The 113,742-nt window shown below is 65.4% G+C and carries 106 protein-coding genes, 1 tRNA gene and 3 pseudogenes (2 of these 110 running past the window's edge); 40 read left to right on the forward strand and 70 right to left on the reverse strand.

Going from position 1 to position 113,742, the window contains the following annotated elements:
- Positions 1-488, reverse strand: partial view of a GuaB3 family IMP dehydrogenase-related protein gene (locus tag KIH78_RS00905; RefSeq protein ID WP_219130848.1) — the 5' portion only. The gene continues 640 nt to the left of window position 1, outside the view; the window shows 488 of its 1,128 coding nt (coding positions 1-488); its start codon is at positions 486-488; the stop codon falls past the left edge of the window.
- Between the two features lie 139 nt (positions 489-627).
- Between KIH78_RS00905 and KIH78_RS00910 the strand changes: the two genes are divergently transcribed.
- Together KIH78_RS00910 and KIH78_RS00915 are read left to right on the forward strand one after the other, a co-directional pair.
- Positions 628-1,848, forward strand: coding sequence for an NADP-dependent isocitrate dehydrogenase (locus KIH78_RS00910; protein ID WP_219130849.1), 1,221 nt, complete (start codon positions 628-630; stop codon positions 1,846-1,848).
- Between the two features lie 172 nt (positions 1,849-2,020).
- Positions 2,021-3,550, forward strand: a complete 1,530-nt coding sequence (locus KIH78_RS00915; RefSeq protein WP_219130850.1) for a substrate-binding domain-containing protein — start codon at positions 2,021-2,023, stop codon at positions 3,548-3,550.
- 144 nt (positions 3,551-3,694) lie between these two features.
- Here the strand turns inward: KIH78_RS00915 and era are convergent, their stop codons facing one another.
- The 6 genes from era to KIH78_RS00945 form a co-directional block, all read right to left on the reverse strand.
- On the reverse strand, positions 3,695-4,690 hold the full coding sequence (era, locus tag KIH78_RS00920) for a GTPase Era (RefSeq protein WP_219130851.1): 996 nt from the start codon (positions 4,688-4,690) through the stop codon (positions 3,695-3,697).
- Position 4,691: 1 nt separating this feature from the next.
- Positions 4,692-6,128: a hemolysin family protein gene (locus KIH78_RS00925; protein ID WP_214313456.1), complete on the reverse strand. Its 1,437-nt coding sequence runs from the start codon at positions 6,126-6,128 to the stop codon at positions 4,692-4,694.
- Between the two features lie 66 nt (positions 6,129-6,194).
- A complete protein-coding gene (gene ybeY, locus KIH78_RS00930; protein WP_214313464.1) occupies positions 6,195-6,740 on the reverse strand; it encodes an rRNA maturation RNase YbeY in 546 nt (181 codons plus the stop codon).
- On the reverse strand, positions 6,730-7,941 hold the full coding sequence (locus KIH78_RS00935; RefSeq protein ID WP_219130852.1) for a PhoH family protein: 1,212 nt from the start codon (positions 7,939-7,941) through the stop codon (positions 6,730-6,732). The genes ybeY and KIH78_RS00935 overlap by 11 nt, the downstream gene beginning before the upstream one ends.
- 30 nt (positions 7,942-7,971) lie before the next feature.
- On the reverse strand, positions 7,972-8,310 hold the full coding sequence (locus tag KIH78_RS00940) for a histidine triad nucleotide-binding protein (protein WP_214313473.1): 339 nt from the start codon (positions 8,308-8,310) through the stop codon (positions 7,972-7,974).
- Between the two features lie 78 nt (positions 8,311-8,388).
- Positions 8,389-9,186: a 16S rRNA (uracil(1498)-N(3))-methyltransferase gene (locus KIH78_RS00945; RefSeq protein ID WP_219130853.1), complete on the reverse strand. Its 798-nt coding sequence runs from the start codon at positions 9,184-9,186 to the stop codon at positions 8,389-8,391.
- A 95-nt stretch (positions 9,187-9,281) separates the two neighbouring features.
- Here KIH78_RS00945 and KIH78_RS00950 point away from each other — a divergent pair.
- From KIH78_RS00950 to glgC, 3 genes are all read left to right on the forward strand, one after another.
- A tRNA-Leu gene (locus KIH78_RS00950) sits at positions 9,282-9,370 on the forward strand.
- A 76-nt stretch (positions 9,371-9,446) separates the two neighbouring features.
- A complete protein-coding gene (locus KIH78_RS00955; RefSeq protein WP_214313478.1) occupies positions 9,447-10,319 on the forward strand; it encodes a TrmH family RNA methyltransferase in 873 nt (290 codons plus the stop codon).
- A 273-nt stretch (positions 10,320-10,592) separates the two neighbouring features.
- Positions 10,593-11,840, forward strand: a complete 1,248-nt coding sequence (glgC, locus tag KIH78_RS00960; protein ID WP_219130854.1) for a glucose-1-phosphate adenylyltransferase — start codon at positions 10,593-10,595, stop codon at positions 11,838-11,840.
- Positions 11,841-11,940: 100 nt separating this feature from the next.
- On the opposite strand, the gene KIH78_RS00965 is transcribed toward glgC, so the two are convergent.
- From KIH78_RS00965 to aroC, 14 genes are all read right to left on the reverse strand, one after another.
- Positions 11,941-12,537 carry a metal-sulfur cluster assembly factor gene (locus KIH78_RS00965; protein WP_214313482.1) on the reverse strand — a complete coding sequence of 199 codons (597 nt, stop codon included), beginning with the start codon at positions 12,535-12,537 and terminating at the stop codon, positions 11,941-11,943.
- 71 nt (positions 12,538-12,608) lie between these two features.
- The gene (gene sufU, locus KIH78_RS00970; RefSeq protein WP_219130855.1) at positions 12,609-13,163 is read right to left on the reverse strand and encodes a Fe-S cluster assembly sulfur transfer protein SufU; all 555 of its coding nucleotides are present in this window, start codon (positions 13,161-13,163) and stop codon (positions 12,609-12,611) included.
- Between the two features lie 65 nt (positions 13,164-13,228).
- Positions 13,229-14,500 (reverse strand): cysteine desulfurase, encoded by a 1,272-nt coding sequence (locus KIH78_RS00975; protein ID WP_219130856.1) that lies wholly within the window; start codon positions 14,498-14,500, stop codon positions 13,229-13,231.
- 35 nt (positions 14,501-14,535) lie between these two features.
- Positions 14,536-15,315, reverse strand: coding sequence for a Fe-S cluster assembly ATPase SufC (gene sufC / locus KIH78_RS00980; RefSeq protein ID WP_214313487.1), 780 nt, complete (start codon positions 15,313-15,315; stop codon positions 14,536-14,538).
- A 48-nt stretch (positions 15,316-15,363) separates the two neighbouring features.
- Positions 15,364-16,593, reverse strand: a complete 1,230-nt coding sequence (sufD, locus tag KIH78_RS00985) for a Fe-S cluster assembly protein SufD (protein ID WP_214313489.1) — start codon at positions 16,591-16,593, stop codon at positions 15,364-15,366.
- 5 nt (positions 16,594-16,598) lie between these two features.
- The gene (gene sufB, locus KIH78_RS00990; protein ID WP_274608246.1) at positions 16,599-18,119 is read right to left on the reverse strand and encodes a Fe-S cluster assembly protein SufB; all 1,521 of its coding nucleotides are present in this window, start codon (positions 18,117-18,119) and stop codon (positions 16,599-16,601) included.
- 221 nt (positions 18,120-18,340) lie between these two features.
- Complete coding sequence (locus tag KIH78_RS00995; RefSeq protein ID WP_214313491.1) at positions 18,341-20,002, reverse strand: CTP synthase; 1,662 nt, start codon at positions 20,000-20,002, stop codon at positions 18,341-18,343.
- Between the two features lie 73 nt (positions 20,003-20,075).
- Positions 20,076-20,714 carry a zinc ribbon domain-containing protein gene (locus tag KIH78_RS01000; RefSeq protein WP_219130857.1) on the reverse strand — a complete coding sequence of 213 codons (639 nt, stop codon included), beginning with the start codon at positions 20,712-20,714 and terminating at the stop codon, positions 20,076-20,078.
- A 48-nt stretch (positions 20,715-20,762) separates the two neighbouring features.
- Positions 20,763-21,377 (reverse strand): double zinc ribbon domain-containing protein, encoded by a 615-nt coding sequence (locus KIH78_RS01005; protein ID WP_219130858.1) that lies wholly within the window; start codon positions 21,375-21,377, stop codon positions 20,763-20,765.
- Between the two features lie 45 nt (positions 21,378-21,422).
- Complete coding sequence (locus KIH78_RS01010; protein WP_420830088.1) at positions 21,423-22,652, reverse strand: zinc-ribbon domain-containing protein; 1,230 nt, start codon at positions 22,650-22,652, stop codon at positions 21,423-21,425.
- 12 nt (positions 22,653-22,664) lie between these two features.
- A complete protein-coding gene (locus tag KIH78_RS01015) occupies positions 22,665-23,558 on the reverse strand; it encodes a hypothetical protein (protein ID WP_219130860.1) in 894 nt (297 codons plus the stop codon).
- 260 nt (positions 23,559-23,818) lie between these two features.
- Positions 23,819-24,268 (reverse strand): type II 3-dehydroquinate dehydratase, encoded by a 450-nt coding sequence (locus KIH78_RS01020; RefSeq protein WP_219130861.1) that lies wholly within the window; start codon positions 24,266-24,268, stop codon positions 23,819-23,821.
- A gap of 48 nt (positions 24,269-24,316) precedes the next feature.
- Positions 24,317-25,942, reverse strand: a complete 1,626-nt coding sequence (locus KIH78_RS01025; RefSeq protein ID WP_219130862.1) for a bifunctional shikimate kinase/3-dehydroquinate synthase — start codon at positions 25,940-25,942, stop codon at positions 24,317-24,319.
- Positions 25,943-25,971: 29 nt separating this feature from the next.
- Entirely contained in the window at positions 25,972-27,165 is a 1,194-nt protein-coding gene (gene aroC, locus KIH78_RS01030; RefSeq protein ID WP_219130863.1) for a chorismate synthase, read from the reverse strand.
- An 87-nt stretch (positions 27,166-27,252) separates the two neighbouring features.
- Between aroC and KIH78_RS01035 the strand changes: the two genes are divergently transcribed.
- Entirely contained in the window at positions 27,253-27,711 is a 459-nt protein-coding gene (locus KIH78_RS01035; protein ID WP_219130864.1) for a prepilin peptidase, read from the forward strand.
- A 122-nt stretch (positions 27,712-27,833) separates the two neighbouring features.
- Here KIH78_RS01035 and mltG read toward each other — a convergent pair whose 3' ends face one another.
- The 11 genes from mltG to KIH78_RS01090 form a co-directional block, all read right to left on the reverse strand.
- Positions 27,834-29,015 carry an endolytic transglycosylase MltG gene (mltG, locus tag KIH78_RS01040; RefSeq protein WP_214313508.1) on the reverse strand — a complete coding sequence of 394 codons (1,182 nt, stop codon included), beginning with the start codon at positions 29,013-29,015 and terminating at the stop codon, positions 27,834-27,836.
- A gap of 13 nt (positions 29,016-29,028) precedes the next feature.
- On the reverse strand, positions 29,029-29,481 hold the full coding sequence (gene ruvX / locus KIH78_RS01045; RefSeq protein ID WP_214313510.1) for a Holliday junction resolvase RuvX: 453 nt from the start codon (positions 29,479-29,481) through the stop codon (positions 29,029-29,031).
- A 5-nt stretch (positions 29,482-29,486) separates the two neighbouring features.
- A complete protein-coding gene (alaS, locus tag KIH78_RS01050) occupies positions 29,487-32,177 on the reverse strand; it encodes an alanine--tRNA ligase (protein WP_219130865.1) in 2,691 nt (896 codons plus the stop codon).
- 122 nt (positions 32,178-32,299) lie between these two features.
- Entirely contained in the window at positions 32,300-32,536 is a 237-nt protein-coding gene (locus KIH78_RS01055) for a hypothetical protein (RefSeq protein ID WP_219130866.1), read from the reverse strand.
- Positions 32,536-32,925, reverse strand: coding sequence for a DUF948 domain-containing protein (locus KIH78_RS01060; RefSeq protein ID WP_219130867.1), 390 nt, complete (start codon positions 32,923-32,925; stop codon positions 32,536-32,538). Before KIH78_RS01060 ends, KIH78_RS01055 begins: the two co-directional genes overlap by 1 nt.
- 39 nt (positions 32,926-32,964) lie before the next feature.
- Positions 32,965-33,639, reverse strand: coding sequence for a histidine phosphatase family protein (locus tag KIH78_RS01065; protein ID WP_219130868.1), 675 nt, complete (start codon positions 33,637-33,639; stop codon positions 32,965-32,967).
- Between the two features lie 117 nt (positions 33,640-33,756).
- Positions 33,757-34,383: a 30S ribosomal protein S4 gene (gene rpsD / locus KIH78_RS01070; protein WP_034528049.1), complete on the reverse strand. Its 627-nt coding sequence runs from the start codon at positions 34,381-34,383 to the stop codon at positions 33,757-33,759.
- Between the two features lie 239 nt (positions 34,384-34,622).
- A complete protein-coding gene (locus tag KIH78_RS01075) occupies positions 34,623-35,348 on the reverse strand; it encodes an ABC transporter ATP-binding protein (RefSeq protein WP_219130869.1) in 726 nt (241 codons plus the stop codon).
- Position 35,349: 1 nt separating this feature from the next.
- On the reverse strand, positions 35,350-36,570 hold the full coding sequence (locus KIH78_RS01080; RefSeq protein WP_219130870.1) for an FtsX-like permease family protein: 1,221 nt from the start codon (positions 36,568-36,570) through the stop codon (positions 35,350-35,352).
- A gap of 20 nt (positions 36,571-36,590) precedes the next feature.
- On the reverse strand, positions 36,591-36,992 hold the full coding sequence (locus KIH78_RS01085; protein WP_219130871.1) for a DUF4418 family protein: 402 nt from the start codon (positions 36,990-36,992) through the stop codon (positions 36,591-36,593).
- 230 nt (positions 36,993-37,222) lie between these two features.
- On the reverse strand, positions 37,223-39,886 hold the full coding sequence (locus tag KIH78_RS01090; protein ID WP_214313531.1) for an ATP-dependent helicase: 2,664 nt from the start codon (positions 39,884-39,886) through the stop codon (positions 37,223-37,225).
- A 217-nt stretch (positions 39,887-40,103) separates the two neighbouring features.
- On the opposite strand from KIH78_RS01090, the gene KIH78_RS01095 reads away from it, so the two are divergent.
- The 3 genes from KIH78_RS01095 (at position 40,104) to KIH78_RS01105 (ending at position 42,813) form a co-directional block, all read left to right on the forward strand.
- Positions 40,104-40,685, forward strand: coding sequence for a xanthine phosphoribosyltransferase (locus KIH78_RS01095; protein ID WP_214313533.1), 582 nt, complete (start codon positions 40,104-40,106; stop codon positions 40,683-40,685).
- 92 nt (positions 40,686-40,777) lie between these two features.
- Complete coding sequence (locus tag KIH78_RS01100) at positions 40,778-42,136, forward strand: nucleobase:cation symporter-2 family protein (RefSeq protein WP_214313577.1); 1,359 nt, start codon at positions 40,778-40,780, stop codon at positions 42,134-42,136.
- A gap of 98 nt (positions 42,137-42,234) precedes the next feature.
- The gene (locus KIH78_RS01105) at positions 42,235-42,813 is read left to right on the forward strand and encodes an RNA 2'-phosphotransferase (RefSeq protein ID WP_219130872.1); all 579 of its coding nucleotides are present in this window, start codon (positions 42,235-42,237) and stop codon (positions 42,811-42,813) included.
- A gap of 225 nt (positions 42,814-43,038) precedes the next feature.
- Here the strand turns inward: KIH78_RS01105 and KIH78_RS01110 are convergent, their stop codons facing one another.
- Both KIH78_RS01110 and KIH78_RS01115 read right to left on the reverse strand, forming a co-directional pair.
- Positions 43,039-43,731, reverse strand: a complete 693-nt coding sequence (locus tag KIH78_RS01110; protein ID WP_219130873.1) for an Abi family protein — start codon at positions 43,729-43,731, stop codon at positions 43,039-43,041.
- A gap of 190 nt (positions 43,732-43,921) precedes the next feature.
- Positions 43,922-44,380 (reverse strand): ASCH domain-containing protein, encoded by a 459-nt coding sequence (locus KIH78_RS01115; RefSeq protein ID WP_236034319.1) that lies wholly within the window; start codon positions 44,378-44,380, stop codon positions 43,922-43,924.
- 199 nt (positions 44,381-44,579) lie between these two features.
- Here KIH78_RS01115 and KIH78_RS01120 point away from each other — a divergent pair, with 199 nt between their 5' ends.
- Genes KIH78_RS01120 through KIH78_RS01130 form a run of 3 tightly spaced genes read left to right on the forward strand, consistent with a single transcriptional unit; the run spans position 44,580 to position 45,385 of the window.
- Positions 44,580-44,885: a DUF7724 family protein gene (locus KIH78_RS01120; protein ID WP_219130875.1), complete on the forward strand. Its 306-nt coding sequence runs from the start codon at positions 44,580-44,582 to the stop codon at positions 44,883-44,885.
- Complete coding sequence (locus tag KIH78_RS01125) at positions 44,878-45,111, forward strand: DUF7723 family protein (RefSeq protein ID WP_219130876.1); 234 nt, start codon at positions 44,878-44,880, stop codon at positions 45,109-45,111. Before KIH78_RS01120 ends, KIH78_RS01125 begins: the two co-directional genes overlap by 8 nt.
- Positions 45,098-45,385: a DUF4160 domain-containing protein gene (locus tag KIH78_RS01130; protein WP_219130877.1), complete on the forward strand. Its 288-nt coding sequence runs from the start codon at positions 45,098-45,100 to the stop codon at positions 45,383-45,385. Before KIH78_RS01125 ends, KIH78_RS01130 begins: the two co-directional genes overlap by 14 nt.
- A 39-nt stretch (positions 45,386-45,424) precedes the next feature.
- Here the strand turns inward: KIH78_RS01130 and KIH78_RS01135 are convergent, their stop codons facing one another.
- Positions 45,425-45,913, reverse strand: coding sequence for a GNAT family N-acetyltransferase (locus tag KIH78_RS01135; RefSeq protein WP_236034320.1), 489 nt, complete (start codon positions 45,911-45,913; stop codon positions 45,425-45,427).
- On the reverse strand, positions 45,904-46,173 hold the full coding sequence (locus KIH78_RS01140; RefSeq protein WP_219130878.1) for a type II toxin-antitoxin system TacA family antitoxin: 270 nt from the start codon (positions 46,171-46,173) through the stop codon (positions 45,904-45,906). The genes KIH78_RS01135 and KIH78_RS01140 overlap by 10 nt, the downstream gene beginning before the upstream one ends.
- Positions 46,174-46,337: 164 nt before the next feature.
- On the opposite strand from KIH78_RS01140, the gene KIH78_RS01145 reads away from it, so the two are divergent.
- On the forward strand, positions 46,338-46,874 hold the full coding sequence (locus KIH78_RS01145; protein WP_219130879.1) for a hypothetical protein: 537 nt from the start codon (positions 46,338-46,340) through the stop codon (positions 46,872-46,874).
- A 357-nt stretch (positions 46,875-47,231) separates the two neighbouring features.
- Here the strand turns inward: KIH78_RS01145 and KIH78_RS01150 are convergent, their stop codons facing one another.
- The gene (locus tag KIH78_RS01150) at positions 47,232-48,503 is read right to left on the reverse strand and encodes an MFS transporter (protein ID WP_219130880.1); all 1,272 of its coding nucleotides are present in this window, start codon (positions 48,501-48,503) and stop codon (positions 47,232-47,234) included.
- 138 nt (positions 48,504-48,641) lie between these two features.
- Positions 48,642-49,187: a TetR/AcrR family transcriptional regulator gene (locus KIH78_RS01155; RefSeq protein WP_051922767.1), complete on the reverse strand. Its 546-nt coding sequence runs from the start codon at positions 49,185-49,187 to the stop codon at positions 48,642-48,644.
- Between the two features lie 185 nt (positions 49,188-49,372).
- Here KIH78_RS01155 and KIH78_RS01160 point away from each other — a divergent pair, with 185 nt between their 5' ends.
- Positions 49,373-50,785, forward strand: coding sequence for a DHA2 family efflux MFS transporter permease subunit (locus KIH78_RS01160; protein WP_219130881.1), 1,413 nt, complete (start codon positions 49,373-49,375; stop codon positions 50,783-50,785).
- 51 nt (positions 50,786-50,836) lie between these two features.
- Positions 50,837-51,856: a lipocalin family protein gene (locus KIH78_RS01165; RefSeq protein WP_100511154.1), complete on the forward strand. Its 1,020-nt coding sequence runs from the start codon at positions 50,837-50,839 to the stop codon at positions 51,854-51,856.
- Between the two features lie 184 nt (positions 51,857-52,040).
- Here the strand turns inward: KIH78_RS01165 and KIH78_RS01170 are convergent.
- Both KIH78_RS01170 and KIH78_RS10720 read right to left on the reverse strand, forming a co-directional pair.
- Positions 52,041-52,325: pseudogene (locus KIH78_RS01170) on the reverse strand (hypothetical protein).
- An 82-nt stretch (positions 52,326-52,407) separates the two neighbouring features.
- Entirely contained in the window at positions 52,408-52,647 is a 240-nt protein-coding gene (locus KIH78_RS10720; protein WP_338024090.1) for a LysM peptidoglycan-binding domain-containing protein, read from the reverse strand.
- Positions 52,648-52,737: 90 nt separating this feature from the next.
- On the opposite strand from KIH78_RS10720, the gene KIH78_RS01180 reads away from it, so the two are divergent.
- Both KIH78_RS01180 and KIH78_RS01185 read left to right on the forward strand, forming a co-directional pair.
- Positions 52,738-53,535 carry an AIM24 family protein gene (locus tag KIH78_RS01180; RefSeq protein WP_219130882.1) on the forward strand — a complete coding sequence of 266 codons (798 nt, stop codon included), beginning with the start codon at positions 52,738-52,740 and terminating at the stop codon, positions 53,533-53,535.
- 12 nt (positions 53,536-53,547) lie between these two features.
- Entirely contained in the window at positions 53,548-53,793 is a 246-nt protein-coding gene (locus KIH78_RS01185) for a helix-turn-helix transcriptional regulator (protein WP_219130883.1), read from the forward strand.
- 12 nt (positions 53,794-53,805) lie between these two features.
- On the opposite strand, the gene KIH78_RS01190 is transcribed toward KIH78_RS01185, so the two are convergent.
- Genes KIH78_RS01190 through KIH78_RS01205 form a run of 4 tightly spaced genes read right to left on the reverse strand, consistent with a single transcriptional unit; the run spans position 53,806 to position 60,537 of the window.
- A complete protein-coding gene (locus tag KIH78_RS01190) occupies positions 53,806-56,070 on the reverse strand; it encodes a hypothetical protein (RefSeq protein WP_219130884.1) in 2,265 nt (754 codons plus the stop codon).
- Positions 56,055-57,122, reverse strand: coding sequence for a glycosyltransferase family 2 protein (locus tag KIH78_RS01195; RefSeq protein ID WP_219130885.1), 1,068 nt, complete (start codon positions 57,120-57,122; stop codon positions 56,055-56,057). The genes KIH78_RS01190 and KIH78_RS01195 overlap by 16 nt, the downstream gene beginning before the upstream one ends.
- Complete coding sequence (locus tag KIH78_RS01200; protein WP_219130886.1) at positions 57,122-58,606, reverse strand: lipopolysaccharide biosynthesis protein; 1,485 nt, start codon at positions 58,604-58,606, stop codon at positions 57,122-57,124. Before KIH78_RS01200 ends, KIH78_RS01195 begins: the two co-directional genes overlap by 1 nt.
- Positions 58,603-60,537, reverse strand: coding sequence for a DUF6020 family protein (locus KIH78_RS01205; protein WP_219130887.1), 1,935 nt, complete (start codon positions 60,535-60,537; stop codon positions 58,603-58,605). Before KIH78_RS01205 ends, KIH78_RS01200 begins: the two co-directional genes overlap by 4 nt.
- A gap of 230 nt (positions 60,538-60,767) precedes the next feature.
- Here KIH78_RS01205 and KIH78_RS01210 point away from each other — a divergent pair, with 230 nt between their 5' ends.
- Complete coding sequence (locus KIH78_RS01210; protein ID WP_219130888.1) at positions 60,768-62,249, forward strand: ATP-binding protein; 1,482 nt, start codon at positions 60,768-60,770, stop codon at positions 62,247-62,249.
- 6 nt (positions 62,250-62,255) lie between these two features.
- On the opposite strand, the gene KIH78_RS01215 is transcribed toward KIH78_RS01210, so the two are convergent.
- From KIH78_RS01215 to KIH78_RS01230, 4 genes are all read right to left on the reverse strand, one after another.
- Positions 62,256-63,737, reverse strand: coding sequence for a DUF1846 domain-containing protein (locus KIH78_RS01215; RefSeq protein ID WP_219130889.1), 1,482 nt, complete (start codon positions 63,735-63,737; stop codon positions 62,256-62,258).
- 126 nt (positions 63,738-63,863) lie between these two features.
- Complete coding sequence (locus KIH78_RS01220; RefSeq protein ID WP_219130890.1) at positions 63,864-65,318, reverse strand: ABC transporter permease; 1,455 nt, start codon at positions 65,316-65,318, stop codon at positions 63,864-63,866.
- On the reverse strand, positions 65,305-66,558 hold the full coding sequence (locus KIH78_RS01225; protein WP_219130891.1) for an ABC transporter permease: 1,254 nt from the start codon (positions 66,556-66,558) through the stop codon (positions 65,305-65,307). The genes KIH78_RS01220 and KIH78_RS01225 overlap by 14 nt, the downstream gene beginning before the upstream one ends.
- Before the next feature lie 37 nt (positions 66,559-66,595).
- Positions 66,596-67,564, reverse strand: coding sequence for an ABC transporter ATP-binding protein (locus tag KIH78_RS01230; RefSeq protein ID WP_219130892.1), 969 nt, complete (start codon positions 67,562-67,564; stop codon positions 66,596-66,598).
- A 276-nt stretch (positions 67,565-67,840) separates the two neighbouring features.
- Between KIH78_RS01230 and KIH78_RS01235 the strand changes: the two genes are divergently transcribed.
- Positions 67,841-69,064 (forward strand): sensor histidine kinase, encoded by a 1,224-nt coding sequence (locus tag KIH78_RS01235; protein WP_219130994.1) that lies wholly within the window; start codon positions 67,841-67,843, stop codon positions 69,062-69,064.
- The gene (locus KIH78_RS01240) at positions 69,064-69,762 is read left to right on the forward strand and encodes a response regulator transcription factor (protein ID WP_219130995.1); all 699 of its coding nucleotides are present in this window, start codon (positions 69,064-69,066) and stop codon (positions 69,760-69,762) included. The genes KIH78_RS01235 and KIH78_RS01240 overlap by 1 nt, the downstream gene beginning before the upstream one ends.
- A gap of 22 nt (positions 69,763-69,784) precedes the next feature.
- On the opposite strand, the gene KIH78_RS01245 is transcribed toward KIH78_RS01240, so the two are convergent.
- Together KIH78_RS01245 and KIH78_RS01250 are read right to left on the reverse strand one after the other, a co-directional pair.
- Entirely contained in the window at positions 69,785-70,408 is a 624-nt protein-coding gene (locus KIH78_RS01245) for a DUF47 domain-containing protein (RefSeq protein WP_214315794.1), read from the reverse strand.
- A 52-nt stretch (positions 70,409-70,460) separates the two neighbouring features.
- The gene (locus KIH78_RS01250) at positions 70,461-71,513 is read right to left on the reverse strand and encodes an inorganic phosphate transporter (RefSeq protein ID WP_219130996.1); all 1,053 of its coding nucleotides are present in this window, start codon (positions 71,511-71,513) and stop codon (positions 70,461-70,463) included.
- Between the two features lie 240 nt (positions 71,514-71,753).
- Between KIH78_RS01250 and KIH78_RS01255 the strand changes: the two genes are divergently transcribed.
- Positions 71,754-73,019 (forward strand): alpha-amylase family protein, encoded by a 1,266-nt coding sequence (locus tag KIH78_RS01255; protein WP_219130893.1) that lies wholly within the window; start codon positions 71,754-71,756, stop codon positions 73,017-73,019.
- Between the two features lie 80 nt (positions 73,020-73,099).
- On the opposite strand, the gene KIH78_RS01260 is transcribed toward KIH78_RS01255, so the two are convergent.
- The 3 genes from KIH78_RS01260 to KIH78_RS01270 form a co-directional block, all read right to left on the reverse strand.
- Positions 73,100-74,890 carry a DEAD/DEAH box helicase gene (locus KIH78_RS01260; protein WP_219130894.1) on the reverse strand — a complete coding sequence of 597 codons (1,791 nt, stop codon included), beginning with the start codon at positions 74,888-74,890 and terminating at the stop codon, positions 73,100-73,102.
- A gap of 98 nt (positions 74,891-74,988) precedes the next feature.
- Positions 74,989-75,702 carry an SDR family NAD(P)-dependent oxidoreductase gene (locus tag KIH78_RS01265; RefSeq protein ID WP_219130895.1) on the reverse strand — a complete coding sequence of 238 codons (714 nt, stop codon included), beginning with the start codon at positions 75,700-75,702 and terminating at the stop codon, positions 74,989-74,991.
- Between the two features lie 118 nt (positions 75,703-75,820).
- Positions 75,821-76,006, reverse strand: a complete 186-nt coding sequence (locus KIH78_RS01270; protein ID WP_219130896.1) for a hypothetical protein — start codon at positions 76,004-76,006, stop codon at positions 75,821-75,823.
- A gap of 261 nt (positions 76,007-76,267) precedes the next feature.
- On the opposite strand from KIH78_RS01270, the gene KIH78_RS01275 reads away from it, so the two are divergent.
- The 3 genes from KIH78_RS01275 to KIH78_RS10790 all read left to right on the forward strand — a co-directional run bounded on the left by KIH78_RS01275 (position 76,268) and on the right by KIH78_RS10790 (position 82,617).
- The gene (locus KIH78_RS01275) at positions 76,268-77,275 is read left to right on the forward strand and encodes an AraC family transcriptional regulator (protein ID WP_219130897.1); all 1,008 of its coding nucleotides are present in this window, start codon (positions 76,268-76,270) and stop codon (positions 77,273-77,275) included.
- A 108-nt stretch (positions 77,276-77,383) separates the two neighbouring features.
- The gene (locus KIH78_RS01280; RefSeq protein WP_219130898.1) at positions 77,384-79,807 is read left to right on the forward strand and encodes a YobI family P-loop NTPase; all 2,424 of its coding nucleotides are present in this window, start codon (positions 77,384-77,386) and stop codon (positions 79,805-79,807) included.
- Between the two features lie 74 nt (positions 79,808-79,881).
- A complete protein-coding gene (locus KIH78_RS10790) occupies positions 79,882-82,617 on the forward strand; it encodes a tetratricopeptide repeat protein (protein ID WP_219130899.1) in 2,736 nt (911 codons plus the stop codon).
- An 80-nt stretch (positions 82,618-82,697) separates the two neighbouring features.
- On the opposite strand, the gene KIH78_RS01290 is transcribed toward KIH78_RS10790, so the two are convergent.
- The 6 genes from KIH78_RS01290 to KIH78_RS01315 form a co-directional block, all read right to left on the reverse strand.
- Positions 82,698-84,008 carry a uracil-xanthine permease family protein gene (locus KIH78_RS01290; protein ID WP_214314972.1) on the reverse strand — a complete coding sequence of 437 codons (1,311 nt, stop codon included), beginning with the start codon at positions 84,006-84,008 and terminating at the stop codon, positions 82,698-82,700.
- A gap of 107 nt (positions 84,009-84,115) precedes the next feature.
- On the reverse strand, positions 84,116-84,946 hold the full coding sequence (locus KIH78_RS01295; protein ID WP_219130900.1) for a histidine phosphatase family protein: 831 nt from the start codon (positions 84,944-84,946) through the stop codon (positions 84,116-84,118).
- A gap of 150 nt (positions 84,947-85,096) precedes the next feature.
- Positions 85,097-85,804: a L,D-transpeptidase gene (locus KIH78_RS01300; protein ID WP_219130901.1), complete on the reverse strand. Its 708-nt coding sequence runs from the start codon at positions 85,802-85,804 to the stop codon at positions 85,097-85,099.
- A gap of 125 nt (positions 85,805-85,929) precedes the next feature.
- The gene (locus KIH78_RS01305; RefSeq protein ID WP_219130902.1) at positions 85,930-86,907 is read right to left on the reverse strand and encodes an AEC family transporter; all 978 of its coding nucleotides are present in this window, start codon (positions 86,905-86,907) and stop codon (positions 85,930-85,932) included.
- A gap of 100 nt (positions 86,908-87,007) precedes the next feature.
- Positions 87,008-89,449, reverse strand: a complete 2,442-nt coding sequence (locus KIH78_RS01310; RefSeq protein ID WP_219130903.1) for an ABC transporter permease — start codon at positions 89,447-89,449, stop codon at positions 87,008-87,010.
- A 17-nt stretch (positions 89,450-89,466) separates the two neighbouring features.
- Positions 89,467-90,168, reverse strand: a complete 702-nt coding sequence (locus KIH78_RS01315) for an ABC transporter ATP-binding protein (protein WP_219130904.1) — start codon at positions 90,166-90,168, stop codon at positions 89,467-89,469.
- 222 nt (positions 90,169-90,390) lie between these two features.
- Between KIH78_RS01315 and KIH78_RS01320 the strand changes: the two genes are divergently transcribed.
- From KIH78_RS01320 to KIH78_RS01330, 3 genes are all read left to right on the forward strand, one after another.
- On the forward strand, positions 90,391-90,990 hold the full coding sequence (locus KIH78_RS01320; RefSeq protein ID WP_219130905.1) for a TetR/AcrR family transcriptional regulator: 600 nt from the start codon (positions 90,391-90,393) through the stop codon (positions 90,988-90,990).
- A 158-nt stretch (positions 90,991-91,148) separates the two neighbouring features.
- On the forward strand, positions 91,149-92,537 hold the full coding sequence (locus KIH78_RS01325; protein ID WP_219130906.1) for an MDR family MFS transporter: 1,389 nt from the start codon (positions 91,149-91,151) through the stop codon (positions 92,535-92,537).
- Positions 92,538-92,644: 107 nt separating this feature from the next.
- A complete protein-coding gene (locus tag KIH78_RS01330; RefSeq protein WP_219130907.1) occupies positions 92,645-93,505 on the forward strand; it encodes a LysR family transcriptional regulator in 861 nt (286 codons plus the stop codon).
- A gap of 47 nt (positions 93,506-93,552) precedes the next feature.
- Here the strand turns inward: KIH78_RS01330 and KIH78_RS01335 are convergent, their stop codons facing one another.
- Positions 93,553-93,951 (reverse strand): cupin domain-containing protein, encoded by a 399-nt coding sequence (locus tag KIH78_RS01335; RefSeq protein WP_219130908.1) that lies wholly within the window; start codon positions 93,949-93,951, stop codon positions 93,553-93,555.
- Positions 93,952-94,058: 107 nt separating this feature from the next.
- Here KIH78_RS01335 and KIH78_RS01340 point away from each other — a divergent pair, with 107 nt between their 5' ends.
- From KIH78_RS01340 to KIH78_RS01360, 5 genes are all read left to right on the forward strand, one after another.
- Entirely contained in the window at positions 94,059-94,967 is a 909-nt protein-coding gene (locus tag KIH78_RS01340) for a hypothetical protein (RefSeq protein ID WP_219131006.1), read from the forward strand.
- A gap of 108 nt (positions 94,968-95,075) precedes the next feature.
- Positions 95,076-95,660 (forward strand): sugar O-acetyltransferase, encoded by a 585-nt coding sequence (locus tag KIH78_RS01345; RefSeq protein WP_219130909.1) that lies wholly within the window; start codon positions 95,076-95,078, stop codon positions 95,658-95,660.
- Positions 95,657-95,881 carry a hypothetical protein gene (locus KIH78_RS01350; protein ID WP_219130910.1) on the forward strand — a complete coding sequence of 75 codons (225 nt, stop codon included), beginning with the start codon at positions 95,657-95,659 and terminating at the stop codon, positions 95,879-95,881. Before KIH78_RS01345 ends, KIH78_RS01350 begins: the two co-directional genes overlap by 4 nt.
- Before the next feature lie 105 nt (positions 95,882-95,986).
- Positions 95,987-96,292, forward strand: coding sequence for a helix-turn-helix domain-containing protein (locus KIH78_RS01355; protein WP_236034322.1), 306 nt, complete (start codon positions 95,987-95,989; stop codon positions 96,290-96,292).
- The gene (locus KIH78_RS01360; RefSeq protein ID WP_219130911.1) at positions 96,289-97,437 is read left to right on the forward strand and encodes a type II toxin-antitoxin system HipA family toxin; all 1,149 of its coding nucleotides are present in this window, start codon (positions 96,289-96,291) and stop codon (positions 97,435-97,437) included. Before KIH78_RS01355 ends, KIH78_RS01360 begins: the two co-directional genes overlap by 4 nt.
- A 5-nt stretch (positions 97,438-97,442) precedes the next feature.
- Here KIH78_RS01360 and KIH78_RS01365 read toward each other — a convergent pair whose 3' ends face one another.
- Positions 97,443-97,922 (reverse strand): flavodoxin, encoded by a 480-nt coding sequence (locus tag KIH78_RS01365; RefSeq protein WP_219130912.1) that lies wholly within the window; start codon positions 97,920-97,922, stop codon positions 97,443-97,445.
- Between the two features lie 182 nt (positions 97,923-98,104).
- Here KIH78_RS01365 and KIH78_RS01370 point away from each other — a divergent pair, with 182 nt between their 5' ends.
- On the forward strand, positions 98,105-98,542 hold the full coding sequence (locus tag KIH78_RS01370) for a GNAT family N-acetyltransferase (RefSeq protein ID WP_219130913.1): 438 nt from the start codon (positions 98,105-98,107) through the stop codon (positions 98,540-98,542).
- A 22-nt stretch (positions 98,543-98,564) separates the two neighbouring features.
- Here KIH78_RS01370 and KIH78_RS01375 read toward each other — a convergent pair whose 3' ends face one another.
- Entirely contained in the window at positions 98,565-98,924 is a 360-nt protein-coding gene (locus KIH78_RS01375; protein WP_219130914.1) for a cupin domain-containing protein, read from the reverse strand.
- Between the two features lie 11 nt (positions 98,925-98,935).
- Between KIH78_RS01375 and KIH78_RS10845 the strand changes: the two are divergent.
- The 4 genes and pseudogenes from KIH78_RS10845 to KIH78_RS01395 all read left to right on the forward strand — a co-directional run.
- A pseudogene (locus KIH78_RS10845) lies at positions 98,936-99,355 on the forward strand (SDR family NAD(P)-dependent oxidoreductase); the annotation flags it as partial.
- 61 nt (positions 99,356-99,416) lie between these two features.
- The gene (locus KIH78_RS10730; RefSeq protein ID WP_219130915.1) at positions 99,417-99,692 is read left to right on the forward strand and encodes an SDR family oxidoreductase; all 276 of its coding nucleotides are present in this window, start codon (positions 99,417-99,419) and stop codon (positions 99,690-99,692) included.
- Positions 99,693-99,848: 156 nt separating this feature from the next.
- Positions 99,849-101,228 (forward strand): ATP-binding protein, encoded by a 1,380-nt coding sequence (locus KIH78_RS01390; RefSeq protein WP_219130916.1) that lies wholly within the window; start codon positions 99,849-99,851, stop codon positions 101,226-101,228.
- Positions 101,229-101,299: 71 nt separating this feature from the next.
- Positions 101,300-101,824: an NAD(P)H-dependent oxidoreductase gene (locus KIH78_RS01395; RefSeq protein WP_219130917.1), complete on the forward strand. Its 525-nt coding sequence runs from the start codon at positions 101,300-101,302 to the stop codon at positions 101,822-101,824.
- An 82-nt stretch (positions 101,825-101,906) separates the two neighbouring features.
- Here KIH78_RS01395 and KIH78_RS01400 read toward each other — a convergent pair whose 3' ends face one another.
- On the reverse strand, positions 101,907-103,334 hold the full coding sequence (locus tag KIH78_RS01400) for an MFS transporter (protein ID WP_219130918.1): 1,428 nt from the start codon (positions 103,332-103,334) through the stop codon (positions 101,907-101,909).
- Positions 103,335-103,747: 413 nt separating this feature from the next.
- Here KIH78_RS01400 and KIH78_RS01405 point away from each other — a divergent pair, with 413 nt between their 5' ends.
- On the forward strand, positions 103,748-104,272 hold the full coding sequence (locus KIH78_RS01405; RefSeq protein WP_219130919.1) for an NAD(P)H-dependent oxidoreductase: 525 nt from the start codon (positions 103,748-103,750) through the stop codon (positions 104,270-104,272).
- A gap of 192 nt (positions 104,273-104,464) precedes the next feature.
- Here the strand turns inward: KIH78_RS01405 and KIH78_RS01410 are convergent.
- The 5 genes and pseudogenes from KIH78_RS01410 to KIH78_RS01430 all read right to left on the reverse strand — a co-directional run.
- Positions 104,465-104,782 (reverse strand): annotated as a pseudogene (locus KIH78_RS01410) (two pore domain potassium channel family protein); the annotation flags it as partial.
- 9 nt (positions 104,783-104,791) lie between these two features.
- A complete protein-coding gene (locus tag KIH78_RS01415) occupies positions 104,792-105,505 on the reverse strand; it encodes a GNAT family N-acetyltransferase (RefSeq protein WP_236034323.1) in 714 nt (237 codons plus the stop codon).
- A 27-nt stretch (positions 105,506-105,532) separates the two neighbouring features.
- Positions 105,533-106,834, reverse strand: a complete 1,302-nt coding sequence (locus KIH78_RS01420; protein WP_236034351.1) for an MFS transporter — start codon at positions 106,832-106,834, stop codon at positions 105,533-105,535.
- A 300-nt stretch (positions 106,835-107,134) separates the two neighbouring features.
- Positions 107,135-108,100 (reverse strand): L-lactate dehydrogenase, encoded by a 966-nt coding sequence (locus tag KIH78_RS01425; protein WP_219130922.1) that lies wholly within the window; start codon positions 108,098-108,100, stop codon positions 107,135-107,137.
- Between the two features lie 63 nt (positions 108,101-108,163).
- Positions 108,164-108,877, reverse strand: coding sequence for a methyltransferase domain-containing protein (locus KIH78_RS01430; RefSeq protein ID WP_236034324.1), 714 nt, complete (start codon positions 108,875-108,877; stop codon positions 108,164-108,166).
- Positions 108,878-109,130: 253 nt separating this feature from the next.
- On the opposite strand from KIH78_RS01430, the gene KIH78_RS01435 reads away from it, so the two are divergent.
- Positions 109,131-109,694 (forward strand): DUF3592 domain-containing protein, encoded by a 564-nt coding sequence (locus KIH78_RS01435; RefSeq protein WP_219130923.1) that lies wholly within the window; start codon positions 109,131-109,133, stop codon positions 109,692-109,694.
- 38 nt (positions 109,695-109,732) lie between these two features.
- Here the strand turns inward: KIH78_RS01435 and uidA are convergent, their stop codons facing one another.
- On the reverse strand, positions 109,733-111,568 hold the full coding sequence (gene uidA / locus KIH78_RS01440) for a beta-glucuronidase (RefSeq protein WP_219130924.1): 1,836 nt from the start codon (positions 111,566-111,568) through the stop codon (positions 109,733-109,735).
- A gap of 105 nt (positions 111,569-111,673) precedes the next feature.
- The gene (locus KIH78_RS01445; RefSeq protein ID WP_236034325.1) at positions 111,674-113,077 is read right to left on the reverse strand and encodes an MFS transporter; all 1,404 of its coding nucleotides are present in this window, start codon (positions 113,075-113,077) and stop codon (positions 111,674-111,676) included.
- A 262-nt stretch (positions 113,078-113,339) separates the two neighbouring features.
- Between KIH78_RS01445 and KIH78_RS01450 the strand changes: the two genes are divergently transcribed.
- Positions 113,340-113,742, forward strand: the start of a protein-coding gene (locus KIH78_RS01450; RefSeq protein WP_219130926.1) for a serpin family protein. 926 nt of this gene lie beyond the right edge of the window; only the first 403 of its 1,329 coding nucleotides appear in the window; it begins with the start codon at positions 113,340-113,342; the stop codon falls past the right edge of the window.

Here is a 113,742-nt window from a genome sequence, read left to right on the forward strand (position 1 = left end):
CCGCGGATCACGAACAGGTCCACGCCCGCCTCCACCACAGTGGAGTAGAACTGCTGCGTACGCTGCGGCGAAAGCGCGCCGGCGACGGTGACGCCGGCGTCGCGGATCTCATGCAGGCGCTTCGTGATGAGCTCGGGCTTGATCGGCTCGGCGTAGATCTCCTGGATGCGGGCGGTGGCGCGGTCCTCGGGAAGCTCGGCGATCTCCTCCAGCAACGGAGTCGGGTCGTCGTAGCGGGTCCACAGACCCTCCAGATCGAGCACGCCGAGCGCGCCGAGCCGGCCCATGGCGATGGCGGTGGCGGGGCTCGTCACCGAATCCATCGGGGCGCCGATGACCGGCACATCGAACTCATAGGCGTCCACCTGCCAGGAGGTGGAGACGTCCTGGGGGTCGCGCGTCCTGCGGGAGGGGACGATGGAGACATCGTCCAGCGAGTAGGCCAGACGGCCCTTCTTGCCCAAACCGATTTCAATTTCCTGAGACATGGTTCCGAGACTAATGCCCGGATATGACAGGACGGGCGCATGGGAGGCGCCGCGTCTCACATAATCGACCCCGTGGGTCCGGCGTTACATTCATGCGCTAACAATGGTCACGTTCCAACAGCATCCGTCAGGAGGAAACATGGCCAAAATCAAGGTCGAAGGCACCGTCGTCGAACTCGACGGCGACGAGATGACGCGCGTCATCTGGAAGGATATCAAGGACCGTCTCATCCTGCCGTACCTCGACGTGAATCTCGACTACTACGATTTGGGCATCGAGAACCGTGACGCCACCGACGACCAGGTCACCATCGACGCGGCCAACGCCATCAAGCGTGAGCATGTGGGCGTCAAGTGCGCCACCATCACCCCCGACGAGGCCCGCGTCAAGGAGTTCGGCCTCAAGAGGATGTGGAAGTCCCCCAACGGCACGATCCGCAACATCCTCGGCGGCACCATCTTCCGCGAGCCGATCGTGATGAGCAACGTGCCGCGCTTGGTCCCCGGCTGGACCAAGCCGATCGTCGTGGCCCGCCACGCCTTCGGCGACCAGTACAAGGCCACCGACTTCAAGGTGCCGGGAGCCGGACGCCTGACGGTCACCTTCACCCCCGCCGACGGATCCGAGCCCATCGAGCATGTGGTCTACGACTACGGCGAGGACGGCGGCGTGGCCCAAGTGCAGTACAACGTCAACGACTCCATCCGCGGATTCGCGCGCGCATGCTTCAACTACGGCCTCAAGCGCCACTACCCCGTGTACCTGTCCACCAAGAACACCATCCTCAAGGCGTATGACGGCCAGTTCAAGGACATCTTCGCCGAGGTGTATGAGACCGAATACAAGGAGCGCTTCGAGGCTGAGGGCCTGACCTACGAGCACCGCCTCATCGACGACATGGTCGCCAGCTCCCTCAAGTGGCACGGCGGCTACATCTGGGCCTGCAAGAACTACGACGGCGACGTGCAGTCCGACTCCGTGGCGCAGGGCTTCGGCTCGCTGGGCCTGATGACCTCCGTGCTCATGACCCCCGACGGGCAGACCGTCGAGGCCGAAGCCGCCCACGGCACCGTGACCCGCCACTACCGCCGCTGGCTCAAGGGCGAGAAGACCTCCACCAACCCGATCGCCTCGATCTTCGCATGGACCGGCGGTCTCAAGCACCGCGCCGACCTCGACGGCACGCCCGAGGTGCGTCATTTCGCCGAGACCTTGGAGAAGGTCATCGTCGACACCGTGGAGGGCGGGCAGATGACCAAGGATCTGGCCATGCTCATCGGCCCCAACCAGCCGTGGCTCGACACCGAAGGCTTCATGGACGCGCTGGATGAGAACCTGTCGAAGGCGCTGCACGACTGACGCCGGACGACCCGTGACCGATTGACGTCCCGGAGGTACCTGGAGGTACCCAGAGGGGAGGGCCGTCGCCGTGTGGGGATTCCACATGACGACGGCCCTCCCGTCTCGACGGACCGGAAGGAACGATTAGAATCGGTCAGCAGACATCACCTGCAGCATCGGAGGGACGGCTATGACTTCACACGGCGGACCACTCGTCCGTAGACTGACGGCCACGGCGGTATGCATCGCCATGACGTGCGCGCTCGGCGCATGCTCATCCTCCACATCGTCCACCGGCGGCACTGACGCCACGGGCGCAGGCACCGGAACCGCCACGACGGACCCCGGTTCGGTCGCCATCTTCACGCCTTCCGACGGCGTGACCATCTCAGGCAACACGCCGTTGAACAAGTGGACGGCCTTCGTCCCCGAACTCACGAAGGCGCTGCGGAACCGCTCCTTCCCGAAGAAGAGCATCTCCTCCTCCACGGCGGACAGTCTGGACGAGCAGAGCCGCGACGTCCAGGACTATGTGGTCGACCGCATCTCGTCGAAGACGGGCTCGTCGTCCTCCGACACGACCATCGTCGTCGCCCCGGTCACGGACCCGGACGACACGACACGCCAGTACGGGGACGTCGTCAGCCATGACGGCGCATCGGACGCGGACGACGAAACCGCGGCGGACCGTCTCACGTCCGCGCTGTCGCTCGCCAAGGAGAACGGCATGCACGTCGTCATGTTGTCGGACACGGTACCCGGGGTCGTCCCCGACGCCTACGTGCGCATGTCCACCGCGGAGGCGATCGGCAAGGTGCAGGCCACCAAGCTCGTCGACAAGCTCGCATTGAACAAGGTCAGCAAGGACAACCCCAAATACGTCGAAGTGTTGCTCCCCTATTCGCCGGATACGTCCGGAGAAGCGGACGACACCTCGGCGACGGACGGATCCGTCACCGGCGGCGAGGCGTTCGCCGCGGCCGCGTTCAAGGGTGTCTGGTCCGTGCTCGGCCCCTACTTCGCCTCCGGACAGGCGGTCAGCCTCTCCTCCACGCTCACTTCCGACACCACCGCCGACGATTGGCGCGATGTGGCGTTCGTGTCCGGCAAGGAGGATTCGATACGCGCCGAACTGCGCGGCAGGCTCGGATTGGACGACGCGGATGACAAGGCCGGGATCCCCCGCATCGACGGCATCATCGCGATGAACGACTACACCGCCTCGGGCGTGGTGGACGAGCTCTCCGACCTGGGCTACACCGGTTCGGCCGCGGACATCAACCCGCAGATCACCATCTCGGGGATTGTGGAGAACATCACCGGCCGGAAGGATCTGGTGCGCGGCAAGGTGCCCGATCCCGTCAAGGCGCCATCGGCTTCGGACGGCTCGAAGGACGCCGGCGACGATGCAAGATGGCCTATCGTGACCGGCTACGGTGCCTACGTCGATGCCATGCCCCGCATCGTCGCGGGACAGCAGTGGATGACCGCGTTGGAGGATCGCGCCACGTTGGCCGAGGATACCGCGCAGACGTGCCTCAGGCTCAATACCGTGGACGGCGACGGCTGGAGGAAGGGGCTGAAGTTCCTGAAGACGACGAAAGTGAACGGGAAGAACACGCCCACCGTCTCCGTCGACCTGCTCGCGGTGAGCGCCTCCAACCTCAAGACCGCGCTCATCAATCCCGGCTACATCTCCCTCGCGGACGCCGGCCTGTGACCGGCACGGTCCGCGGTCTTCCTTCCGGGATCACGGATTCCCTCACGAGTCCCCTTCGGAATGCGTTGCGCCCCCTGACCCGGCCGGGTCAGGGGGCGCAACGCATCGGACGCGAACCGGTTGCGGCGGCTCCGCGGAAAACGGTCAGAAGCCGAGACGCTCGAGCTTCTTCGGATCCGACTGCCAGCCCTTGGCGACCTTGACGTGGAGGTCGAGACGGGCCTTCTGGCCGACGATGCGGTTCACCGGCGTGCGCAGCTTCTTCTTCACGGCGGTCAGATTCGATGCTCCACGACCGATGATGATCGGCTTCTGCGAATCGCGTTCCACATAGATGGAAACGTGCACGTCCGCCTTGCCCGCGTACGCCTCTCCGGATTCGTTGTCCTGCGGGTATTCGATGGAGTCCACGACGACGGCGAGCGAATGCGGCAGCTCGTCGTCCAGCTGTTCGAGGAACGCGCCGCGGATGAGTTCGGCGATGGTCTCCTCGGGGCGTTCCTCGGTGATCTGCTCCTCCGGATACATCTGCGGTCCTTCGGGCGTGTGCTCGATGAGCACCTTGCGCACCTCGTCGAGGTTGTCATGCGCGAGGGCGCTCACCGGCACGATGTCGGAGAAGTCGGCGAATTCGTTGATCTCGATGAGCTTCGAGACCAGCTGCTCGCGGGACAGCTCGTCGATCTTGGTGACGATGGCGACCAGCGGAATCCTCCAGGACCATGAGCCGTCGTCCTTCTTGACGGCGAAATCGGAGCGCAGGCGGGACAGGATGCGCCTGTCGCCGGGACCGATCTCCTGGTCGGCGGGCAGCAGGAACGCCACCTCGTCCACCTCGGAGAGGCTTTCGTCGACGATGTCGTTGAGCCGCTGTCCGAGCAGGGTGCGGGGACGGTGGATGCCGGGGGTGTCGACCAGCACGAGCTGCGCGTCGGGCGTGGTGAGGATGCCCCTGATGGCCTTGCGCGTGGTTTCAGGCCGGGAGGATGCGATGGCGATCTGCGTGCCGATCAACGCGTTGATCAGCGTGGATTTGCCGACGTTCGGCCTGCCCACGACCGCGACGAATCCGGAACGGTAGGGTCGTCCGGCCTCGGGGGTGGGGGCGTCGGTGCTGGGATTGGTCTCGTGTTCGGTCATGTCACTCCTCGTGGCTGTCATGGTCGCCGTGCTGGCCGTCGCGCGCGGCGTCGTCATCGCCGGCGGACGCGTTCTCGTCCGTCTTGTCATCTTCCCCATGCCCCTCGACGTGGGCCGGCTCCACGACGATGGTGGAGACCTTCTTGCGGCGTCCGGCGGAATCGACGGCGGTGAGCCGCAGCCCGCGCGTCACGGCGGACGCTCCGACGATGGGCACGCGTCCGAGCAGCTTGGTGAGCAGGCCGTAGACGGTGTCGACGTCGTCCTCGTCGATGTCGATCTCAAACAGTTCCTCGAGGTCCGCGATGGGCGTACGCGCGGGCATGCGCCATTTCCGGTCGCCGATCCTCTCGGGCTCCTCGCGCTGCGTGCGGTCGTGCTCGTCCTCGAGTTCGCCGACGATCTGCTCGATGGCGTCCTCGATGGTGACGAGCCCGGCGATGCCGCCGTATTCGTCGACCACGATGGCCACATGCTGGCGGGAGCGCTGCATCTGGTGGAACAGGTCGTCCACGGGCTTGGATTCCGGCACGAGCATGGGGTCCCGCACGATGGACGACACCTCACGCGTCGTCGCGGCGGGGTTGAACGCGGTGGCGCGCACCGCATCCTTGAGATAGGCGACGCCGATGAGGTCGTCCACGTCGTCTCCGATCACGGGGATGCGGGAGAATCCGGATCGGGAGCACAGCTTGAGCATGTCCTCGAGCGTCGCGTTCTTCTCGATGCAGATCATGTCGGTGCGCGGCACCATGATCTCGCGGGTGAGTGTGTCCGACAGGGTGAGCACGTTGCGCAGCATCTCGGACACTTCGGGGTCGAAGTCGTTCGATTCGACGAGCCGGTCGATGGTGGCGCGCCCCTGCTCCTGCTGGATCTTCTCCAGTTCCTCCTCGTCGGAGAGGTCCTGCGAGCGGCGGCGCCCGTCGGGGGCGGCGCCGATGCGGGTGAACGGCGCGATCCGGGTGGCGGCGGAGACCAGTCGCGAATGCTCGATCATGATGTCGACCGGTTTGATGGCGCCGGTCTCGCGCGGGCGCACGGCCACGCTGACCACGCCGACGGCCAGCGCCACGACCACGCCCGCGACGATCTGGATCCACACGGCGAGTCCCCACACGGAGGCGACGATTGCGACGAGCACGCCGACGAGCACGTTGCAGGTGATGCGGAAGAACGCGCAGGCGCCGGCCACGGCGTAGCGGTTGGCGATGAGGCGCTGCACCCGGTGGATGCGCGCGATCTTCTTCATGCGTGCGAATTGGGTGAGGTCACCGTCCGTCTGCACCTCGAGGATGAGGTTGTTCAGACTCGCCCTGGTCACGCGTCCCACGGCCCCTTCTGCGGCGGCCAGGGACAGCGACAGCCATACCAGCAGCGCGGCGACGACGGTCAGCGCGGCGCTGACGGCGATCAGTGTCGGTTGGGAATACTCCATATCGGGTTCGTTCTTCCTTCGATGTGTCCTTCTGATGCGGTCCGACGCGGTCCGACGCGGCCGCGGTCAGCGCGTGATCTGACGTCCGGCGCCATGCTCGGCGTCGTACGCGGCGAGGGCGTCCACGCTGCCCGCGGGAAGCTCCACCGGAGCGCCGAGGTCGTGTCTCACCGCGATGAAGGTGAGCAGCAGCTGGCGTTGCAGCCCGAACATCTGGCGTTCCTGCTCCGGATTGACGTGGTCGTATCCGAGCAGATGCAGGATGCCATGGATGGTCAGGAGCATCATCTCCTGGAGGATGCCGTGGCCGGCGGCGGCGGCCTGCTGCGCGGCCACCCATGGGCAGATGACGATGTCGCCGAGCACGCCCTCCATGACGGTCTTGCCGTCCCCGGGACGCAATTCGTCCATGGGGAAGCTCATCACGTCGGTGGGGCCCTCGAGGTTCATCCAATGCTCGTGCATCTGCGCGATGGGCTCCGGATCGACGAACAGGATGGTGAGGTCGGACTGGGTGCTCACCTTCATCTGGTCGAGCACCCATACTCCGAGGTCGGAGAAGAGTTTGGGGTCGATCGTCCATACGGTCTCGTTGGACACGTCAACGCTCATCGTTGTCCTTTCGGTCCTGATTCTGTGGGTCCCGGGCGCGTTCCCGGTCGGTCGCATCCGTCTTCCCGGCGGAGGGGTCCGTCGTCCCGTCCCCGCGTCCGCGCCGGCCTTCGCGGCGTCGTCCGGCACGGGACATGGCGCGGTGGTCGCCGTCCAATCCTTCGTTGCGGTTGTACGCCTCGACGATGAGTCCGACGAGATGATGCCGGACCACGTCCTCGGGGCTCAGATGCACGAAGGCGATGTCCTCGATGCCGCCGAGGATGCGCTCGATGGTGGCCAGTCCGGACCTGGGCACGGCGAGGTCCACCTGCGTGATATCGCCGGTGATCACCATCTTCGTGTTGAATCCGAGCCTGGTGAGGAACATTTTCATCTGCTGCTCTGTGGTGTTCTGGGCCTCGTCGAGAATCACGTAGGCGTCGTTGAGGGTGCGTCCACGCATGTAGGCGAGCGGCGCCACCTCGATGGTGCCGTCGTCCATCAGCCGTTTCATCTGATCGGCGCCGAGCATGTCGCCGAGGGCGTCGTAGAGCGGCCTCAGGTACGGATCGACCTTGTCGTTCAACGTGCCGGGGAGGAAGCCGAGGCTCTCCCCCGCCTCGACGGCGGGCCGGGTGAGGATGATGCGGCGCACCTGTCTGTCCTGGAAGGCCCGCACCGCCTTGGCCACCGCGAGGTAGGTCTTGCCGGTGCCGGCCGGTCCGATGCCGAAGGTGATGGTGTGTGATTCGATGGCGGCCACGTACGCCGCCTGTCCGACCGTCTTCGCCCGCACCGGGTTGCCGGCGGCGTACGTGATGACGCCGGGCACGGTGGGTCGGCGGCGGTCCTCGCCGTCATGCCGGGCGCGGTTCGTCTCCATGCGCTGCAGCGCCTCGACGGCGCGTCCATGCCCCGGGTGGGCCGTCCGCGTGCGGTTGTCGAGCACATCCTGGTCGATGAGCCGGCGGACGGTGTCCGCATCCATCGGCGCGGTGTGCGCGGCTTCGATGATGGTGTTGACGAGGTCCTCCGCCTTGGATGCGTCGCCTTCGGTCTGCCGAGAATGGGAGACGATGGCCACGCGGTTGCCGCGCACGATGATCGTCAGGTCGGGGAACGCCCGTTCGACTTCCCTGATGACTTCGTCGACGGGGCCCAGAACGGCGACCGGGTCGAGTTGGGAGGGGATGGTGATGGTTCGTGTTGTGGTCGCCACGGAATCCTTCCTGTTCGCCTGGTCGCCGTTCTACTCGTCGAGCACTTCGCCGGTGAGCACGTGCGCATGCACGTGGAAGACCGTCTGTCCCGCGTCCAACCCCGTGTTGAACACCAGACGGTAGGCGCCGTGGAAGGCGTCATCGGCGATGTGCTGGGCCACTTCGACCATGTGGGCGAGCTGCTCCGGGTCCGCGGCGGCCAGCTCGGCCGCGTTGGCGTAGTGCTTCTTCGGCACGACCAGCACGTGCACCTTGGCCTTGGGGTTGATGTCCTTGAAGGCGTAGGTGGTGTCGTCCTCGTAGACCTTCTCGCTGGGAATCTCCCCCGCGATGATCTTGCAGAACAGGCAGTCGTCCGATTCGCTCATGGTCGCTCCTTGCATTCGTCCTCGTTCGGTTTCCGTATGCCAGCTTACCGCGTGCCCGTTACGCGCGCGGCCCATCGGTCACGCGTATCGTCCCAACGCGCGGCTCAGCAGCGAAAGGGCCACCGGGCCTGCGGCGGACGCGCGCAGGATGTTCGTCCCGAGGCGCACGCTGTGCGCGCCGGAGTCGACGAACTCCTTCACCTCGTCCTCGCTGATGCCGCCTTCGGGGCCGACGACCACGTGGATGATGCGCGGCCGTCCGTCCGCCAGGCAGCGTTCGGACAGCTCCCCCGTCAGTCCCTCGATGGAGCTCCAGGTGTCGGTGGCGTCCTGATGGAGCACGATGACCAGGTCGCCGTGCACGTTCGCCCTGAGACACATCGAGACGATCTGCCGGCTGGTCACGCACGGCGCAAGCTCCGGCCGCCATGCGCGTCGGGACTGCTCGGTGGCGGCGTCGAGCACGCTCCCCCACTTGCGGTCCGTGCGTCCGGCCTTCCATTTGGCGATGGAGCGGTCCGCCTGCCATGGGACGACCTCGTCGACGCCGATCTGGGTGGCGACGTCGATCGCCTGCTCGTCGTGTCCGGTCTTCGCCAGCGCCTGCACCAGGGACAGGCGCGTCACCGGCGCCGGCTCTCGCGTGAAGGCGTGGACCTCGACCAGTCCGGCGTCGGGGTCGTCCATGACCGCCTCGATGCGCAGTCCGCGGCCGTCGGAGAGCTGAAGGCCGTCGCCGCGCCGGAGCCGCATGGCCTGCACGGCATGGCGGCGGACCGCGGCGGGCAGCGTGATCTTCCATCCGGCGTTGAGCTCGTCGGAGTTCACCGGCACGTCGTCATGGTCGGGGTCCAAGAGAAACAGTGCGTTCGTCATGCCTCCAAGGCTATCAACACCGACACGACACGCCGATGATTGCATGCCTGCGAATCGATGCTAATCTATCTTTTCGTTGCCAAACAGCGACACCTGCCCGGGTGGCGGAATGGTAGACGCGCTAGCTTGAGGTGCTAGTGCCTATTTTTTAACAGGCGTACGGGTTCAAGTCCCGTCTCGGGCACAGACGAAACCCCTTGGAGACAAGGGGTTTTCTCGTATCCGATGACGTTTCCCATCCATTCCCCTAAGGAGCACCCATGCGCTTCGTCCATCTTGAGTCCATCGACGACGAGCGCGTGTCCGCATACGTCAACCTCACCGAAATCCAGCTGCGCAACAGGCTGGAGCCGGAGAAGGGCCTGTTCATCGCCGAATCGCCGAAGGTCATCGACCGCGCGTTGGCCGCCGGACGCGAACCCATCTCCCTGCTGGTCGAGGAGCAGTGGATCGCGGGCATGGGCGACGAATTCTCCTTCATCGACGAGCATTGGGGCCCGGACGTCCCCGTGTACGTGGCGTCGCCCGAACAGCTGCGCCGGCTGACCGGCTATCGGCTGCACCGGGGCGCGTTGTCCGCCATGCGCCGCTGGGCGCTGCCCACGGTGGAGGAGGTCTGCGCCGGCGCGACGCGTGTGGCGGTGATGGAGAACATCGTCGACCACACGAATGTGGGGGCGCTGATGCGTTCCGCCGCGGCGCTTGACGTCGATGCGGTGCTGGTCACCCCCTCCTGCGGTGACCCGCTCTACCGCCGCGCGGCGCGTGTCTCGATGGGTACCGTGTTCCAGATTCCCTGGACGCGCATCGGAGGGGACGACAGACGCTACTGGCCGTTCAAGGGCGTCGACGAGCTCAGGTCACTCGGCTTCACCACCGTCGCCATGGCGTTGGAAGACGATTCGATCAGCCTCGACGAGCTCACCCGCCGCCTCGACAACGACCCGTCCGAGGCCGACCACATCGACAAGCTGGCGCTCATCTTCGGCACCGAAGGCGACGGACTGTCCCGGCACACCATCGCGCGCGCCGACCTCACGGTGAGGATTCCGATGGCCCACGGCGTCGACTCCCTCAATGTGGCCGCGTCCAGCGCGGTCGCCTTCTACGCCACGCGCCCGCATCGGCGGTGATCGGCCGGCGCATCGCCCCGCACGTACGCCGGCAAACGAACAGGCGCCGTGTGCATGTCGGTACGTCGCGGACATCCGATGTGAAGCGGAATCTGTGAGCCATGTCACATCGTCGAGCGATGGACACGCCGGACGCGCGACGCGTCCATTGCTTGCGTGTCGCGGTTTTTGTGCAATCATTGTCAGTGTGAAGCCGGGGCAAGGATGCTCGGCTTACGGACCCGAGCGGCGTGGAAAGGCGCTGGCAGTTGTTGAGAGGAGCAACGTAAGACAATGGCGAAAAACAAGCAGAAGATTCTATCGATCGTGCTCGCTGGCGGCGAGGGCACTCGCCTCATGCCGCTGACCCGCGACCGCGCGAAGCCCGCGGTGCCGTTCGGCGGCGTGTTCCGTCTCATCGACTTCCCGCTGTCCAACTTGGTGAACTCTGACTACCGCCACATCGTCGTGCTCACCCAGTACAAGTCCCACTCCCTGGACCGTCATATCTCCCAGATGTGGCGCTTCTCCTCCCTGTTGGGCAACTACGTCTCCCCCGTCCCGGCGCAGCAGCGCCTCGGCAAGCATTGGTATCTCGGTTCCGCCGACGCCATCTACCAGACCATCAACATCATCGAGGACGTGCAGCCTGACATCGTCGTGATCGTCGGCGCCGACCACGTCTACCGCATGGACTTCGGACAGATGGTCCAGCAGCACATCGAATCCGGCGCGGAGTTCACCGTGGCCGGTATCCGCCAGCCGATCGAGCAGTCGAAGCAGTTCGGCGTCATCGACGTGGATCCGGAGCACCCGAACCAGATCAAGAGCTTCCTCGAGAAGCCCGACACCTGCGCGGGTCTGCCGGACGATCCGGGTTCCTTCCTCGCTTCGATGGGCAACTACGTGGCTAACACGGACGCTCTGTTCGACGCGCTGGCCAAGGACGAGAAGAACGAGAACACGAAGCACGACATGGGCGGCGACATCGCCCCGTACTTCGCCGCCCGCGGCGAGGCCGGCGTGTACGACTTCAACACGAACGAGATTCCCGGCGCCACGCCGACCGACCACGCCTACTGGCGCGACGTCGGTACGATCAAGCAGTTCTACGACGCGCACATGGACCTCATCGCCTACGTGCCCGAGTTCAACCTGTACAACCAGGCGTGGCCGATCTACACGAACTCCGGCACGCTGCCGCCGGCCAAGTTCGTGCATGCCGGCCGTGACCGTCTCGGCCACGCGACCGATTCGATCGTCTCCCCCGGCGTCATCGTCTCCGGCGGCGAGGTGCACCACTCCGTGCTCTCTCCGAACGTGCGCATCCACTCGTGGGCGCAGGTCGTGGACTCCGTTCTGTTCGACGGCGTGATCGTCAACCGTCGCGCTCGCGTGTACAAGGCGATCCTCGACAAGAACGTCGTGCTCACGGAGAACTCCACGGTCGGCATCGACACCGAGCATGATCTCGCCCGTGGCTTCACGGTCACTCCGGAAGGCATCACCGTGGTCCCGAAGGGCACCGTCGTCGACGACTGACGGTCCTGAAAACGTCTGAAGGCCCCGAACCGGAACGGTTCGGGGCCTTCGCGTATCCGTCCACCGATCGGATTGAATCGGATCGGTCGAATCGGTCGAATCAGTACTTGGGCAGGTTGTCGAAGTTGAAGCCGAGCGCCGCGAGCTGGTCGCGCCCCTCCGGAGTGATCTTGTCCATCGTCCAGCGAGGCTGCCACGTCCAATCGATGCGGAACTCCTCGACGAGACCGGCGAGCGTACTCGCGCACTCGTCCTCGATGAGGTCGGTCAGCGGGCATGCCGGCGTGGTCAGCGTCATCGTGATGATGGCGCGGCCCAGGTCGTCGATCTCGATGCCGTAGACGAGGCCCAGGTCGATGACGTCGATGCCGAGCTCCGGGTCGATGACCTGATGGAGCGCCTCGCGCACGTCCTCGGCGGTGGCACGGCCGATGTCGTCGACGAACTTCAGCGGGATGTCGGCGTCATCCCCGTGATCGGGCTCGTCGTGGCCGCATTCGCTCTTCTTGTGCCGGCCGCAGGCGCACATGTCGTCTCCGGCGGCGCCGGCCCCCGCCTCGGCGGGACGGCCGTTCGGGAAGCCCTTGGCCAGGGCGGGGTTGGCCATCACACGGCGCGCGGCCTCTTCATCCTGCAGGACGCCGTTGACCGCGTCGAACACGGTGGGCTGCGGTTCGGGCACCAGGTTATCGCTCATTGTCACTCCATACCTAAAGGGTTGTGTGGTCTACTCTACGCGGGCGCAATCCTGTTGTCACCCGTCTTCGCTCACTGCTTGGCGGCCAGCGCCTTGGCGATGGAGTCCTTGAGACCCTCCCAGGCGAGCAGCGCGCATTTGATGCGCATCGGGTACTTCGACACGCCCTGGAACACGATGCCGTCGCCGAGGCTCTCCTCGGCGGTCTCGTCGTCCAACCCCTTTCCACGGGATTCCATGAGCTTGTGGAAGGTGCGTTCGAGCTCCATGGCCTCGTCCACGGTCTTGCCGTCCACGAGATCGACCATGACGGACAGGCTGGCCTGCGAAATGGAGCAGCCCTGACCGTCCCATACGACGCGTCGGATGGTGTAGGGCTCCTCGTCGGAGACCTCCACGTGGACAGTCGCCTCGTCGCCGCAGGTGGGGTTGAACTGGTGGGATTCGCCCGGCGTGCAGTATTCGTGGGTGGCGCGGACGACGGTGTCGCCCGTGGACTCCCCCGCACCCTCCTTCGTCAGGTCCGCCGCGAAATGCTCCTTGCCATGCGGGTTCTTCGCGGCCTCGAGGATGACCTCCTGGTACATCTGTTCGAGGTCGTCGCCGCTCATGCCGTAATCGTTCATAATCACCTCAATATAGCGCCCTCCCCATGACCGGTGGGGAGGGCGGAATCGTATGTCGCGTGCGGTCAGGCGCCGAAGAACTTCCGGATGCCCTTCGCGGCCTCGACCAGGGTCTGCGCGTCCTCCACGGTGTTGTACACGCCGGAGGAGGCGCGGTTGGAGGCGTACAGCCCGAAGTGCCGGTGGACCGGCTGGGCGCAGTGATGGCCCACGCGGATGGCGATGCCCTGCGCGTCGATGTATTGGCCGACGTCGTGCGGGTGGACGCCCTTCACGTCGAATGCGACGGTGCCGATGCGGTCCACGTTCTCACGGGGGCCGAGGATGCGGATGCCGTCGATGTCGCCAAGCTTGAGCAGTTCGGCGGCGATGGTCTTTTCGTGGGCCTCGATGTTCTCGAGTCCGATGTTCATCATCCATTCGGCGGCGACGCCCGCGGCGACGACCTGCGCAACCGGCTGGGTGCCGGCTTCGAACCGGGCCGGGGGCTCCATGTATTGGGCCGGCTGGTCCATCCATGCGAGCTCCACCATCGAGCCGCCGAAGCTCGCCGGCGGCAAGGCCTCGAGCAGTTCGCGGCGGCCGTAGAGGAAGCCGACGCCGGTGGGACCGTACATCTTGTGCGCGCTCCATGCGGCGAAGTCGACGTCGAGCGCGTGGAAGTCGACCTTGAGGTGCGGCACGGACTGGCATGCGTCGAGGATGAAGACGGCGCCGACCTCGTGCGCGCGCTTGACGATGGGGACGATGTCGGTGATGGCGCCGGTGGTGTTGCCCACGTGCGTGACGGCCACGACCTTGGTACGGTCGGTGATGACCTCGTCGAGGTCGTCGGTGCGGACGCGCCCATCCTTGGTCAGGTCGAGCCACTTGAACGTGGCGCCGGTGCGGTAGGCGAGCTCCTGGAACGGCAGCAGCACGGAGTGGTGTTCGGCCTTGGAGACGACGATCTCGTCGCCGGGCTTCAGGGCGAAGCGCTTCGCGGCTGCTCCCCCGCGGCCGAGCGACGCGTTGCCGAACGCGGTGGCGAGCAGGTTCAGGCCGGCGGTGGCGCCGCCGGTGACGACGATCTCCTCCTCGCCTTCCTCGGCGTTGGCGCCGACCAGCTTCGCGATCTTGGCGCGCGCCTCCTCGAACGCCATGGTGCTGCGGGCCGCGAGCTCGTGAGCACCGCGGTGCACGCCGGCATTGATCGTGCGGTAGAACTCGCTCTCCGCGTCAATGACGCACTGCGGCTTCTGCGAGGTGGCCGCCGAGTCGAGGTACACGAGCGGATGCCCGTGAATCTCCTGCTTCAGAATCGGGAACTCGTCCCGGATCGCTGCGAAATCAACCATGTGTCTCCCCTTCCGCCGGGTTTCTCCTCCGGCGCTCAGGCCAGAGCGGACTCGGAGTCCGCGCCTTCCGGCAGGTACGCGTCGTAGCCGTTCTCCTCGAGCTCGTCGGCCAGCTCGGGGCCGCCGGTCTTGACGAAGTGGCCGTCGGCGAACACGTGCACGATGTCCGGCTTGATGTACTTGAGGATGCGCGTGTAGTGCGTGACCATGAGGATGCCGAACTGGTTGGCCTCCTTGGCGCGGTTGACGCCTTCGGACACGATGCGCAGCGCGTCGACGTCGAGGCCGGAGTCGGTCTCGTCGAGGATGGCGAACTTCGGCTTGAGCAGTTCGAGCTGGAGCACTTCGGCGCGCTTCTTCTCACCGCCGGAGAAGCCTTCGTTGACGGAACGGGACGCGAACTTCGGGTCCATCTTGAGACGCTTCATCGCCTGGGACAGCTCGCGCGCCCAGGTGCGCACGGACGGCGCCTCGCCGTCGATCTCGGTCTTCGCGGTGCGCAGGAAGTTGGTCATCGAGACGCCCGGCACCTCGACCGGGTACTGCATGGCGAGGAAGAGACCCGCCTTGGCGCGCTCGTCCGGGGTCATTTTGAGGATGTCCTGGCCGTCGAGGAGCGCTTCGCCGGAGTCGACCACGTACTTGGGGTGGCCGGCCAGCGTGTAGGCGAGGGTGGATTTGCCGGAGCCGTTGGGGCCCATGATCGCGTGGGTCTCGCCGGAGTGGACGGTGAGCGAGGCGCCCTTGAGGATCTGCTTCGTGCCTTCCTTGGTTTCGACGTGGACGTGGAGGTCCTTGATTTCGAGAGTGGACATTGAATCTCCTAAAACCTGAAAATGCGTGTTGTTGCTTGCTGCGGGGCGTTACTTGTCTTCGAGCACCTGCGCCATGGCCGCGCTTTCGCCGCGGGCCAGTCGCCGGTCGATGACGTCCATGAGGTGGTCGGAGACGGCCGGGATGCCGATCTCCTCGACGAGTTCGCCGAAGAAGCCGCGCACGACGAGCTTGCGCGCCTCGGCCTCCGGGATGCCTCGGGATTCGAGGTAGAACAGCTCCTCGTCGTCGAAACGGCCGACGGAGCTCGCATGGCCGGCGCCGATGATGTTGCCGTTCTCGATCTCGAGGTTCGGCTCGGAATCGGCGATCGCCCCCGGGGTGAGGACGAGGTTGCGGTTGAGCTCGTAGGAGTCGGTGCCGGGGGCCGTCGGGGCGATCAGCGCGTTGCCCACCCACGTGGAGTGCGCGCCCTTGCCGTCGAGCGCGCCCTTGTAGACGACGCGGCTCTTGCAGTCGGGGTGGTTGTGGACGACCATCGTGCGGTGCTCGATGTGTTCGCCCGGGTCGACGAAGTAGATGCCGAGCATGTTGAGGTCGCCCTGTTCGCCGCCGAAGTCCTGGTCCATGCGGATGCGCACGACGTCGCCGCCCAGCGTGACGACGGCGTGGCGCAGGGACGCGCCTTCGCCCACGTGGATGCGGTGGTTGCCGACGTGCTTGGCGGTGCGGTCCCATTCCTGGATGAAGGTGGTGGAGACGTGCGAGTCCTTGCCGGTGACGATTTCGACGCCTTCGGCGAGCTTCGCGTCGCCGTCGTGTTCGACGACGACGTCCGCGTGCGCCCTGTCGGCGGCGGCGATGACGAGGTGGAACGCGTCGAGGTCCTCGCCGGCGCCGTGCACCTTGACGAGCACGGGCCGGGCGATCTCGCCTTCGAGCCGGATGATGGTGGCGGTGGCGCCGGAGTTCCATTCGACGGCGGAGACGCGGTCGTTCGGTTTGGAGACCGTGCCGGACTCCTTCTCGCCGAGCTTGACCTGCTCGACGGTGACGCCCGCGGCGAGCGGCGAGCCGTCGATCATGCCGACTTCGATCTGCGTCTCGCCGGACGGCGTGAACGGCTCGAAGAATTCGGCGATGCGTTCGACAGGCGTGTAGCGCCAATCCTCCTGCTTGCGGTCCGGCACCGGGAATGCGTCGACCTCGAACGAGCGGGGCGCACGGTCCGCGCTGGACGGCATGGCCGCCGGCACCTTGTACGGGTCGTTCGGATCCGCGACGGGGATGTTGAGTTCTGCTGCGTTGTTGTCCGCCATGGGAATCAGCCCACCGATCCTTCCATCTGCAATTCGACGAGTCTGTTGAGTTCGAGCGCGTATTCCATCGGCAGCTCACGGCTGATCGGCTCGACGAAGCCGCGCACGATCATGCCCTGCGCCTCCTCTTCGGACAGGCCGCGGCTCATCAGGTAGAAGAGCTGGTCCTCGGAGATCTTGGAGACGGTGGCCTCATGCGCCATCGAGACGTCGTCCTCGCGCACGTCCACGTGCGGGTACGTGTCGGAACGGCTGAAGTCGTCGACGAGCAGCGCATCGCACACGGTGGAGTTGGAGGAGCCTTCCGCGCCCTTGACGATCTTGACGAGGCCGCGGTACGCGGAACGGCCGCCGCCGCGGGAGATCGACTTGGCGACGATCGTGGACGAGGTGTGCGGGGCGAGGTGGATCATCTTCGCGCCGGTGTCCTGGTACTGGCCCTTGCCGGCGAAGCCGAGCGACATGGTGCTGGCCTTCGCGTACGGTTCGGCGAGGATGCAGGCCGGGTACTTCATCGTGGCCTTGGACCCGATGTTGCCGTCGACCCATTCCATCGTGCCGCCCTCGCGCACGTAGGCACGCTGGGTGACGAGGTTGTACACGTTGTTCGACCAGTTCTGCACGGTGGTGTAGCGCACGCGGGCGTGCTTCTCGACGATGATCTCGACGATGGCGGCGTGCAGGGAGTCCTCGGACCAGATCGGGGCGGTGCAGCCTTCGACGTAGTGCACGTAGGAGCCTTCATCGGCGATGATCAGGGTGCGTTCGAACTGGCCCATGGCCGGGGTGTTGATGCGGAAGTACGCCTGCAGCGGGATGTCCACGTGGACGCCCTTGGGCACGTACACGAATGAGCCGCCGGACCACGCCGCGGTGTTGAGGGCGCCGAACTTGTTGTCCTCCGGGGGCACGACGGTGCCGAAGTACTTGCGCACGAGGTCGGGGTATTCGCGCACGGCGGTGTCGGTGTCGACGAAGATCACGCCCTGCTTCTTCAGGTCCTCCTGGATGGAGTTGTAGATGACCTCGGACTCGTACTGGGCGGCGACGCCGGAGACCAGACGGTTCTTCTCCGCCTCCGGGATGCCGAGACGGTCGTACGTGTTGCGGATGTCGTCGGGCAGCTCATCCCAGGTCTTGGCCTGCTTGTCGATCGGCTTGACGTAGTACTTGAAGTCGTCGGCGTTGAAGCCGGTCAGGTCGACGCCCCATTTCGGCATCGGCTTCTCGAGGAACGCCTTGTAGCCGCGCAGACGCATGTCGAGCATCCACTGCGGCTCGCCCTTGTCGGCGCTGATGCCGCGGACGACGTTTTCGTCGATGCCCCTCTTGGCGGCCTCGCCGGCCGCGTCGGAGTCATGCCAGCCGTAGCTGTAGTCGCCGAACTGCTGGATGATCTCGTCGTCCTGTCTGATCTTCTCCTCGTTGACGCGGGACCTGTCGGCCACGTACTGGCTCATCTCCACGTCAGCTGCGGCGTTGGGTGCCTGGGTGTCACTCACCGTACACTGCCTCCAATCGTTCATAAGTTCCTACGCAAACCTAGCAGAAGGTACGTCGCAACTCCATACCGACACCGTATGTCGGCTGTGCGCGCAACGTGAGTTTGGTTACGGAACGGAACCGGCGGCGGGCCGTCGTCGCCTGCGCATCGTACGCGAAAGGGCGTCGGCCACGACATCGATGAAGGTCATGGCCGACGCCCTATCGGCGATCCCGTTCCGCTCCCCTAGAGGAGAACGAGAGGTCAGCGCTCACGCTGGTGGTCGAGCGCGGCCTTGACGAGGCCCGCGAACAGCGGGTGCGGCTTGGTCGGGCGGGACTTGAACTCCGGGTGCGCCTGGGTGGCCACGTAGAACGGGTGCACGTCCTGCGGCAGTTCGACGAACTCGGTGAGCTCGCCGTCCGGGCTCTGGCCGGAGATACGCAGGCCGCCTTCGCGCAGACGGTCCTTGTATGCGACGTTGACCTCGTAGCGGTGACGGTGGCGCTCGGTGACGTGCGTGGTGCCGTACAGTTCGGCGACCAGCGAACCCTCCTCGAGCTCGGCCGGGTAGGAGCCGAGGCGCATGGTGTGGCCCATGTCGCCCTTGCCGGCGACGATGTCCTTCTGCTCCTCCATGGTGGCGATGACCGGGTTGGCGCAGTCCGGCTCGAACTCGGTGGAGTTCGCGTCCTCGATGCCGAGCACGTGGCGCGCGTACTCGATGACCATGGACTGCAGGCCCAGGCACAGGCCGAGGGCCGGCAGCTTGTTCTCACGCGCGAACTTCAGAGCGCCGATCTTGCCTTCGATGCCACGGATGCCGAAGCCGCCGGGGATGACGATGCCGTCGATGTTGTCGAGCGCGGCGGCCGCGCCCTCCTCGGTCTCGCAGCGGTCGGCCGCGACCCACTTGACGTTGACCTTGGCCCAGTTGGCGAAGCCGCCGGCCTTGATGGCCTCGGTGACGGACAGGTAGGCGTCCGGCAGGTCGATGTACTTGCCGACAATGGCGACGTTGACCTCGTGCTTCGGGTGGTGGACACGCTCGAGCAGGTCCTCCCACTCGTCCCAGTCGACGTCGTGGAACGGCAGGCCGAGCTCGCGTACCACGTACGCGTCGAGGCCCTCGTCGAACAGGATCTTCGGCACGTCGTAGATGCTGTTGGCGTCCACGCAGTTGACCACGCCTTCGGCGTCCACGTCGCACATGAGGCTGATCTTGTCCTTGATGGACTGGTTGAGCGGACGGTCGGAGCGCAGCACGAGCGCGTCCGGGGAGATGCCGAGCTGGCGCAGCATCATGACGGAGTGCTGGGTGGGCTTGGTCTTGAGCTCGTGGGCGGCGGAGATGTACGGCACGAGGGAGACGTGCACGAACATGCAGTTGTCGGAGCCGAGGTCGCGGCGCACCTCGCGGGCCGCCTCGAGGAACGGCTGGGATTCGATGTCGCCGACGGTGCCGCCGATCTCGGTGATGATGACGTCCACGTCGTCGCTCGCCTGGGCGCGCATGCGGGACTTGATCTCGTTGGTGATGTGCGGGATGACCTGCACGCACTGGCCGAGGTATTCGCCGGCGCGCTCCTTGCGCAGCACCTCCTGGTAGATCTGGCCGGTGGTGACGTTGGCCTTCTGGGAGAGGAAGACGTCGAGGAAACGCTCGTAGTGGCCGATGTCGAGATCGGTCTCGGCGCCGTCCTCGGTGACGTACACTTCGCCGTGCTGGAACGGGTTCATGGTGCCTGGGTCGACGTTGATGTACGGGTCGAGCTTCTGCTGCAGCACATGCAGGCCGCGGGAGCGCAGGAGACGGCCGAGGGAGGAGGCGGTCAGGCCTTTGCCGAGGGAGGAGACCACGCCGCCGGTGACGAAGATATGCTTGGTGACGTGCTCTTGCGAATTGCCATGTGTTCTTCTAACCATGGAATTTCACTCTATCACCCGTGCGTGACGCGGCGTGTTCGCACGGCGCCGGAGGCGTCGGTCGGAATCCGTCTCACAGCAGTCCCTTTCTGGTGAGCACCGTATACAGGCGGCTGCCGTCGTAGTACCAACTGACGTCGAATCGGTCGAACGAATCGGACAGCATGCCGTCGTCGGAGCTCGTCTCGTTGAACCGTGTCCGAATCGAGTCGGGCATGTGGAGCCGGTCGAACACGCAGTCGGGGATGGCATCGGACATGACGGCGAGGGACTGGTGGTCGCCGGACAGCAGCATCACCCCGTCGTCGAGCGAGTAGGGCGTCTGGTCCTCCCTGACGTATTCGTCGTAGTCCGAGGTCTCGGTGCCGCACGCCTGCGCCGTACGGTACAACGTGTTGCGCGAGGAGGAGACCACGATGACGCAGACCAGCGCGACGACCATGACGGCCGCCGCCACCGCGATGACGATGCCCTTCGTCTCCGCGGACAGGGTGGCGATGCCGGCATGCGGCTTCGGGGGTGCCGGCTGAGGCGCGGGAGCCGGCGCCGGCTGCGCCTGCGGACGCGTCCCCTGCGGCATCGGCCCATCACCTATGGGATACGCTGCGCCGCCGGAGTCCCCTTCCTGCCCGATATCGAGCAGCTTGGCACCGCATCGCGTGCAGAACGATTGGCTCGCGGACGCTTCGGCGCCGCATTTGTGACAGAACATGATCAGTCCCCTTATGCTGTTGTCGGTCCTACCGTCCCTTGGGACGTGTCAGGCCTCTTTGTCGCTGATCAGCAGCAGGACGCCGCTGACGAGGTTCACGAAGATCAGGTTCGCGATTGCGAACGTGGCGCCGTTGGGCTTCTCCCCCGTGGAGATCCGCCAGCTGTATACGGTCATCGGAATCATCCAGGTCAGGCAGATCAGGAAGAGGAATCCGATGAAATCCCCCGAGGCGAACGTGGCCAGCCCGGCGAGGCCGTACAGCGCGCAGAACACGATGTTGACGACGGCCGCCACCAGGCGCAACGTGTAATCCCGGCTGGTCCTGACGTATCCCTTCGGCGTGAACGCGGTCGCCGGAGCCTGCATGGGCGCGTATGCGGCCTGCTGAGCCCCAGGCTGATATGCCGGTCCCGAAGCCGGTCCCGACGCGGATCCGGACGCCCATCCCCGCCGGCCCGTGTCGCCGGGCGTCGCGTCAGGCACGGACTTCGCTCCGCAGCGCGGGCAGAACGCCTGATCCTCCACGACGACCTTCGCGCCGCAATGCCAGCAGAACCGCGGCGCGTCCTCCTGTCTCCGCTGTTCCTCGAGGTTCGCGCCGCATCGCATGCAGAAGGTCTGACCGTCCTTCGCGGGTTCACCGCACTGCAGGCATTCCATGATGGTTCCTCCTTCGTTCGCCGTCAGTTCGTCGCCGGCCTGATATCATTCGGCCCATTGCCGCACGATCGAGGCGTACAGGGCATTGGCGGACTTCACGGAGTCGGCGTCGCCGTCGACCATGCCGGCTTCGATGTCCAGATACACCTTGTCCGTCGCACCGTCCGCCTGTGCGTCGTGATCCCGTCGTGTCTCGATGGTCAGGTCGACGTTTTCGAGGTAGTGGGAGGATGTCACAGACCACCCCGCATCGTCGCCGTCATCGGTGTCGTTCTCAGGCCGTCCCGCGGTGTCCGCGAAGAACTGCACCACGTCCTCGTCCCTTTGCGGGGCGCCGCCCAGTTCCTTCCACACGCATTGCGCGAGAGCCCGGTTCCCGTCCACCGGACTGGACGCGTCCGTACCGTCCAGAGTCACCTGCAGGCGGTCGCCCGGGTAATACGTCATGCGGATGTCCCCTCCGTCATGGTGGGCGGACGTTTCACAGGCGAGGAACATGTCGCCCAGCGTCGAATGCGGTGTCCAGGCCGGATAGTCGTCGATGCCTGCGCGGAAATATGTGCGTGAGACCACGTCGGAGGCCATGGTCAACGCCACGCAGCACAGTACCGCGACCGCGGCGGACAGTATGGACAGCGTCATCGGCAGGATGACGGCCAGTACTCCGCCACGGCCCGTGACGCCTCCACTGTTCATGGCGGCTTTCCTGATGCGCCACACGTGCCATGAGGATGCGGCCATGGCGATGGCGACGACGACCAGCGGCACCGTGCATGCGATGACGATGTTCCTGTGTTCCACGACCGTCCAGGACCATCCGGCCGTCACGGCACCGATCGCGATCGCGCCGCCGATGACCAGCAGCGCGGCGACGAGGAATCCGCGTCTCGTGTCACGCCATCGTTCCATGGCGAGTCCGGCGGTCGACGGATCCTTCTGTTCCGCATCGCCGTCGGCGTTGGCTTGCGGCGTGTCTGGGTCCGGGCCGATGACGGAATCGTCGATGGAAAGGTCGACCGGGATGTCGACGGTCTCCACGCCGGGTGGCCCAGCAGGCCGTTGATCGTCCTGTGGGACCGGCGGAACTCCGCCGCCGGCGACCGGTGCAGGGACTGACGGCGGCTGGACGGTTTCCGGTGCCGGCTTGGGCGATGCCGGTTCCGGGGTCTTCGTCACGATCGCGCCATCATCCATGAACTCGCGCAGGTCGGTGCCGCAACGGGCGCAGAACCGTGCGTCCGTGGGTAGCCTCATGCCGCATTTCGGACAGAACATGACGCATCTCCCCTAGTCCTGCAGGTAGTAGACACCGTTGTCGTACAGGTCGTTGAGGTCGCCCACGGCTCCGCTTGACGCGGCGTACGTGTACAGGAACGGCCGCGACGTGTCCGGCGGTGTGGAGGATAGCGGCGTGGAAAGGATCCCGCTCAACGTGTCCAGGTCGGCGCCTTTGCGTACGTAGAAGATGAGGGCCGGACGCGCGTAGATCTCGGCGTTCGAGTCCCACTGGCATTCGTCGGAGCCGGTACCGCTCGCGCAGATCAGGTCGTCGTCCGGGCCGTTCAATGTCAGCCCGAGATCGTTCTGGTAGAGCATATCGTACGAGTGATTCGACTCGAACGAGAGCGTGGTGGAGTCGCGGTACGGTTCGCCGAACGGCCACACGTCGCCGGCTCCCGCCACATGGGCGGAGCCGTCCCTGCCGATGGTGATGCAGGTGCCGCCGTTCTGGCAGTATCTGCCGGCGATGATCGAATAGTCGCCGTTGCCGCCCATCTTCAGGATGTCCGCGAGCGTGTAGTCGTCCTTCGATTTCCGGCTGTGGTCCACGGCGTCGACGGCCTTGTCCAGCCGGTCCGTGTCCGATCGCAGCCGGTCCGCGGCCTGCTTGAGGTCGTCGGTGGACATGCCCGTGGAGCATCTGCCGGAACCGTCCGAGGGGTCGGTGAGCTTTTCGATGAGCGCGGCGAGATCGCTCAGCGTCTTCTCGTCCTTCACGTCGTAGGAGTGGAGCTTTTCGACCCGCTCGTCGCCCTTGTCCACGGATTTCGAGAACGTGCCGCGCGCGTCCTTGCATGCGGCGTACGCGTCATCGTGCAGATGCCGTCTCCAGAACAGGATTCCTCCGGTGGCGGCGATGACGACGCACACGGCCACGACGGCGGCGATGACGATCGGCACGACGCGTCCGCGCCGTTTGGGACCGGGGACAGGCGAGAGAGGCGCGACGGGCACAGGAGGCTCCGGCGTGGCCGCCGGAACCTTCATCCCGCAATACGGGCAGAACGCCGCCTCTTCCGGGACCATCCCGCCGCATCCCGCGCACTGTCTCTCCACGTCGCCCTCCTCCGCATCACGGCGTCATAGCCGCGTCTATGGGAGCAACGCTACCCCCCCCGCGTGACGCTGTCAAACGGGGAGACGTTCGCCGCGACGTGCGGTCAGCCGTTGACCAGATGGGCCACGGCGTCCAGCGCGAGCTTGTATCCGTAGAAGCCCATGCCGGTGATGGTGCCGGTGGCGACCGGCGAGATGACCGAACGCTTGCGGAACTCGTCGCGCGCGGACGGGTTGGAGATGTGCACCTCCATAAGCGGCAAACCGGCGTCGCCCACCATGTGCGCGGCGTCGGCCAGCGCATAGCTGTAGTGCGTGAACGCGGCCGGGTTCATCACGACGGGCGTCTTCTCGTCGGCCGCCTGATGCATCCAGTGCACCATCTCGGATTCGTCGTCGGTCTGACGCACTTCGACCTCGAGACCGAGCTCGGCGCCCCACGCGGTGCACAGACGGCGCAGCTCCCCGAGATCCTGACGGCCGTACACGTCGGGCTGGCGCACGCCGAGACGTCCAAGGTTCGGTCCGTTGACGACGATGACTTTCGTGGGCATGGTTCTCTCGCTTTCTGTGGACTGTTCGTTGAGGGGACGACCGGGGGTTCAGTGCCGGATGCGTTCGAACGCCTCGCGGACGGCGTCCGCCGGCGGATCCTCCAGATGCATCATGTGCCCGGGACCACCGTCGAGGATGACGAAGCGCAGCATGTTGCCGCGGGCCTTCTTGTCCTTGTGCATGAGGGCGAGCACGTCCTCGAACGAGCCGCCGTCCCAGGAGGTCGGCAGGCCGAGCGAGCCGAGCAGCGAACGGTGATAGTCGACGAGGTCCTGGTCGATGTGGCCGAGCAGATGGGCCAGTTCGGCGGCGTACACGCAGCCCACGGCCACCGCGTTGCCGTGACGCCAGCGGAAGTGCTCGAGCTTCTCGATGGCGTGGGCGAGCGTGTGCCCGTAGTTGAGGAACTCACGCTTGCCCTTCTCCTTGAGGTCGGCGGACACGTGGTGCATCTTCACGGTGACCGTGCGTTCGATGAGTTCGGCCGTCACGTCCTCCAGCGGGGAGCCGAGGAACGTGGCACCGTCGAACGCGCGCAGCTCGTCGGCGTGCCGTTCGAGGATATGCAGGATCTCCGTGTCCTCGAGGAAGCCGGATTTCGCCACTTCGCCCAGGCCTTCGATGAAGATGTCGTTCGGCAGCGAGGAGAGGGTGGTGAGGTCGGCGAGCACGCCGGCGGGCGTGTAGAACGAGCCGACGAGGTTCTTGCCCGCCTCGGTGTTGATGCCGGTCTTGCCGCCGGTGGAGGCGTCCACCATGGCGAGCAGGGAGGTGGGGCAATTCACGTAGCGGATGCCGCGCATCCAGGTGGCGGCGATGAAGCCGGCGAGGTCGGTGGCCGCTCCCCCGCCCACGCCGACGATCGCGTCCGAACGGGTGAAGCCCTCGTCGCCGAGACGCCTCCACACGCCGTTGGCGACGTCGACGGTCTTGCCGGCCTCGGCGTCCGGCACCACGATGTCGGTCACGTCGTACCCGGCCTGGCGCAGCAGCGTGCGCGCCCTGTCGGAGTGACGCTGCACCGGGCGCGTGTGGATGAGCGCCACCTTGGCGACGCCCTCGCCCAGCACGTCGGCGAGATGGTTCAGCGCGCCTTCGCCGATGACCACGTCGTAGGGTTCGATACCGGTTCCGGTGACGTGCACCGTGCGTTCGGAGATCATGTTCATCACCTTCCTCGCCGCCTGCTGCGGCGTCTGCCTGCGCGTGTGCACATGCACGTTGGCGACTTCGCGGAACACGGGGTCCCGCTGCTTGTACAGTTTGCGCCAACGCGCGTTCGCGTCGCCGGAGAGCATGGGGCGTCCGCCTCCCCTGTTGGCGCGTTCCATGGCCTCGTGCGGGTCCGCGTCCAGATAGACGACGCGGCCGCCGCGTGCGATGTACGCGGCCAGCTCACGCTGTGTGGAGAGCGTCATCGGCGCTCCTCCACCAAGGGAGAAGATCCCGTCGAAGTCCTCGAGGAAGTCGGCGATGAGGTCCGCCTCCAGCTCGCGGAACGCGGGTTCGCCGTACCGTTCGAAGTAGGAGGGAATCTTCATGCCCGCCTCGCGTTCGATCTCGATGTCCGCGTCGGCGAACGGCAGACCCATCATGTGGGCCACCTCCTTGCCGACGCGCGTCTTGCCGGCCCCCATCATGCCGATGATGACGGCCTTCGGTTGCATGCTCATGTGTCTGGTACCTCCGGAAGCGAATCCGCTCAGCGCATGTGCTCCGGCCAGGAGGCAAGGTAGTTCTCGCAGTTGCGGCGGGTCTCCTCGAGGCTGTCGCCGCCGAACTTCTCCAACGCGTACTTGGCGAGGGTGAGACGGACCATCGCCTCGGCCACGACGGCCGCGGCCGGCACGGCGGTGGAATCGGAACGCTGGTTGATGGCCTGCGCGGCCTCGCCGTTGGCGACGTCCACGGTCCTCAGGGCCTTCGGGATGGAGGGGATCGGCTTCATGGCGGCGCGCACGCGGATCGGCTGTCCGTTGGACATGCCGCCTTCGATGCCGCCGGCGCGGTTGGTGAGCCTGGTGATGCGGCCGTCCTCGCCGGGCACCATCTCGTCGTGCGCGGCGGAGCCGGGACGCACGGCCTCGAGGAAGCCGTCGCCGATCTCCACGCCCTTGATGGCCTGGATGCCCATGACGGCGGAGGCGAGGGCCGCGTCGAGACGACGGTCGGATTCCACGTATGTGCCGATGCCGGCGGGAACGCCGTAGGCGATGACCTCGATGACGCCGCCGACGGTGTCCGCGTTGGCTTTGATTTCGTCGATGCGCTTAATCATGCGCTCCTCGGCGGCCTTGTCGAGCGTGCGCACCGGGGAGGCGTCGAGCGCGGCGACGTCGTCCGGCGTGGGCAGCGGCGTGTGGTCCGCATCCTCCACGCCGGCGCCGCCGATGGAGATGACGTGTGCGACGGTGCGAATGCCGTACGCCTGTTCGAGGAACTTCGCGGCGATGGAGCCCAACGCCACGCGGGACGCGGTCTCGCGCGCGCTGGAGCGTTCAAGCACGGGGCGGGCGTCGTCGAACCCGTACTTGCGCATGCCAGTCAAGTCGGCATGACCCGGGCGCGGGCGGCTCAGCGGGGCGTTGCGGCCTTCACGCGGGATGTCGTGGTCAAGCGGGTCGGCGCTCATGACCTCGGTCCACTTCGGCCATTCGGTGTTGGCGATCTCCACGGCGATGGGGCCGCCGAGCGTGGAGCCGTGGCGCACGCCGGTGAGCAGACGCACCTTGTCCTGTTCGAACTTCATGCGGGCTCCGCGGCCGTAGCCGAGACGGCGTCGCGCCAGCGCGTCCACCACGTCCTGGCTGGTGACCTCGACCCCGGCGGGCAGCCCTTCGATCATGGCCACCAGCGCCTCGCCATGGGACTCCCCCGCCGTCTGCCAACGCAACATATCCGTTCTCCTCCACTGTTCTGGCCGTTTCCCGCCTGTCGCCGGAAACGGTTGTTCGCGTACGTGACTAGGGGTTAATGTTAGGGCATGCCGTACCTGTATTGTCTGCCCGGTCTCATTTGCGGTCTGGCCCTCGCCGCGGAGGATGTGCGCCGTCGGCGCGTGCCTCGGACGTGGGTGGCGGCGGGATGCCTTGTCCAATTGGCCGCGGACGTGGTGTGGGCGGTGATGGCGAACGACTTCTTCGTGGTGTTGCAGGCGATGCTGTTCGCCGTGCTGTGCGCCGGCGTGCAGCTGCTGCTCGCGTTGGCGAAGCCCGGGGCCGTGGGGTTGGGCGATGTGACGGCGATGCTGCCGCTGGGTCTCGCCGTGGGCGCGTACGGCCTGTTCCATGTGGTGACGTGGTGGGTGTGCCTGGGGCTGCTGGGGTTCCTGTTCGTCGCGCTGTGGACGCGGTTCGATCCGCAGCGTCATGGCGCGTACGCCGGCAAGGTGCCGTTCGTGCCCGTGATCGTGGTCTCCGCGGTCGTCGCCGTGCTGGTGTGACGGGCCCTCGTTCCATCCGCTGCGCCTTCATCTGCGCGTGACTCCGTATGAATACGCGGATCCCCGCGTCCGTCGTCCGACGTCGCGGGGATCCGTTTGCTGTCATGCGCGGCGTGCCGCGGTCAGTTCGCGTTCTTGTTGTTGTTCTTGTACTCCTGCACGAACTGGTTGAATTCGGTCTCGTTGTCGGTGAACTTGGTCTCGCCGGTCTCGAGGTTCGTGGTGACGAAGTACAGCCAGTTCCCGTCCTCGGGCGCGAGGGCCGCCTTGATGGCGTTGTCTCCCGGGTTGGAGATCGGTGTGGGCGGCAGCCCCTTGTTGATGCGCGTGTTGTACGGGTTGGACGCGTCGTCGAGCATGGCCTGGGTGATCTTGGCGGGTTCCACGTCATTGCCGTAGGCGACGGTGGAGTCCATGCCGAGGGTCATGTTCTTGTCCAGTCGGTTGAGGATGACGCGGGTCACCTTGCCGTAGTATTCCTTCGAGTTCACCTCGGCCTCCGCGATGGATGCGATGTTGAGGATCCGTTCGCGGTCGGAGCCGGTGGGCACGCCGAGCGAGTCGAGCTTGGCGATGCGCTTGTCGACCATCATCTTGAGGATGTCCGAGGCGCTCTTCTTGGATTTCACATCGTACTGGCCGGGTTCCAGCCATCCCTCGAACTTGCCGTTCGCCTCGGCGGGCAGGATGCCGGATCCGCCGCCGTCGACGACCGACTGGAATTCGCTTTCGTCGATGCCGGACAGCTGCGCGGCCTCCTTGATGACGGCGGAGACGCGTTCACCGGACTTGACGTCGAGGAAGCCGGTGGCCTTCGTCTGGTCGGAGAGGATGGCGATCACGTCGGCCGCGGCCATGTGGCGCTTGAGCTCGTAGGTGCCGGGGTACAGCGTGGACGAGTTCGCCATGGCGACGGCGGTGAACGCGGCCTGCGATTTCACCACGTCCGCCTTGACCAGCTTCTTGGCGATGGCCACGGCGTCGTCCCCCTGGTCCACGGTGAACCACACCGTGCCGGTGCCGGGGCCCGGGTAGTCCTGGGAGATGGCCTGCTGGTTGTCGTTGTAGGCGCGCCATGCGGCGAGGCGACGGTAGCCGAAGAAGCAGCCGGTGGCCACGAGCGCGACGATCACCAGCGTCGAGATGATGATGACGAGGCGCTTGCGCTTGCCCTTCTTGCGGCGCTTGCGCATCTCCTTGCGAGATTTCGGGGGGCGTGGCGGTTCGGCCGTGGGGGCCGCGGCGGAGTTGCCGGCCACCCACTGGGTGTTCTCCTCGAAGTAGTCGTTGAAGCTTTCGGACATCACTTCTCTCCTGTCACGCTTTGCGATCCAACGCGGATTGCAGTATCACCACGGCGGACTGCTGGTCGACCATGGGACGGTGTCTCCTGCTGGAGATGTTCGCTTCGCTCAACTGGTGATGCGCGCTGACCGTGGTGAGGCGCTCATCGACCAATTCTACGACGGGCGCGGATTGCAGAACGGTTTCGCCGTCCTCTATCAGACGGTTGATGCGGGTGGTGAGGTTCGCGGCCCAACGCCGCGCCTTCTTCGCGCTTTTGCCTTCATCGCCGTTGAGCAGCAACGGCAGGCCGACGACGACGTGGTCCACGTGCTCGTCCTCGATCACGTAGATCACGTCGTCCAATGCGCGGAACGAATCCCCATATGCGGGGATGTTGCCGATCGGATGTGCGAAGGTGAGCTCCGGGTCGGACAATGCGAGTCCGACCCGTGCGTCACCCAGATCAATGCCAAGCCAGGTCAAACGGCTCAGCCCTTCAGCGCCTCGCGTTCGAGAGCGGAGACCGCCTCGTCGAGCTTGGACGCGTCGGCGCCGCCGCCCTGGGCGAAGTCCGGCTTGCCGCCGCCACCGCCGCCGAGGATCTTGGAGGCGCCGCGCACGAGGTCGCCGGCCTTGATACCGAGCTTGCGCGCGGCCTCGTTGGTGGCCACGGCCACCATGGGCTTGTCCTCGGCGCTGACGCCGGCCAGCGCCACGACCACCGGGGATTCCTCGCCGAGGCGGGAGCGCACGTCGAGCACGGTCTTGCGCAGTGCGTCGAAGGAGCCGAAGTGGCCCACATTCTTCGCGGCGACCTTGACGGCCGCGTTCGAGGCCTGCGCGTTCCTGACGAGCTCGGGCACGGCCGCGGCCAGCTGGCTCTCGTACATGGCGGCCAGGCGACGGTCGGATTCCTTGAGCTTGGCGAGCAGCGCGTTGACGCGTTCGGCCAGCTCGTCCGGGCGGGCGTTGAGCTTGTCGCTCAGCTGGGAGACGAGGGCGTGTTCGCGCGCGTTGAACTCGTAGGCGCCGGCGCCCACCACGGCGTCGACTCGACGCACGCCGGAGCCAATGGAGGATTCGGACATGATGTTGATGGCGCCGATCTTGCCGACGTGGTCCACGTGGGTGCCGCCGCACAGCTCGCGGCTCCAGCCGTCCTCGCCTATGGACACGACGCGCACGATGTCGCCGTACTTCTCGCCGAACAGGTGCATGGCGCCCAGGGCGATGGCGTCGTCGAACTTCATCTCCTTGGTGGTGACAACGAGGTTGTCGCGCAGACGGTCGTTGACGCGCTCCTCGACGGCGCTCATGACCTGCTTGGTCGGTGCCTTGGACCACTGGAAGTCGAAGCGCAGACGGTTCGGGGCGTCCTCGGAGCCGCGCTGGGTGGCCTGCGGGCCGAGCTCCTCGCGCAGCGCCTTGTGCACCATGTGCGTGGCGGTGTGGGAGCGGGCGATGGCGCCGCGGCGGGCCAGGTCGATGCTGGCGTTGACCTGCGTGCCGACGACCAGCGTGCCTTCGGTCAGACGGCACTGGTGGACGATGAGGTCCTTGATGGGCTTCTGCACGTCGTCGACCTCGAGCACGGCGCCGTCGTCGGACAGGATCTCGCCCTGATCGGCGAGCTGGCCGCCGGCCTCCGCGTAGAACGGGGTGCGGTCGAGCACGACCTCGACGGTGGCCGGACCGGTGACGGCGGGCACGGAGCCCTTGCCTTCCTGCATGATGCCGAGCACGGTGGCGCGGGCGGACATGTCGGTGTAGCCGAGGAAGTCGATCGGCTTGGCGAGCGTCTTCTTGAAGTCGTCGTAGACGGACAGGTCCACGTTGTGGCGCTTCTTGAGCGCGTCGGCACGGGCGCGGCCCTTCTGCTCGGCCATGAGTTCGCGGAACTTGGCCTCGTCCACCTTGACGCCCTGGTCGGCGGCCATCTCGAGCGTGAGCTCGATCGGGAAGCCGTAGGTGTCGTGCAGCTTGAACGCGTCGTCGCCGGAGACGACGGCCTCGGCGCCGGACTCGGAGTCCTTCTTCGCCTTCTTCACGGCGACGTCGAGGATCTCGATGCCGGAGGTGAGGGTGCGGCGGAAGGCATCCTCCTCGCCGTACGCGGATTCGCTGACCTCGTGGAAGGTCTTGTCGAGTTCCGGGTAGCTGGGCTCCATGGCGGCCTTGGAGGTCGGGAACAGGGTGGGCAGCACGGCGTCCTCGACGCCGAGCACGCGCATCGCCTCGATGGTGCGGCGCAGCAGGCGGCGCAGCACGTAGCCGCGGCCGTTGTTGGACGGGCGCACGCCGTCGGACATGATCATGAGCGCGGAGCGCACGTGGTCGGCCACGACGCGGAACTTGACGTCCATCGCCTCGTCCTCGCCGTACTTGCGGCCGGACAGACGCTCGGCGGCCTCGATGACGGGGAAGACCTCGTCGGTCTCGTAAATGTTGTTCTTGCCCTGCAGCAGGTAGGCGAGGCGCTCCAAGCCCGCGCCGGTATCGATGTTCTTGTTCTCCAGCTCGCCCACGATGTGCAGGTCGGTCTTGGACTTGACGTTGTCGACCTCGTAGTTCTCGAACACGAGGTCCCAGATCTCGATGTAGCGGTTCTCGTCGGCGATCGGGCCGCCCTCCTTGCCGAAGGCGGGGCCGCGGTCCACGTAGATCTCGGAGCAGGGGCCACCGGGGCCGGGGCCGCCGGTGGTCCAGAAGTTGTCCTCCATGCCCATCTTCTGGATGTGCTCGGGGTCGACGCCTTCGTTGACCCACATGGAGCGGGCCTCCTCGTCGTCGGTGAACGTGGTCATCCACAGCTTCTCGGGGTCGAAACCGTAGCCGCCCTTGTCCTGCGGGGAGGTGAGCAGCTCCCACGCGTAGTGGATCGCCTCCTCCTTGAAGTAGTCGCCGAAGGAGAAGTTGCCGATCATCTGGAAGAACGTGCCGTGACGGGTGGTCTTGCCGACCTCGTCGATGTCGAGCGTACGCACGCACTTCTGGTTGGAGGCCATGCGCTTGTGGGGCGGGGTCTGCTCACCCATGAGGTACGGGATGAACGGGACCATGCCGGCGATGGTGAACAGCGTGGTGGGGTTCGGGGAGATCAGCGAGGCCGAGGGGACCACCATGTGGTCGTGGGCCGCGAAATAGTCGAGGTAGCGCTTCGCGATTTCTGAAGTGCGCATGGGTGGATGGTGCTCCTTGTTGTTGGTTGGGCGTGAGGGCATGAGCGCACCCTCACGGACCGTATTGGTTTGATGCGATACGTGTGTGCGTGTTGTCTGCGGCGTCTGGCCGGCCGGCTGTATCAGCCGCGGTCGTCGATGTATTGCCTGGTGAGTTCAGCCTCGCGGGCTCGGCGCGTGGCGTTGAACTCGTTGACCAGCCCTTCGAGCGTCTTCATGCCGACATGGTCCTGGTCGGGACCGAGGAGGAACTGGCGCGCCGCGTCCGGGGTGTTCGCCTTGACGTAGGCCTGGGCCTTGGTGACGGCGATGACGCCGAGCCCGAAGCCGAGTCCCACCCAGAAGAGTCGTTTGAACATCACTCCCCCTTGCCTTCCGAACCCTGGACGGCGGTCTTCTTGGAGAGGAAGGACTGGGCGGTGGACTTGACCGCGTACATGGCGGACGCCACCTTGATGACGGGCTTGCCGAGGAAGGACCCGTACAGGTCGGTGAGCGCGCCCACGTTGTTCGCCGTGGTGGACGCGGCGGCGGAGATCTTGTTCACGTCCTCGAGGGACTTGTTGACCTGCTTGACCGTGGTGACGCTCTCGTCAAGCGCGGGGATGGCGTGGTCGCCACTGTCCTTGACGGTCTGTGCGATCTGGTCGAACATCTTGCCAAGGCGGATCAGCGGATAGATCATGAACCCGGCGAGCACGGCGAACGCAATCGCCGCCACCAGGCCGGCGATCTCTCCTACTCCCATTGTGCCTCCCTGTTGTGAAGAATTACTCGCACAAGAGTATCACTTGCCGTACGACACGATGGTGAGGGCTTCGGAGAACGGCTTGGCGGTGTCGAAATCGATGTCGGTGACGGAGCCGTTGGCGGGCCGTGCGCTCAGGTCGAGGTCGTCGCCGCCGAAGCGGTGTCCGAGGCTGAGCAGCGTGTTGCCATGGGAGATCTGCAGCACGTCGTCCCCGTCCTTGAGCGCGGGGTTGGCGGCGATGAGCGCAAACGCCCCTTCGACGCGCGTCCAGTATTCGGCGTCCGATTCGGCGTCGTGGAACGGATCGGCCTCCTTGAGGAAGTCGCGCGTGGCGGCGAGACCGTATTTCTCGACGATCGCGTTGTAGCTTCCGGCGCCATGGGGACCGCCCGCGGCGGTCCATGCGAGGGACATGTCCTGTCCTTCGAAATAGCCATAGCACTGTTCGCGGAAATGCATGTCGGAGACGAGTTCGGGACGCCGGTGTCCCGCGGCCTCATTGATGTCGAGGATCCTGGCGGCGGTGATCTGCGCGCGCGAGGTGTCCGAGCAGTAGGCGGCGGCGAACTCGTAGCCTTCGAGCTTGCGGCCGGCCTTGTCCGCGTCGGCGAGGCCGGAGTCGGTGAGCGGCGCGTTGCACCATCCCTGGAGCCTGTTGTACTTGTTGAACGTGGTCTGCCCATGACGGACCAGATGCAGGTGAAGAATCATGGTTCCACTCTACATCCCCACGTCACGTCCCGGAACGCGCGAACCCCGCGCCCAAGCGGGACGCGGGGTTCGAACGGTATGTCCTTGACTGTATATGGATACAGAAGTGGGCCCGGATCAGCGGGCGTAGAATTCGACCACGTACTGGATGTTGACCTGCACCGGGACCTCCTCAGCCTCCGGCTTGCGGGTCAGGGTGGCCTTGAGGGAGGCCAGGTTCACGTCGAGGTAGCCGGGAACCGCGGGCAGCACGTCACGGTGCACGCCTTCGGCGGCGATCTGGAACGGGACCATGGTCTGGCTCTTCGGCTTGACCTGGATGGTCTGGCCGGGCTTGACGCGGTAGGACGGGCGGTTCACGATGTTGCCGTCCACGAGGATGTGGCGGTGGGTCACGAACTGACGGGCCTGGGCGGTGGTGCGGGCGATGCCGGCGCGCAGCACGAGGTTGTCGAGGCGGACCTCGAGATCCTGCAGCATGGCGTTACCGGTCTGGCCGGCGGTACGGGTGGCCTTCTCGTAGGCGGCGCGGAGCTGCTTCTCGGACACGCCGTACTGGGCGCGCAGACGCTGCTTCTCGCGCAGACGCACCGCGTAATCGGACTCGGTGCGGCGACGGGTGCGGCCGTGCTCACCCGGGGCGTACGGGCGCTTCTCGAAGATGCGCTGGGCCTTCGGGGTCAGGGCGATGCCGAGGGCGCGGGACAGGCGCACCTGACGGCGGGAACGCTGAACGTTCGTCATTGTTGTTCCTTTATCTTTCTGTCGTTATCTGAACGGAACGCGGACTTGTGGCAAGCCGCGCTGAGTCGGGCCTCTCCAACGCTTCGTCGTGATCGCTCACGAGCGGCCGGAACCGTTTGTGCTCCCGGCTGCCGACCCGTTGACGGGCTAAGACTCCAGACGGCGTCGCCTTGCGGCAGACACCAATCGTCTAATATACACCCGGGGTCTGGACCGTCCCCGCGGACAGCGCGTCGGCGTCATGCGGGCAGGGCCTCGGACAGTCGGCCGGCGTCCATGCGGTGGATGCGGTCGACCGCCTTCAACGCGTCGGGGTCGTGGGTGACCATGAGGATGGCCGTGCCGTGGTCCGCGGATTCGCGCAGCAGTCCCATGACGATGCCGGTGCTCTCCTGGTCGAGGTCGCCGGTGGGTTCGTCGGCGATGAGCAGCCGCGGCCCGTTCATCAGGGCGCGCGCGATGGACACGCGGCGCGCCTCCCCTCCGGACAGTTCGCGCGGACGGCATCCGGCGAGGTCCTCGACGCCGAGGCGACGCAGCAGGCCGAGCGCGCGGCCGACGACGGCGTCCTCGTCGTCACGTCCCCCGCTCCGGCCCGTCGCCCCGTCCGGGAACATCGTGGCGGGGAGGACGACGTTGTCGAGCACCGTAAGGTTGGGCAGCAGCGTCTGGCCCTGCGTGACGAATCCGAGCGTCCGGTTGCGCAGGACGGACAGTTCGCGGTCGCGCAGCTTCGAGACGTCGCGTCCGTCGATTGCGGCGAAGCCGGACGTGGGCCGCACGAGTCCGGCGATCATGTTGATGAGCGTGCTTTTGCCGTTGCCGGACCTGCCGACGATGGCGACGAACTCCCCCTCGTCGACGACGAGCGAGACGTGGGATACGGCGTCGAACGGCTCGCCGCGCCGCGTGAAGCATTTGGTGAGGTCCTCGACGTGCAGGAGGTGGGGAACCGGAACCGTCATCTCACTCCCCTTCCCTCAAGGTCAGGTACGCCTCGGGCCGTGCGAGCCGGCGCATCGACACCAGGGAGGCGCCCGTGCCGGCGAGCGTCGCGAAGGCGAGCGTCGCCGCGGCCACCGCGGCGATGGCGATCGGCCCGGCCTGCAGATACGGCAGTTCCAGCCGTTGGCTGATCAGCGCGCTGAACGGGAACAGGGCGAGCGACGCCGCCGCGACGCCGATCGCGCCTCCGACGATGCCGATGATCGCCGATTCCCGTGCGATGACGCCGTAGAGCATGCCCCGGGTCGCGCCCATGATGCGTAGGGACGCGAACTCGCGCTTGCGTTCGTTGGCGGATGCGGCGAAGACGGCCAGGAGGACGATGACGCCCATCGCCCACAGGGCGGCGACGAAGACGGCGACGTAGCCGACGAGCGTGCCGAGGGCGGACTTGGCCGCCGCGGTCACGCCGCCGGGGTACACGTATCCGAGACGTTCGAAGTCCGCGTCCAGTCCTTTGATCGATGCGGCGACCTGCTGCGGCTCATAGCCGTCCTTCACTTTGATCATCACGGCGGAGACGGCCTTGCCGGCGTATTCGGCGGGCATGGCGCGCCTGGAGGCGGCGGCCGAGGCCTCCACCATGTCGGGCACGGTGTCCTGGTTGATGAACACGGAGTTGTCGAGGCTGGTGCCGGTGTTGGCCAGCTGGGCGACGACCGGCCATTTGCGGCCGTAGAGTTCGATGGTGCCGTCGGTGGAGACGTTGACGTTCGCGCCGGCGACCATCTGCCCGTCCTCCAGCTCGCCGTCGAATTGGGAGGCGACCCACGGTTCGATGACGAAGTCGGTGGCCGGGTCATAGCCGATGATCTGAAGCTTTTCGGCGCAGCATGCGGCGGCGAGCGAGGCGATGTAGGTCTGTTCGCTTGCCTGTTCGATGCCGTCGGCCCGTTCGACGGCGCGCGCGACGTCCTTGGTGAGGTAGAAGGTGCTGGGGCTGCCGTCGGTGAGCAGCGCCTCGGCCTTGGATTCGGTGTTCTGCGGCACGACCATGAGGTCGGCGCCCAGGCGCCGTTCCATGCTGCGCATGCCGTTGCCGAGGTTGATGCCGAGCATCGACCCGCCGAAGAACGCCGCGGCGAGCACGGTGACGACGACGAGCAGGGCCGCGGTGCGCAGCGGCCGACGTTTCAGATTCTCCAGGGGCAGGCTCCCCGGGGTGATGATGATGGATGCCATGGGCGTGCGGCCTGTTCCGGTCAGCGGCGCGCGGTTCCGGCCCGGGAGTCGAGCCGGATGGCGATGGCCGCGAAGACTACGGCCAGCACGCCGAGCACGATGAGCGTGGGCAGCATGACCATGCGGCAGTGCATCATCGCGCCCTTGCAGATGCCGACGAGCACGGTGGGCACGGCGAACAGCAGCACGGCGTCGACGATCACCGCGATGTTGAGGCCGACGCGGACCTTGGGTTCGACGAACAGCGCGATGACGCCGAGCGCAAGGATGGCCACGCCGATGCCGGTGGCGGCCTGCTGCGAGTAGTGGCATGCGCCGGGCGCGCCGTGGCCCTGGCATGCGTGCGCGAAGGTCTGCGGCGCGACGGCGATCAGGGCTCCGAGCACGATGGATGGCAGGGACGCGAACAGCTTGTTCTTCATGGGTTTCTCTGTCTCTCTACTACATGGGTTGCGTGGCCGATGGGCCGTCGCGAGAACGTCACGCATTATGAGCAGATGCGACGAGGAAAAACAAGTCTTGACTTCCTTGGGTTTTCTGCTACGGGGGGTCAGAGCTTCTCGATGGCCGAGCCGTCAAACGAACGGCCCGGTGGGGCGTTCGTAGGCAAGGTGAGCGGCGGCAGCCGCGAAGGGCGCCTATCGAGAAGCCGTCAGAGCTTCTCGATAGGCGCCACGCGGAGCATGAGACGCTTGACGCCGTCGGATCCGAAGTCGACGGTGATGACCGAGTTGCGGCCCTTGTCCTGCACGTCGACGACCTTGCCGAGGCCGTAGCGGTCGTGGGTGATGCGGTCGCCGACGGCGAAGTCCGCGATGTTCAGCCCGTTGTCCTGCGCGAGCGAGGATGCGGGCGCGGCCTTGGCGTTCGTCTTCGGCGCGACGCGTCGAGTCGTGACCTTGCCGGAGCGGGAGCCGGAACGCGACGATCCGGAACCGTACGAGGAGGAGCCGTATGACGACGAACCGTACGAGGAGCCGGAACCGTATCGTCCGCCTCCGCGGGAGGAACGGCCCGAACCGGAGTCGTACGACGACCGCGAACCCGATCCGTAGGACGAGCCGGAACCGTAGGAGGAACGGCGCGAACCGGACCCATAGGACGAGGAACCATACGACGAGGAACCATACGAACCGTACGACGAGCCGGACCCGCCGAACGTGGCGCCGGAGGAGGGGAAGTCGTCGTCCCAGCCGCCGAACTCGTCGTCGCCGTCCCACGAGGAGCGCATCCGCTCCACGCCGGCCTCGCGGCGTTTCCATTCGATGAGGTTCTCGGGGATCTCGTCGAGGAACTGGCTGGGCATCATGTCCGCGGCCTGTCCCCATTGGGCGCGCACGGCGGCGCGCGTGACGTACAGGCGCCGCTTGGCGCGCGTGATGCCCACGTAGGCGAGGCGGCGCTCCTCCTGCAGCTCGCTCGTGTCCTCCATGGAACGCGAATGCGGGAACGTGCCCTGTTCCATGCCGGTGAGGAACACCACCGGATATTCGAGGCCCTTCGCGGTGTGGAGGGTCATGAGCGTGACCTTGCCGGAGTCCTCGTTCTCGCCGGGCAGCTGGTCGGAATCGGCCACGAGGGCCGTGGTCTCGAGGAATCCGGCGAGCGTGGCGTCCGGCGTCTTCTGCTCGAATTCGGCGGCGGTGGACTGCAGCTGGGAGAGGTTCTCCACGCGGGACTCGTCCTGCGGGTCGGTGGATTTGCGCAGCTCGGCGAGCAAGCCGGACTTGTCAAGCACCTCGGCCACGATCTCGCTCGGCTTCGTGACGTTCGCGCGGGCGAACGAGGAGAGGCCGGCCATGAGGTCGCGGAACGCGTGCAGCTGGTTCAACGTGCGGGTGGGGATGCCTTCGATCTCATCCATGCGCATGAGGCCGGAGAAGAAGCTGGCGCCGTGGGCGCGCGCGTACTCGAGGATGATGCCTTCGGCGCGTGCGCCGAGCCCGCGTTTGGGCACGTTGAGGATGCGGCGCAGGTTCACGTCGTCATCCGGGTTGACGATGGCCTGCAGGTAGGCCAGCGCGTCCTTGATCTCGCGACGCTCGTAGAACTTGGTGCCGCCGACTAGCTGGTACGGGAGCCCTGCGTTGATGAGCGCCTCCTCGAGGGAGCGGGACTGCGCGTTTGCGCGGTACATGACGGCCATGTCCGAGTAGGCGGTGCCGTCCTCGGCGTGGAGGCGGGCGATCTCGCCGGCCACCCACTGCGCCTCCTGCTGCGCGTTGTCCGCCGCGTAGCCGACGATCGGCTCACCTTTGCCGAGCGCGGTCCACAGCTTCTTGGGCTTGCGGCCCTCATTGTGGGAAATCACCGCGTTGGCCGCGTCGAGGATGGTCTGCGTGGACCGGTAGTTCTGTTCGAGCATGATGGTCCTCGCATTGGGGAAGTCCTGCTCGAAGTCCTGGATGTTGCGGATGTCGGCGCCGCGGAACGCGTAGATGGACTGGTCGGAATCGCCCACCACGGTGATCCATGCGGGGCCCTCGCGCCCGGCGGTGGGGCCTTGCCCCCGCTCCCCCGAGTCCACGCCGGCAAGTTCGCGCACGAGCACGTACTGCGCGTGGTTGGTGTCCTGGTACTCGTCGACGAGGATGTAGCGGAACTTGTGGTGGTAGTAGGCGGCCACGTCCGGGTGGTCGCGCAGCAGCTCTACGGTGCGTACGATGAGGTCGTCGAAGTCGACGGCGTTGGCGAGGGCGAGCCGATGCTCGTATTCGGCGTAGACGACGGCGTACAGCGCCTCGACGTCGCCGACGGTGCCGATCTTGTAGCCGCGCTGCCCGGGTTTGAAGTCCGGCGCGTAAGTGGCGAGCTGGGTCTTCCAGCCGATGAGCTGGTTCTTGTAGTCGGAGATGCGGCCGAGGATGGAGCGCGGCGTGTACCGCTTCACGTCGATGTTGAATTCGGTGGCGATGATCTTGACAAGCCGTTCGGAATCGGCGGAGTCGTAGATGGAGAAGCCGTTCTTGAGGCCGATCTCCTTGCCATCGCGGCGCAGGATCCTCACGCAGGCGGAGTGGAAGGTGGACACCCACATGCGCTGGGCCACCGGGCCTATGAGCGTTTCGAGACGTTCGCGCATCTCGGCGGCTGCCTTGTTGGTGAAGGTGATGGCGAGAATCTGGCTGGGCCATGCGCCGAACTGGCTGAGGATCCATGCGATGCGCCGGGTGAGCACGCGCGTCTTGCCCGAGCCGGCGCCCGCGCCGATGAGCAGCGCTTGGCCGCGGTACTGCACCGCCTGGGACTGCTGCGGGTTGAGGTCGCCGACGAGTTCGTCGGCTCCCCTCACGATGACGTCCGGATCCTGCTGCATGCCGCTCCCCTTTCGTGTCCGTGCCATGTCCATGCCGTGGTTTTCGGCCATCCATGTCTACCACATGCCGTCGTCGGGCGGGCGATATGCTCCGGTTTCGATGCGTCCCGGCGCGTCGGCGTCTGTCGCGCCCTGCGAAGGCTTTCGGCATGGTCACCGATACGGCGTAGACTGGCTGTTCATCCATCCGTTACCCGTAATTCGTCAAAGGGGTTGTATGAAGGAACTCGAGGAGCGCATCCGCAAGGAGGGCACCGTCAAGCCCGGCAACGTGCTGAAGGTGGACGCCTTCCTGAACCACCAGTGCGATGTGACGCTGTTCGATCATATGGGCGCGGCCTGGGCGGAGCATTTCGCCGGCAAGACCATCACGAAGATCCTCACCATCGAGGCGTCCGGCATCGGCATCGCCTGCGTCGCGGCGCAACATTTCGGCGGCGTGCCGGTGGTGTTCGCGAAGAAGGCGCAGTCCATCAACCTGGACGGCGACCAGTACACCACCACCGTCTACTCCTTCACCAAGCAGAAGGAGTTCCCGGTGATCGTCGCGAAGAAGTACCTCAACGCCGGCGACCATGTGCTGCTCATCGACGACTTCCTCGCCAACGGCAAGGCGCTGCGCGGTCTCATCGCCCTGTGCGAGGCGGCCGGAGCGGTCGTCGAGGGCATCGGCATCGCGGTGGAGAAGGGCTTCCAGGGCGGCGGTGACGCGCTGCGCGCCGAAGGCTACGACGTCGACTCGCTCGCCGTCGTCGAATCGATGGACGCCGAGACCGGCGACATCGAGTTCCGCGCCTGACCATCCGGTTTTCCGCGTGACTTCACGCATGGCTCCCTTCCGCAAGGGAGCCGTTTTCATGAGATAGAGAGATAACGAAACCCAAGAGAGGAATCATGGAGAAGAACACGAAATCCTCCGGCATCTCGATGGAGGCGCTGACCTCCCTCGACGCACCGGTCTCCTTCTGGAAGGGCATCCCCTTCGGCCTGCAGCACGTCATGGCGATGTTCGTGGCGAACCTCGCCCCGATCTTCATCGTCGCCTCCGCGGCGAAGATGAGCGCTGAACAGTCCGCCGCCGTCATCCAGGCCGGCCTGCTGGTGGCGGGCCTCGGCACCTGCCTGCAGCTGTACGGCGCGTGGCGCATCGGCTCGAAGCTGCCGATGGTCACGGGCATCTCGTTCACGTACGTGGCGGCTGCCGTGGCGATCTGCGCGGACAAGGGCTACGGCGCGGTCGTCGGCGCCGTGCTGGTGGGCGGTCTGCTGGAGCTGGTGCTTGGTCTGACGGCGAAGTACTGGCGCCGGTTCGTCCCGCCGATCGTCTCCGCCATCGTGGTCACGTCGATCGGCTTCTCGCTGCTCAACGTGGGCGCTACCTCGTTCGGCGGCGGTTCGGGCGCGAAGGACTTCGGCTCCTGGCAGAACCTCACGCTGGGTCTCATCTCGCTGGTGGCGTGCCTCGCGTTCCAGCTGCTCATGAAGGGCACCGCCAAGCAGCTGTCCGTGCTGTTCGGCCTGGTGGTCGGCTATGTGGCGGCCATCTGCATGGGCAAGGTCGATTTCTCCGGCTTCCAGAATCTCGCCATCGTGTCCGTGCCGCAGTTCATGCCGTTCAAGCCGGTGTTCGACTGGGGTGCGATCATCTCCCTCGGCCTGCTGTACGTCGTCTCCTCCGTGGAGGTGCTCGGCGACACCGCGGCCCTCACCAAGGTGGGTCTGAACAGGCTCCCCACGGAGAAGGAGACCGCGGGCGCCATCGCCGGCGACGGCCTCATCTCCTCCGTGTCCGGCCTGTTCGGCTGCCTGCCGCTCACCTCGTTCGCGCAGAACATCGGCCTGGTGGCGATGACGAAGGTCGTCAACCGCAAGGTCATCCTCTCCGGCGGCCTCATCCTCGTGGTGGCGAGCTTCGTGCCGGCCATCGCCGAGGTGTTCAACTCGCTGCCGCAGGCGGTGCTCGGCGGCTGCACGATCATGATGTTCGGCAACATCATCCTCTCCGGCTTCCAGATGATCGCCGAGGCGGGCTTCACGCAGCGCAACATCACCATCGCCGCGCTCTCGCTCACCATCGGCATCGGCTTCACGCAGGTGAGCGACATCTTCGACCAGTTCCCGGCCCTGTTCCAGCAGATCTTCGCCTCGAACTGCATCGCCGTCGCGTTCGTCGTGGCCGTGATCCTCAACGCCGTCCTGCCGAGCGAGGAGCACTTCCTCTCCGCTCCGAAGGAGACGCAGGAGGACTGACCCGCAACACGGTCCACCACGAGATGGGGCTCGGCGGCTTCGGCCGCTGAGCCCCATCTCGTATAATCGAATCCCACGGATACGGAAGAAGGCATGCCATGCGACGTGACACGCAACACGACGGACAGGACGCGGCGGCCGATCTGACGCGAATCAGCAGATTCATAAGTCTGATTCTGCGTCACAAGCCGGAGGCCATCGGCATCACGCTGGACCGGCACGGCTGGGCCGACGTGGACGCGCTGATCGCCGGCATCGGCAGGGAACACCCAGCGTTCGACCGGGCCATGCTGGAGGAGATCGTACGCACCGACGACAAGCAACGGTATTCCTTCAACGAGGACGGGACGAAGATCCGGGCGAACCAGGGCCATTCCATCCCGGTGGACGTGGAACTGCCTGAAACCGAGCCACCCCAAACGCTGTATCACGGCACCGCCCAACGGTTCACCGCCTCCATCGACGCGAACGGGCTGTTGCCCGAAAGCCGTCTATACGTCCATCTCTCCCCTGATGTGCAGACGGCGAGGAAGGTGGGCAGCCGGCACGGAAAGCCTGCGGTCTATCTGGTCGACGCTGCGCGGATGCGCCGTGACGGCCACGTCTTCTACCGTTCCGTCAACGGCGTATGGCTGACCAAGACGGTTCCCGTGTCGTATCTTCGTCGTCTGGAGTAAGCCGGGCGGAGAACAACGTCAGCGCTCAGCCATCCGCGATTCCCGGCCGTATCTGGCTCACGCCCGGTCTTCGTGCCGTCAAGGATGAGCCCGACCAACCGGTCGCGTTCCGGCCCCGGCATCATGAACTCGGCCTTCGGCAAGTCCGCAACAATCATGAAGTCCATACTAACGAGCGCAGGCCCCGCGGATGTCACTCACGCAAAACATACTGAGAAGTCGGAATTAGGGACGCCTCGCACGCAATGTCGCCACTCGTGATTGGCCGCGTATCCAGTCGGCGGCCTTCGGGTCGATGGCGCGGGCAATCCAGTCTAGATTGACGCACTGCTCATCCAGATAGTGTTGTTCGTCGGCAAGGCTGTCAAGCACGATGTGCTCCTGATGCGACAGACGGTTACGCAGGTCGCGCATCGTCTTGACATGGCTCTCGAACATGGCACGCTTGCGAGACGGATAGTTCGGCATGCCGCCGTTCGCCGGGTCGCGAAGCGCCCTCCACACGGTCTGCTCCAGTCTGGACGAGAGCAGAAAGCACCACGATCCGAGTGACATGTCGGCAATCACACGCCCCGGCGTGACCGGTTTGCCAGAGTACCGTATCTGACGTTCGATTTCGTCAATCGAGTTCTCAAACCGTCTCGCTTTCGACGAGTTGAACCGGAATCGCGCGTCGTCCCGGTACCAGTCATCGTGTCCGCAGGCCTTGGCGAGGCGAACGGACATGAAGTTGCGCAGCAGCACCTCCACGTGTGCGATGTCTTCGAGCAGAGCTTTGGAGACGCGCCCGTTCCATACGTACAAGCCAACCACGTCGCATCCGGTGGCCTGTGCGGAACGCACATAGGTGTCCATGCGTTCGACGGAGAACCATCGTTGCAAATCGGCGAGCGTAACCGGTTGACTTTCGGGACTCATGCTGGCTATACTACTGGCGAATGCCCCGGAACGTCACTCATGCGAAATATCATGAAACCCCGGGGATTTTTTGTGATTATAGGCTTGATGGTCATTCGACGCGGGTGTGGAAGTTGATTATTTGGAGGCTGGGGGTGCGGCGGAAATCTGGCACTGTGTCGTGCCCATGATTCGAGCCATCCGGCCGCGATTATCGGTTGAACTTGGACGTGTCCGTTTCCGGCCCGGGTGTTTCCGTTTCCGTCACCGCGAAGTGCTCCAGCACCACGAGGATGTCGTCGTCCAACGGGAACGTCGGATCGGAGAATCCGGCACGGTATTCGTCGGAGTTCCAGAACGCTTCGTGCGTGCGCCGCCATTGCGCCGCGGTCGCATCGCCTTCGCCTTCGTCAATCGCCTGCCGGTCAGTGACGTCGGCCAGCCGCACGACGCTGACGTCGGTGGTGGTCAGCACCGCCACGCCGTGGTCCTCGGAATCCACCAGCACGGACCGGTTCCCGATCTTCGGCAATGCTTCGTTGCATTCGACATAGTCGATAAGCAATGTCGCGGTGGCGGTCTTCGTGCCGTCGAGGATGAGTCCGACCAACCGGTCGCGTTCCGGTCCCGGCATCATGAACTCGGCCTTCGGCAGGTCCGTAATAATCATGAAGCCCATACTAACGAGCGCAAGGATGTGCCTGGTTGTTGTTCCGTCTCATAGCAGAGGCGGAACAACAACCAGGCACATCAGAGCAACGTCAAAGCATCACACCGCAAATATCTGGGACGCTGGGGCTTTCCGCACCTATAATCGAAGCAAGCACAGGGTCCGACCATCCACGATGGTCTCCGAAGGAGAACAGCTCATGCCCACGCTCCCTAATGTCCGGAAACCAGACGACGACACTGCATACCTCGGTACCGAGAATGGCTTCACCGTGTTCAAGCATGGATCGACCCGTATCCGGTTCAAGGCACCCTATTCGCTGGAACGGTACACCGCGATCAAGCAGTGGGACGGAAACGGCTACCTCGTCGTGGATGCGAAATACAGGCACAACACCGCGCCCGAAGAGGAATACATCGACTTGGCCCCGATACTCAAGGATCTGTACATCGACGCCGACCGGTTCCTGAAGCCAATCAAGAAAGTGGAGATATCCCATGCCTGACATCGCAGCAATCGCCAACGCCGCGAAGATGATCGTCAACGGGTATGCGTTCACCAACACCAATGACGGACACATCCGGGTGCTGAATCTCAACGACCCCGATTCGGCCGTGGTACTCGACCGTTCGGGCGATGTTCTGGAAACCAGCATGGACGACATGGAGGCCGGCATCGTGCAGGACTACTACCGGAACAACAGGGAGTTTCTGGAGGATGACCATGCCTAAGTACTTCCAGTTCATGGTCGCCGGATACTTCCTGTACTTCACGTCGTTCTGCGTCATCGAGTGCATGCACGTCCACGCCAGCGACACCAAGCTCACCGAATCAGGATCCGCGAAATTCTTCGTCAAGGCCAACGGCGACACCACGCCCGAACGACAGGGCAGACTCACCACGAAGGAAGTCGCCACCATCCGGAAATTCATCAAGAAGAACTACCGGGAGATGTACCTCAAGTGGAAGGAATACAGCACCGAAGACTTCTACGGGGGAATCTGAGGTGGTGCCCACGTTTTGGATGCCGGATCAATCGATGAATCACACCAATCTGAGATACATGCCGTCACTGCCGGGGATTGGCTTGAACCCGAAATGCTCATAGAACGATCGGGTACTGTCGTCATAGGGGTCGACGATTACGGCACGCGAGCCGAGTTGCCGGCTTATGGCGCGAGCCCGCATGATGGCATCCTGCAGCAGTTTCCAGCCAAGTCCATCCCCTTGGAAGCGCTTGTCGACGCCGAGCATGCCGATGAGGATCGCGGGGATCCGATCGGGCGTATTGCGGCGCAGCCAACCGCCCAATACGCTGTCCCTGTTCACCGAATAGGCGCTGAGGGTGTAGAAGCCGGCAATTTCCCCTTCGGCGGTGGTCGATATATAGGGCACCGCGGTACCGTGTTTTACGGCGCTCAAGGCTCGCCCGTGAGCCCAATCGTCGATAAGCGCAACGCCGCAGGAGAAATCCTGCATATCGTCGTTTTCCTCCAAACGTCGCGGCTTCAGGAAGGAACGCGTCAAGCCCATTGCGGGTCCCTCGCCATCAATTCCTTGGCCGCGTCAGGTACGGGAGCCTCCAACGCAGCCAGGAAAGCGTCGAATGAGGCATCGTCCAGTCGCAAGGTCGTTTCCTCGTCGATATCGCGGCGTGCGGCTTCGATGAGGTGACGCGCCGTCCATTGGGTGATTGTCGAGCCAGTCAACGCAGCGGCCCGCTCGATAAGCGCCCGCTGCTCTTCGGTGAGACGGATATCCAAACGTGATGATTTCTGTGTGATTGTCGCCATGCCCCAATTGTACGTCAAAAATACGTACATGATGTGGCGACGAGTAGCCCACGACGCGACGCCGCGACCGGTCACCGTCCGACGTCCAGCCTAGGTTAGAACATATGTTCGATACCATTATTCGAATATTTGTTCGACTGTAGTGCAGGGATTCGAGGTGCATCATGTTCTGGAGGATCATCACCCATGTCTGCGGGCATCAGGAACGCATCAGCGCCGACGGCCCCTATGTGGTGGTCGAGCAGCGCATCCGCAAGGCCGAACAGTCCATGTGCGACTCCTGCGCCGGGCACGTCAATCGTTGGGACAACGAGCTCAAGGGCTTCTGCGATCTGTGGGGCGTTCGCCGAACTCCGCAAACAGGTGCTGCGTCGCGACGACGCCGCATGGTGGATCGAACACAAGGACGACGCCATCGCCATGCTGGCGCAGAACATCGAACTCTAGGAAGAGGAAATCACGGACGGGCGGCGGGTGAGACCGGAATCAATCATTCCCCCACCCGACCCGATTGGCCCGCACTGTCCGGCACCGACCATTTCAAACGCTGTGACTTCAAACTGAGCGACCGCACCTGCATGCTGCGCAACGCGGAATTAGGTCCGCGAAAACAGCACATGATGCGTGCCGGGCACGAGCGCTGTGACGGAGAACTGCGCAATCTGCGCATTCCGGGACGGGACGAGTCAATCTTCGACTAAGAACCAGAACATCCAGATGAAAAACACAGTGGCACCAAGCCGCAATAACCCCGGTGCTCTCCCGGAATAACACCCGGTGCTCAAGCCTCCACAAGCCTCCGAACAATCATCCAGTTAGAACTCTGCCTTAGGGAATCCCAGCAATCATGTCCTACAACAATACAGTTGATGACTGAGTAACCCCTTGCTGGTTTGAAGGGTTGATTCGTTGATTTCTGCAAGCTTCGTCAGTTGTGTTTTCGTTGCAATGACGCCGTTTTGGTGATATTTACGAGATTCGCTGTTTGCCATTGATTTCGCCGTTCTCCGCGGTCATTGTGTCCCGGTTGTGTCCACAACGGCACCAGTGTTCCCCAGTCAAATGAGACGGAACGACTGAGGAGCACTGGAACCGGCGACGAGGCATTCATTCGGACCGCTCATGCGAAACGCAGCCGGTGCGAGGCCCTTCATCGCTGCCCGGTTCGCTCTACGTGTAGCGGAGACGCCGAACATCGATTCGAGACGTTCGTCGGTAAGTCCTTCGTCAAGTGGTCCGGTGAACGTGATGGTTCCCGGTGTCGTGTTGCCGTCGAGCGTGGCGTAGACGCGCGGATGCGCATCAAGATATATCATGCACTCGTGTTCCGTCATGCGGCCCATCATCGCGATATGGTCGAATCCGGCGGGGATGCCCTCCACCTGATGCGTGACGAGCAGCATCGTACGATCGTCCCGTCGCGAGGCCAATGCCGACAGTTCCCGCAGCACCGTTTCGCGTCCATCCAGGTCAAAGCCAGTGGTCGGCTCGTCGAAGATCAGCAGGTCCGCCGGCGAGACGAGCGCGCGGGAGATCATCACCCTCGTACGCTCGCCTTCGGACAGGTTATGCCACCGTTTGCCGGCCAGATATGCGACGCCGAACCAGCGCATCATCGCATACGCTTTCCCGTACGCCTTGTCGGCAGAATCCTCCGATCCCCGTGAAATCCCCGAGGCGACGACCGTGAGCGGATTCATCTCCGGTCCGCCACTGCGACCGAACGCCGCCGAGACGGTGGCCACACGGGCGCGACGGCGTTCCGGGTCCAAGCCTGCGACGGTTCCCGCGCCCACGGCCGTCCTTGGCGCGTTCACCCGCGAACGCCACAGCCACAGCAGCGTGACGGTTCCGGCGGGAACGGCCCAGATGCCGAGCGTGCCCCGCCATCCGATCGCATCGGACAGGGGCAATGTCGCGGCCGAAGCGAACGCGGCCATGCCGGTCATGCATGCGGAGTAGATGCCAGTGGCCAGTGATGTGCGACCGGGATAGTCGCGTTTGACTATGGCCGGCACCAGAACGTTGCCCACCGCGATCGAACAGCCGATGACAAGCGTGCCGACCCACAGTCCGGTGGTGCCGCACGTCGAACGAATCACGATGCCGATTGTCAGGAACGCCATCGCGGCCAGCACGGTCCGTTTGATGCCGAGGCGTTCGGCGGCGCGGTGCACCATCGGGGAAACGACGGCGAACGCGAGGATGGGCAACGAGCCGAGCAGCCCCTGCATCGTCGCGTTGAGATGTTCGGACGCCCCTATCCACGGCAGCAGCGGGCCGACGGACGTGAGTGGGGCGCGCAGGTTCAGCGCGACGACGAAGACCAATGCGGTCAGTATCGATGCGGCGAATCGCGATGCCGACGATGGTGCGGGATGGCGTTATGTTGTCTGTTCCATGATGATTGATGGGTGATTGATGGGTGTCCGTGTGATGATGCCGTTGATTCGTATAGGGGGTGTTCGTTATCGTCCGTCGGGGATCCGAGCGGCGATGGCGTTGAGGTTTTCGACGACCGCCGCGATGATCTCGTCGTCGCTTTGTCCGCCTTCCAGCTTGAGCAGGCCAAGCGAGTGGAGGGCCCCGGCGATGGAGAAGACGGCGGCGATGCGCTCGCGTTCGTTCGCTGCTCGGGCGGAGTAACGTTCGACGAGCGTCGATTCGATTTTGCGGAACATGGCTTCGGGGCGGCCTGCGAACAGGACGCGCAGATCGTCGATCTGGCTGTCGATGGCCGGTCTCCAGCCATTGAGGAATGCGGGTGGATCGGACAGGATCTTGTCCTTGTCGGGGTAATGCTCCAGCATCGCGTCGATGGTCTCGTCCTCAAGCTTGTCGTTGAGGTCGTATACGTCGAGGTAATGCTTGTAGAACGTGCTCGGGTTGACGAGCGCAAGGTCGCAGATGCCCTTGACCTTGACCTTCGAGACCGGAACTCCTGATGCCCGTAGGCGCAGGAACGCCTCGCGGATTGCCTTGCGGGTTTTGACGATGCGCAGATCGGTCACCATGCTCCTTCCGTTCTGCCGGTAGCGTCATTCCCGCTCCGTCCCATAAGCCGTGGGTTGTTCGACGATTCAGGCGAATCGTCGAATAAGCGAGAAATGTCGCATATCGGTGGTTGTCATCCGTTGCGTTTCGATAATAATTGATGCTCGTTGAATAATCAATAACTATTGCTTATCGGAGTGTTATTGTGAAACTTGGCATCAACAGAAAACAATGGATCATGGTCATCGTGCTGCTCATGGGCACATTGCTGGCCGTGCTCAACATGTCGGTGGTCACGCCGGCGCTGCCGTCCATCATGAAGGACCTCGGGGTGGATTCCACCACCGTTCAGTGGCTGTCCAGCGGCTATTCTCTGGTCGAGGCGATGGTCATCCCGCTCGCCGCGTTCCTCATGGGGCGCTTCTCCACCCGCAGGCTGTTCATTGGATGCATCTCATTGTTCGCGGCCGGCAGTCTCGTCGCCGCATTCGCGTCGACCTTCCCCCTGCTCATGGTCGGCCGGGTGCTGCAGGCCCTGTGCACCGGCGCGATCATGCCGATGGTCACCGCGGTGATCCTGCTCGTGTTCCCCAAGGAAAGCCGCGGTACGGCAATGGGTATCACAGGACTCGTCGTCGGTTTCGCCCCGGCGCTCGGCCCGTCCGTCTCCGGCGTGATCATCGACTCGTTCGGCTGGCGCACGCTGTTCGTCATCATGGCGGCAGTCTCGCTGATCGTCATCGCGTTGGCCGCCGTCTACCTGCGTAACTTCGACGGCTTCCAACCGGGTGCGTTCGACCTTGTCTCCGTGCTGCTCTCCTCGGTCGGTCTGGCATGCCTGTTGTACGGGCTGTCCACGTTCACGTCCACCGGCAACATGATGCTCACCGTCTCGCTGATCGTCGTCGGCGTGCTGCTCGTGGCCGTGTTCGTGCGCCGACAGCTCAAGGCGAAGGAACCGATGCTGCGCGTCGGAATCCTCGCCAACCGCACCTATGCGCATTCGGTGATCATCGTGGCATGCATGCAGGCGGCCCTCATGGGTTGCAACGTCATGGTGCCGATGTTCATCCAGACCGTGCTCGGCGCATCCGCCACCGCCAGCGGGCTCGCCATGCTTCCCGGCGCCCTCATCGGCGCATGCTGCGGCATCGTCTCGGGCCGCATGTTCGACAAATACGGCATCCGCAAGGTCGCCCTGCCCGGCCTGACGGTCATGACCATCGGCGGCGTGCTCATGGCTCTGCTCGGCGCGGACGCCTCGGTTATCCTCACGGCATGCGCCTACACCGTGCTCTACACGGGACTCATGTTCGCCATGACCCCGGTGAACACCTGGGGCATCAACGCGCTCGACAACGAAAACATCGGACACGCGCAAAGCGTGACCAACACCGTCGGACAGATCGCCTCCTCGATGGGCACAGCCCTCATCGTATCCATCTCCGCGCTGTCCACCACCCTCGCGCCCACCGCCACCGGACACGCGCAATCCATACTCGGCTCGACGCTGGCATTCGCCGCCATCGCGGTCATCCTCGCGGCCGCCCTCATCACGGCGCTTCTGGCGACTCGAACGCACCGAGGCACGACGAAACGGACTCTCGTCGGACAGTGACCGAAACGACAACGCATCAACAGACAACACGGAACCAAAACGAAACGAGACATGATGAACACCACGAACAACTCGCTGACCCACAACATCCGCACCTTCCACCACGGCACCGAACCGCTGGTGGATCCCATCCAAGATACATTCATACGCACCGACAAAGCCGGCAACTCATGGTTCTGGGTCGGTCATTTCGAGACGGGCGGCCACACCCTTGACTTCATGTACCACGTCAGCGTCCTGCAGCTCTCCAAATACCTGCCGGTGCGCATGATCAACAGCGTGCTGTCCATCACCGATGAGACCGGACGCATCTACCGTCACGAAGACCGCTTTTACAAGGTCAGGCGAGGACAAGTCGCAGGCCAGGGACTGCACATCCACACCGACAAGGACGTCATCGAAGGCGACCTCGACAACATGCGCATCGCATCGGCCATGCCGGACGGATCCATCTACCTCGACCTGCACGGCACCGGATACCCACTCTACAGTCTCGGTACCGGCTACTTCCAGATCGCCGGAGTGGCCAACTACCAATACTCGTTCCCGCACATGGCCGCCAAAGGCGTCATCACTCTCGACGGCCAGCGCCACGAGGTGGAGGGGATGGTATGGATGGACCGTCAGTTCGCCGGCATGCCCAAAGGCAGAAGCCTCAAGGACGGCTACAACTGCAAATGGCTGTGGATGAACCTCTGCTTCGACAACGATCCCGACGTGATCAGCCTATGGGGTGTAACCGAACTGGCCACCGGCAGCGAACATTGCTGGGCCAGCGTCCTGCACGAGGACGGCACCCAATCTTCCGCCGGCGTGGATCCGATGGTCGACGACTCCTTCAACGTGTGGGAAAGTCCTGTGACCGGCATGAAATACCCGACCGGATGGACTATCTCCATCCCCGAATGGGAAGCGAAACTCACCGTCACATCCATCATGGACGAACAGGAAATCGCTTCGCCGAACCCCTCAGGACGCAAATACGAAGGCGCAAGCCAAGTGGCCGGCACCTACCGAGGACACTCGGTGACGGGCCACTGCTGCCTCGAACTCGTCGGAGGATGGAACTGACAACACCGGCCCATTTTCCGAAAAACACCGGCGTCGGGCTGATTCCGCCAACCCGCCGAAGAAAGCCACAACCCGACGACCGGTGAACAAGGGATTTGGAATGGGCACTGAATAGCCTTTCGGGGGCTCTCGCACAAGTTAAGCCCGTCTCGCGCACAACACGAGACGGGCTTAACTCCTTGTTTTATTTAGCTTCGCTGTCTTTGCTGAGTTTGCCGCTGAACGCTTGGTTCACCAGCGTGTAGACGGCTTGTGCGACGCCGATGACGCCGGTGAGGACGATGCCTCAGCCGTAGCCGTGGAAGCCGTTGGTTGCGGCGATGGCGATGACGCCGAGCAGGATGCTCACGCCGAGACTGGTCAGGCTCACGTAGTCGGCGGGGATGTATTTCTTGAACGCCTGAACGAGTACTGGCGCCACGAGGGCGACGATGCCGGTGGCGAGGGTGGTCGCTGCGGAAATATCCATGAATCTTCTCCTTAGATTGGTTTGGGTATGGAAGCGGCGGCCTCCGGCACGATGCCGAAGGCCGCAGACGGACGGCGTGCGTCTAGTAGCGCAGCTGTTGTCCGGGGTAGATCAGGTTCGGATTCCTAAGGCTGTTGAGCTGGGCGACGCGCTGCCAGCCGGAAGCGCCGAAGATACCGCTCAGCGTCTCGCCGCTCCTCACGACATGGATCCGCGTACCGGTGCCAGCGCTCGCGGCCGGTGTGCCGTTGCCGTGGTAGGTGACGGTTTGGCCGGGCCAGATGCGATGGATGTTGCCGGAAGGCACACTCCACGCGGTCACGGGCCACAGTCCTGTTCGTGCGGCGATGAGGTATGTTGGTGTGCGAGCGGAATCCCCCGCATCATGAACCGTCACGGCAAAGGAGCTGCCATGCGCATCTACAACTTCACCGACAACGACGACGTCGCCATCGTCGCGAGGCAGGGGCCGTTCCAGGTCATCGAATGGAAACGCGACCTGTCCGTCGACTACGGCGGCGCGGCGGGCGCGTATTTCGCGTCCGAGATGAACGTGCGCCGCCGTCAGGTGGTGTGCACGCTCGACGGCAAGACCGGCATCACCGTGCAGGCGGGCGCCATGCAGTGGACCGCCGGCCACATCCAGGCCACCACGGGAGTCAAGGGCGTGGGCGATTTCATCGGCAAGATGGCGCGCGGCGCCGTGACCAAGGAGTCAGCGGTCAAACCCGAATACCAGGGCGTCGGCACGCTGGTGCTCGAACCCACATACCGACACATCCTGCTCATCGACCCGGCGCAGATGGGCGGTTCGATGACCGTCAACGACGGCCTGTTCTACGCGTGCGCGTCCACCGTACGGCAGCGCGCGGTGATGGTGTCGCGTCCGAGCGCGATGGTCGCCGGCGGCGAGGGACTGTTCAACCTCGCGCTTGAAGGACAAGGCACGGTCGCGTTGGAATCCCCCGTCCCCTCATCCGAACTCATCACCGTCGACCTGGAGAACGACGAACTGAAGATCGACGGCAACTTCGCCATCGCGTGGACCAGCGGCCTGCAGTTCACGGTGGAACGCTCCGGCAAGACGCTGATCGGCTCCGCCGCGAGCGGCGAAGGACTGGTGAACGTGTACCGCGGCGTCGGCCGCGTACTGCTCGCCCCGGTCTCCGGCCCCACATTCAACATCAACGCCGGCACCGGCACCGTGTGAGAGGAGAACACCATGACCAGCGACAACACGACCGCATCCGACAAACCACGCATCTACCCGGAGGTGGGCGCCGCGCTCCTCAAAGCACGGCATGAGACCGGCATGACGCAGCAGCAGCTGGCCGACGCGACCGGCGTCTCACGCATCACCATCCAACGCATCGAACAGGCGCACATCAACCCGTCGTTCAAGACGCTGGAGGCGCTCGCCCACGGCATGGGCCGCACCCTCACCATCAGCTTCGACGCCGAACGGTGAGCCGGGCGACGCTCACATGAACACGAACCAGGAGGCCGTATCCCACCAGACGGCGACCGGCATGTTCATGCCCGAGGCGAACTGCTTGCACACGAGGAACAGGAACGCGGCCACGACGCCGGCGGCGAACCATCCGAACGTGAGACGCCGCGCGACGTCCTCCCAATCGGCATCCCGCAAGCCGACCTCCCGTAAGCCGGCGTCCCGCCGGAGCAACGGACCGGCCGTCTCTCCCGATGTCGCCGTCTCCCCCATCTTCGACATCTCCCCCGCATCCGCCGGCGCGTTCAACGCGACGTCGACCGCATACAGGAGACCGAGCACGGCGATCATGATCATGAACCCGAAGTCGATCTCATAACGGAAGTCCACACCCGTAACGCGCGCGTCGATGACGAACGTCAGCGCGAACGCCGCCAACGCACCGACGACGAGACGCGTCGCGGCGAGGCGACGAAGCGCGAAACGCCACACGAGCACCGTGAACAGGAGCAGCGCGAACGGCGCCGCGGTGAACAGCCAGCCGCCGAACATCGGATGCTCGCTGCGCCACGTGGTCAACGGGACGGTCTGAGGCTGGACGAACGGGAAATGCGAGGTCAGGTTCGGCGGCTGGAACAGATACTGGAACACGAACGAGAAGTATTGGGTGAGCGGCGCATCCGCATGGGGCATGTCGTATCCGGTGAGATTGTACGTCGCGCCGAAATCGGTGAATTTGCCGAACCGCGCCCGGTTGTATGCGAACTGCGGCATGAAGACCGCAAGATACGGCAGCACGGCCCACGCCCACACCACCGCTTCATGCCGTGCGGCGTGCAGGCTGCGCAAGCCCCACGTCCACAGCGTGCGGATCTCATCGGAGAACAGCGGGATCGCAATGAGCGTGGCGAGAATGACCTGCGGCCGGCAGGCTATGGTCAACGCCATGCACGCCGAACCCGCGGCGAGCAGCGGCAGATGACGTTCCAGTCCACGCAGCTTCGCCTCGATCCACAGCGAAAGACCGAACGCGGCGAACGCGACGGCCATCTCCTGCGGAATCTGATAGAACAGGCCGAGCTGGACGAGCATCGCGATGCCGTTGCCGAACATCATCGCGGTCATACCGAGCATGGCGGCGCCGAGCGAGACCGGACGGTGCCGGCCGAAAAGCCGGGCCAATTGGACGGCGAGCAGCGCCGTGGCCATGCCGGCCATCAGCACCGTGATCGCGACGCCGGCGTTCGTCGGCAGGCGCATGCCGGTGAGGGCCTTGAACGGGGCGAACAGCAGCAGCGCCGGCAATACGCCGAAATACGAGTAGTATCGTCCGTCATGGAACGCCACGTCGAAGTAGACCGGCGTATCGGGGTGGTTCAACGCGGTCAGGGTGCGCAGGCGGGTGTCGTACGGGTTGTCCATGGCGGCGAGCGCGCCGTTGACCGGATAGTCGAGCCATGTCCTGCCGTGGAGGATCGCGTCGGCGAGCCGCTGGTATTGGTCGGTGGCCTGGTAGGAGGCGAAGGTGTCCCAGTACACGGGGTCGGGGCTTTCCTGCGGTGCGGCCATGGCGAACAGGGCGAGCGGCAGGATGCAGGTGATCGCGGCGCAGGCGGCGACGGGGACGAGGCATGCGCGCCGGTGGAGTGCGAGCCGTCTGCGGTACAGCGGCGAGGCGGGTCTGAACATGATGACGAGCAGTGCGGTCAGGATTTCGACGGCGAGGCGGATGGGGCTGAACCGCATCGGTATGCGGGGGTTGACGGTGATCGTGTTGTATGGGATGACCGCGCCTTTGGCCATTTGGTAGCGCAGACGCACGTGCGTGGAGCCGTCGCCGATGCGCTGGTAGCGCGAATACTCCGCGGACGGTGAATAGCCGACGTCCGCGTTGGCGTCGTACCAGCCGGAGTCGGTGGGTTTCATCGTGGACACCTGCCAGCGTACGGCGTCGTCCTGGCGGGGGCGTTCCGCGGCGGCGTGGTCGATGTAGAGGTAGTCGATGGGTTCGTCGGCGGAGATGTCGCGCCATGCGTGTTCCGGGTCGGTGACGATGGCCACTTTCCCCTGTTCGACGGCGAGACCGTTGCCGACGCCTTCGTCATGCGCCTGGGTGGGGCGCGCACCGAGCGTCTGCCAGAACGGCAGGTTGAAGACGAACAGTTCCAGCAGGAGGATGACGATTGCGGCGATGGCGATGGGCCGCGACCATGGCGTGCGTCCGAGGGCGCGCGTCCATCGGCGTCGTCTTGGCATGGGATGCCGGTCCGATGTCCGGCTCACTTCGTTCCCCATGCTGTCTCCCCCGTTTCGCCGTGTCTTCCCGCAATGCCGTCGGCGGTGTCGCGTGCGGCGTCGCGCGCGGCACCGTCGGTAGCGTCGACGTGCTGCCAGAGTCCTCGGGAGGCCGGCGAATATTCGAGCTCCTTGATGCGTTCGAGCTCGTCCTCCTGGAGTCTGCGCTGGGCGCGCATCACTTCGGAGACGATGAGCAGCAGCAGGGATACGACCATCCAGATGAAGAGCATGACGCCGAGCAGCAGCGACTGCGTGTGGCCGTGCCCTTGTCCGGCGAAGTAGAAGAGCAGGTAGCGGATGAAGATGACGGCCGCGGCGGCGCCGGGGACGGCCGCGGACCAGGTGAACACGGAGTGGGCGCGGAACATGAGGAAGCTGCGGATGATGGCACCCGCCGATTTGCCCATGTGTTCGAAGATGTTGTGGAACAGGCGGGATCTGCGCGTCTTGGGGTTGGTGACGATGGGCACGGAGGTGATGGCGATGCGCTTGTATCCGGCCTGGATGATCGTCTCCATGCAATAGCTGAATTCGGTGAGGATGTTGAGTTGGAGCAGCGAGCGTTTCGAATAGGCGCGGAACCCGCTGGCCGCGTCGGGGATGTGGGTGCCGGCGGCGCGGTTGACCACCCATGAGCCGAAACGTTGCATGAGGCGTTTGAACGGGCTGAACTCCTTGATGGTGGCGGTCTGCCGGTCGCCGACGACGATGTCGGCGCGCCCTTCGATGATGGGGCGGACGAGGTCGCCGATCCGTTCGGACGGGTATTGGTTGTCGCCGTCCGTGTTGACGACGATGTCGGCGCCGTGTTTGAGCGCGTAGTCGACGCCGTCCCGGAACGCGCGGGCCAGTCCCATCGTGCCGTTGTGCCGTACGATGTGCCGGATGCCGAGCCGTCTGGCCACCGCGACGGTGTCGTCGGTGCAGCCGTCGTCGATGATCATCACGTCGAGCTCGTCGACGCCCGGAATGCGTTTCGGCATGCGCTCCATGACGAGCGGCAGCGTCCCGGCCTCGTTGAGGCAGGGTATCTGGACGAATACGTGCATCAGTTGCCATCCTTCCCGTTGGCCGCGGCCCCGTCCGGGGTCCGGTCCCGTTGCGTCAGCATCGCCCTGATCCGGGCCGGTTCGAGGACGCCCAGCGGTATGAGCAGGGCGACGAATGCGGCGTACAGCACCGCGTACAGCAGCATGAGCGTGAGGAAGCTCCCCACGTCGAGCACCCGAGAGAGCAGGGACATGACGACCCACAGCGCGGCGTCGCACGCCACGGCCCTCCACGCCTTGCGGCCCATCACGTCGCCGAACCGTCTGCGCGTCTCGGCATAGGAGACCACCATGATGAGCGCCGTGCACGCCATGCTGGCGGCGGCCAGGGCGGTGATGCCGCCGGCCTTGGCGGCGAGGACGAACACGGCGAGGACGACGGGCAGGCAGACGAGCGAAAGCAGGTCGGAGAACCGCGTGTCCCGCTCCGCGTTGAGCGTCATGTTGAGGATGACCGTGATCCCCATGAAGAAGCTGGAGAACGCCAGGCATGACAGCGCCGGCGCGCCGACCACGTAACGGTCCGAATAGAACGCGGCGAGCAGGTCGGGGGCGGTGGCGGAGATCGTCACGGCCATCGGCGCGACGAGCGCGAACGCGAGCAGGAACAGCCCACGCGCCTTGACGACCGCCTCGTCGCGTCTCGATGCGGCGATGAGACGCGAGACGACCGGCAGGATGATGACGGCGAACGCCTGCAGCAGGTAATACGTGGTCTTGCCGAAATTCATCGCGCCCGTGTAGTAGCCGGCCATGCGGTCGGGCAGTTCGGCCTTGACGACGAGCGTGTCCGCGCTGAGCACGAGCGAGGCCATGATGAAGAACAGGGAGAACGAAAGCACGCCATGCGCCGCGGTACGCCACGGGAACGCGTCGCCGTCCCCGGCGGGCAATGACCGCCAGACGGGGACGAGCATGACGAGGCCCACGAGAATGGTCAGGACCATGGCCGCGCAGTAGCCGACTTCGACGCCGATGACCGGCTCATGCGGGAAGACGAGGATGATGAGCGGGATCGTGCCGAGCTTCACCATCGGATAGAACGTGGAGAGGAACGCGCTGCGGCCGAAACGCTGGAGACCGTCGTTGATGCCGAGCAGCACGACGTACATGCCGTTCGCGGGCACGAGGAACGCGGCGTAGCGGAAATACCGTTCCAGCGTGCCGCCGCCTAACGCCAGGCCGAACAGCGGGGCGCCGGCGAAGTCGGCGAGGAAGAACGCGGCCACGATCGCCGCCTGCACGGCGATCGTGCGCACGATGACGCGGCGGCCGTCGTAACGGCGCGACGCGATGTTGCGCGACAACGACTGGCGTGCGCCGTTGCTGACGAACAGGTATTCGAAGTCGAGCACGGTGATGACCGTGCCGACGACGCCGTAGTCGGCCGGGGAGGCGAAACCGCCGAGGAACCAGTGGATCGCGTACCCGGCGATGAAGAACGCGACATTGCTGATCAGGTTGAGGAGAAGCCCGCGTCTCATGGGCGGTCCTTTCCCGGCCGGCCGGCCCGCGGTCCGAATCCCACGGCCTCCTCGGCCCACAGCCGGTCCGGCGCCACCATGTCGGCGCGCAGCAGGGCAAGCAGCAGCGGCAGCATCACCAGGGCCCACATCATGTAGCGCGTGGCCGTCGGCTTGAGGGGGACGGATATGGCGTTGGGCAGCAGGGACGCCAACGACCAGACCAACGGTACGGCGAACGGCACCCACGCGCGTCCCCGTCCCCGCGCGGCGGACGACTCGACGGACGAATCGACGGCGCGGCCCCCGTCTCCGCGGCCAATGCGGCAGAACACGAGGAACAACGGCAGGATGAACGTCCACAGCGCGGTGAACGTGAGCAGTCCCATAACCGGCGCGCCGCGCCATCCGTCCCACAGACGGTAGGCGCCCGAACGGTCCGTGGACGCTCCCGGCAGGCGTCCCATGCGCTTCGCCAGCGGACGGAACGAGGGGCTGACGGCGTCGTTGATCTGGAACCACATGGTGTTGCCCACCGCGTCCCCGGCGCGCCGGTCCAACGTGTCCAGAGAGATGCCCCGGCTCGTGGTGTTCAGAGGCGTGCGCATGAGGGAGCACCATCCCGATTCGAGCGAGACGAACGCCGTGACGTACGAATCGGGGTGCCGAAGCCCCATGGCGAACCAGACGCCGAGATACTCGGGCACGGCCGCGGGATCGCGCAGCGAATAGTGGATGACCGTATCGGCGAGATACGGATTGTACCGTTCCGGCATCCGTTCGAACGGCACGCGGCTGACCCTGTCGATGATTCCGCGCTCATGGGACGTCACGTCACCGGGATGGTCGAGCGCATACCGCGCCGTCATCTGCATCGGCACGACCAGCAGCTGGTTCGCGTCCTCGGCGCGCACGTGAAGCGGGCCCCGCACGGCGGCGGGGAACGCCACGCCCGAGAGCAGCGCCACGGCGGCCGCGCACCCGGCCGCCGCCGCCCGCACGCCGCGCCGACCGCGCCGGCCGCGCGTCAACGGCAGGCAGCACAGGGTGAGTACGACGATATAGAGGCCGGTCATCGTGGTCAGCGCACACAGCGAGGACACGACGACAAACCCGAAAAGAAAGCGGCGCGAAGCCAACGCGGCGAGCCTCGTGCGCGTGGCCTCGACGACCATGAGGAGCCACGGGATGAGGAACATCATGTGCAGGGTGTCCTTCACGATGGACATCGTGAAGATGGGGAACGCCGGGAAGAGCGCGAAGAACGCGAGCATCACGATCGTCCCGGCCCGGCCCAGCCCCAGTGAGTGCACATACAGGCATACGCCGGCGAGCTCAGCGCACGTGACCGCGACCTGGACGGCGAGATAGACGCCGAGCCCCACACCGATGTCCCCGGCGACGGCCTGGCCGATCCATGCGGCCCCTCCGAACACGATGGTGTCGAACACCGGATGATGCGACGAGACGGAACCCGAAGCGCCGCCCGAGGAGACCACGGTCAGGAACTGCGTGATCTGGTCGCCGGTGTCGTACCATATGGCGCCCGGCAGCATCAGCATGATGACGGGCGTCCAGCACAGCAGGATGATCGCGGCCGCGATGGCGAGCCGCGCGGCCGGATCGAAGGCCTCGACCCGTGCCGACGCCCCGTGCGCGGCCTTCGCGAGCCGGCGGACGATCCGGCGGACGGGCCGCGGGACGGACCACCGCAGAACGGGCCGCGGGACGGCGCCGGACGTCCCCGCCCGATGCGCCATCAGCCGGCATCCCGCCGTGAACGCGGCGTACAGGACGAGGGTGACGGCGGCCGCACGCAGCCAGAACCAGCCGTCGAACGGGCCGAGCACCGCCCGCACCGCCGCCTGATCGGCCAGAGGGACAATCAGACCGCCGACGACGCACGGTATCAGACGCACCGGCGCCGACGGCCTCATCCTCCCGAACAACATGGTTACGACCATAAGCGGGCCGATGCGCGTCCACGGCCCGTTTGGCCTAGAATTCATCCAGCGCTACCGAGCCGGTAACGTAACCGCCCCATGGACTCCCCACGCATGCGAACGGCGCGGAATGCACGGAGGAATGACGGGTGAACAGTCGATGAACCGGGTTCCCACGAGGCCCACCGCAGTGCGTGGTCCCGCCGGCATGCGGCACAATGGTGGCAAGGAGGCCCGCCATGGTCGATGACTACACCGCGAAGATGACCGAACTGATCGAGCTGATGCGGCTGATCGGCAACGACACGCAGCAGTGCGAGGTCAAGGAGTGCAAGCGCCGCATCTCCTCGACCATCACGGACACGCTCTCCGCGTTCTCGAACGGCTCCGGCGGCTGGATCATCCTGGGACTGTCCGAGAAGGAGGGGTTCACGCCGGTCGAGGGGTTCAACGCGCGCGCCATGCAGGAGGCGTTGAGTCAGGCGTGCGAGAAGATGACGCCGGTGGTGCGTCCGGTGATCGTGACCTGCCCGTTCGAGGGTGCGAACCTCGTGTTCGCGCGCGTCGACGAGATGCTGCCGCGCGACAAGCCGTGCTTCACCACGGCGTTGGGACCGCACGGCGGCTCGTTCATCCGCACCGGCGACGGCGACCGTCACATGACCTCATACGAGGTGGACCGGCTCATCGAGGAGCATCTGCAGCCCACATACGATCTGGACGTGGTGCCGCGCGCCACCCCCGACGACCTGGATCCGACCCTGGTCTCCGGTCTGCTCGCGCGCGTGCGCGAACAGCATCCGCACGTGTTCGACGGGCGCGGCGACACGGACATGCTGCTCGACCTGGACGTGCTGCGGCATGACGATTCGGACGTGGCGGCCCGCGGCGTCGGCGTGCTGCGCCCCACGCTGGCCGGTCTGCTTGCGTTGGGCCGCTACCCGCAGAAATACTATCCGCGCCTGTCCATCTCGATCGCCGTGTTCCCGGGCGCGGGCCGTGACGAGGTGTTCCGCGGCGACGAACGGCTGGTCGCCGCGAAGACGATCGTCGGCCCCATCCCGGTGATGATCGACGACGCGGTGGAGTCGCTGATGCATTGGATCGGCGCGAAGCAGCCGGACTATCCGCCCGTGGCGCTGCGCGAGGCGATCGCGAACGCGCTCACCCACCGCGACTACTCCCCCGACGCGCGCGGCACGCAGGTCACCATCAGCGTGTTCACCGACCGCATCGAGATCGCCAATCCCGGCGGCCTGTACGGCACGGTCACGCATGACGTGCTCGCCAATCCGCATCCGGTGGCGGGCGTGCCGTTCGTCTCCACCCGCAACCAGTTCCTGTTCACGCTGCTCGAATCGACGCCGTACCCGGGCGGCGGCTTCGTGAACCCCTCGGGCGGCGACGGCTACCAGCGCATCGCCGCCACGCTGCGGGAGGCGGGCATCGAGCCGGCGACCACGGTGAACGCGATCAGCACGTTCACGATGACGATCACCAAACATCGCACGGACACGGGCACGCCCAGCGACATCGCCAAGGCGATCACCACCGTGCTGGAGCGTCATTCCGCGATGAGCGTCCGGGAGATCCTGCGCGAGCTGCGGATGACGCCGTTGGCAGTCACGTCCGGCCTGCGCGAGCTGATCCGCGAGGGCCGGATCACCAAGGTGCGTTTCCACGGGGAGGCGATCCAGCGTTACCGGCTGAAAAGCGCGTGAGCGGCGTCACTTGTGGTAGAGGCTCACCCGCTCGTACTTGGGTTCGCAGGAGACGTTGACGCCGAGCTTGCGGTAGAGGGCCTCGTCGGCCGCGGAGACGATGACGGAGAAGAACGCGTCGCAGCCGCGCAGCCGTTCGAGCCCGGCGATCACGCGGGCGGCGGGCTCGTCCTCCGCGCTCGTGATGGACAGGGCGATGAGCGTCTCGTCGGAGTGCAGACGGCGGTTCACACTGTGCAGATGCTCGGTCTTGAGCCGGCAAATCGGTTCGATGGCCTTGTCGTCGATGACCGGCAGGTCGGCGTCCACGCCGGTGACGGCCTTGAGCGCGTTCATCAGCAACGCGCTGGCGGCGCCGAGCAGCACGCCGGTCTTGCCGGTGACGACGCGTCCGTCGGGCAGGACCATCGCGCCGGCCGGGGCGCCGGTCTCCTCCTCGCGTTTGAGGGCGGCGGCGCGCGCCGGCGACAGGTCCTCGTCCACGCCGGCCTTCTTCATGATCGAACGCAGCCGTTCGAGCTGCTCCTCGCCCTCGCCGGTGCGTTTGAACCGTACGGCGGCGGTGAAGTAGCGGCGCACGATCTCCAGCCGCGCGGCCTCGCGGCACGCCTCGTCGTCCACGATCGCGTAGCCGGCCATGTTCACGCCCATGTCGGTGGGGCTCTGATACGGGCTCTCCCCCATGATGCGCTCCATCATGGCCTTGAGCACCGGGAACGCCTCCACGTCGCGGTTGTAGTTGACGGTCGTCTCGCCGTGCGCCTCCAAATGGAACGGGTCGATGATGTTCGCGTCGTCGAGGTCCGCGGTGGCCGCCTCGTACGCGATGTTCACCGGATGGTTCAACGGCAGGTTCCAGATCGGGAACGTCTCGTACTTCGCGTAGCCGGCCTCGATGCCGCGCCTGTGCTCATGGTAGAGCTGCGACAGGCACGTGGCGAGCTTGCCCGAACCGGGGCCGGGCGCCGTGACGACGACGAGCGGACGGGTCGTCTCGATGTAGTCGTTGCGTCCGTAGCCTTCATCGGAGACGATGCGTTCGATGTCGTGCGGATAGCCGGGGATCGGATAATGCAGATGGCAGGTGACTCCCAACTGCCCCAGGCGGCGACGGTACGCCTCGGCCGCCGGCTGGCCCGCGAACTGGGTGAGCACCACCGAGCCGACGTAGAAGCCGCGGGAACGGAACACGTCGATGAGACGCAGCACGTCCTCGTCGTACGTGATGCCCAGGTCGCCGCGCGTCTTCGCCTTCTCGATATGGTTCGCGTTGACCGCGATCACAATCTCCACGTCGTCGACGAGGCTTTCCAGCATGCGGAACTTCACATCCGGCTCGAAGCCGGGCAGCACGCGCGAGGCGTGATAGTCGTCGAACAGCTTGCCGCCGAACTCGAGGTAGAGCTTGCCGCCGAAGCGCGCGATGCGTTCGCGGATCCTCGTCGCCTGCATGTCGATGTACCTGTCGTTGTCGAATCCCTGTCGCATAGCTTCCGGCAAACCTTTCGAACGGCGTTGGTGGGCGTCGGATATGACTTGGGAATTATAGACGAACCTCCGGCGGCGCGGAGGGCCCGGGAGGGTCGCGCCGCCGGAGGTCCACGATCCGCAGGCTCACGCCTCGGCGAGCCGCGTGACCGGGGACGCCGCGGACGCGGGGCGCGAACGCCTGATCCTCCCCACGGCGAGACCCACGCAGGCGAAGGCGAGGGCGAACAGGGCGACGAGCCCGAGCGAGGCGGCCCAGCCCGCGACGTCCACGCCGCCGGTCGCGGCGGTGCCGATGCCGAACGCGTCGTCGATGGACGTGCAGTACCACCAGGAGGGCAGCATGCGACCGATCGTGAGCATCGGCGCGGGAATCATGTCCAGCGGGAACGTGGCGCCGGAGGTGAACAGGAGCAGCAGTCCGAACACGTTGGCGAAACCGTTGGCCATCGTGTCGCCGCACCCGGTCTCCCCAAGCATGAAGCCGCAGGCGACGGTCATCATCGCGTAGACGGCGGTCGAGACGGCCGTCATCGCGACGCCCGCCGGCGGCAGGGCCAGAGGGTCGATTCCCATCGCGAGCATCAGCGCGAAGGCCACGACGAAATAGGCGGCCACGACGACCAGCGCGAACGCGCACAGGGTAGCCATGCGCTGCACGCCCATCGCCGAGGAGCGTTGCGGCGAGGCGATCAGACGCCGCCGGACCTCGCCGGTGCCGAACACGCCCATGACCAGCGCCGTGCAGACGGTCATGGCGAGGAACAGCGGGTAGAGCAGCGTCTTCATCATGCCGCCGAAGCCGTCGGCGAGCGCGGCGCGACTCTTGGCCTCGGAGGACGCGGCGGATTCGCCGGTGTGGTCGATGCGGATCCCGGGGTTGGTTCTGCGGTCGCGGGCGAGGTCGCTTGCCCGAGTCGCGGCGGCGGCGAGGTCATGCAGGGTCAGTCCGGTCACCGTGCCTTCGGGCAGGCTGTCGGTGGTGGTTGCGCCCGCGTTCGCGTCGGCGTTGCCGGCCGCGTCGTTCGTGCCGGGGATGTGCGCGGTGACGTGCGTGCCGATGAGCGTGGTGCGGGTCATGGAGAGGAATCCGGTGACGTTCATGGAGGCCATGGAGCCGGCGCCGGACGTGTAGCTGGTGACGGTGTCGACCGTGGGGGCCGCCGTCGCGGCCTTCGTGTCCGTTCCCGCCGTGTCGTCCGTGCCGTCCGTAGCACCGTCCGTGGTGACGGAGGCGATCATGCGGTCGGCGTAGCCGTCGGGGATGATGACGATGAGGTCGACCCAGTTGGAGACGACGGCCTGCTGCAGCGTCTCCGGGTCGTCGGCGACGTCGACGAGGTCGTTGCCTTCGGACAGGGCCGATCGCATGGCGGAGGCGATGTGTCCCCGGTTCCCGTCGCGGTCGATGACGGCGACCTTCGCCCGTTCGGGCGTGTAGGTGGCGTCGCTTCCGCCGCCGACCGCGCCGAGGGCGGATCCGCCGACGGCGAGCATCATGACGCCGATGAGCACGAGGTAGATGATGATGTACAGCTTGTGTGCGGCGAGGATGCGCAGCGTGGCCTTACAGGTGTTCATAGCGTTGCTCCTTGAGCATGATGACGCCGGCGGCGAGGAACACCGCGCTCATGGCGAGGAGGATTCCGCAGGTCTCGGCGAACGGACGGTAGCTGTCGTAGTAGAGGATGTCGTAGAACAGGTTGGTCACCTGCTGGGCGGGGTTGATGACGGCGAGCGCGGGCGCGTGGCGTTCGATCCAGTCGCTGAGGTCCATGGCGAATTGGCCGTAGAGTCCGGAGAACAGTGACAGCGCGCAGGGGATGGCACTGGTCAGGCCCATTTTGACGCCGTGCGGGAGTTTCGGTATCGCGCCGATCATCGTGCCGAACGCGCATGCCATGAACGAGGCTACGGCTACGGCGAGCACCGCGGCGGGTTCGCGTCCTCCCAGGGGTATGCCGCAGCCGTAGCGGATGTAGGCGAGGGCGATGGTGAGGCTTGCGGCGGAGCAGAGCCAGCCGGCGAGGAATCCGGCGATGAGCTGCCGTCCGCGTCCCAACGGGGCGACGGTGCGGCGGATGCCCAGTGCGGACAGGTTGGCCTGCGCCGTGGTGACGGCGGAGATCGAGTATCCCATGGCCATGAGGCAGGCCATGCCGAGCAGCGCGTAGTAGTATCGCGCGGTCGTGTCCGGCTTGGCGTTCGTCAGGCTCGTCTCCCGGGTGAGGCCCGCGGTCTCGCCGACGGATTCCCAGAACGCGCGGCTGGCCGCGGCCTGCGGGTTGCGTGCGATGAGGTCGCGTACGGTGGCGTCGGTGCGGTTGTACAGGCCGAGCATGGTGTCTATCGCGGCCACGGTGATGGCCGTGTTGGAGTCGGCGCCCGTCGCGCCGCCGCGGATCGCGTTCGCGGTGGCGGGCGAGAGCGTCAGGGACAGTCGGCCGTTCCCGTCGGCGCGCAGATAGCCGTCGGCCTTCCCGTCGGCGAACGCCGTTCGCGCCTCGTCGAGCCCGTCGACGTCGACGGCCGTGAACAGGGTCATGCGTTCGCCGCCGGCTCCGCCGTCGGAGTCGGCACCGGATGAGGCCCGCTCCTTCCCCGACAGTACGCCGACGAACGTTTTCGCCCCCTCGGCCTTGTCCCAGTTCGCGTCCTGGACGACGGCCATCGGCACGGCCTTGAGCTCGTATCCCTCGTTCAGTCCGGAGAGCATGCCGTTGAACAGGGTGGCGAGCGCGAGCGGGAAGACGATGAGCCAGAACAGGGCGCTGCGGTTCCTGAGGTTGGTCTTGAGCGTCGTGACGAATGTGGACCACATGATGCGTCTCCTTCCGAATGCCGTTCGGTGCGGCCGGTCAGTCCCTCAGGGCCTTGCCGGTGAGTTCGAGGAACACGTCGTTGAGGCTGGGCGGCCGGCTGGTGAGGTGTCCGACGTTGGCACCGTGCTCGCGCAGCACGCCAATGAGGTCGACGAGGTTGTGTTCGCCGCGGCGGCAGCGCACGTCGAGCTCACGGCCGTCGTACGTCGCCTCGATGACGCATGGCAGGGCGCGTACGGAGGCGAGCGCCGTGTCGTCCAGGTCGAGGGTCTCGACGGTGATGCGTTCGCCGGTGTCGATCATGGCCTTGAGTTCGTCGGCGGTGCCGAGGGCAAGATGCCGGCCGTGGTCCATGATGAGGATGCGGTCGCAGATCCGTTCGACCTCCTCCATGTAATGGCTCGTGTAGACGACGGTGGCTCCCGCCTGGTTGAGTCCCTCGATGCCTTCGAGGATCGCGTTGCGGCTCTGCGGGTCGACGGCCACGGTGGGTTCGTCGAAGAAGATGAGGTCGGGCCTGTGGGCGATGCCGCAGGCGATGTTGAGGCGGCGCAGGAGTCCGCCGGACAGCTTGCGCGGCCGGTACTTGCGGAAGTCCCCCAATCCCGCGAAGTCGATGGCCTGTTCGACCAGGGGCGCGCGGTCGGCTTTCCTCGGCACGTACAGGGAGCAGAAGTAGTCGATGTTCTCGCTCACGGTGAGCTCGTCGAACACGGCGACGTTCTGCGGCACGATGCCGATGCGGCGTTTGAGCGCGTAGCTGGTGGGCGTCATCGGTTCGCCGAAGACCCGGATGGAGCCGGAATCGTAGGCGAGCAACGCGAGGATGCAGTTGATGGCGGTGGTCTTGCCGGAGCCGTTCGGTCCGAGCAGGCCGAAGATCTCGCCGCGGCGCACCTCGAGGTCGAAGTGGTCGAGCGCCACCATGTCCCCGTAGCGTTTGACGAGGCCGTCGACCTTGACCGCCGGGGTCGTGTCCGCGGCCGTCACTGTGTTCGTCGTCATGGCCGTCTCCCCTTTCCTTGGATGGTGATCCCATTGTCCTTCCATGCGGCGGCCGGATTCCACCGACGAACGTCACGCCTCGCGCGACGGACATGACATTTGTCATCCGCCCGCGGCCGCGGGCTAAGCTGGAGCTGATTGGAGGCCATGACGGAAAGGGGAGGCGGCATGCGCGAACTGCTGGTCAAGACGCTGCTGTTCGGCCTGTGTCTGACGTTCGCCGTCACCACGTCCCCCGCATCCGGTCCCGTGCCGTCATGGCCGGCTTCGGACGGCATGGCGACGACCGCGGGGATGCTGCTCGCCGTGTGCGCGACGGCGCTCGCCGCCTGGCTGCGTTCCCTCCGGCCCGCCGGTCCCGCGTCATCGTCCATGAGGACGGGGGACGCCGGTTGGATGCCGCCGCTCGCGTATGCGGCGTTGGCCCTTCTCGAGCCGCGATGGTGTGTGTTCCTGCCGTTGGCCGCCTACGATCTGGCATGCGCCGGTCCGCCGGTGTCCGGTTCCGCGTCCGCCCGTCCCGCCGTGTACGGGACCGGGCGGACGACGGTCCGTCTCGCCGTCGACGTCGTCGTCCGGTTCGCGTGGGCGCTGCCGCTGCTGCGGCCCGTGGCCGCGTACCTTCATGACGGTCCGTCGGCCGCCGCCGTCCGCCCGTCGACGCTGCTGACGGCCGCGTTGTGCACGGCCCTCGGGTTCGCGTTGGGCCGTTCGGAGCGGGACGTCGCCGGGTCGCGTCGGGCGCTGCGGTCGGAGCGGGACGCGGCGCGTCAGGAGGCCCGGGACGCGCGCACGCGCATCGCCGACCTGGACGAGGAGCGTGCGCGTGCGGTGCGCGTCGCCGCGCTCGGCGAACGCACGCGCATCGCGCGCGAGATCCACGACAACGTCGGCCATCTGCTCACGCGCGCGATCATGCAGGCGAAGGCGGGCGGCGCCGTGGCCAACGCGACCGACGATCGGACGGCGTCGGCCGGTTTCGCCGCACTCGGCGCGACGTTGGACGACGCGATGACGATGGTGCGGCGCTCCGTGCACGACCTGGAGGACGACGGCACCGATTTCGCCGCGCAGATCGACGCGGCCGCCCACGCGTTCGACGGCGCCTCCCCCGGCTTCCGGGTGGCCATGACCTGCGACGTCGCCTCCGCGCCGGCGCCGGTGGCCCGATGCCTCGCCACGGTGATCCGCGAATCGTTGTCGAACACGGCGCGGCACAGCGCCGCCCGGACGGCGACGGTCACGTTGCGCGACTTCCCCGCGCTCTGGCAGCTGGTCGTACTCGACCCGGGGCCGAGACTCGACGAAGGCGCGGAGCCGGCGCGCGTGGCCGGCGAGGCGCCGCGCGGCATGGGGCTCGCGGACATCGCCGAACGCGTGCGCGCGGTCGGCGGCACGTCGGCGTGCGGACCGTACGGCGATGGCTGGCGCGTGTTCGCCGCCATACCGAAAGGACCATGGGCCGTGCATGACGACGACGATACGAACGGAGGCGCATGATGCGGATAGCGATAGCGGACGACGACCCGATCGTCTGCCAGTCGTTGGCGACGATCCTCGAGGCGACGGGGACGGCCGACGTGCTGTGGACGGCGAACGACGGCGACGCGACGGTGCGGAGGTACTTCGAGACGCCGTCGAACCGGCCGGACGTGCTGCTCGTGGACGTGCAGATGCCCGGACGCGACGGGCTCGACGCGGCGCGCGCGATCCTCGCCAAGGACCCGGCGGCGCGCATCCTCGTGCTCACCACGTTCGCGGACAAGGCGTACATCGACCGGGCGATGGCGTTGGGTGCGAAGGGCTATCTCATCAAACAGGACGTGGCGTCGGTCGCACCCGCGCTGAACGCGGTCATGGCCGGACAGGTGGTGCTCGGCGCCGACGTGCTCGGCAAGCTCACCGCGCCGGCGGCATCCACCGGTTCCCACGAGGGCGTGGATGAAGCCTCCGCCGCATCGTCCCGCGGCATCGCATCGTCCGCCGTCGAACCGGACGGCGCGATGGACGCGCTGCTGAACGACCGCGAACGCGCCATCGCCGCGCTCGTCGCCGAAGGATTGGACAACCGGGACATCGCATCCCGGCTGTTCCTCAGCGAAGGCACCGTGCGCAACCGGGTGAGCGCGATCCTCGACAAACTGGGACTCGCGAACCGCACGCAGCTCGCGATCCTGTGGATCCGCGAACACCGGTAGGCGTGAACGGCCACCCGCCCCGTCAGCTGTTCTTCATGACGATGCTGTCGACGGTGTTGGCGACGCGTTCGCAGTCGTCGGAGCACCGCTCGAGGTGACGGTACACGTCGTGCCATGCGAACACCTGCAGCGGGTCGCCGCCCTCGGTGTGCAGGGCCCGCATCGCCTTGATGAACACATGGTCGGCGTCGGTTTCGATGGTGTTGATCGCGAACACGAGCTCGCGCAGCGTCCTGGATCGCTTGAAGCGCGGCAGTTCGGCCGTGAGCTCGCGGATGCGTTCAGTGGCGCGCACCACCATATCGGCCATCTCGATGGCGTCGGAGCGCATGTCGGTGACGTTGTCGTAGTAGAGACGGTCGAGCACGCCCTCGATCGAGTCGGTAACGTCGTCGAGGACGTGGCTCAGCTCGGCGATGTCCTCGCGGTCGAACGGCGTGATGAACGCGGTCACCAGCTCGTCCATGAGGCCGTGGCGGATCTTGTCGGCGGCTTGTTCGATGCCGTGCATCTCCTCCATGCGCTCGCGCAGGCGCTCGGAATCGAAACCGTGCATCACGTCCGACAGGAGACGGGCGGCCCGGCATGCATGTTCGGCGCTGCCTTGGAACGAGTCGAAGTAGAAGGAGTCGTTCTTCCTCGCCATGTGGTGTGGTCCTTTCTCGTGGGAAGTGTCGGAGACCCCGTGGTGGGACGGGTTAGAAGACGAACATGAAGAGCTTGGCCATCGCGTAGCTGATGATGCCGCAACCGGGGAACGTGAACACCCAGGTGAGCATCATGTCACGCACCACGCCGAAGTTGATGGCGGACAGGCGGCGCACGGCGCCCACGCCCATGATGGCGCTGGTCTTGGTGTGCGTGGTGGACACGGGGATGCCGAGCACGGTCATGAGCAATAGGCACAGGGCGCTCGACAGGTCGGCGGAGAATCCCTGGTATTTCTCGAGGCGGACCATGTCCATGCCGACCGACTTGATGATCTTCTCGCCGCCGACGGAGGTGCCGACGCCCATGATGGTGCTGCACAGGATCATCAGCCACACGGGGATGACCACGCCGACGACCGACGACTGTCCGTTGCTCAGGGCCATGCCGAGGAACAGCACGCCGATGAACTTCTGGCCGTCCTGGGCGCCGTGCATGAAGCTCATGGCGGCCGCGCCGGCGATCTGCGCGCCGGTGAAGAACCCGTTCGTGCGCCGCCGGTCGAGGCCGGCGCAGACCAGCGTCACCGCCTTGCACACCAGCCATCCCATGGCGAACCCGATGAGCAGGCTCGCCGCCAGACCGTACAGCACCTTGACCCATTCGCCCATGTTGATGCCGGCGATGCCGCCCTGGATGGCGATGGCCGCGCCGGACAGGCCGGCGATGAGGCTGTGGCTCTCGGACGTGGGGATGCCGAGCATCGAGGCGCCCACGCTGTAGACGACGATGGAGAACAACGCGGCGCACAGGGCGATGAGCGCGGCGTCCGTGTCCCCGCCGAAATCAACCATCGTGCTGATGGTGGAGGCGACCGACGCGTTGATCTGCGTCATGAGGAACACGCCGAGGAAGTTGAACACGGCGGCCATGACCACGGCGGACCGCACACGCATACAGCGCGTGGTCACGCATGTGGCGATGGCGTTGGGAGCATCCGTCCACCCGTTGACGAAGATGACCCCGAGCGTGAGCAACGTCGTCACGAACAACGCCGGGTTCGAGAACACCTGTTGGAGGAAATGGGCGAACGACAAGTCCACGGGGATGATCACCTTCTTCTTCGCAGGATGGCGTAACCGTCACGACGATTGTAGCCGATGACCGACTACGTAGCGGCACGGTCGCCGTCGTGTCGCCGTCGTCCGACGGACGGATGTGCGAAAATAGACATGACGTCAATTCGCAGTGATCGCGATGGCATTGGGAGGTGCGTCATGAATGGAACCGTCAACCGGATCGCGGCCGGTGATGCCGTCCGTGATTCCGACCGTGTGGGGTCAATGCCCGACTGGGCTCGTCACGGAATCTTCTGGCACGTGTACCCGCTGGGGTTCTGCGGATGCGACATCCGCCCGCAAGGCCCGCGCGAATTCCACGGACGGGGGCTCGACGCGCTCATCCCCTGGCTCGGCTACGTGCGCGACCTCGGCGCGTCGGGGCTGCTGCTGGGACCGGTCTTCGAATCGGCCACGCACGGCTACGACACGCTCGACCACATGCACGTCGACGTGCGCCTCGGCGGCGACGTCGCATTCGACCGGCTCGCCGAGGCATGCCGCGGCATGGGCCTGTCCATCGTGCTCGACGGCGTGTTCAACCACGTCTCCCGCTCGCATCCCGCCGTCAGGGCCGCGATCGACGAGGCGGCCGGCACGCTCTCGCCCGCCGACGAACCATGGCGCGGACTGGTGCGCGCCGCACGCGACGCCGACGGGAAGCCGACGCTCGACGTGTTCGAAGGCCACGGCGACCTGGTCGACCTCGACCATGACAACCCCGCGACCGTCCGTTACGTGACGGACGTGATGGACCACTGGCTCGACCGGGGCGCCTGCGGATGGCGTCTCGACGCCGCATACGCCGTGCCGCCCGCGTTCTGGACGCAGGTGCTGCCGAAAGTCAGGGCCGCGCACCCGTACACGTGGATCTTCGGCGAGGTCATCCACGGCGACTACCCGGCGATCGTGCGCGCATCCGGCATGGATTCGGTCACCCAGTACGAGCTGTGGAAGTCCATCCAGCATGCGCTCGAGACCGACAACTTCTTCGAACTCGACTGGAACCTCACACGCCACAACGGATTCCTCGGCACATTCGTGCCGCAGACGTTCATCGGCAACCACGACGTGACGCGCATCGCCTCCCAGATCGGCCCGGACAAGGCGGCGCTTGCGCTGGCCGTGCTGATGACGGTCGGCGGCGTGCCGAGCGTCTACTACGGCGACGAGCAGGGGTACGTGGGCGTCAAGGAACAGCGCTTCGGCGGCGACGACGACGTGCGCCCGAAGTTCCCCGGCACCCCGGATGAGCTGTCGCGGCTCGGCGAGCCCACGTACCGGCTGCATCAGGCGCTGATCGCGATCCGCCGCCGCCACCCGTGGCTGCTCGACGCGCGCACCGAGAAGGTGCTGCTCGAGAACAAGCGGTACGTGTACCGTTCGGTCGCCGCGGACGGCTCCGACCGGCTCACCGTGGAGCTCGACGTCGAGTCGGAGCCGTCGTTCTCGATCCGTGACGCGGCCGGGACCGTCCTATACCGGCGTTGAACCCGTTCGGTCCGTCTCCGCCGGATGCCGGCGGAGACGGACGACGGAAACGGGGCCGGACGGAGGAACCGGAGGACGGTTCAGCGGCTGCGGAACGGCGCGCGCGTCCGCTTGCCCGTGTGGCGCCGATGGGGCCCGCCCTGCGCTCCCCCGCGCTTGGAGGCCATGCGACGTTCATGCCGTTTGACCTTCTCGCTTCGCTCATCCTGGATGATGCGGTTCTCGTCGTGGTGGTGAATGCGCTTGCCGCCCGCGGAACGGTTCGCGGCATTCGTGGCGTTCGCGGCGGAGCGCTTGCCCGTGCGCCTGTCCGCACGCTTGTCGGACTGTTTGGCGGACCGCTTGGCGTGCGGCGTCGCGCCGGTCTCGAACCGACGTTCGCGCTCCTCCGCCTCACGGTCGCCCTGCATGCCGGCGCGGCGTTCGGCTCGGTTGCGCTTCAGCTTCGGACGATCCTCCCGACGTTCGTCGCGGCTCTTCCCATCACGGGGCTCGCCGTCGCGTCCGGACGCGGGACGGCCCTTGCCGCCCTTGCGCGAACGCGGGTTGCCGGCGGGCTGCGTGGTGTCGAGGTTCCAGCCGAACACGGGCTCGGCCTTCTCCCCCGCCAGTTCGAGCACCTGCGGGGAGTCGTGGCGCACCTTGACCGGCTTCTCGTCGATGCCTGCCGCCTTGAGCATGCGCTGCGCCTCGCGGCGCTGGAACGGCAGCACGAGCGTCACCACGTCGCCGCGACGGCCGGCGCGCGCGGTCCTGCCGGACCGGTGCACGAACGACTTGGGGTCGGCGGGCGGATCGACCTGGATGACGAGTTCGACGTTGCTCACGTCGATGCCGCGCGCGGCTACGTCGGTGGCGACGAGCACGTTCACGTCGCCGTTCTCGAACGCGGCGAGGTTGCGGTCGCGCTGGTTCTGGTTGAGGTTGCCGTGCAGCTGCGCGGCGGGGATGCCATGCTGGGTGAGCTTCTTCGCCAGGTTCTTCGCCTGGTACTTGGTGCGGGTGAACAGGATGCGGCGTCCCTTGCCGGCGGCGAGGGCGAGGACGACGTCCATGCGGTCGTCCTTCTCGACGGCGAAGACATGCTGGGTCATCATATCCGAGGCGGCGGTGGGCTCGTCCACGCTGTGCGTCTTGGGGTCGCGCAGGAACTCGCGCACGAGCTCGTCCACGCCGTGGTCGAGCGTCGCGGAGAACAGCATGTGCTGGGCGTCGGGGCGCACCTGTGCAAGGATGCGGCGCACCGGCGGCAGGAAGCCCATGTCCGCCATCTCGTCGGCTTCGTCGAGCACGACGACGCGCACGTCGGACAGGGTGAGGAGCTTCTGGTTGAGCAGGTCCTCGAGACGTCCCGGGCAGGCGACCACGATGTCCGCGCCAGACATGAGGTCGCGCACCTGACGATTCTGCTTGACGCCGCCGTACACAGTGGTGGTGGTCATGCCGGCCATCTGGGCGAGCGGCTGGAGCACGTCGTTGATCTGGTTGGCGAGCTCGCGCGTGGGCGCGAGCACGAGGCCGCGCGGATGCGGGTGGAAGTCGCCGGACTGGCGCTCCTCGAGGTGGCGTCTGCGGATGTGCTTGACGTTGTACCGGTACTGGCCCATACGCATGCCGGGCTCCCATGCGGCCTCCATGAGCCGGGCCGCCATGGGCAGCGCGAATGCGAGCGTCTTGCCGGAGCCGGTGCGGCCGCGGCCCAGCACGTCCCTGCCGTTGAGGGAATCCGGAAGGGTGTCCGCCTGGATGGGGAACGCCTCGGTCTTGCCGTCGGCCGCGAGCACGCGGCACAGGGGCTCGGGCACGCCGAGCTCGAGGAAGGTGGGAAGGTGCGTCTCGACCACGGGAGTGGTGAAGGTTGTATCTGGCACGGGGGCCTTTCATTCATGACTGTATGGACTGCGCCGATTGCGCAAACCATGCAACACTAGCCCATGCCCGATACTTCGCCCCTCCGCCCGGGGCCGTCTCACACGTAGTTGCGTTCGATGAGGATGTCGGAGACGGTGAGGTTCGCCTCGTTGACGAGGTTGAACAGGATCACGTCGGCGAGCTGGCCCGGGTCCATGAACGTGTGCTGCTTCTCCAGGGAGACGTAGTCGTGGCTGTCGCGGTAGAAGGCCGTGTCGATGCCGCCAGGATACACACCGACGATCTTGACGCTCGTGCCCTTGTAGGCGGCCTTGAGGCTCTGCGTGTAGCCCTTCTCGCCCCACTTGGTGGCGCAGTAGACGGATTCGTTGGCGTTGCCGCGCGTGGCGGCGGTGCTCATCACGTTCGCGATCTTGAGATCGGCCTCGCCGTCGGCCTTCAAGGTTTCGACCGACCACAGGATCATGCCCTTGAGGCCCTTGAGGCACTTGTCGACGTCGGCCGCCTCGTAGGCGGTGGGCGTCTTGAACGAGGGCTGCCCGGCGTTGTTGACGAGCAGGTCGATGTGGCCGAGCCCGGCGATCTCGGCGACGGACGCCTTGACGAACGCCTCGTCGGACACGTCGCCGACGAAGCCCCGGTACGAGTCGGCCGGGAATTCGCCGGCGAGTTCGGCCTGGCGTTCGGCGTTGAAGTCGATGCCGGCCACGAACCAGCCCTTGGCGATGAGACGCTTGGCGAGCTCGAAGCCGAGCCCGAGGGCGCTTCCGGTGACGATCGCGATGTTCTTCCCGTTCACGGCATCCGCCATGATGACCTCCCTTGTCCGTTGACCCGCCGTGTCACGGCGGGCTTCTCCGGCAAGGCTATCGGACCGGTCAGACCCGCGTTTCGCCCGGCAGCGCGCCGTGTGTCGCCGGCACCGGAAGTCAGGCGATCTGGGAGGCGGAAGCGGGGTACCACATGGCGAACCAGTTCTCCTCGTCCGGATGAGCCAGATGCTCGGCGACCCAGCCGCGGGCGACGGCGAAGAAATCATCGATCAGGGTTCCGTACTCGGAGGCGAGACGGACGATCAGGGACGTTCCGGTGGTGTGGCTACGCATCGCAATCATTGCTCCTTAGCGGTATGGCATGCCGGACGGATGTCGGAATCATCCGCCGGACATGTGCGATTCTTGGATTGTCGTTTCGCTTTTCCGCTGCAGCTGGAAGCTAGTTACAGGATAAGCCGGGCGGCAACGCGCCACAGGGCGCGAAATGTCGCTTACGGACCGATGAATAGTAAAATCGTATTTCGATGATGGTCCGGGCGGAATCACGCGATGCGGTGCGACGAACGGCGGCGGTACGGACGCGGACACGGGAGGCGGCGTATGACGGACACGGTTGCGGATCCGGCAGGGCAGGCGGGGCTGAAACGGATCTCGGTGCTGTCGGACCTGTCCGAGCGGGTGCCGTACACGGTGCCGGGGCTGCCGATCTACGCGCAGTGCGATGCGCTGTCGATCTTCGCGGACTACCGGTGCGCATGCCATTGGCATCGCGATCTGGAGTTCATCCGCGTGGTCAGCGGCGAGATGCGCTATTTCGTCAACGGCAGCGTCACGCTGCTGCGGCCGGGCGAAGGCATGGTGGTCAATTCGTCGCGTCTGCACTACGGGTTCTCGCCTGAACATCGGGACGCCCGGTTCTCATGCGCGGTGATCGGGCCATCGCTCGTCGAAGGCGTCGCACCCTCCGTGCGGACACGCTGCGAACGCGCGTTCGGACAGGACATGGACGATTTCCTGCTGCTCTCCTCCGGGGTGGATTGGCAGCGTGACGTGCTGATGGGCATCGACCGGCTCGTCACACAGCTGCACGGGGAACGGCCGGCGCGTGGGCCGGCGTCCTCCCTCGCGGACCCGGCGTCGGGGCACTGGCCGGACATCGACCCGCTGCCGGCCGCGGCGACCGCCATCGGCCTGTACGGCAAGGTGCTGGACCGGTTCCGTCCGGCCGCGGCCTCCACCGGGGCGGGCGGCGCCACACACGGGGGCGACGGCTCCTCGGACCAGCGCGACCGCATCGTCGTGCTGGAGATGACCGGCATGGTGCAGAGCCGGTTCGCCGAACCCCTGGGGTTGGAAGACATCGCCCGGGCCGGCGCGGTGAGCCGCAGCCGCTGCTGCGCGCTGTTCAGACGGTACGTGGGCCGCACGCCGAACGAGTACCTGACCGAACGGCGGCTCGAGGAGGCCAAGCGGCTGCTGGCCGGGACGGACGGCGCCGTCGCGGAGGTCGCGCGCGCCTGCGGGTTCTCGTCGTCGAGCTATTTCATCAGCGTGTTCCGCAAACGCCTCGGCATGACCCCCAATGCCTACCGCGGCACCCGGTCCTAGGGGCCAACATGGACCGGCGCATGAGGCCGCGTCGCCGCAAGACGACGCGCACGGCGGCGATCATCGCGGCGGCGTATGATGCTGACCATACCGAGGAACGGGGGCAGTATGGCAGGCGGCAGCGAAGCAGGCAGCGCAGCTAGCAACACGGCAAGCAGTGCACCGAGCAGCGATTCACTGGACTCGCTGGTGCCGCACTACGATCCCCACTTTCACGAGGACTACGCCCGCAGGCTCTACACGGTCTGCAATCCCGACGATCCCATGGACGCCCCGCGCAACGTAGCGCTCATGGGCACGTTCGGCAGCGGCAAGAGCAGCGTACTCAAGGGCTTCCTCAACCGCCTGACGTGGGGGCGCAACGCCGCAAAAACGGATGACAAGGAATCCAAGCGGTACCAGAACGCGCAATCCAAGTTTCATTCGATCCTGCAGCGCCTTGACGCAAAACTAGGTCCAATCATTCCGCCATGCATTCTGGTGAAGTCGTCGGAGATCATGCAGTCGGTCGACACGAAGGCGAAGCACGATCAGATCAAGCAGGACATTCAGAAGGAGATCGTCAAGCAGCTGATCTACAGCACAGACCCGTCGGTCGTGAACGGATCGCACTACCGCCGCCTGTACAGCAGCCGTTCCTGGCGGCGAACGCTGACGACCGCTGGCGCCGTCTTCGCATTGGCGCTGCTGATTACAACGGTGCTGTCGGCCATTCCCAATGGCATCGGATTCGCGGGAATCTGGGCACGGATGCGGGATGGACAGTTCTGGGGGAACAGCCCGAAATTCATGCTCGCCGTCGCTATGGCAGTCGCAGCCGGCATCGCCACGTTCTTCGTGCGCAATCTGCCGTGGAAGCCGTCGAGCATGTCTGCGTCGATCGAAACGATCGAGCTCAAGGCAGACGAGCGAGGCAACATCGACATCTTCGACAAGTACATCGACGAGATCGTCTTCCTCATCGAACGCGCCAAGATCCGGTTCGTCATCTTCGAGGATCTTGATCGCGTGGACCAGTTCGACATCTACTACGAACTGCGCGAGCTCAACACCCTGATCAACGATTCGCGGCAAGCACAGGGCAAGCCTCCCGTGACGTTCATCTATGTCATGGGCGACGAGGCGCTGGATCCGAACCGCTACGAGGCGAGCAGGGTGTTTGGCAGCAAGTGGAAAGAACGGCAGCCAGGCGCCGTGACCGCCGAGACGAAGGCGAAGTTCTTCGACGTGAGCGTCTATCTGCGCCCGTTCATCTCGCCCGCATACGACATCGCATCCGTGCTGGGCGACGCGGATTCCGCACGCACCGCGAATTCCGCGGACAATGCGCAGCAGAACAACACGCAGCAGAACAACACCGGCGGCGCGCAGGTCGGCGGTAATCCGAGCAACGCGGACCTGCTGGCCCTCATCCGCAGCGAGCTGCCGGACCAGCGCACGCTGCTGGACGTGAAGAACCTGTACGCCATGACCGTCGAGCGCATGCAGCACGACACCTTCCCCGCCGTTGATTTCAGTCCCGATGAGTGTCTTGCCGCCTGCGCCATGCGCATCGCCTATCCGCACCTGACCTTGCAGATCATCAGGCGCGACATCGAATTCACATCGCTCATCCACGACCGCGACCATGCATCCGATGCGCCGCTGCCGCACATGGTGCGCGAATTCATCAGGTTCGGCCTGTTCGACGACAACTATCTGGCATACCTCGTGGACTGGGAGAGCCGCCTCTCCCCCGCTACCTTCGCCCTGCTGCAGGAGGCTGCCGACTGGGATCCCTACTGCGCCACGGAAGAGCGGCGGAACACATGGGAAAAGCCACTGGATTCGACTACGCTGGGCGATCTCGCCGAAGCACTCGCCCATCACGTCGGCCTCGACCTCATCGAGCGCCGCTGCCCCTACCTGCTGCTCAACCGCAGCATGCTCGACACTGTCTACGGCATTGCCAATATGGACGCATGGCGCATCACGGACGACAGCGAACGTCAACGTATCAAGGACTGCATCATCAGGATTATCGGCAAGCACATCAAAAATCCCACCCCTGTGGTTGACGGCAAGGCGAAAAGTGCCGAGAGCAGCGCCGTGTACACGAATGCGCGCGACCTCTACGATAGGCTGCAACAACTCGCCAAGGATGCCAATAATCCGGTAGACGCAGATACATACGCGAAGGATGTCAATGGCATCAAAGCCCAGTTCGATGCCACCAACATAGAACCATTCAAGAGGGCCTTCTATGGCAGTTCCGCCAACGAGAAGAATGCAACAAGGGACGAAGCTGACAAGTCGACTGCAACAGCTCATACGTCGAATAGCCAAAGCGAAGAATCAAGCACCGAAACAAGCAGGGCCATGGAAAATGCCGAAAGAGCCGATGACATTTCTAGCCCCGATAGGCGCCGACCTAGCAGTCGTCTCAATATGCCGCCGATGCCAATGCCCGACAACGACACCGGCATCGGCAGTGAACCGAATGACGACACCGACGACGCCGACGACACAGAAGAGGACAACAATCCCGTATAGCGCGCAGGCTATGCAATATCGGTACAATAAAGGCGCAATCGCACGCCGTCAGGCACGCGCAGAAAGGACGCATAGTGGAAGCCTCGCTCGACAGCATACTGGACTGGGACGCCGCGCTCAGTGCAGGCAACCGCGCAGCCTATGATGTGCTGCGCTCGGCGTATGATGCTGACACTCGCGCGAAGCGTCCTCTGCCAGTCGTCGGCGAAGCATTCCCTAACCCGATGCCCACATACCGGCAGGCGCTCCGAGAGGTCGCCGGAAGCGTGTCCGAGCCGGATCGCCGCCACGGCATCGAGCAGATCATCGATAACGGCAACCTGTCTGAGGCCGCCACTCAGCTCATCGATACGCTGGGAGAGCCACTGGTTAACCGCCTACTCGCGCAGAGAATCATCACTGACAGTAAGAACATTGCGGTTAGCACCAGTCTGCTGCTGACCGCAATCACCCTGCTGTCCCCCGACGGCGTCGTCACTACGATGCTGAACCGCCGGATCGAGCTCGCATACAAAAGGGCCGGCGAATCGCCCGTCACCATCGCCCCGGACGATCCTGACGCCAACGGATCCCCCATCGTCGCCCATGCGTTCGGCGTGGCACTCGGCATTGCACAGGCCAACCAGCAGCAGTTCATCATCACCGACCAGCAATGTGCACATGTATATGACGATGCAACTCTCAGCCCCTTCGCCACCGCGCTGCATGAGCTGATGAGCGAACGACCGCTGCTGCTGCTGGGGTACGAAGGACTCCCCTACGACGAGAACAGCATGCGAGCCGACCCGACGCATGTGCTGGATCTGGTGAAGCAGTTTGGCAGCGCCCGCCATGATCACGTGGCCATCATTCCCGCGCCGAGCGATCCCCGGCAACGCGACGCTCAGATCAAGTTCCTCGGCTCGCTGGGCATCATGCCGATTCTGACCAACCCCAGTCAGACCGATGCGCTGCGCGTAGTGCTTGACCGGCTGCTACGCGATACCGATCCCATTGCGTCTCTGCGCCTCGATGCGACGACGCACGCGCGCAATGCCAAGCGTGCGGATCGACGCAGCAGGAAGCACAGCGACGACAAGAATGCAGCAGATATGGCATTGCAGGAATGGCATAAGGCCATCGATGCATACCAGCAGCTGGCCGATCACATGGACTACGCGCGGTATATGCCGATGATCGCCGACACTCACACGCTTTGCGCGGCAGTGCATGTTCGCAGGAACCAGCCTGAACGAGCCGAACAGGAATACCAGGAAGCGCTCAGCATCTGGCGCCAGCTCGCCCAGAGCAACCCCAGCACCTACTACCAGACCGGCCTGGCCATGACGCTCAGCAACCTCGCCATCCTGCACAGCAGCCAACGCCAGTACGAGCAGGCCGAACAGGAATACCAGGAAGCGCTCAGCATCTGGCGCCAGCTCGCCCAGAGCAACCCCAGCACCTACTACCAGACCGCCCCGGCCATGACGCTCAGCAACCTCGCCAACCTCCACAGCAGCCAACGCCAGTACGAGCAGGCCGAACAGGAATACCAGGAAGCGCTCAGCATCTGGCGCCAGCTCGCCCAGAGCAACCCCAGCACCTACTACCAGCCCGACCTGGCCATGACGCTCAGCAACCTCGCCAACCTCCACAGCGACCAGCACCGGTACGAGCAGGCCGAACAGGAATACCAGGAAGCGCTCAGCATCCTGCGGCAGCTCGCCGAAACCAACCCCGACGCATACCGACTTGATGTAGCCACGACCCTCAACGGCCTCGCCACCCTATACCGTGACCTACGCCAGTACGAGAAGGCCGAACAGAAACATCAGGAAGCGCTCAGCATCCTGCGGCAGCTCGCCGAAACCAACCCCGACGCATACCAATTTGACGTGGCCGCGACCCTCAACGGTCTCGCCGACATGCACAGATACCTGCACCAGTACAAGCAAGCCGAAGGCGAATATCAGGAAGCGCTCAACATCTACCGCCAATTCGCTGAAGCCAAATCCGACTTCCACAAATCCAACGTGGCTATAATCCTTAGCGACATCGCTCTGCTGCACAGCGAGCAACATGAATATGGCAAGGCCGCAGGCGAATACGCGGAAGCACTGCGCATCCAGAAGCAGATCGTCGCTGCCAATCCCCAAATTGATCTATACCAACTCGATATGGCTCGAACGCTTAGGAACTTTGCCGATCTGCACAGCAGCCCGGACATCAAGCAGTACGATCAAGCCGAACGTGAATACAAGGAGGCGCTGCACATCTACGAGGATGTGGACCAGCACGATTCCGGCATCTACCAATCGTTAATCGCCGACGTACAGAACAGCTACGCGATCATGCTCACGGACCTCAAACGCTTCGACGAAGCCGAGCCGCTGCTACAGTCGGTGCTGCACACGCGGCAGGAGCAGGCACACCGCAATCCAGCGCGATTCGCCTCCCTCGAAGCGCAGGCATGGAACAACATCGCCACGCTGCACCGTGACATGGCCCGGTTTGACGAGGCAATCGCAGAATACGAGCATGCGCTGAGCCTGTACCGGCAGCTTAACCTGCAGAACGATGGCGATCGGCATCTCCCGCAGTTGCAGCGCACCACATATAACCTGATGCGCTGCCATGAGATGAAGATCGACAGCACGCCGCCCGACCGGCAAACCGACGACATGCTGTATCGTGCCATCAGCGTGATGAAGGACTTGAAGGAGCTATATAGGCGGTCCGGCGACAACGACAAGGCACGCAGACTGCAACTCGTCAACATCAAAGTCCTGCAGGACGTGCTGGATCAGCGGAACACAGCACCGGCTGAATAATGACAGGCACAACAAAAGGGGCGCTTCCTCACACGAGGAAGCGCCCCAAGTCATAGCCGCTGCCAGCACAGCCGCAGCGGCTACAGGATGTCCGGATCGTCCTTGGCGATGGTGCCGGTGGCCTTGCCGATGGCCTTGAGGCCGTGGTAGGCGACGAGGATCACGATCGTGCCGATGGCGATGCCGTTGAACTGGATGCCGTTGAACGCGAACTCGAACTGGCCGATGGCGATGATCATCACGATCGCGGCGACCATGATGTTGAGCGGCTTGTCGAAGTTGACCTTGTTCTCCACCCAGATGCGGATGCCCATCATGCCGATCATGCCGTAGAGCAGCGTGGTGACGCCGCCGAGCACGCCGGCGGGGATGGTGTTGATGATCGCGCCGAACTTCGGGCACAGGCTCAGCAGCAGGGCGAAGCCGGCCGCGCACCAGTAGGCGGCGGTCGAATAGACCTTGGTGGCGGCCATGACGCCGATGTTCTCGCCGTACGTGGTGGTGCCGGAGCCGCCACCGAAGCCGGCGATCGCGGTGCCGAGGCCGTCGGCGAACAGGGCGGTGCCCATCTGGTCGTCGTAGTCGCGGCCGGTCATCTGAGCGACGGACTTGACGTGGCCGACGTTCTCGGCGACGAGCACGAGCACGACGGGCAGGAACATCGGCAGGATGGAGAAGTCGACCTGCGGGGTGTGGAAGTGCGGGAAGCCAATCCACGCGGCTTTGCCGATGGCGGAGAAGTCGACCTGGCCGCGGGCGCACGCGTACGCGTAGCCGATGATCACGCCGAGCAGGATGTTGAGACGTCCGGCCAGCCCGCGGAACAGCACGGCGACGAGCAGCACGGCCACGAGCGTGACGAGCGCGGTGTCGGGCGCGGCCTTGAAGTTGTTCCACACGCTGGGCGCGAGGTTGAAGCCGATAATCGCGACGATGGCGCCGTTGACGACCGGCGGCATGATGATGTCGATCCACTTGGAGCCCGCGAAGTGGACGACCACGCCGACGATGGCGAGCAGCAGGCCGGTGGACAGGATGCCGAAGCTGGCGATGGCGATGCCCTCGAAGCCGGAGTGGGCGGCGGTGACCGCGGCGATCGGCGCGATGAAGCCGAAGCTGGAGCCCAGGTAGCTCGGCAGCACGTTCCTGTTGATGAGCAGGAAGAGCGCCGTGGACAGCGCGGTGAAGAACAGGGTGGTGGACGGGTCGAAGCCCGTCAGGATCGGCACGAGGAAGGTCGCGCCGAACATGGCGACGACGTGCTGGGCGCCGATGCCCGCGGTGCGCGTCCAGGTGAGGCGCTCGTCGGGTTCGACGACCTCGCCGGGCGCCAGCGTCCTGCCGTCGCCGTGCAGTTTCCATTGGAAGATGTTGCCTTTGGGTTCGCTCATAAGCGGCTCTCCTTAGCTTCTCTCTTGCGGGGCATACCGCATCCCCGCGATTCGAAGCCATTGTAGCCGCCCGTCGTCACGCCGGAGCGTCCCGCCGGATTCCGGCGTCACTTGCCGTAGTATTCGAGCAGGTGCGGGTCCACCGCGTGGACCACGTCGACGAGGTCGCCGTTGGACAGGTAGGGACGTTTGAATTCGCGCCACGGCTCGACCTTGATCTCCCATTTGCCGGTCTCCTCGTCGAGGACGGGCCGTGCGGTCTGCTCCCAGCGCACGCGCTTGGAGGTGCGCCCGCTTTCCGGGTCGCGGCGCGTGTAATGCAGGCACGTGCAGTTGGTGATCGCCCATTCGGGCGATTCGGCGCGGTGCAGGAACTCCTCGTCGGACAGGTCTTCGAGCGTGAGCATCAGGGCGAGCATGAAGTCGCCGTGGGTGACCATGACCACGCTGCCCATGTCCGATTTGCGCGTGAGCGACGTGAGCACGTTGTGCACGCGGTCCTCGGACACGTCGGCGATGGATTCGCCGGCCGGTGGACGCCAGTACAGCGGGTCCGTGTTCTTGAACATCCAGTTGCGCGCGTAGTTGGTCTTGAAGTCGTCCTTGGTGATGGTGTTGATCTCGCCCCAGGAGCGTTCCCGGATGACGCGGTTCTCCTCCCATTTGGCCTTGGGCAGGGCCATGGTGGCGGCGGTCTCCCGGGCCCGCACATACGGGGAGACCATGTAGCGGTCGAACAGCTGCTGCTGTCCGACGAGCCACCGGCCGATGCAGTCCGCCTGCTTGCGGCCCACGGCGGTGAGCCTCCACGAACGGTCCGGCACGGTGACGTTGTCCTGCGTGTACAGGGAGTTGTCGCCCCTGTTGCCGGCGTTGACGATGATGTTCGCCTCGGATTCCCCGTGCCGGATCACATACAGGTCGAGCGGCATGCTCATGGGTTCGTTCCTCTTTCCCGGTTGTTCGGTTCGATGACGCTGGTCCCAGCGTAATGGACGAGGGGCGCCGCCGCGACATGCGGCGACGCCCCGTAAGCCACTGTTCACCCGGCGTTCGGATTCGTCCGTCTCCCCGCCGGGGTCACGCCGTCAGGCGATGGTGACGGGCGTGCCTGACGGCATCTGCTCGTAGAACCATTTCGCGTCGGCGATGCTCAGACGCACACAGCCGTGCGAGGCGGGATGACCGAGTTTGGCGGCCTCGTCGGCCAGATAGTCGCCGGCGTTGACGCCGGTCGGCACCGAATGGAACAGGTAGGGGCCTTTGAACCGCACCCAGTAGTCGGCGCCCATGCGCTCGTTCGGATTGTAGAAGTGGGTGCCGCGCGCGCTGATGACGTACGAGCCGTGGGGCGTGGAGTCGTCGACGCCGGTGCTGGCGATCATCGTGTAGATGGTGGTCCCGGCGGACTTGACGTACACCTTCTGGTCGGCGAGGCTCACGTCCACGCTCAGGTCCGCGTAATCGGCGAGGTTCGGCTGCTGGCCGCCGGTGGGGTTCGTCCACCGGTCGCGTTCGCGCTGTTCCTGGATGGCCTGGTTGAAGGCGGGGACCTTGTCCCGCTTCAACGTCTTGGTGGCTTCGGCGTGCGCCTTGGCCTGCACGGCCTTCGCGGTCCGGGCGGCCTCGATGTTCGCGAGCGCCTCGTCCCGTTCGGCGGCGCGGGCCTGCCACAGCACGAACATGGCGCACATGAGCACGGCGAGCACGGCGCACAGTGCCGCCTGCGCGACGACCATCACGTCGGTGTGTTTGCGATGCTGTCCGACATACCGCTGCGAATGCCTTGCCGCCATGAACGTGACCGTCCTCGCCTGAATCGTTCCCGAATGTTTCCTCGACCATGGTAGCCGATGGGAGGCCCGTCCGCACGTCGGAGCCTATCTGTCCGGAACAGTCCGGAGGCCGTCTGGAAGGACGGTCAGAAGACGAGGTAGGAGACGGCGGTGAGGGTGAGCAGGCTCGCCACGGTGGTGACGAGCACCATGCCGATCGCGTATTCGGGGTTGTTGCGTTCACGTTCGGCGAACATGACCATGGTGCTCATGGTGGGCAGTCCGGCGATGATCGTCATCATGTGGACCATGTCCGGGTTCGCGGCCGGCAGGCCGATCATGGGCGGCACGAACGCGAGCAGCGCGTAGAAGCCGATCGGGAAGGCGAGCATCTTGACGGCGACTCCGACATACAGCTCGTACCGCCTGAGCACTCCCGTCCAGTCGCGGATGGCGAACAGGCCGCCGAGGTAGACCATCGACAGCGGCGAGGCGACGCCGCCGAGCTTCTGCAGCGGGGCGAGGACCACGTCGGGCACGTGGACGCCGGCGAGGATGAGGGCGACGGCGAGCACGACGGCGATGAGGGCGGGGCTCACGAGCGGGGCGAGCCGGTCGAGCCAGCCGCGCGAGGGATGCTCGTCGGCCGTGGATTGCCGGTCGTCGACCTTCCTGCACGTCCACACGCCGTACGTCCACAGGAGGAACTGGTCCACGAGGGACATGAGCGCGAAGTAGAGCGCGCCCTTGGTGGGGAACAGCGCGATGACGAGCGGCAGGCCGATGAACCCTGCGTTGCCGAACACGAAGCAGCCGCGGAACATGCGGCCACGCTCGCGTTTCAGCCGCAGCAGATGGGACAGTCCGGTGAACACGGCGATGAGCAGCCCGTACATGACGAGGGTCATCACGATGATCGCGTCGGAGCCGATGAGGTCGGCACGCGTGGTGCCGGCCACGGCGTTGGAGAAGACAAGCAGCGGGATGCCGACCTTGAGGATGAGCGAACAGATGCCGTTCAGCGCGGCCTCGTTCAGCACGCGGGTCCTCACGCAGATGTAGCCGACGGCCATCATCACGGCCATGCCGATCATCTGTCCGAGCACGATGTCGAACTGCTCCATGCTGTCGTCTCTCCTTTTCCGCCGTTCCGAACCGTCACTCAACGTACTCGGGGCCGGAGAAGAGCCGTCTCCGCGGTGCAGGCCGCGGAGGCGGGACCCGTCACTCGGGGCTCTTCAGCGCGCCGACCATGTCGATGCGGTCGAGCGCGTGGTTCGTGGCGAGGCCCACCAGCAGCGTGAACAGAAACGCCAGCACGGCCGCCGCCGCATAGCAGTACCACAGCACGTTGGGCACGATGTTCATGCCGGGCAGGTCGAGGCGGCTCACGAGGAAGCCGAGCAGTCCGCGCCCGCACGGCAGACCGATGGCGATGCCGAACGCGGAGAGCAGCAGCATCTCCTTGTTCACGTAGCCGTGCACCTCGCGGCGGCGGAAGCCGAGCACCTTGATGGTGGCGAGTTCGCGTTCGCGTTCGGAGATGTTCGTGGAGGCGAGCGTGTACAGCACCACGACGGCGAGGATCGCGGCCATGGCCACGATGAATCCGATCATCACGAAGAAGGTGAGGAAGCTCTTCGAGAAGTCGCGCTCCTGTTTCGCGGAGCTCGTCACGGACAGGTATTCGTCCTGCGAGGCGAGCCGATTGGCGAACGCGATCTGCGCGTCGTCGTCGCCCTTCACCGTGATGAGGTCGGCGTTGGGTGCGTAGTCGGCGTCGAACGCCTTCTCGTATGCGGACCGGGTCATGAACACGACGTTGCCGGTGTAGTACTGGGCGAGCGCGTGTACGCGCGGCGTGGCGGAGTCCGCCATCGCGTCGGCCATGTCGACCTTGTCTCCCGCGACGAGCGCGAGCTTTTTCGCGGCGTTCGCGGTGACGACGATGCCGTCCGCGTCGCGCAGCCCGATTGGCGCGCCGTCCGTCGTGTGCAGGTCGATGTAGCCGTCAAGGGATTCCCCGTCGGGGATGACCATGAGCTGCGCGGCGATCTTCCCGCCGTCCGAATCCGGGGAGGACAGGGTGGCGGAGCCAAGCTGCAGGGGCAGCGTGGATTCCACGTCCCTGTCCTTGTCGAGGGCCTGCTGCGCCTTGTCGTGGTCGACGGCGGAGGTGACGGCCATCACGTCGTAGAGGGAGATCTCGCCGTGCTGGCGTGGCATGAGCGTCAGTGCGGACGAGCCCATGCCGAATCCGGCGGTCATGAGCGCGGTGCAGCCGAGAACGCCGATGATGACCATGAGCGCGCGGGACTTGTAGCGGAACAGGTTGCGCGCGGTCACCTTGCCGAGGAAGCTCAGGTGGTTCCAGATGAATCCGATACGCTGCAGGATGATGGTCCTGCCGGCCTTCGGCGCCTTGGGGCGCATGAGCTCGGCCGGCTGGAGACGCAGCGAGCCCGCGCATGCGGCCGTCGCGGCGCCGGTGATGACGGCGACGAACAGGAGCACGCCGCCGACGGCGAGACGCCAGTCGACGAGCAGCGGATATGAGGGCAGCACGTAGATGTTCGTCAGCATCCTCCGCGTGAACGCGAACGGCAGCCCGACGAGTCCCAGCAGGTCGCCGATGACTCCGCCCAGCAGGCAGGCCGCGCACGAATACACGAGGTACTTCACCATGATCTCGCGGCGTGTGTAGCCGATCGCCTTGTACGTGCCGATGAGCTGGCGGTCCTCCTCCACCATGCGTGTGATGGCCGTGAGGCTCACCAACAGCGCGATGACGAGGAACAGCACGGGGAACAGGGTGCCGAGGCGGGAGATCATCTCGCTTTGCGTCTTCACGTCCTCATAGCTGGTGATGGCGCCGCGGTCGTTGACGATCCATTTCGCGTTTGCGGGGGCGGCGTCTTCGATGGCCGTCTTCGCGGCGTCGACCTTGTCCAGATAATCGTCGGCGTAGGTGTTCATCGCCTTAGCGCCCCTGACGGCGACGGCGGCGGATGCGTACGGCATGGCGTCGTTCGCGACCGCGTCGGCCGCGACGAACATCGGGTAGACGGTCTTGGCGCCGGAGACAAGGGCGAGCGGGCCGGACGGGTTCACGATGTCGTTCGGGTCGGTGACGACGCCGACGATCGTGTACGCGCCGTCCTCGAACGTCGCCGTAGCGGACGCGGCGTACGCCGCGGAATCGTCGGGCGAGAACGTGACCTTGTCGCCGATCCGCTTGCCGGAGTCGTCGAGGTACTGCCGTGTGACGACGATCTCGTGCGCATGCTTCGGCAGGCGTCCGTCGTTCAGGTACGGCTCGTCGATATGGCGGTCGTTGAGCGCCGTGACCGTGGCCGACGCGCTTTTGCCGTCGACTCTCGTCGTCACGCCCTGTTCACGCACGCCGGCCGCGTCGGCGATGCCGTCCGCCTTGCGCAACGCGGCGATGTCGGCGTCGTCGAGGCCGAGCGTGGAGACCACGGACACGTCGTGCATGCCGGTCGTGTCGAAGAAGTCGTCGAGGCCGGCGCGGATGTCACGTCCGACGGCGTTGAGGCCGCCGAGCATCATCACGCCGACGGCCACGATGATCGCGATCGCGGCGAACCGTCTGCCGTTGCCGGAGATGGTGCGCCATGCGTCCTTCCAGAGTGCGGTCTTCCTCATTGTCGGATGCGCCTCCCCTACCATTCGATGTCGGCGATGGGAGTCGGGTCCGGGTTCGTCGTGATCTCGGTGACCTTGCCGGAACGGAAGCGGATCAGACGGTCACCCATCGGCGCGAGCGCGGAGTTGTGGGTGACGAGCGCGACCGTGATGCCATGGCTGCGGCAGGAGTCCTGCAGCAGCTGGAGCACCTCCTTGCCGGTGTTGTAGTCGAGCGCACCGGTCGGCTCGTCGCACAGCAGCAGTTTCGGGTTCTTGGCGAGGGCACGTGCGATGGACACGCGCTGCTGCTCGCCGCCGGACAACTGCGCGGGGAAGTTGTTGAGGCGCTCCCCCAGTCCCACCTTCTCCAGGGTTTCGCGGGCGTCGAGCGCGTCGGGGCAGATCTGGCTGGCGAGCTCCACGTTCTCGAGGGCCGTGAGGTTGGGCACGAGGTTGTAGAACTGGAACACGAAGCCCACGTCGAAGCGGCGGTAGTCGGTCAGTTCCGCCTCGCCCGCCTTCGTGACGTCCCGCTCCCCGAGCCTCACGCTGCCGGATGTGGCGCGGTCCATGCCGCCGAGGATGTTCAAGGCCGTGGATTTGCCGGCGCCGGATGCGCCGAGGATCACGGCCAGTTCGCCCTGCTCGATGTCGAAGGTTGCATGGTTCAGGGCCAGCACGGCGGATTCGCCGCTGCCGTACTGACGGACCACGTCATGGAATTCAAGGAATGACATGATGATGCCTCGTCTCCTCCTGCGTGCGGCTCGTCCGCACGCGTCGTTTCGTCCTGTCGCGATCGCACTACCAAGAAATACATCACCATGTGGGTTTGCGAAAACCACATAAACGCACATCATGTGGAGTTTCAGCCGCATGCCCGGCAGGAAAACCCGATACGATGTCGATTTGGTCAGGGCCGATGGAACGTCGACGACGAAGAACGAGGAGGAACGCAGATGGGCAGACCGAAGGCCGACGAACGGACGGCGCCGGAGAAGATGCAGGAGGCGTTCTGGACGCTGCTGGAGAAGAAGCCGTACGCGCAGATCACCATCAGCGACATCACGCGCGCAAGCGGATTGAACCGCAGCGCGTTCTACTATCACTACGCCAACATCCCCGAGCTGGCAGACGACGCGATCGCCGCGATCTACGAGCAACCGGACGTGACCGCGTTCATCGCGCACATCATCCGGCAGGACGAAAACATCGACGCATTGCGTGAGTATGCGCTCAGGTTCATGGACGCGCCGGAGCGACTCGCCAGCATCCGTCGACTTTCCCTGATCGCGGGTCCGCATGGGTCGACGGGTCTCGCCTCGCAGCTGAAAAGCTACGTCGTCGGCATTTGGCTGTCGGTACTCGGCATTGACGAGTCACGGTTGAATCCCGGGCAGCGCATCGTGCTGGAATACGCGTCCAGCGGCATGCTCGGCATCCTCGGCAAAGCGCAGACCCTGCTCACGCCGGACAGCATTGAATGGCTGGCACGCTCCGCGGTGCCGGACGTCATCTCCCAGCTCATCAACTCGCTGAAGGACGGACGCGAGCATTGACGGGAACGACGGGCGCATGTCCCGCGTGACGGTACACTGAGGCTGTCACGCCGGCAGGGGCTACGGCGTCGCGCATCCACATGCCCATACGCGCGGCGGCGACCGAAATCAGCCGGATCCGTTTTCCGACAGATTCGAGGTACCCCATGGATTCCGTCATGCCCGGACGCACGCCGTCGAAGCGTTCCGTCATCCCGATCATCGTGATGATGGTCGGCAGCTTCACCGCCATCCTCAACCAGACGCTGATGACCTCCGCCCTGCCGCATCTCATGCGCGAGTTCGGGGTGACGAGCAACACGGCGCAATGGCTGAGCACCGGGTTCATGCTCACCAACGGCATCATGATCCCGGTCACCGCGTTCCTCATCCAGAAATTCACGACGCGCCAGCTGTTCTTCTACGCGATCGGCATGTTCCTGTTCGGCACGCTCGTATGCACGTTCGCTCCCGGATTCTGGGCGCTGCTCGCCGGCCGTGTGCTGCAGGCGACGGGCGCGGGCATCCTCATGCCGCTCCTGCAGACCGTGCTGTTCATCACGTTCCCGCCGGAGAAGCGCGGCGCGGCGATGGGCTGGTTCGGTCTGGTCATCGCGTTCGCCCCGGCCTTGGGCCCCACCCTGTCCGGTCTCATCATCGATTTCCTGCCGTGGCGCTTCCTGTTCGTGCCGCTGATCGTCATCGCCGTCGCCGTGCTCGCCGCCGCGGTTCCGACCGTGCGCAACGTGACCACACGCACCGACCCGACCATCGACGTGCCGTCCATCGTCCTGTCGACGCTCGGATTCGGCGGCCTGCTGCTCGGCTTCAGCCTCGCCGGACAGGAGGGATGGACGTCGCCGCAGACGCTCGGTTCGCTCGCCGTGGGCGCTCTCGCCCTGTGCGCGTTCATCCACCGTCAGCTGCATCTGACGCGTCCGATGCTCGACTTCCGCGTGTTCGCCAAGCCGATGTTCGCCCTATCGATGCTGGTCATCGTGCTCGTGTTCGTCACGTTCATCTCGACGATGAACATCCTGCCCATGTTCATCCAGGATTCGCTGGGGATGACCGCGTTGCAGTCCGGTCTCCTGCTCATGGGCGGTGGCGTGGCCGAGGGCGTGTTCAACCCGGTGGCGGGCCGTCTGTTCGACCGTGTGGGCATCCGCCGCATCGCACCGCCGGCGATCGCCGTGGTCGCCGTCGCCGCGTTCGCCCTCTCCCGCATGGACGCGGACACGCCCGCATGGTGGCCGGCCGTGTTCTTCACGCTGATGATGACGGGCGTCGCGTTCTGCCTGATGCCGCTGACCACCACCGCGCTCAACCAGCTGACGGGCCCGATGCTGCCGCACGGCACGGCGATGAACAACACGCTGCGTCAGACGTGCGCGGCGATCGGCATCGCCGTCAACTTCACCATCATGACCACGAACACGCGTCCCGCATCCGTCGCCGGCTCCGCGGCAGCCGGCCTCGCGCACGGCGTGGACGCGGTGTTCGTCACGGCGACCGTCGTGGCGTGCATGGCGTTCGTGCTGTCGCTGTTCGTGCGCGACCGGAAGTGAGCGTGCGGCCGCGGCGGATGAACGCACACGCATCGCAGTTACACTGAGAAGTCGAAGACACCACAAACGACGATGATCGTCATGCGGCGGATATGAAGGGCGGAACCATGGAACTGCGCGTGCTCAGGTATTTCCTCGCGGTGGCCGAGGAGGGCAACATCACGTGGGCGGCGCAATTGCTGCGTATCTCCCAGCCGACGCTGTCGCGCCAGTTGAAGCAGCTGGAGGAGGAGCTGGGCGTCACGCTGTTCGAACGCGGGCCGCATGCGATCACGCTCACCGGGGAGGGCCGTCTGCTGCGCGACCGCGCGCAGACCATCGTCTCCCTCGCGGACAAGACGGAGGTCGACTTGAAACGTTCCGCCGGGGATCTCTCCGGCGACATCACGGCCGGCTGCGGCGAGGTGGGTGGCATGGCGTATCTGGCGCGGCGCATGGCCGAATTCCGCAAGGCCCATCCGGCCGTGCGGTTCCATGTGGTCAGCACGACGGCCGACGTGATCCAGGACCAGCTCGAACAGGGGCTCATGGATTTCGGTCTGCTCGCCGACCCGGTGGACACCGAACGGTACGAGTATCTGCGTACGGGCATCAGCGACCATTGGGCGGCGATGGTGCCTGACGGGCATCCATTGCAGACCCGCGACTCGTTGACGCCGGAGGATCTCGTCGGCGAACCGCTGCTGCTGCCCTCGCGCGAACCGGTGCGGCGCGTGGTGATGCACTGGTTCGGCTCGCTCGCCCCGCAGGCCGTCATCGCAGGCACATGCAACCTGCCGGCGAACGGCGCGGCGATGGCGGCGAACGGATTGGGCCTGTATCTGTGCCTCGATTACGGCGCCTCGTATCCGGGCGTGCGCGCGGTGCCGCTCACGCCCATATTCGAAAGCAGCTCCGTGCTCGTATGGAAGAAGCAGGGCGTTTCCTCCCCCGCGGCCGGCGCGTTCGCCCGGTTCCTGCGCGCATGACGGCGTCCGACCGGCGGCACCGCCTGTCCGGGACGTCCGGCGGGCGCTCAGGCGAGGCTGCGGTACGTCTCCTCGTCGACCGGTTCGAGCCACTCGTTGCTCGCGTCCTCCTTCTTCGGCATGATGGCGACGTGCGCGAACGCCTCATGCGGGGAGGCGCCGTGCCAGTGCTTGGTGTCCGGCGGGATGTAGGCCACGTCGCCGGGCTTGAGCTCCACGGGCTCCTGGCCTTCGATCTGGTAGTAGCCGCGCCCGCCCACGGCGAGCAGGATCTGGCACACGCCGTGATGGATGTGCCAGTGGTTCGTGCAGCCCGGTTCGAACGTCACGTTCGCGACGTTGACCTGATCGTCGCCGGCGAGCGGCGCAAGGTAGCTTTGTCCCTCGAAGTACTGCGCGTAGGCATCGTTCGGCTCCCCCATCGGGAAAGCGCTCGGGTTCTCCATGATGTTTCCTTCCTGTCGTTGTCGGTATCCATTACACGACCGTCGTCGCGTTCGCGCCAATAGCGTCGCCCCATACGCATCCATGCCTCAGGCGTATGGTTTGAAGCATGCGCATCATCGAACGGTTCTGCCGGGGCAAGCATGCAGACCAGTCGTTGAACGAGGACGGTCTCGTCGTCACGAAGGATTACGCCGCCGTGGTGGACGGCGTGACCGGCAAGAGTCTGCGGCACCTGTGGAAGCCGAGCGGCGGCGTGGTCGCGAAGGACCTGCTGGCGAGCGCTATCGCGGGTCTGCCCGGTGAGGCTTCGATGCGCGAGGCGCAGCGGGCGCTTGATGGCCGGCTGCGTGATGAGTATGCGCGGTTCGCGGCCGTGCATGGCGACATGCCCTCGGACGATGTGCCTTCGCGCGTGTTCGAGATGGAACCGTGGGAGCGTCTTCAGGCGAACGCCGTCATCTACAGCGCGTTTCGGCGTGAGGTGTGGCTGTTCGGTGATTGTCAGGTCATGGTGAACGGGGTGCAGACGCCGACGTTGAAGCGCGTGGACGAGTTGCTCGGGGAGCTGCGTTCGTTCGCCGCGCAGGCGTTGCGGCTGCGGGAGGATGCGGAGGCGCGATGCCCCGACGATCCGGAGACCGTGACGGCGGATGGTTCCGCACGTTCCTCCCGAGTCGTCGGCTCCGGCGATCCGGCACGCGACCTGATCATGCCGTTCCTGCGGTTGCAGTCGGAGTTCGCGAATCGTCGTGGCGAGTATGGGTATTTCGTGTTCGATGGGTTCACCGATCCGGAGTATCCGATTCGCATCGTGCCGGTGCAACCGGGTGCCGAGGTGGTGCTTGCGTCGGATGGGTATCCTCTGTTGCGTTCCACGTTGGCCGGGTCGGAGGCGAAGTTGGCGCGTCTGCGTCGTGAGGATCCGGGGCTTGTGCACGAGTATCGGAGCACGAAGGGATTCACGGCGGGGCTGGAATCGTTCGATGACCGCACGTATCTGCGGTTCATTGCGTGACGTGCGGCCCGTATAGCCGACGGGCATGGCGGCGTATCGAACGACACTATTGGATGGTTCTTTCCGACCGCGGTTCAATGGGACCTACTTTCGGAAAGGACCGCAATCATGAGCGCCACCATGGCCGAACCTACGACCGACATCCTCGCCCGCGACCGTGGCGGCGAGCCCGTCGACCCCGCCGAACCGGAGTACGCCGCCATCGGTGCAATCATCGCCAAGACGAAACGGCTGTGCGTCGAGCTCAATACGGGCGGTTATCGCGAGGCAGGCGAGGTCCACGCGATGTTCGAACGTATCGTGGGCCATCCGGTGGATGCGTCGTTCCGTCTCAATCCGCCGTTCTACACGGATTTCGGCCGGAACATCGAAATCGGCCAGGACGTGTTCGTCAACTGGGGGTGCACGTTGATGGACCGCGGCGGCATCTCGATCGGCGACGGCTCGTTCCTGGGGCCGAACGTGCAGCTCATCACCATCAACCACATGCGCGACCCGATGCGGCGGGCGGTGACCGTCTCGAAGCCGATCCGCATCGGCGAACACGTGTGGATCGGCGCGGGTGCGATCGTGCTGCAGGATGTGATGGTCGGCGACGACGCGATCATCGGGGCCGGCGCGGTCGTCACGCATGATGTGCCGGCGGGTGCGATCGTCGCCGGGGTGCCGGCCAAGGTCATCGGACACGTGTGACGGACGCCGCGACGCGGCAGACTGTTGGCTGCTCGAGCAAAAGCCGTGGATCGCGCCGATCCCCGGCACGAAGCACGTGGACCGTCTGCGCCAGAACCTGGGCGGCACAGCCGTCACGTTCACGCCCGACGAACTCCGCCGACATCGACCGCACGCTCGACTCCATCACCATCGAGGGCGCCCGCTACCAGCCCACGCAGGAGGCCCTCACCAACCACTGACGGGCAGCAGAGTGGCCTGCGATTCGGTTGACCGGCACAGATACATGTGTAAATACTACTCATATAGTAGTAAATATGGCATTTTTTAACAATTATTGCTAATATATGAGTATGTTTGATTTGTTGGATGAGCCTATGCCGGGCGACGTGATGGCCGGCGTCGCCGATCGTATGGTCAGACGGCGCAAGGAGCACGGCATGACGCAGGCCGTATTGGCGGAGAAATCCGGCGTGAGTCTGGGGTCGATCAGGCGGTTCGAGCAATCGCATGAGATCTCCTTCGGCTCGTTGGTGAACATCGCCTTCGCATTGCATTGCGAGCGGGATTTCGACGCGTTGTTCGTGCAGCCGTATTACGCGACCATCGACGATGTCACCGCAGCCGCACGACGGAACGGAGGCCGCGCATGACCAATCCATTGCCGGATCTTGACCGGATTCGAGTCATATACGCCGGGGAATCGGTCGGCACACTCACCATGTCCCCGAACCATACTCTGGCGTTCGCCTACGATCGGACGTGGCTGGCGCATGGATTCTCCATCAGCCCGTTGAGCCTGCCGCTGCGGGAAGGCGTGTTCATCGCGAAACGCGATCCGCTGAACGGCATGTTCGGAGTCTTCGACGACAGCAGGCCCGACGGCTGGGGCCGTTTGCTCACCGACCGGATGCTGAGCCGTCACGGCATCGACCCGTATACGGTCGGCCCGTTGCCCCGTCTGTCGATTGTGGGCATGAGCGGCATGGGCGCATTGGAATACGCGCCTGTGACGACGATTGACGACGAGAGCACCGGCTCGCTCGACCTTGACGCGCTCGCACAGGAGTGCCTGCATCTGCTGAACACCGATTTCTCGGACGACCTCGACCGGTTGTTCGCCCTCGGAGGGTCTTCCGGCGGCGCCCGCCCGAAGATCCTCACCACGATCGATGGCGAGGATTGGATCGTCAAGTTCCCCTCATCCGTGGATCCACCCGACGTCGGGGAGACCGAATACCGCATCTCATGTCTTGCGCGGGAGTGCGGTATCACCATGCCGGAAACCCGATTGCTCCCATCGAACCGTTGCTCCGGATATTTCGGAACCAAGCGGTTCGACCGCATGCGGCAGCCGAATGGCGACATCCGCAAAGTGCATATGGTGTCCGCCGGCGGACTGTTGGAAACCTCGCACCGCATCGCCAATCTCGACTATGGGCTGCTCATGCGGCTGACCATGCGCATGACCGACAGCGCCGAGGAATGCGAACACATGTACCGGCTCATGTGCTTCAACGTGTTCATCGGCAACCGTGACGACCACGCGAAGAACTTCTCCTACCTCTACGACCGGGAGCACTCCGTCTGGCGGCTCTCCCCCGCCTACGATCTGACCGAGAACCCCGGCATCAACGGCGAACACACCACGGCGGTCAACGGCAAGGGACGGGGCATCACGCTCGCCGACCTGGCCGGCATCGGTGTCAAGGCCGGCATCCCGCGCGCCCGCTGCCTGTCCATCGCCAAGGACATGCGGGAGCGCATCGCCGACGCCGGATTCACCGTGCGCGACTGATCCAATTACAGATTCAATCCGTCGACCCACTTGGCGAGTTTGGCCTCGCTTTCGGAGGCGGCGATGCGGCGACCCGGCACCCAGTGCGCGGTTGGCGCTGAATCATGCAGCTGCACGCCGTCGGCGCCGCGCGTGCTGGAACCGGACGTGGCGAACGTCACGATGGTCTTGCCCGCCCAGTCCTCGCTTTCGAGGAACGTGCGCACCACGCGCGGCGCGGTCTCCCACCACAGCGGGTAGCTGACGAACACCACGTCGTAGGGCTTCACGTCGATCGGCCCGACGAGCGCCGGGCGCATGTCGCGATGCGCGTGCTCCACGCTGGAACGGCTGGAGGCGTCACGCCAGTCGACGTCGGCGGCCGTGTACGGCTGGGCCGGTCGAATCTCCTTCAGGTCCGCGCCGATGGCGTGCGCGAGGCGTTCAGCCACGCCGCGCGTGGTGCCGGTGGCGGAGAAATAGGTGACGAGCATGCGCTTGCCCATGATGGTTCCTTTCCCTCTGAGGACTATGTCCGCGCTCCACGGGCCTCGAACATGAAAGGCCCGTGGCCCTATTCCGTATTACACCGCGACCACACTGGGATGACCAATAGTGTCGTTCGATGTCCTGCCATGCGTCGCGGGCATGGGGTTCGCGTTCCCGGCCGGCCTATACGATGGCGCGTATGCAGTTGACGGTGAAACGGTTCGAGGAATTGAGCGCGGCGGAACTCTACGAGATCTACCGGGTGCGCGTGGCGGTGTTCGTGGTGGAGCAGCGGTGCGCCTATCAGGAGGTGGATGAGGTGGACCGGCATTGCTGGCACGTGTTCCTCCATGATGAGGACGGCATCGCCGCCTATTGCCGCGTAATCGACCCGGGCGTCACGTTCCCGGAGGTCTCGATCGGCCGCGTGCTGGCGACGCGGCGCCATCAGGGACTCGGTACGCGTATCGTGCGCGAGGGACTTCGGGTGGCGCGGGAGAGCATGCATGCGGACGCCGTGCATATCGAGGCGCAGACGTACGCGCGCGGATTGTACGAGAAGCTCGGCTTCACGCAGGTCTCGGACGAGTTCCTCGAAGACGGCATCCCCCACATCGGCATGATGTGGCGGGCGTGACGGCCGGCGGTGACCGCTGGAATCAACGCCGCATCATGATGAGCATCATCTTGGATGCCTCCTGAGCGTACACCGCATGCGGCAATCGGGTCGGGAAGTGCAGTATGCCTCCCGGCACGAGATCCACGGTCCTGCCGCCGCCGGTCACCTTGAGGTGGCCTTCGAGGCACTGCACGAGCACCGGCATGGCGGCGGTGTGTTCGCTGAGCTCCTGCCCCTTGTCGAAGGAGAAAAGCACCACGTTGGCGCCCTCCACCTGCATCACGGTGCGCGAGACGGTCGCCTCAAGCTGCACCTCGATCAGCGGCTGCAGGTCGCCGATGAACTCCATCACCGCAGACGGTTGGGTTTCGTTCGCATTGTTCGCCTGTTCGTCCATCATCGGGCTCCTTCATGCTCACCGTCGGTGACGGCGCCGCGACGACGCCCGCACCGACGCGGTCTTACGATCGTTTATCGTGCGGCGACCAATCCGTTGCCGCACACATCCTCCAAGCGTATCCGCTCCCTCACCGGGCGTTATCGTCGGCGCGCCGCCCCGAACTCGCCCAGCTCACGCAGGAACTCAACGATCAGGGCATCTCCGCCGATCACGCGGTGATGGACACCACCGACGAACGCTCCGTCGCCGCGGCCGCCGCGGAGGTCTACCGCCGGTTCGGCAGGCTCAACGTGCTCATCAACAACGCGGCATCCATGCGCGCCGGCGCGTCCGTCGAACAGCAGGACATCGCCGAGATGCGCGCCGTGCTCGACACGAACGTCATCGGCACGTGGATCGTCACGCAGAAGTTCATCCCGCTGCTGCGCAAATCGGCGCATGGCCGCATCGTCAACGTCTCCAGCGGCGCCGGATCCTACGGCGACCCGCAGTATGGGTTCCTGCACGGCTCGATGGGCATCCCCCGCTTCCGGCTACGGCATCTCCAAGCTCGCGCTCAACGGACTCACCATCAAGACTGCGAAGGAGCTCGCCGCCGACCACATCCTCGTCAACGCGATCTGCCCGGACATCACCGACACGTACGGCTCGGGCATGTTCGGACGCCCGGTCGAGGTGAGTGCCAAGAGCGTGACGCGGGCGGCGACGCTGCCCGACGACGGCCCGACCGGCGGCTTCTTCCGCGACGGCAGACCCTTGCCGTGGTGACAGGCAGAGGATGGCAGGCATCATCTTCACTCTCTCTAAGTGAAGATATTAGCCAATCTTCATTTGGATAGAGTGAAGATTTGATACAATCTTCATTGAATACAAACGAAGATTGGTCGTTCATTCTCATGCATCGCGCATGAAGACGGGAGCATCATGTCGTTTTCCTCTCTGATCGCCGAATATCTCGACTTCGAGGTCCCCGAATACATCCCAAGGGACAGTGCGGCGCTTGACGTCCCCGAACCGGCGCGCAACAACGTGATATACACCATCATCGGAGTACGCCGATGCGGCAAAACCTACGCCATGTACCAACTGATGGACCGCCTCCTCGCCTCCGGCGTACCGCGCACCCACCTGTTCCATTTCTCGTTCGACGACGAGCGCATCATGCCGTTCACGGACCATACGCTCACCGATTTGCTGGATACGTACTATCGTATGGTCCCGGAAGCCTTGAGCGGCTGCTACCTGCTGTTCGACGAGATTCAGGAGGCGCCGTACTGGGCGAACTTCATCCGACGCGTCGCCGAACAACATAACGTCACCATCGTGCTTACCGGTTCGTCGTCGAAACTGCTCTCCTCCGATATCCCCACCAACCTGCGCGGCCGCTCGTTGTCACGGGAGATGTGGCCGCTGAGCTTCGAGGAATACTGCCGGTTCCACGGCACATCCACGACGGCGACCGCCGGCGAATACCCCGCAGACACACGCAGGCCCCTGCAGAACGCATTCGACGACTATCTGAGTATCGGAGGCTTCCCCGCCGTGCAGGCCATGCCCCTGCTCGACCGCATGCGTCTGCTGCAAGGGCATGCGGATGAAATCGTCATCAAGGATGTGCTGGAACGGTTCGGCGCCACATCCCTGCGCGTGGCCACGCGATTCTCCCGCAACGCGCTGCGTTCCACTGGACTGAAATTCTCCGTCAATGCGCAGATCAAATCATTACGAGGCATGCAGGTACCCGTCTCTGGAGGCAAACTCTACGACCTGCTCGATGATTTCGAGGACGCCCATCTGCTGTTCAAAATAGGGGATTTCACATTCGCGATCAAGGACAATCCAAAAGCCGCAAATAAAGTGTACGCCGTCGACCCGGGACTTTCACTGGCCGTCGCCCCGGCGAATCACCTCGATCTCGGGCAACGTCTGGAAACCGCGGTATTCGTGGAACTTAAAAGGCGATACGGTGACAACCGCACCAACACCATCGCCACATATTCGGCGGGGAACTGTCCGGAAGTGGATTTCGTCATCGGGGATATCGCCGCCGGCGAGCCGTACCAGCTCATTCAGGTCGCCGTCGAAACCGGCATCGACACCACTCGAATCGACGATTTCGCATCGACGAGCCTCCGGGACAAATTCCGCAGCGAAATCGGCAACCTCGCCGCCGCGATGGAGAATACGGGATTGGATCACGGCACGCTGATCTCACTCAATGAGGAGGGCCGTGTCGCGGTGCCGTCCGGAACCATCGAGGTGATTCCCGCGTGGCGGTGGTTCCTGCAGCAGGGACGGGAGTAGGCTGTACCGCATATTGGAATATCGGCCATCCGGCCCCAACGCATCAACTCCATGGAAGGAGACCGGCCCGAATGAAGACCCTGATTCTCGTATTCCACCCCGATCTGAGCCGTTCCCGCGCGAACGCCGCACTGGCGTCGGCCGCACGGCGCTGTCCCGCCGACAACGTCACTGTACGCGACGAATACGCGCTCTACCCGGACGGCCATATCGACGTCAAGGCCGAACAGGAGCTCGTCGAAACGCATGACCGCATCGTGCTCCAATTCCCGATGTACTGGTACTCCTCCCCCGCCCTGCTCAAGGAATGGGAGGACAAGGTGCTGGAATTCGGCTGGGCGTACGGCCCGGGCAGCGAGGCGCTCAAGGGCAAGCAGATCATGGTCGCCACCACCGCCGGCGGCCCGGAATCCGAATACGTGGAGGAGGACGACGGCGCCACGATGCGCGAGGTGCTCTCCCCATACCGGATGATGGCCCGCTACACGCACGCCGTCTGGCTGAAGCCGTTCGTCGTCTTCGAATCGATGGAGCTCTCCGACGAGGCGTTGGCCGAAGCCGGACGGCGGTATCAAGAGGCGCTACTCGCCGAATAGCCGCACGCGTCCCCGACCCGATGACGGCGGCGACGCGTGCGCCCGCCGGCCGGACCGATATCCGATGAGCGGGCGCACGTTATCATCCGTTCGTTGACGGATCACCGCTTTCCGGAAACGTCCTACGTGACAACGCGAGCACGTACCAGGCGACAGGAAGGGTGAGCAGGCCGCCGGCGACGAACACCCAGACGATCGGAATCACGTCGGCGAGCGGCGCGAACACGAGCATGCCCAACGGCATGCCGAGCGTGGAGAGCATCGTGTCGAGGCCGAAGACGCGACCGGTCATCGACTCGTCGGACTCGGACTGCATGACCGTACGCATCGGGCCGACGCAGACGGCGGAGGCGACGCCGTTGACAACGTCGATGACCAGATAGACGAGCAGGTTCGGTGCGACGCCGAGGCCGACGACGGTGATGCCGACCATGGCGATGCCGAATGCGATCGCACGCATCTGGGCCAACGCGCCGTTCAGCAGCCTGGGCCCGATCGCGGACATAAGCGCGCCGCCGAGCAGCATGCCGACGCTCAACCCCAGCTCGTTGGCGGCGAGCTTGTCCGAAGCGGTCGTGAGGTTCACGAATCCGAGGTTCAAGTCGATGCCCTCGTACTCGCGCGTCATGAGCAGCAGCGTCAGGTTCATCGGCGCGACCGACATGAGGCAGGTGAGCGCATCACCCAGCACGGCGCCCTTGAGGTACGGGTGGCGCATCGTGTAGACGAAGCCGGCCTTGAGGTCGGCGAACGTGCGTCGCAGCACGGCGAGCAGCAGCGGTTCCGTCGGCGGGGCCGCGGTCGCGTCGGCTTCCGTTCCGGCCTCGCCCGCCGTGGCCTTGGATTTCGCCGGCACGCGGATCAGCGCGACGAAGCCGACGCCGATGACCGCGGTCGTCACGTCGACCAGGAGGATCGACCACAATGGCGCCACATTGACGAGCACGGCGGCGATCGCCGGCGCCGCGATACGGTTCGCCGAACCGATGACGCCGAATATCGAGTTGATGCGCAGAAGCCCCTTCTCCGGAACGACGTCCGGGATGAACGACTGCACGGCCGGCTCCTGTATGCCGGCTCCGGCCGAGCGGACAAGCAGCACCACGAAGATCAGCGACAGGCTCGCCCAGCCGGTCGCGAACGCGACGGACAGCACCACGGTGACGGCCGCGATGACGAGGTCGGGCAGGACGATCAGGGCCTTGCGGTTGTAGCGGTCGGCCATCGGCCCACCGAAGACGGAGACGAGCGCCTGCGGCAGCACACCGAACAGGGTGGCCAACAGCATGGCCGAGCCGGTGCGGGTCTGCAGCACGATCCACCACCAGATGGCGAACTGGACGACGCTGGACCCGAGCAGTGAGAACGCCTGACCGGTGAGCAGCAGCAAGGCGCGGCGCACCCACCCGCGTTCGCGCGGATCGGACGTCGCATCGGTGGCGGCGGTCACGCCGTCCACTGGGGCGACGGGAACGGTTCCGGCATGGGTTTCCGAAATATTCTGAGACATGGGTATATGTGTTCCTGTTTCCATTCGCACGCGCCGGGAAGGATGGACGGACACGCCCACCATCCGTATGATTGCGCGGCATCGATGTACATACGACGAAATGGGCGTACCCGCTCACAGGTACGCCGGGACCCCGCATCGGGTCCCCTTCCCCGTCAGATCGCGGGCTTGGACGCGAAACGCGCCATCGTCATCATGCAATACGAACACATGGGGCTCGACTGTAGACCTCGGGATGGACGTGACGGCCAAGGCGAACCGCCGCCCGCTGTTCGCTGCTCGCTGTTCGCCGAGAACGTAGTCGACGACAAGACGGCGCATCTTCTGCGACGATGGTATCGAACGACAAAATCACTCGTTTCGAGATATTCCATATCGAAGCGAACCGGACCATACAGCAAGGAGACAACACTATGAAGAAGACGCTGGTGCTCGTGTTCCACCCGTCCCTGAACGGCCAGTCCCACGTCAACAAGGCGCTCGCCGAGGCCGCCGAAGGACTGGACAACGTGACCGTGCGCGACGAGTACGCGCTCTACCCGGACGGCCGCATCGACGTCAAGGCCGAGCAGGCGGCGGTCGAGGCCGCCGACCGCGTCGTGTTCCAGTTCCCGCTCTACTGGTTCTCCTCCCCCGCTCTGCTCAAGGAGTGGGAGGACGAGGTGCTCGAGCACGGCTGGGCGTACGGCTCCGAAGGCCATGCGTTCGAGGGCAAGGAGTTCGCCGTCGCCGTCTCCACCGGCTCGCCGGAGTCGAAGTACCAGCCGGAAGGCGACAACAAGTTCACCATCGACCAGGTGCTCGTCCCGTTCGAAGGCACGGCCAACCACATCAACGCCACGTGGGTCAAGCCGTTCGTCACCTTCGCCTCCTTCGGCATCACTGACGAGGCGCTCGCCAAGGCCGTCGAGGACTACAAGGCTTTCCTGACCAAGTAATTCCCATTCAATCGGTTCCGCAGCAAAGAACGGCTCTCATGGTCCGCCCATGAGAGCCGTTTCGCGTCGAGGGTCCGCCGTTCCCAATCCCCGGGCCACGACGGACCATCGCGCCGCCGTTTGGCCGTGACGCATCTACCGGTCGCGCGACGCGAGCTCCTCGCGCAGGGCGGCGACAGCCGCGGTGAGCTCGCGCACCGCCATGCCGGAGGTGCGGTTGAGCACGTGGAGCACGGTGAGCAGACGCAGCAGGCGCAGCGGTCTGAGCATGGGCAGGGCGATGGTCGCGAGGGCGAACAGGTTGCGCGTGAACCATCGCCACCGGTCTTCGGCGAGCCATAGCGAGACGGCGTAGTCGATGACGAACATGATCCAGATCGCGTTGATGACGGTCTCGCACAGGAGGATGTGCGTGCCGGCGAGGATCTCCCACGAGTAGGCGATGAGGAACATGACGGATAGCGCCATCAGCGGCCATTCCGTCCATCGCTTCCATGCCTTGAGCCTCATGCGACGATTCTACCGGCCGGGGTGGTGTCCGCCACTCCGTGGTTCCCGCACCTCGTCTTCGTAGAGGTAGTACGCGTCGGCGGTGCCGTCGGGGTGTTCCCGTCGTTCCTCGCGGATGCGGGTCAGGCCGCGATGGTCGTAGAAGCCCGCATCGCATGTGGTGTCGGTGAACAGGAAGTACCGGCGTGCGCCTTGCGCGTGGAATCGTCCGATCGCGTGGTCGAACAGCAGGCGTCCCACTCCCTTGCCGCGCATCCGCCCGTCGACGAGGAACAGCACCACTTCCGCGTCGTAGCGTTTTCCGAGCCCGCGCATCAGCCGCCTGTCTACGGCGATCAGGTCGAGCGCGTCGCGGATGCCGCGCCTGCCGTCCGCCGTGAACGGCAGCGGCAACGATTCGCGTATCACGCGGCGGACGTGCCGGTTGAACGGCGTGGATCGCAGGAGCGACGCCTTCGCGTCGACGCATGCCAGGATCATGCCCACGACCCTGCCGCCGTATACGGCGACGGTCGCGATGGTCGAGCAGGACAGTCCGTGATGCAGGTCGATGGTCGCAAGCCGGCGCGCGCAGTCGTCGCCCATCGCGGGGTCAGCGTACCACATGCGTCGCATCATCGCGATGAGCGCCGGGTGGTCGTCGCGTCGCAGCGGCCGCAACGTCACGCCGACGCTTGGGGGCACGGGAGCCGCGGGAGTCATACGGTCCGCAGGATCATCCATACGCATACGTTCCATTCTTGCATCCGTTCACCGGACGCGCGCCTGTCCGAGCACGTACCAGGCGACGGGCAGGGCGAGCAGGCCGCTGGCCACGAACACCCACGCGATCGGGATCAGGTCGGCGAGCGGCGCGAAGATGAGCATGCCGAGCGGCATGCCGAGCGTGGCGAGCGTCGTGTCGAGGCCGAAGACGCGGCCGACCATCGACGGATCGGATTCGGATTGCATGACGGTGCGCATCGGCGCGGCGCACATGCCCCAGGCGATGCCACACAGGATGTTGATGACGAGGTAGGCGAACAGTCCGGGGGCGAGCCCGAGGCCGATGATCGTGACGCCGACCGCGGCGATAGCGTATGCGGCCACGCGCATGTTGTCGCGGATGACCTTCACGCCGATGGTGGACATGATGAGGCCGCCGAGCAGCATGCCGGCGCTCCAGCTCAGCTCGTTGGCGGCGAGCTTGTCGGAGGCGGTCGTGAGGTTCACGAACCCGAGGTCCAGGTCCAGCCCGTCGTATTCGCGGGTCATAAGCAGGAGCGTCAGGTTCATCGGCGCGACCGCCACGAAACAGGTGAGCGCGTCGCCGAACACCACGCCTTTGAGGCGCGGCTGCCGCATCGTGTAGACGAGGCCTGCCTTGAGATCGGCGAACGCGCGGCGGACGCCGGAGACGAGCGGATTGCCGTCCGTCACGTTCGACGCGGCCGCCGCGGCGGCTTCCCCGCGTCGTTCCGGCACGCGGATGAGCGCGACGAAGCCGACGCCGATGACCGCGGTCGTCACGTCGATGAGCAGGATCGACCACAGGGGCATCACGTTGATGAGCACGGCGGCGATGGCGGGCGCGACGAGCATGTTGGCCGAGTTGATCATGCCGTAGATCGAGTTGACGCGCAGCAGTCCGCCGGCCGGCGTGATGTCGGGGATGAACGATTGGATGGCGGGCGTCTGCACGCCGCCGCCGGCCGAGCGGATGAACAGGACGACGAACAGGATGGCCAGGTTCGCCCAGCCGTGCGCGAAGGCGAACGACAGCATGACGGTGACGCCGGCGATGATGAGGTCGGGCAGCATGATGAGCGGCTTGCGCCGGTAGCGGTCGGCCATCGACCCGCCGAAGATCGACACGAGGGATTGCGGCATGACGCCGAACAGGGTGGCGAGCAGCATGGACCAGCCGCTTCTCTCCTGCAGTACGATCCACCACCAGAGGGCGTACTGCACGATGTTGGAGCCGAGCAGGGAGAATGCCTGTCCGGTGAGCAGCAGGGCGACGCGACGCGTCCAGCCGAGCTCGCGCGAATCGGGCTGCGGCTCGAAGGGCATGGTCGGTTCAGGGGTATCAGTCATACGGGTGTTCCTTCGCTTCATCGTTCCGCACGGTCGTCCGTTCCGTACCGTGCATGGCATGCATACGGTCGAACCGGCATGCCGCGCCGACCGTCCGTCGTGGACGGTGCGGTGACGGCATGCCGGGACCGTATGTCAGATGAAGCCGGGCGCGTACACCGGGGCGTTGTTGTCCGGCGACGAGGCGCAACACAGGGAACACATGGTTCCAGACGTTAGCCGGATTCGCCGACAACGCCGGTCTACGCTACAGTCGCCCGCATCCGCCTAAGTCGCCTACAGCCGGTCGACGATGAGGCGGCAATGGTCGCGCACGACGGCGGCGGACCTGTGGAACCTCGCGAGCTCCTCGTCGCTCAGGTGCAGGTCGACGAAATCACCCACACCATCGCCGTCGAGCGCGACGGGCAGGGACAGGAACACGTCGCGTTCGCCGTACTCGTATTCGCCATCGATGAGCGTGGACACAGACACGACGCCACGCTCGTTCCACAGAATCATGCGCACCAGACCCGCAACGGTGGCGGCGATGCCGTAGCTGGTGCCGCCGCGCAGGCCCTTGATGTCAAGACCGCGGCGGCGCGTCTCCTCCTCGATGCCGGCGAGCGTGACACCCGGATAGCGCGAACGGTTGTCCTCCAGATACCGTGCGAACGACTTGCCGATGAACGAAACCGTGGACCACGGCACGAACTGGCTGTCGCCATGCTCGCCGATCACGTATCCGGAGACGAGACGCGGGTCGAGACGCGTAGTCTCGCCGATAATCGTCTTCATACGCGACGTGTCGAGCGCCGCACCCGAGCCAAGCACCTGCGCGCGCGGCAGTCCGGTGCGTCTCCACGCGAACCAGCTGAGCACGTCGACCGGGTTCGACACCATGATCAGGATGCCATCGAACCCGGAATCCTTGATATGGCGCAGAATCGGATCGACGATGTCGATGGCGGCGCCAAGCTCCTGCATGCGCGTCTCCCCCGGTTTCGGCTTCGGGCCGGCGGTGACGACGACCACATCGGCATGACGGCAGTCCTCCCATCCGCCCGCGCGGATCGTCACGAACCTGCCGAGGAACTCGCTGCCATCGGCCAGATCCATGGCAAGTCCCTCCGCCTTCCGCGGATGATGGTTGACGAGCACGAGCTCGTTGCACAACCCCTGCTGGACGATGGCGCTCGCCACCGCCGCACCGACGCTGCCCGTACCCACGACGACCACGCGGCTTCTGTTCGCGGTGACCATGATGCGGTCTCCCTTCCTTTCGAAATGCTGTGTCGTCTGTTGCGTCGTCGCCGTTCCCGGTTCTCACCGCACGGCGGTGAAGAAGAACCTCGGGAACGGGAAGATGATGCTGCCGTCGGATTGGGTCGGATAGGCCTCGCGCACACGGTTGAAAACCTCGTCCTCGAACGCCGCACGCGCCGCGGCACCGGGCAGCGCCTGCAGGTATGGGCGCAGCCCGGTGCCGCGGTACCAGTCCATGATGGCCTCGTGCGAGGGCAGCGTGTGCAGGTAGGTGGTCGTCCACATGCGGAAGCGGGCGGCGTGCGTGTGCAGCAGCTCCCAGTATTCGGGCGGCGTGAGGTTGAAGAACTCGCGGGCCTGCGGGAGCTTGTCCGCGTACGCCGGCGAATGGACGAGCTCGCCGATGATGCGGTGGATCGGCTCCTCGTAGTTCATCGGCGTCTGCACGGCGAGCGTGCCGCTCAGCTTCAGCAGTCCGAGCAGCAAGGGGATCAGCCGCGCATGGTCCGGCACCCATTGGATGCACGCGTTGGAGAACACCACGTCGAAGTCCTGCTCCAGTGCGGCGAGCTCGTCCGGCTTCGACACGTCGCACAACGCGAAATCGATGTCCGGGTGGGCTTCGCGGGCGGCTGAGACCATCTCGGGGGAGCTGTCCACGCCGAGGATCTCGGCATGCGGGTACCGTCCGCGCAGCACGGCGGTGCTGTTGCCCGGCCCGCAGCCGATGTCGATGAGGCGTGTGACGGAGCCGTCGTCCGGTGGCAGCTGCATCGCGAGGTCCCGCGACGGCTGCGTGCGTTCCTTCCCGAATCGCAGATACTGTTCCGAATCCCATACGACCATGCGGCTCACGCTAATGCCGCCGCCGCGATGCGTCCACGCCACCATCCGCAATCCGGACACGTGGACGCCGTGTCCGTCACCATCGCGGGTGCCGGCGCACCGGCACGGTGCGATAATGGTGCATGCCTGCCGGAACCTCCGGTCGGCGACCCGTCGCTTCGAGATCCGAGGAGGGACATCAGTGTCCAGAGACATCACGTGGCGTCAGGCGTTGCTCATCGCTTCCGCCCCCGGCTTGCCGGGACTGATCCTGTTGGTCGTCGGCATCGCTCTGGCGGTGTATGTGAAACGATCGGCCGCCAAATGCACGGAGGTGACCACGGGCGTCGTCACGGACTACCGGTTCTTCGGCAACGGGGACAACGACGACGGCATCGCCCCGCTGGTCTCCTACCAGGTCGACGGACGCACCTACACGGTGCTGCGCCGGTTCCGCGGCGTCTCCTCGCTTTCGATACGCGCGCCGTGGCTGCCGGACGGCGAGGCTCAATTGTGGGTCACGCCCGACGACACGCTGCATGTGCGGGCCAAGGGCGGCCGCTCCATCAACTACGGCAGGGCCGCCAGCCGTCTGTGGCCGCTCGGCAGTCCCATGACGGTCCACTACGACCCCGACAAGCCATGGCGGGCGTACGCCGAGGTCCGGCACGCCGGCGCCGCGACCGCGCTCGCGGTGATCTTCATCGCCGTGGGCGCGAACCTGCTGTTCCTGCTCGCGCCGGCGCTGTTCTTCCTCCTGCCGTAGACGGACAGGATGGGGACCGCGCGGCGAAGACGCCCCTCCTACATGGTCTCCCAACGCCGTTTGAGCAGGAACGCGGCGGCCTTGGGCTGCCGGTCGCGCGTGAACACGCCCTTCCGGTTGCCGTCGACGCGCATGATGCCCTCGCCGGTCTGGAAGTCGCACAGGTTCCATACCTGTTCGCCGACGACCGCGTCGTACCTGTCGAACACGCGGTGCTGCATCTCCAGGTATTCGCACTGGTATTCCTCGCTCCACTGCACGCTGGGCAGCTTGTGCACGCCGGCCTCGGTGTCCGCGCCGTATTCGGTGAAGACGAACGGCTTGTCCGGTTCGAGCTCCATCCACCGGTCCATCTCGTCGATGAACGCCTTTTCGGCGCCGGCCAGCTGGTATCCGCCCTGCACGTACCAGCCGTAGTAGCGGTTGAGGCAGATGACGTCCGCGAACCGGTGGCAGCGGTCTTTGCCGGCGGCGGCCATCATCAGGTTCGTGTAGGTGAGCGGGCGGTGCTGCGGGTCGAGCGTGCGCGCGGTCACGAAGATCTCCTCGAAGTACGGGACGGCGGACTCGGCGGCGGAGTCGGGTTCGTTCATCAGGCTCCACATGATGACGCTCGGATGGTTGCGGTCGCGTTCGAACAGTTCGCGCAGCGCCGCCTTGTGCACCGCGAGGGTCCTCTCCTGCACGTCGGGGTCGTCGAAGAAGCCGCGACCCCTGTGCGGATTGGAGTCGTTGGCCGCGTCGATGAAGTTCATGAGGCTGGCCATGAAGCCGACGGCGGCGCATTCGTCGATGACGAGGAATCCTTCGCGGTCGGCCATGCGCAGGTCCTCCTCGCTGTACGGGTAGTGCGAGGTGCGGAAGGAGTTCGCACCGGTCCATTCCATGAGCGCGTAGTCGCGGGCGATGACGGCGAGGTTCTCGCCCCGCCCGTTGACGATGCTGTCCTCGTGACGTCCGAATCCCTTGAGATGGACGGGTTTCCCGTTGACGAGGATGCGCCGTCCCTCGACTTGGACCGTGCGGATGCCGATTTCGTCGTCGTAGCGGTCGATGATGCGGGCCTCGTCGGACGTCGCGTCGTCGACGATGGTGAATTCGATGCGGTACAGGTATGCGGCGCGCACGTTCCATAGGTGCGCGTCCGTCACGTGCAGCACGCCTTGTCGTCCGGACGCCTGCGCGACCATGACGCCGTCGGCGTCGTAGAGGCGTGCCTCGACCGCGTGCGTGCCGTTCGTCTCCACGTCGTAATGCACGTCGGCGGATCCGTCGTCGTGGATGTCGTACGTGGTGGCGTATCCGGTGACGGCCTCCTTGGGTACGGCGATGAGCCGCACCGGACGTTGGAGCCCCGCGTAGTTGAAGAAGTCGAAGTATGGGCCGTTGATCGGGGTGCCGTCCGGCAGCGTGCCGGTGGTGCCGGCGGGCAGGCTCGTGTGGCTGAGTTCGTTGTTCACCCTGACCGCCACATGGTTACGTCCGTTCCAGCGGACGACGTCGTCGATGCGGACCGCGAACGGCGTGAACCCGCCTTCGTGGGAGCCGACGTGCGTGCCGTTGACGAAGACGTCGGCGCGATGGGTGGCGGCGTCGAAGCGCAGGTAGAGGTCCTTGCCTCGCCATTCGCCGGGCACGAGCACGTCGGTCTCATACCAGAAATCGCCGGCATATTCGCGTGACGCCTTGTCGGTGACGATGTCGTTGAAGCTGGCGGGCACGGGCATGGGTTCCGGATCGGGCAGGCCGTCCGTCGGCCATCCTTTCCGTTCCCCTTCGCCCGCGGGGTCGAACCGGAATCCCCACATGCCGTCCATGTCCTGGATGCGCCGTGTGGCGGTCACACGTGGATACAGCAGTGCGCCATCGGTCATCGTCTTGCCTCCTTCGGAATCGTCGGACCGTTCCCGCGGCACAACTGTACGCCGTCGCCACGCCCGGATAGCCGTCCCGTCCCGGCGACGGGGACGGGACGCCGGTCACCGTTTCCGCCAGCGCAGGAGCTCGAAGGCGAGGGCGTAGACGAGCAGGAGCGCGGAGGCGAGGAACACGACGCGCAGGGCCACGTCGAGGGAGGGCAGGAACGTGGCGACGACGCCGAACACGGCCACGCCGATCGCGCCGCCGACCTGGCGGAACGTGTTGAACATGGCGGAGGCGATGCCGGCCTGCGCCGGGGCGACGGAGCGCAGCACGACGCCGGCCGCGGCGGGCGTGGTGATGGCGGCGCCGAAGCCGACGACGCTCAGTCCGACGGCGATCACCCACACGGGGATGGGCTGCGGGGTGAGGAACTCGAACAGGAATCCGGCGATCATGATCGCAAGCCCCAACGTGATGGAGAACTTCGAGCCATGCGCGGCGATGAGGCGTCCGCCGAACAGGTTGCCGAGGATGGTGACGAACGCGGAGGGCACGAACACGAGGCCGGCCGCGAAGGGGCCCATATGCCGCTCGTTCTGCAGGACCATCGTGCAGATGAACACCATGCCGTACCAGTTGAAGATCATGATGAATCCGATCTGCAACGCGACCTGCATGCCGCGCACGTGGAAGAGCCCAAGCGGCATCATCGGGGCGACGACCTTCGTCTGCGAGTACGCGAACGCGACGAGCGCGACGAACCCCACGCCGAGCAGTGCGAGGGTCGCGGGCGCGCCCGCCCCGATCGAACCGACCTCGATGATGCCGGCGACGAGCGCGGCCAGGCCGATCAGCGCCAGCGTCTGGCCCACCCAATCGAATCGGATGGGGCGGCGCGGCGAGGTCGCGATGCGTGGCGAGAGCGCAAGGATGAGCAGGCAGAACGGCACGTTGATTGCGAACACGAGACTCCAGTGGATCGGCGTGAGGAGTCCCCCGAGCAACGGTCCCACGGCGGAGGCGGAGGCGCCGCCCGCACCCCATAGGGCAAGCGCCCATGCGCGGCGGCGCGGGTCCGGGTTCGCCTCGTTGATCAGGGACATCGAGGCGGGCAGGATCAACGCCGAGGCGACGCCGAGCACGCAGCGGCCGGCGACGAGCGCCGCCATCGACCATGCGAACGAGCAGAACAGCGAGGCCCCGCCGAACAGCGCGGCGCCGACGAGGAACACGCGCTTGGCGCCGAACCGGTCGGCGAGGCTGCCGGCGAGCAGCAGCAGGGCCGCGAACAGCAGCGTGTACCCGTCGACGACCCACTGCTGGACGGCCATGTCGCCGCCGAGGTCGGCTGCGATGGTGGGCAAAGCGACGTTGACGATGAGCACATCCATGCCCGCGAGGAACGAGGCAACGGATGCGGCGACGGTGACCGCCGCCGAGGCCCGGCCCTGCCGCGCCTCGGCGATCCGGGAGACCGAAGAAGCAGAAGAAGCCGGAAGTGATGTCGGAGTCGATGCCATACCTGTCGCCATTTCCTTTGCATGTAATCCATTCGTTCCATGAACCGACAGTCATGATAGGCCTGCGGCTGTCCGCAGGATTGGCGTCCGTACCTGATTCTGGTTTACAGCGCATGAACCAATGGTTCACACATCGGCCATAGGGGCAACGGGAGGACCGTATGCACGACATCCTGGAAGGGTCTTCCGCACGCTGATACGATGGAAGTCGACAGCCGCACATCGACGTGCGCGCGCCGACTGATCGGTGAAGGAGGACGTCATGTCCACGCAATCCATCCGCAGGACGCCTGCCGGCCGCACACGCAATCGCAGGGCGTTCTCCCGAAAGGCCCGCACCATCGTCGCAGCCACGGTTGCCGTCGTCGTGGCGTTCGGCGCGGGCTTCGGCGCATGGTGGCATTTCGGCGACGGAAGGACCACGATCATGACCATGCTCAAGCCCGCGGCGACGCCCGCCACCGAACGCATCACCGCCTCCGTCACGGATTTCGCCTACTCCTCCGCGCCCGGATTCCTCGCGAAGACGAACGGCGACGCGCACGGCAACGTCAACTACTCCCCCACGTCGCTGTGGATGGCGCTGGCGCTGGCCGCGCAGGGCACCAACGGTGCCACGCGCAGCCAATTGGACGAGGCGCTGGGCTCCGCGAAGCTCGCCGACG

Origin of the sequence: Bifidobacterium saguinibicoloris (genome assembly GCF_019331725.1) — a bacterium.
GTDB classification, from domain to species: Bacteria; Actinomycetota; Actinomycetes; order Actinomycetales; family Bifidobacteriaceae; genus Bifidobacterium; species Bifidobacterium saguinibicoloris.

Excerpts from the sequence above, each read along its gene's own strand:
- era (WP_219130851.1), bottom strand. The coding sequence starts at position 4,690 with ATGACCGAACACGAGACCAATCCCAGCACCGACGCCCCCACCCCCGAG.
- KIH78_RS01375 (WP_219130914.1), bottom strand. The coding sequence starts at position 98,924 with ATGATGGACGAACAGGCGAACAATGCGAACGAAACCCAACCGTCTGCG.
- KIH78_RS01075 (WP_219130869.1), bottom strand. The coding sequence starts at position 35,348 with ATGACGGTTCCGGTTCCCCACCTCCTGCACGTCGAGGACCTCACCAAA.
- KIH78_RS00925 (WP_214313456.1), bottom strand. The coding sequence starts at position 6,128 with ATGGAGTATTCCCAACCGACACTGATCGCCGTCAGCGCCGCGCTGACC.
- KIH78_RS01275 (WP_219130897.1), top strand. The coding sequence starts at position 76,268 with ATGACGGACACGGTTGCGGATCCGGCAGGGCAGGCGGGGCTGAAACGG.
- KIH78_RS01300 (WP_219130901.1), bottom strand. The coding sequence starts at position 85,804 with ATGGCGGCAAGGCATTCGCAGCGGTATGTCGGACAGCATCGCAAACAC.
- KIH78_RS01120 (WP_219130875.1), top strand. The coding sequence starts at position 44,580 with ATGCCCACGCTCCCTAATGTCCGGAAACCAGACGACGACACTGCATAC.
- KIH78_RS01230 (WP_219130892.1), bottom strand. The coding sequence starts at position 67,564 with ATGACGACGAACACAGTGACGGCCGCGGACACGACCCCGGCGGTCAAG.
- KIH78_RS01190 (WP_219130884.1), bottom strand. The coding sequence starts at position 56,070 with ATGGGGAACGAAGTGAGCCGGACATCGGACCGGCATCCCATGCCAAGA.
- sufB (WP_274608246.1), bottom strand. The coding sequence starts at position 18,119 with ATGAACGATTGGAGGCAGTGTACGGTGAGTGACACCCAGGCACCCAAC.
- KIH78_RS01225 (WP_219130891.1), bottom strand. The coding sequence starts at position 66,558 with ATGTGGTCCACATTCGTCACGACGCTCAAGACCAACCTCAGGAACCGC.
- KIH78_RS01025 (WP_219130862.1), bottom strand. The coding sequence starts at position 25,942 with ATGAGCATGCAACCGAAGGCCGTCATCATCGGCATGATGGGGGCCGGC.
- KIH78_RS01060 (WP_219130867.1), bottom strand. The coding sequence starts at position 32,925 with ATGGGAGTAGGAGAGATCGCCGGCCTGGTGGCGGCGATTGCGTTCGCC.
- KIH78_RS01140 (WP_219130878.1), bottom strand. The coding sequence starts at position 46,173 with ATGGCGACAATCACACAGAAATCATCACGTTTGGATATCCGTCTCACC.
- KIH78_RS01245 (WP_214315794.1), bottom strand. The coding sequence starts at position 70,408 with ATGGCGAGGAAGAACGACTCCTTCTACTTCGACTCGTTCCAAGGCAGC.
- KIH78_RS01295 (WP_219130900.1), bottom strand. The coding sequence starts at position 84,946 with ATGAGCATGCCGCTCGACCTGTATGTGATCCGGCACGGGGAATCCGAG.
- KIH78_RS01420 (WP_236034351.1), bottom strand. The coding sequence starts at position 106,834 with ATGCCCTTCGAGCCGCAGCCCGATTCGCGCGAGCTCGGCTGGACGCGT.
- KIH78_RS01155 (WP_051922767.1), bottom strand. The coding sequence starts at position 49,187 with ATGGTGACCGATCTGCGCATCGTCAAAACCCGCAAGGCAATCCGCGAG.
- mltG (WP_214313508.1), bottom strand. The coding sequence starts at position 29,015 with ATGTCCGAAAGCTTCAACGACTACTTCGAGGAGAACACCCAGTGGGTG.
- KIH78_RS01415 (WP_236034323.1), bottom strand. The coding sequence starts at position 105,505 with ATGGATGATCCTGCGGACCGTATGACTCCCGCGGCTCCCGTGCCCCCA.
- KIH78_RS01430 (WP_236034324.1), bottom strand. The coding sequence starts at position 108,877 with ATGCAGCTGCCACCGGACGACGGCTCCGTCACACGCCTCATCGACATC.
- KIH78_RS01085 (WP_219130871.1), bottom strand. The coding sequence starts at position 36,992 with ATGAAGAACAAGCTGTTCGCGTCCCTGCCATCCATCGTGCTCGGAGCC.
- KIH78_RS01005 (WP_219130858.1), bottom strand. The coding sequence starts at position 21,377 with ATGGAATGCCTGCAGTGCGGTGAACCCGCGAAGGACGGTCAGACCTTC.
- KIH78_RS10730 (WP_219130915.1), top strand. The coding sequence starts at position 99,417 with ATGGGTTCCTGCACGGCTCGATGGGCATCCCCCGCTTCCGGCTACGGC.
- rpsD (WP_034528049.1), bottom strand. The coding sequence starts at position 34,383 with ATGACGAACGTTCAGCGTTCCCGCCGTCAGGTGCGCCTGTCCCGCGCC.
- KIH78_RS01185 (WP_219130883.1), top strand. The coding sequence starts at position 53,548 with ATGACCAGCGACAACACGACCGCATCCGACAAACCACGCATCTACCCG.
- KIH78_RS00940 (WP_214313473.1), bottom strand. The coding sequence starts at position 8,310 with ATGAGCGAATCGGACGACTGCCTGTTCTGCAAGATCATCGCGGGGGAG.
- KIH78_RS00945 (WP_219130853.1), bottom strand. The coding sequence starts at position 9,186 with ATGACGAACGCACTGTTTCTCTTGGACCCCGACCATGACGACGTGCCG.
- KIH78_RS01325 (WP_219130906.1), top strand. The coding sequence starts at position 91,149 with ATGCCCGGACGCACGCCGTCGAAGCGTTCCGTCATCCCGATCATCGTG.
- KIH78_RS01115 (WP_236034319.1), bottom strand. The coding sequence starts at position 44,380 with ATGATTATTACGGACCTGCCGAAGGCCGAGTTCATGATGCCGGGACCG.
- KIH78_RS01335 (WP_219130908.1), bottom strand. The coding sequence starts at position 93,951 with ATGGAGAACCCGAGCGCTTTCCCGATGGGGGAGCCGAACGATGCCTAC.
- KIH78_RS01305 (WP_219130902.1), bottom strand. The coding sequence starts at position 86,907 with ATGGAGCAGTTCGACATCGTGCTCGGACAGATGATCGGCATGGCCGTG.
- KIH78_RS01445 (WP_236034325.1), bottom strand. The coding sequence starts at position 113,077 with ATGGCATCGACTCCGACATCACTTCCGGCTTCTTCTGCTTCTTCGGTC.
- KIH78_RS01180 (WP_219130882.1), top strand. The coding sequence starts at position 52,738 with ATGCGCATCTACAACTTCACCGACAACGACGACGTCGCCATCGTCGCG.
- KIH78_RS01080 (WP_219130870.1), bottom strand. The coding sequence starts at position 36,570 with ATGGCATCCATCATCATCACCCCGGGGAGCCTGCCCCTGGAGAATCTG.
- KIH78_RS01135 (WP_236034320.1), bottom strand. The coding sequence starts at position 45,913 with ATGGGCTTGACGCGTTCCTTCCTGAAGCCGCGACGTTTGGAGGAAAAC.
- KIH78_RS01125 (WP_219130876.1), top strand. The coding sequence starts at position 44,878 with ATGCCTGACATCGCAGCAATCGCCAACGCCGCGAAGATGATCGTCAAC.
- KIH78_RS01105 (WP_219130872.1), top strand. The coding sequence starts at position 42,235 with ATGCGACGTGACACGCAACACGACGGACAGGACGCGGCGGCCGATCTG.
- KIH78_RS01425 (WP_219130922.1), bottom strand. The coding sequence starts at position 108,100 with ATGGTCACCGCGAACAGAAGCCGCGTGGTCGTCGTGGGTACGGGCAGC.
- KIH78_RS01065 (WP_219130868.1), bottom strand. The coding sequence starts at position 33,639 with ATGATTCTTCACCTGCATCTGGTCCGTCATGGGCAGACCACGTTCAAC.
- glgC (WP_219130854.1), top strand. The coding sequence starts at position 10,593 with ATGGCGAAAAACAAGCAGAAGATTCTATCGATCGTGCTCGCTGGCGGC.
- KIH78_RS01000 (WP_219130857.1), bottom strand. The coding sequence starts at position 20,714 with ATGTTCTGTCACAAATGCGGCGCCGAAGCGTCCGCGAGCCAATCGTTC.
- KIH78_RS01290 (WP_214314972.1), bottom strand. The coding sequence starts at position 84,008 with ATGAGCGAACCCAAAGGCAACATCTTCCAATGGAAACTGCACGGCGAC.
- KIH78_RS01165 (WP_100511154.1), top strand. The coding sequence starts at position 50,837 with ATGATGAACACCACGAACAACTCGCTGACCCACAACATCCGCACCTTC.
- KIH78_RS00955 (WP_214313478.1), top strand. The coding sequence starts at position 9,447 with ATGCGCTTCGTCCATCTTGAGTCCATCGACGACGAGCGCGTGTCCGCA.
- sufC (WP_214313487.1), bottom strand. The coding sequence starts at position 15,315 with ATGTCCACTCTCGAAATCAAGGACCTCCACGTCCACGTCGAAACCAAG.
- KIH78_RS01035 (WP_219130864.1), top strand. The coding sequence starts at position 27,253 with ATGCCGTACCTGTATTGTCTGCCCGGTCTCATTTGCGGTCTGGCCCTC.
- KIH78_RS01280 (WP_219130898.1), top strand. The coding sequence starts at position 77,384 with ATGGCAGGCGGCAGCGAAGCAGGCAGCGCAGCTAGCAACACGGCAAGC.
- sufU (WP_219130855.1), bottom strand. The coding sequence starts at position 13,163 with ATGAACGATTACGGCATGAGCGGCGACGACCTCGAACAGATGTACCAG.
- ybeY (WP_214313464.1), bottom strand. The coding sequence starts at position 6,740 with ATGAGCGTTGACGTGTCCAACGAGACCGTATGGACGATCGACCCCAAA.
- KIH78_RS01315 (WP_219130904.1), bottom strand. The coding sequence starts at position 90,168 with ATGTCATTCCTTGAATTCCATGACGTGGTCCGTCAGTACGGCAGCGGC.
- KIH78_RS01320 (WP_219130905.1), top strand. The coding sequence starts at position 90,391 with ATGGGCAGACCGAAGGCCGACGAACGGACGGCGCCGGAGAAGATGCAG.
- KIH78_RS01090 (WP_214313531.1), bottom strand. The coding sequence starts at position 39,886 with ATGCAGCAGGATCCGGACGTCATCGTGAGGGGAGCCGACGAACTCGTC.
- KIH78_RS00995 (WP_214313491.1), bottom strand. The coding sequence starts at position 20,002 with ATGGTTAGAAGAACACATGGCAATTCGCAAGAGCACGTCACCAAGCAT.
- KIH78_RS01130 (WP_219130877.1), top strand. The coding sequence starts at position 45,098 with ATGACCATGCCTAAGTACTTCCAGTTCATGGTCGCCGGATACTTCCTG.
- KIH78_RS01110 (WP_219130873.1), bottom strand. The coding sequence starts at position 43,731 with ATGAGTCCCGAAAGTCAACCGGTTACGCTCGCCGATTTGCAACGATGG.
- KIH78_RS01405 (WP_219130919.1), top strand. The coding sequence starts at position 103,748 with ATGAAGAAGACGCTGGTGCTCGTGTTCCACCCGTCCCTGAACGGCCAG.
- KIH78_RS01270 (WP_219130896.1), bottom strand. The coding sequence starts at position 76,006 with ATGATTGCGATGCGTAGCCACACCACCGGAACGTCCCTGATCGTCCGT.
- KIH78_RS01400 (WP_219130918.1), bottom strand. The coding sequence starts at position 103,334 with ATGTCTCAGAATATTTCGGAAACCCATGCCGGAACCGTTCCCGTCGCC.
- KIH78_RS01055 (WP_219130866.1), bottom strand. The coding sequence starts at position 32,536 with ATGTTCAAACGACTCTTCTGGGTGGGACTCGGCTTCGGGCTCGGCGTC.
- KIH78_RS01195 (WP_219130885.1), bottom strand. The coding sequence starts at position 57,122 with ATGCACGTATTCGTCCAGATACCCTGCCTCAACGAGGCCGGGACGCTG.
- KIH78_RS01235 (WP_219130994.1), top strand. The coding sequence starts at position 67,841 with ATGGCGACGACCGCGGGGATGCTGCTCGCCGTGTGCGCGACGGCGCTC.
- KIH78_RS01020 (WP_219130861.1), bottom strand. The coding sequence starts at position 24,268 with ATGCCCACGAAAGTCATCGTCGTCAACGGACCGAACCTTGGACGTCTC.
- KIH78_RS00910 (WP_219130849.1), top strand. The coding sequence starts at position 628 with ATGGCCAAAATCAAGGTCGAAGGCACCGTCGTCGAACTCGACGGCGAC.
- KIH78_RS01210 (WP_219130888.1), top strand. The coding sequence starts at position 60,768 with ATGGTCGATGACTACACCGCGAAGATGACCGAACTGATCGAGCTGATG.
- KIH78_RS01205 (WP_219130887.1), bottom strand. The coding sequence starts at position 60,537 with ATGTTGTTCGGGAGGATGAGGCCGTCGGCGCCGGTGCGTCTGATACCG.
- KIH78_RS01240 (WP_219130995.1), top strand. The coding sequence starts at position 69,064 with ATGCGGATAGCGATAGCGGACGACGACCCGATCGTCTGCCAGTCGTTG.
- KIH78_RS00975 (WP_219130856.1), bottom strand. The coding sequence starts at position 14,500 with ATGGTTGATTTCGCAGCGATCCGGGACGAGTTCCCGATTCTGAAGCAG.
- KIH78_RS01390 (WP_219130916.1), top strand. The coding sequence starts at position 99,849 with ATGTCGTTTTCCTCTCTGATCGCCGAATATCTCGACTTCGAGGTCCCC.
- KIH78_RS01010 (WP_420830088.1), bottom strand. The coding sequence starts at position 22,652 with ATGTTCTGTCCGAAATGCGGCATGAGGCTACCCACGGACGCACGGTTC.
- KIH78_RS01145 (WP_219130879.1), top strand. The coding sequence starts at position 46,338 with ATGTTCTGGAGGATCATCACCCATGTCTGCGGGCATCAGGAACGCATC.
- KIH78_RS01340 (WP_219131006.1), top strand. The coding sequence starts at position 94,059 with ATGCGCATCATCGAACGGTTCTGCCGGGGCAAGCATGCAGACCAGTCG.
- KIH78_RS01310 (WP_219130903.1), bottom strand. The coding sequence starts at position 89,449 with ATGAGGAAGACCGCACTCTGGAAGGACGCATGGCGCACCATCTCCGGC.
- KIH78_RS01200 (WP_219130886.1), bottom strand. The coding sequence starts at position 58,606 with ATGAGACGCGGGCTTCTCCTCAACCTGATCAGCAATGTCGCGTTCTTC.
- KIH78_RS01345 (WP_219130909.1), top strand. The coding sequence starts at position 95,076 with ATGAGCGCCACCATGGCCGAACCTACGACCGACATCCTCGCCCGCGAC.
- sufD (WP_214313489.1), bottom strand. The coding sequence starts at position 16,593 with ATGGCGGACAACAACGCAGCAGAACTCAACATCCCCGTCGCGGATCCG.
- KIH78_RS01370 (WP_219130913.1), top strand. The coding sequence starts at position 98,105 with ATGCAGTTGACGGTGAAACGGTTCGAGGAATTGAGCGCGGCGGAACTC.
- KIH78_RS01355 (WP_236034322.1), top strand. The coding sequence starts at position 95,987 with ATGAGTATGTTTGATTTGTTGGATGAGCCTATGCCGGGCGACGTGATG.
- KIH78_RS01360 (WP_219130911.1), top strand. The coding sequence starts at position 96,289 with ATGACCAATCCATTGCCGGATCTTGACCGGATTCGAGTCATATACGCC.
- uidA (WP_219130924.1), bottom strand. The coding sequence starts at position 111,568 with ATGACCGATGGCGCACTGCTGTATCCACGTGTGACCGCCACACGGCGC.
- KIH78_RS01265 (WP_219130895.1), bottom strand. The coding sequence starts at position 75,702 with ATGGCGGATGCCGTGAACGGGAAGAACATCGCGATCGTCACCGGAAGC.
- KIH78_RS01365 (WP_219130912.1), bottom strand. The coding sequence starts at position 97,922 with ATGGGCAAGCGCATGCTCGTCACCTATTTCTCCGCCACCGGCACCACG.
- aroC (WP_219130863.1), bottom strand. The coding sequence starts at position 27,165 with ATGTTGCGTTGGCAGACGGCGGGGGAGTCCCATGGCGAGGCGCTGGTG.
- KIH78_RS01395 (WP_219130917.1), top strand. The coding sequence starts at position 101,300 with ATGAAGACCCTGATTCTCGTATTCCACCCCGATCTGAGCCGTTCCCGC.
- KIH78_RS01215 (WP_219130889.1), bottom strand. The coding sequence starts at position 63,737 with ATGCGACAGGGATTCGACAACGACAGGTACATCGACATGCAGGCGACG.
- alaS (WP_219130865.1), bottom strand. The coding sequence starts at position 32,177 with ATGCGCACTTCAGAAATCGCGAAGCGCTACCTCGACTATTTCGCGGCC.
- KIH78_RS01255 (WP_219130893.1), top strand. The coding sequence starts at position 71,754 with ATGCCCGACTGGGCTCGTCACGGAATCTTCTGGCACGTGTACCCGCTG.
- KIH78_RS01330 (WP_219130907.1), top strand. The coding sequence starts at position 92,645 with ATGGAACTGCGCGTGCTCAGGTATTTCCTCGCGGTGGCCGAGGAGGGC.
- KIH78_RS01095 (WP_214313533.1), top strand. The coding sequence starts at position 40,104 with ATGAAGGAACTCGAGGAGCGCATCCGCAAGGAGGGCACCGTCAAGCCC.
- KIH78_RS00965 (WP_214313482.1), bottom strand. The coding sequence starts at position 12,537 with ATGAGCGATAACCTGGTGCCCGAACCGCAGCCCACCGTGTTCGACGCG.
- KIH78_RS00915 (WP_219130850.1), top strand. The coding sequence starts at position 2,021 with ATGACTTCACACGGCGGACCACTCGTCCGTAGACTGACGGCCACGGCG.
- KIH78_RS01220 (WP_219130890.1), bottom strand. The coding sequence starts at position 65,318 with ATGAACACCTGTAAGGCCACGCTGCGCATCCTCGCCGCACACAAGCTG.